We start from the raw sequence: 115,343 nt of genomic DNA, 5'->3' as shown, positions 1-115,343 counted from the left end.
CCTTATCGCTTCCATCATTGGCATGCTGCTGGTTCGTGTTAAAAATGATCAGGGAAATGTGCAGGCCGCTTTGAATTTGGGTAACTGGGCCTCAATCATTCTTGTTCTGATCGTCAGCTATCCGCTCACGCTGTGGATGTTACCCGAAGGAACATTAACCATTCGCGGCGTCGATTTCACCGCGCTGGACGTTTTCTGGGCTATTTTGCTGGGATCGATTGTAGGCGCAATCATGTCTATGGTGACGGAATATTACACGGCTATGGGCAAAAGACCTGTTCAATCCATTGTAAATCAATCTTCAACTGGTCACGCTACGAACATTATCGGCGGACTTTCCGTGGGTATGGAATCTACGGTTATTCCAACATTGGTGCTGGCAGCCGGTATTTTTATCAGTTATGAATTTGCAGGCTTATATGGTGTCGCGATTGCCGCAGCCGGAATGATGGCCACCACAGCCATGCAATTGGCTATCGATGCCTTTGGACCAATCGCGGACAATGCAGGCGGAATCGCCGAAATGGCACATTTGCCGGAAGAAGTTCGTGGCCGTACGGACATTTTGGATGCCGTTGGTAACACAACTGCTGCTTCCGGAAAAGGTTTTGCCATCGCTTCCGCCGCCCTTACTTCGCTGGCGCTTTTTGCTGCTTTCTGCGGTGTAGCAGGCATTAGTTCTATTGATATTTATAAAGCCAATGTGCTGGCCGGCTTATTTGTAGGGGCCATGATCCCGTTCATTTTCTCATCGCTGGCCATTGCAGCCGTAGGTCGTGCTGCCATGAAAATGGTCGAAGAAGTGCGCAGACAGTTCCGCGAAATCCCTGGCATTATGGAAGGCACCGCAAAGCCGGAATATGACAAATGTGTGGCTATTTCTACGCAGGCTTCTATCCGTGAAATGGTTGCGCCGGGCTTGATCGCACTTATCGTTCCCGTCCTGGTCGGTTTTCTTTTCGGGCCGGAAGTACTTGGTGGAACATTGGCGGGTGTGACGGTGTCGGGTGTGTTAATGGGTATTTTCCAGAACAATGCCGGTGGCGCCTGGGATAATGCGAAAAAATCCTTTGAAAAAGGTGCTGTCATCAATGGCGAAACCTTCTACAAAAAGTCAGAGCCGCACAAGGCAGCCGTGACGGGAGATACAGTAGGGGACCCATTCAAAGACACATCGGGCCCATCCATGAACATCCTGATTAAGCTAATGTCCATCGTCTCCCTGGTAATCGCCCCGCACATCGCTGTGGATAAGGACGATCTGGAAGGAAGTTTGAAACCCAAAGAAATACATGTTACCACGGCTCAGGTTTCAAATGTTGAAACTGAGGCGAATGTTGCGGTTTATCCTTTAAAGGGCAGCAGATAGTCGTTTAAAAATGCTTTTCTACATCGCCCGGCATAATGAAGCCGGGCGATTTTTTGTTATAACGCGATTGAATGTAGTGTTCGCAATTTATTTGTATGTCCAAGTGTTAATTGTTACATTGATAAAAAGTTATTCTTATGGAAGTACTCACAATTGAACTTACCAATCCGAAAGCGAAGCGCTTGCTTGATGATTTGGCTGAACTGGGGTTAATATCCATTATGAAGTCCCAACCGTCATGGAACGAGCGTTGGGATGCTTTGTCCGGTGAACTGCCAGATACACAAGATATTTCTGAACAGGATATATTCGATGAAATCGCGGACGTGAGGAAAAATCGGGTTGGTTTGTGATTAGAGTTGTCATTGATACCAATCTATATGTCAGCGCGCTGATTAACAGTAATTCGCGAATGCGACTTGATAAAATACTAAAAGACAGCCGCTTTGATATTCTGACTGACAAGGTGCTCATTGGAGAACTTGATGAAGTCATTAACAGGCCAAAATTTAGGAAGTATGTTTCAGCTGAACGAATTGCCGCGTTCATGGAGCTGCTGACAGAGCGTTGCTCTCCCATTGACACTTTCTCAAAAGTATTGCACAGCCCAGATCCCAAAGATGATTTTTTACTAGCATTATGTCTGGACGGATCGGCGCAATATCTTGTCACCGGGAATAAGATCGATTTGTTGGATTTAAAACAATTCGAAAGAACTTCGATTTTATCCCTGACTGAATTTTTACAAATATATTTCTCAGACGATCAGCCCGATCAATAATTAGCATCTCCCCCGGAACGATTTTTGTTGAGTTATTTTGCTTTTGCTTGGATTGCTGATAAGGCGGTTGGTGCGGGGCGATTTATTTCATCAAAAAGAATGATCATGAAAAAAGTATTTGTTTTAGCTGCAATGATCGGATTGTCGACGGCAGCATTTGCACAACAGGACGACTCGAGGACAAAAACGGAAAAGGCTGTCGATAATACGAAAGCTGCTGGCAAAAAAGCTGGTAAAGAGATCAAAAAAGACGCCAAGGTGGTTGGTGAAAAAACCAAAGAAGGCGCAGAGGCAGTGGGTGATGGTGTAGAAAGAGGCGCTGACAAGGTTGAAAAAGGAAGCAAAAAAGCTTACAAAGCAACCAAAAGAGAGGCCAAAGAAGCCAAAGAAGACATTAAAGAAAAAGTAGATAACTAACGGATACCCCGTTGATTTGCATGCCCATCAGAACATTCCCGTTTTGATGGGCATTTGTATTTTACAAAGAACCCACTTTTAGATATTCATCAATGGTGAAAATATTGTACTTATTGATAAACAGGAACTTAATTGCCTGAAACACCCGTTCATAATTAGTAAGTTTTTAGAAATTCATGAGTCGCAAGCAGTATTTTTTCATCATTCTCATCCTTGGCTTCCTGGCCACAGTCAGCCCTTTTTCCATTGATATGTATCTTCCTGGTTTTCCGCGGATTGCGTCGGATCTGGGGACTACAATCGATCAGGTGCAGTTGTCCCTGACGAGCTATCTTATCGGGATCTGTCTTGGGCAGATATTGTATGGTCCGCTCTTGGATCGTTTTGGTAGGAAAAAACCACTGTATGCTGGGTTAGCCTTGTACGTGGTGGCATCTTTCGGTTGTGCGCTTACATCTTCTGTGGATTCACTGATTGTAATGCGTTTCTTTCAGGCCATGGGCGGATGTGTGGGTCTGGTAGCTTCGCAAGCGCTTGTGAGTGACCTTTTTCCATCTGAAAAACGTGCCGAAGTTTTCTCCCTGATTACCCTCGTTATTGCCGTTTCACCCATGATCGCCCCTACGATTGGCGGTTATGTGACTGCTTCCATCGCATGGCAGTGGATATTCATCATTCTGGCCGGAATTGTTTCCATGATTATTGGCGCCATTTATTTCTTTCTTCCAACAGGCAGAGCTGCTGATACTTCGGTTTCATTGCGTCCGAAGGCGGTTATGAATGGTTTCGTGACGGTTATCAGACAGCCTCAGTTCCTGATCTACACATTGGCAGGCGGCCTGGCAACAGCGGCTCCATTTGCTTATATCGCCGGTTCGTCAGATGTTTTCATGAACATTTACAAAGTTTCCGAGCAGCAGTACGGTTGGATTTTTGCGTTTCTTGCCGTTGCCATGATCGGTTCCACGCAATTGAACCACATTTTGCTTAAAAAATTCAAGAGCGAGCAAATCATAAAAGTCACTTTGTTTTACCAGAGCATTGTGGGCATTTTGCTTATAGCAGGCGTTTATAACAACTGGTTTGGTCTGTATTCACTGATTGGGATGATGTTTGTTTTCCTCACCGGACAAGGCCTGACGGGCCCGAACAGTTCCGCATTGTCACTTGCGCCATTCCGCAAACATACGGGCAGCGCTTCGGCGTTGATGGGGAGCTGGAGAATGGGTGCCGGGGCAATAATTTCTGCTATTGTGAGTATTCTGCACAACAATACAGCCTTGCCGATGGTCGGTATGATGGCGGCCTGTTCTTTGGGTGGGCTGGTTATTTTACATGCTGGTAATGCAGTTGTAAAACATCAGGTAAGCAGAAAAGAAGTGGAAGACGAAGTTTCGGTTTTGCTTTAATCGAGCTCACTGCTATACGGCGCAGAATTTTGCGCACCCGCACGGGTTACGGATATGGCAGCCGCGTTGCAGGCAAAATGGCAAGCATCCGGCCAGTCTTTGCCGGAAGAAAGGGCGGTGAGTATCGCTCCGTTAAATACATCCCCCGCAGCTGTCGAGTCCAGCGCTTTCACTTTTTTAGAAGGGATAATTTCAGTAAATTGTTGATTGGATAAATAAACTCCTGCACTGCCCAGCGTAATGATAACATGCTCAATGCCAGCTCGGTGAAAGAAGTTGGCAGCTTGGTGCATCGAGGATTCATTATCTGGATAAATGCCGGTCAGGATCCCGGTTTCTGTTTCATTGGGCGTGATCAGAAAAATGCCTTCGAGCAGTTGCTTGCTTAACGCCACCGCAGGAGCGGGGTTGAGGATAACTTTAATGTTGGAACGCAGACATTTATCAATAATGTATGCAACGGTTTCTAAAGGAATTTCAAGCTGGATCAGCACAAAAGCGACATCATTGAAAATCTCATCAGGAAGGTCTGCGGGGCGCAGATCCATATTTGCGCCGGATGCCACGACAATCTCGTTTTCACCATTTGCATTGACGGTAATAAGCGCGACGCCGGAAGCATAATCAGCGGTTTCGAGCAGATATTGGATGTCAAGGCCTTCTTTCAGAAAACCTTTTTTTGCCTCCTCCCCAAAAATATCCCGACCGATTTTAGCCACAAAGCGAACGTCAGCACCCAGCCGCGCAGCTGCAACAGCCTGATTAGCGCCCTTTCCCCCTGCATTCATCATAAATGTTCCACCGAGAACGGTCTCACCGGGTTTTGGAAATTCAGCCGTTCGCACAACCATGTCCGTATTGGAGCTTCCGATCACGAGCACCTTATTTCCCATTCCTCAACGTTTTCTGGCAACTAAAATCCCTAATCCGTAATGCTGCGGATAGTTATAGAGTTTGTGACCCGTTTTTTTGGCCAGATCCTTCACAGCCCTCCGCACCTCGGGGAAACTTTCTGTGTCGTGAAAAATCGTGCAATCGCTATGTTGTGCCGCCCAGAGGCCACATTCAAATGTTTCAGCGTAATTATGGACAATGTCCACGTGCGCCAGATTATAATGTTGATTATCAGTAGCAATCCAATCTTTGTAGTCTGATTTTACCAGCTGAATGTTCGCATAGCCAGCAAGCCGCTTACTCGTTTCTTCAAAATGCTCATTTTTATTGACAGTATGAACATCACCCTCGAAGGTGTCCACGCCGGTGACACTCTCGAAATAATTGGAAAAAACCACCGTGGAATAACCAAACTCCACACCAAATTCAATGCAGCGGTCCCGCTTTAAGTCAAATTGATCAATGATGTCCTCCACGATCATTTCCAGACCTTTCCAAGCCGAAACAATTTCCAGCATTTTTTCAGGCTTGCGAAAATTCTTCGGCTTATATGGTTTGATATCCGCAATAAAATTCTCACGAATGTAAGTTCTTAATCCCATGGCATGTCGCATATAGTTATTACAAACCTAGAATAAAAAATTCAGACACGGACAACTGATTTTATCAAAACATGGAGCAAAACGATGGAAAAGCTTTCCGGATCGAGCACGTTGCAAACTTCTCAGCCGAACCAAACGCATATCCGTGGCAAAACAGTACAGAGCAGGATAGTTAAGACATTTGAATTGGCATTATTGTATCAATAAATGTGTATTTTTTTAGTTAATTGATTATATTAAATAAAAATTGCGCGTTTTTTCCTGAACCCACAGTTATGATTTTTATAGGAAGATTGATTTTGACCATCCTGCTGGCTGGATCGGCGCTCTGTTTCCAGTCCTGCAACAAATCGTCGGATAACCAGGCTGTTGAAGAAGATATTCCAAAGGAAGTCAGCTATAACTTTGACATCCGGCCTATCCTGTCTGACAAATGCCTCGCCTGCCATGGTCCCGATGCCAACAAGCGCGAGGCGGGATTACGGCTTGATGTGGCCGAAGATGCGTTTAAAGCTTTGCAGGAAAATCCAAAAGCGCACGCATTGGTCGCTGGTAAGCCCGAACTTTCACAGGTATATCTGCGCATTACCACCGCCGACACAGCACTTCGCATGCCTCCCACAGGCTCCAATCTCAAATTAACACAACGCGAAGTTGATCTCATCGAAAAATGGATTAAACAAGGGGCGAAGTATGAAAAGCACTGGGCATTTGTGGCGCCGAAAAAACCTGCATTACCGGAAGTAGACGATAAGGATTGGCCTAAAAATGAGATTGATTATTTCATTTTACAAAAACAGGAACAAAAGGGTGTTAAACCCAATGAAGAAGCCGATAAGGAGCGACTGCTTAAACGCCTTAGCCTGGACATTACCGGATTGCCGCCGACATTGAAAATGATGGACGAGTTCATGGCCGATAATAGCGCAAACGCCTATGAAAAAATGGTCGACCAACTCCTGAAAAACCCTGCCTATGGCGAGAAAATGGCCATTCACTGGCTGGACCTGGCGCGTTTCGCGGACTCGCACGGTTACCAGGATGACGGTTACCGCACACAGTGGCCATGGCGCGACTGGGTGATCCATGCATTTAATAAAAACATGCATTACAATGACTTCGTAACGTGGCAGTTAGCAGGCGATTTGTTGCCGAACAGTTCAAAGGAACAATTACTGGCGACAGGTTTTAACCGAAACCATAAAATCACCGAAGAAGGCGGCGTGATCCCCGAAGAATATCGCATTATGTATGTGACAGACCGTAATGATCTGTTTGGTAAGGGGTTGCTCGGCATTACGCTGGAATGTGCACATTGCCATGACCATAAATACGATCCTTTTTCACAAAAAGAATATTACCAGATGTTCGCTTTCTTCAATAATGTGAAAGAAGTGGGCATAGAATCTGTGATCGGCGGACCTGAAACTTATGCGAAAAAGCCGTTGATGGAGATCAGTAATGATGACGTGAAGAACATTCTGACATTCATCAACAAACCGGACACGAACCGTCTGATCGTGTCGGTAATGGGCGATCTGGACACATTGCGGAAGACGCATATTTTGGAACGTGGTGTTTACGATGCGCCGGGCGATGAAGTGCAGCCTGCGACGCCCACTTCAATTTTACCATTCGATAAGAGTTATCCCAAAAATAGGTTAGGGCTCTCAAAATGGCTTTTTGATAAAAGAAATCCCTTGACTTCGCGGGTTTATGTGAATATTCTCTGGCAGGAATTCTTTGGAAAAGGCATTGTCAAAACGTCCGGGGATTTCGGCATGCAAGGCGAGCTTCCGTCCCATCCTGCATTGCTGGACTGGCTCGCGACCGATTTTATGGACCACGGGTGGGATATTAAACGGCTTGTAAAACAAATGGTTACGTCTGCCACTTACAAGCAATCCGCTGTTGTGACGAAAGAAAAGCTAGCCACTGACCCGGACAACATTCTCCTCGCCCGCGGGCCGCGTTACCGCATACATGCAGAATTTATCAAAGATCTCGTGCTTGCCAGCAGCGGCCTGCTCAACAAAACCATTGGCGGACCCAGCGTGAAACCCTATCAGCCCGCCGGACTCTGGGAAGGCGCTACGTCGGGACGCGGGTTGCTATCCGTTTATAATCAGGATCATGGCGGTGCATTGTATCGCCGCGGGATGTATACATTAATCAAAAGGACGGTTCCGCCGCCAACCATGAGCATTTTCGATGCGAGTAACCGCGACTTGTGCGAAGTAAAAAGGTTAAAAACAAACACACCATTGCAGGCGCTAGTAATGATGAACGATCCGGCTGTGCTGGAAGCTTCTCGTGTGCTGGCGGCCAAACTGTTGCAGGAAAAAAGTGAGGCAAAAGAGAAGATCACAAAAGCATTCCGGCTGATCGTTTGCCGCAAGCCGAGTGATAAGGAACTGGACGTGCTGAGCGCGTATTACGACAAGCAGTTGCAATCCATAAAGCCTGAAAAGGCGGAGAAAATGGTGATGGTAGGAGAGTATCCGCTTACCAAAAAGGTGGATAAAAAGGCACAGGCAGCATTAATGCGCGTCATTTCAACCATTTATAATCTGGAAGAAACCATAACAAAATCTTGAAGCCGACAGCAAAAAACTGAAAGCCAAAGTTTGAAATAATATGGAAAAGGAAATATTAGAGCACGGGTTCAACTTCAACAGGAGACGTTTTTTGTCTTCCATGAGCCTCGGAATTGGCGGTGTGGCATTAGGCTCTTTGCTTATGCCCGATCTGTTGAAAGGCGGAGGATTTGAGGAAGACGGTTTAGCGCCCGGCATTCCGCATTTTGCACCGAAAGCCAAAAGGGTTATTTATATGTTCCAGAACGGCGCTCCTTCGCAGCAGGAACTGTTTGATTATAAGCCGAAATTGCGCGAAATGCTCGGAAAGGAAATTCCGCCATCGGTTCGCGGGACGCAGCGGTTGACCGGCATGACAGCTAACCAGGCGTCGTTTCCGCTGGTCGGATCATTTGTAGATTTTAAACAATATGGCGATTCGCGTGCCTGGGTGAGTGATCTGATGCCTTATACGGCCAAGATTGTGAATGATCTCTGTTTTGTGAAATCCATGTACACGGAGGCGATTAACCATGACCCTGCTTTAACTTTCCTGCAAACGGGCTCGCAGCAGGGAAACCGGCCAAGTATGGGTTCCTGGTTGAGCTACGGGCTTGGTAATGAGAACAAAAACCTGCCCAACTTCACGGTTCTGCTCTCACGTGGCGTTGGGAACGGACAAGGGGTTTATTCCAAATTATGGTCCAATGGCTTCCTGGATTCGGTGCATCAGGGCGTGCAGTTCAGTAAGGGCGAGGACCCGGTTCTGTATCTCCGCGACCCGGAAGGAATGGACCGTCACGATCGCCGGGATATGCTCGACAATCTTTCGCAACTGAACGAGCTTTCATACCAGGAATTTGGCGATCCCGAAATTACAGCCAAAATCAAGCAGTATGAAATGGCTTACCGCATGCAGACTGCCGTGCCGGAGGTGATGGATTTGTCCAAGGAATCGGACGACATTATCAAATTATACGGACCCGAATGTCTGGTCCCCGGCACTTATGCGGCGAACTGTCTGCTGGCGAGGAAACTATCCGAAAATGGCGTACGCTTTGTGCAGCTTTATCACCAGGGCTGGGACCAGCATGGTAATCTGCCTTTTGAGATTACCAAACAGGCCATGGATGTAGATCAGGCATCCGCAGCATTGGTTACTGACCTGAAACAGCGCGGGTTACTGGATGAAACGCTTGTGATCTGGGGCGGCGAATTTGGGCGGACCAGTTACACGCAGGGAAAGCTAACGGCTGATAATTACGGCCGGGACCACCATCCCAGATGCTTTACGATATGGATGGCTGGCGGTGGCATCAAACCAGGAATGGTGTACGGCGAAACGGATGAGCTGGGCTACAACATTGCCAAAGATCCCGTGCATGTGCATGATTTCCAGGCAACTATCCTGCATCAGCTGGGCCTGAACCACGAAAAACTGATCTTCAAACATTTGGGAAGAAGATACCGCCTCACGGATGTTTCCGGCAAAGTGGTGAAAGACATTATCAGCTAAAATATCTGGTAGTAAACGATTGATCAATTTATCGGCTAAATTTTAATGCATTTAAGATTCAGGGTTTTTGCAGAACAGTTATTAGTTGCCTCTAATATTGTCATCCTATTTTTACTGATCTTCGAAGACAAACTGGTCATCCCGGCGTGGTTGCAAACGGTCGGGCGCATGCATCCGCTGATCCTGCATTTCCCGATTGTGATCTTGCTCATTGCCATGTTACTGGAATTTTTCAGGTTCCGGCCTGAGTATGCGACCAATCTTTTTTACAAAAATTTCCTGCAAAATATGCTGCTGGTAGGCTCGCTTTTCGCTGCTGTTACGGTGGTGATGGGGCTTTTTTTGTCGCAGGAGGAAGGTTACTCCGGCGATATTCTTGATTACCACAAATGGACCGGCGCGGGCATTTTCTTTTTCGCATCACTCATTTATTTTGTACGGAACACAACCTGGTATAAGGCTCCTATTGCCAGGGCGGGCGCTTTTCTGACGGTCGCGGTATTGGTGATGACGGGACATTATGGTGCTGCATTAACGCATGGCAGCAACTTTATCTGGGAACCGATCGATAGTCAGAAAACCATCGCGGCGGTTCCTTTGGAGCAGGCCGTTGTATTTACCCACGTGATCCAGCCGATTTTAGAACAAAAATGCACCAGCTGCCATAATCCGGATAAGCTGAAAGGCCAGCTGAATATGACGGATGCTGCATCTTTGCTGAAAGGCGGCAAATCCGGAAAGTTGTTTGTGGCTGGAAATCCCGAGATGAGCTTGCTGATGAAACGCGTGCATTTGCCCCTGGATGATAAAAAACATATGCCTCCGACGGGCAAGGCGCAACTGACATTGCAGGAGATTTCTTTGCTTACACTTTGGGTTAAAAAGAATGCGGATTTTAAGAAAAAACTCACCGAATTGCCTGCAAACGATTCACTTAGGATATTTTCCACTGCCTACTTGAAGCCGGTTGAACAGGAGACAGACTACCAATTTGATGCTGCTGATGAAGAAACTATTGCGAAACTGAATACAGATTACCGCACGATTTTGCCGCTTGCCCGGGAATCCCCCGCACTCGCTGTGAACATTTACAACAGCGCAACATATGATGTGAAGCAACTGGATGAACTAAGCGAGATCAAACAGCAAGTTATATCATTGAATCTCAATAAAATGCCTGTAAAAGATGCGGATTTAAAAAGCATTACGCAATTTGAAAACCTGCGCCGGCTCGACCTGAACTTTACAGATGTTACGGCCGATGGTTTAAAGACATTATCATCATTGAAACAACTGGAAAACCTGACATTGTCCGGTACAAAAGTCGATTTCAATGATCTGAAAGCATTATTGCCGAATCTTAAACCACTGAAAACAGTTGCGGTCTGGGACACGAAGCTGACTGCTGCGGACGTGCAGAACCTACAAAAGGCGAATAAGAACATTGACATCATCGGCGGGTTCAAAGACGATGGCAAAAGTCCTTTGAAACTTAACCCGCCACAGGTAAAAAACAGCTCCACGATTTTTGCAAAATCGCTTGATTTAGAGCTCAGGCACACGATCAAGAATGTAGACATTCGTTACACGACCGATGGTTCGGAGCCGGACAGCGTCAAGTCGCCGTTGTTTGATAAAATGCTGGTTACCAAAAGCGGGACTATTAAAGCCAAAGCATATAAAGATGGCTGGTATGGAAGCGATCTGGCTGTTTTTGAGTTTTTCAAAAGTGCCTATAACCCAGACAGCGTCAACTTGTTAGCGCCGCTAAACCGCGTTCACCAGGCAGAGGGAGCGAAGACGTTTTTCGATCATAAACTGGGCGCTATCGGAGCAAACAATCCCGCCTGGGCCAACAACTGGGCCGGTGTGAAGGACAATGACATGGCATTTATTTCAGAATTCAAAAAACCGATCCTGTTATCGTCCCTCGGTGTGCATTATATGGTAGAAGAGGATACTGGCATTTTCCCTCCCGAATCGATTGAAATATGGGGTGGTGATAATGCACAAAATCTGAAATTGCTGACGAGGTTCAAGGCGAAAATGCCGAAAAAAGGCGATAGACCCAGTTTGCAAACCGTGGAAGGAACATTCAAGCCACAGAGTGTTTCTTACCTGAAAATCATCGCGAAACCATTAAACAAAATTCCGGACTGGCACAGAAGCAAAGGCAATAAAGCACTGCTGCTGGTGGATGAAATGTTCCTTAATTAGCTGCATTCTAGCTTTTAGAGACGCGTCTTAACATTTCCGCACATGCGCGCGCATTGTGATAAGGACATTTCCAGAAGTTGATCTTGTCGCCTTTCACGGGCGTGCCGTCGGCCTTGACGGTGCCGTGCCATTCACCTTTTTCGTGATCTACGAGCTTCCCTACGATGTAATCCCAGCTGCGTTCAGCCTTAACTTTATATTGTTCCTCTTTGGTCAGCTGGTAAGCATTGTAAAATCCAACCATTTGTTCCGCCAAAACCCACCAGGAACGGTCGGTTTGTAAATGTTTTGTTTCAGGATCAAATTCGTAATTCAGCGCGCCGTCCGCTGCCAGTCCCTTACTCGCGGAATCGGCCATCGCGATCGCCACTTTTTTGAGTTTGCCAATCAGGCGCTCATCGTGCAGGATTTCCGCAGTTTCAAATAAAAGCCAGGAAGCTTCAATGTCGTGCCCATAGGAAACAATGTGGTCTTTCGATTTCCATTTTTCGTCAAAAAACAGCTCCATACTGTTCGTTTTCGGGTTCACGATCCTGGTAATGATCGATTCCAGCATGTTAGCAGTTTGTTTTTTCAATTTCGGATCCGGCCATACGCTGTATAAATTGGCATATGCCTCCACCAGGTGCAAATGCGTGTTCATACTTTTGATCCAGGGACTTTTGCTCAGAATGTAATCGTCTGTGCCGGACCAGTCGCGGGCAAATGCTTCGCGGTAGCCGCCATTAACCGGGTCAAATGCGTGTTTTTCGATGACATTAAACAGTTCTTTGGCCTTATCCAATGCAGGCTGAAAATGTGTAACGCGGAAATATTCGCTGAGTCCGTACATGGCAAATGCATTGCCGTAGATCTGTTTTTTGGTTTCCAAAGGCGTTCCGTCCGCTTTCACAGACCAATAAACGCCACCATGCTCAGGATCAAAAAAATGCTTTACCAGTTGCTGGTAAGCGCGGTCGGCCAATGTCAGATATTTGGCTTCTTTGAACAGCCGGTGTGCGAGTGAATAAGTCCATAAAATACGTCCTGTCAATACAACCGAGCGATCAGCATCTTTAACAGGCTGATTTTCATAATTCACCCGACCATAAAATCCGCCGTTTTCTGGGTCAGGGCCGTGTTTTTCCCAATAAGTAAGGATGCTGATCAATTCTTTCTTGAAAGCTTCGGGAGTAAATTCGGCCATGTTCCAATTCGTTTTTAGCAAAAGTATACGGCCGACTAATCATACTTATGGCGAATCCGGACATAAAAAAACCGGGCAAGGGGGTTGTCCGGTTTTATGAATATGTTTGAAGAGACTAGTCGCCCTGGTTTTCTTCCAGGTTATCGTGATTGTCTCCGCCGAGGCTGTAATAATTGTTTTCTTCGTCTTCTCTGCCGATCATTTCGTCCTCGTCATCGTCCTCTGATCCCGGAACGTCCAGGTCGTCGCCGATCAGATCATCGTCGAAAGATTTTTCATTCCAGTCATCCGATTCCAGTTCGATTTCACTCTTTACTTTTGAAATGTCCTCAGGATCAATATCCGGATCAATCAGGCCCTGACGAAAAATGTCTTCCTCCGCGGGATAATTTCCTGGCAAATCGTCGTCAAACAATTCATCGTCATCATCGTCATATGGATTCATAGCTCAAAATTTATTGGTTTGCTGGTTGTAAGCGAGGTTTTTCTAGTTCTACGGTTCAAATATGTTAAAAAAAATCATTCCAATTTACATTTATATAAGGAAAATTGAGCGGGCACAACAAGTAATAAAGTTTCGGTGAAATGCTTTCTAATATAGACACCGAATTTGTCCGCACGGCGGTCAGCTTTTTATTTATTTAACTCATTATTACTCATTGCATGAGCAAAAAATTATCAAAAATCACAGGGGCATTTCTGGCATTAGCAGGCGCCACCGGCTTGTTTGCTTACACAAATGTTCCGGCTAATCCTCCTACATCCGGTAACAAAAAATTCCCGATTGAAGCAGCTAAGCTTAAACTGCCCGCCGGCTTTTCAGCAAAAATCCTGGCAACAGACCTCGGCGCTACCCGGCACATGGTGATCGGGAAAAATGGTGATATGTATGTGAAGCTTTCCAAGCTGAAAGACGGAAAAGGGATTTACCACATCAAAGATACAAACGGCGATGGTGAAATTGAGAGCAAAACGCTTTTCGGGGATTACCAGGGAACGGGCATTGCAATCAAAAACGGTTATTTATACAGCTCTTCCAACAAAGGCGTTTTTCGTTATAAACTGAATGATAAGGAAGAAGTCGTCGATTTTGAAAAACCGGAAAAGATCATTGAGGGACTGACCGATCATGGCCGCGACAATGCCAAGCCGATCACGCTGGATAATGCGGGTAACATTTATGTTACAGTGGGTTCATACAGTGACAATTGCCGTGAAGCCGGGTCGGGCAAGGGAATGTCGCCCTGCACGATCCTGGATTCTGCGGGCGGAGTCTGGAAATTCAAGGCGGATAAAGCCGGACAGACTTTTTCGGACGGCGTACGTTTCGCGACGGGTGTGAAGAATGCAGTTGGAATTGACTGGGATCAAAAAACAAATGCATTGTACGCAACCGTGCACGGGCGTGGAAAGTTTGACGATTTTTACCCTCAATACTACACTCCAAAACAAAGTGCTGAACTTCCTGCTGAAACGCTTTACAGATTAAAAGAAGGCGACGATGCGGGCTGGCCCTACATTTACTACGACCATTTCCAGAACAAAAAGATCCTTGCACCGGAGTACGGCGGTGATGGCAAGAAAACGGCGGGTGAAAAAGCGATCAATCCTCTGGTTGCATTTCCGGCGCATCTCGGTCCTAATGCGATCATGTTTTACACTGGTAACCAGTTTCCGGCGAGATATAAAAATGGCGCATTCATTGCATTTCACAGCCAGTCTGCTGAACTGAAAAAAGGCTATCTGGTTGCATTTGTGCCATTTGTGAATGGTAAGCCTGGCAAATGGGAAATTTTTGCGGATAATTTTGCCGGAACGGACCTGGCTAAACCAACCGGCCCGATCCAGCATCGCCCATGCGGTCTCGCACAAGGACCGGACGGCGCACTTTACGTGACCGACGACCTGAACGGCACTATTTTTAAAATTGATTACAAGAAAAAATAAGTCAGAGGCTTAATCCGCCATCAACATTAATATTCTGGCCCGTGATGAAGCGCCCGGCTTCGGAACACAATAAAACGGCCATGGCAGCACAATCCTTCGGGTCACCAATCTGGCCCGAAGGCGTTTCCAAGCGCTTGTTAATCCTTTCTTCCACCTCCGGAACATCCTGTTCGAGTCGTGGCGTTCCGATGACGCCGGGAGCCAGATTATTAACGGTCACGCCTTTGTCTGCGAACTGCATGGCCAGATTTTGCACCATATTAAGAACAGCCGATTTTGTAGCAGCATAAACGAGCATGGAAGGATGCGGCCTGGTTTGCTGTACGCTGCCTAATGTCACAATGCGTCCCCAGCCATTCTGGATCATCAGCGGAGCGAATTGCTGGATAAGCAAGAGCGTAGACCGGAAGTTGGCATTAATCTGTGTGTCAAAGTCCTCGAAACGAATTTCTTCCCAGTTCTTCGGAATCTGGACAGAAGCATTCAGTACGAGAATGTCCACATGCTGTCCGTTTTGTTTAGCATGATCAAAAATTTCAGAAGCAACATTGGCCTTCGCAAGGTCCGACTGGACAACGGAACATTTGACCCCCAATTCCCTGATTCTTTCTGCCACTTTTTCGGCCTCATCTTCGTCGCTCCTGCAATGCAGAATGACATTTGCGCCATATTCGGCCAGGGCCAGTGCAATGCCTTCGCCGATTCCCTGGCTCGAACCGGTTACCAGCGCAGTTTTTCCTTTTAAATTGAAGTTTTCAGCGATCATAACGTTCGTGTATTAAGACGTTCGTGTTTAAAAACTCCCGAAAACAATATTTTCATGCCAATGTTGCTGGTCAATGCCCTGCAAATTGCCCAAAAAAAATGCCTGCCCGAAAAATCAGGCAGGCTCTAACAACGGTTATTTTCTTTAAAAATCAGTATTTGGTTTATCCAGGGATTCCTCTTTTATCCAGATATTCCGGTAGTAAACATCATGGCCTTCGGATTGCAGTTTCAACCCACCCGGTGTGTCTGTAATGCCTTTTCCTCCATCATTTCCACCATCGATTCCGGAATTAGGACCACCCCAAACCTGGCTGATCTGCTGATTGGTATGAACCTTTTTACCATTGAAATACAATGTTACCATAGGCTTTTCAACCAGCTTGCCTTCCTTAAAACGAGCCGCCCGGAACAGAATGTCATAGGAATTCCACTTGCCTATGCCATTATAAGCGGCATAAGGTGACCTGGACTCGTTGATCACCGCAGCCATTCCGTGAGAAGTGGTATCCCCGTCCAAAACCTGGATTTCGTAACGGTTTTGTAAATAAACGCCGCTATTGCCGCCTTCTTTGGTAATAAGGAATTCGACGTGAGCGCGGAAATCCTTAAACTGCTTTTTGGTAACAATGTCCGCGGAGCCGTACTTTCCGCCAGCAGATGCTGGATCGTTGCAGTTGATAACCGTTCCTTTGTCCACCGGATCGTTTACTACGGTCCATTTGATAGGAGGCTTGGCCGAAAAGCGCGGACCTTCCCAGTAAATCCACTTCTCATCCAGCATTTTGCGGCTGCCGTCCATGAAAACCTCCGCACCTTTCGGCGCCTTCGTCCCAACGCCCACCTGTGCATGAGACACCGCCACAAATGCAAAGGCAAGTATGCCCTGGACCGTAACAGCCATTTTTATTCTGGAAAAAATCTGCTTCATATAGAAGATGTTAGTGATTGAAATCGGTTCGTGCCAGTTTTAGTCTGGCATTGTTGATAAGGCTTACTGAATTTGTAAATACTCTTTTTGCGATGTCTTTTGTTACGATGTAGAACAAAAGCCACATGTAACCTGACGTATAATAACGTAAAAATCAGTCGGTTCCACACTCACAGCTCTTTCAGGAATATAATCACGCATTTCGCTGATGGAACGGTTCTTTACTCTGAGCGCATAAATTATTTAAGTAGATGTTGAACTATTACGAGGAGAGAGATGATGAACAGCACACATACCAAAAGAAGCGTCAATACCGTAACGAGTGTATTTGCGACCAGAACAGATGCGGAAAACGCATATAAGGCATTGTTAAAACTTGGCTATGAAGCGGAGGAAATTACGCTGATCATGTCAGAAGAAACGAGCGAAAGACTTTATCATTATCATGATAAAGACTATGACGATAAAAGAGAATCGGGTTTAGGAAAAGGTAAAAAGCTACAGGTAACCAGGATCTCGGATGCATTGGATGTGTTAGGTAGGTTTGTGGCGATTCCGGGACTGGCACTTGTAGTGGCAGGGAAATTGGACGAAAGAGGTCAGCGAGCTATTGCAAGCACTGTTTTGTCGGACGAATATGCGACCTATTTCCAGAAACGCATTCAGGAAGGCGAAATCCTGATCGATTTTGGCTTACATAATATTAAGGAACGCAACCTGATTATGAACCTTTGGGAAAATTACGGCGGTTATTCGCTGGTCCGCAGGGTCAACAACGCAGCATAAGGGTGTTTTCAAAGTGAAAAGCCGTGCAGGATTTCCTGCACGGCTTTTCACTTATAGTTTCTCCTCAAAAAGCTTTAAGATCCGCTTATATTCATCCGTCCAGGACGACGCTTCCACAAAAGCGTGGTCTTCCATGGGGTAGGAGGCTAGTTCCCAATTGTTTTTACCCAGTTCGATAAGCCGTTGCGAAAGTCTGACAACATCCTGATAATGAACATTTACATCCACCATTCCGTGGCACATGAGCAAGTGGTTTTTAAGACCGGCTGCGTGGTATATCGGTGAGCTTTTTCGGTAAGCGAGGCTGTCGGATTGTGGTTCGTTGAGAATGTTGGCTGTGTAGGGATGATTGTATGCAGCCCAGTCCGTAACCGGGCGCAGTGCTGCACCGGCAGCGAAAATATCGGGCGTTGTAAAAAGGCCCATTAATGTTATAAAACCGCCGTAGGAACCGCCATAGATTCCTATTTTCTTTGGATTGATACCATAATTTTTAACCAGCCATTTAGCACCATCCGTGTTGTCTGTGAGATCTTTACCTCCCATAAAGCGGTAAATGCCAGTGCGCCAGTCGCGACCGTAGCCCGAGCTTGCCCGGTAATCGAGGTCAAGCACGGTATAACCCTTATCCACCAGCATGTTATTGAACATATATTCCCTGAAATACTGGCTCCACCATTTGTGCGCGTTTTGCAAATAACCGGCTCCATGTACAAAAATGACCGCTTTGCCATTTGATTTTTTAGGTTCGTAAACCCTTGCATAAATGTCCTGTCCGTCAGTTGCCTTAATAGTGACCACTTTTGCTTTTCGCCATGGGTAAGACAAAAATTCGGGAGATGTGGATCTGGTAACCTGCTCTGAGTTAATGCTTTTCGTATGTGCGTCTGGATTATCCATTACAAACAGCTCCCAGGGAACATTGCTTTGCGAAGAGCGAACAGCGAGTTTGGTCTCGTCCGGCGATAACGTTACTTCGTGCGCGCCGGTCTGCTGCGTAATGCGGGTGCGCGGTCCGCCCGTTGCAGACATTTTATAAAAGTGCTGCTCTCCCGGATGTACTTCGTTGGTTATAAGGTAAAACGATTTTTTGTTTTTTGATAAAACGACATTTTGTACTTCAAATGTCCCATTGGTAAGCGCCGTTTTCTTGCCGCTGACAACATCCAGACTGTAAAGATGCGAGTAACCCGTTTCCTCACTCTGGAAATAAATGTTGTTATCATCAATAAAGCCAATTTCTCCCGAACTCATCGGATAACCGCCAATGCCCGGCCCGCCGATCCAGGCCTCATCCCGCTGGCGATCCAGCAATTTCAATGTTGCAGTCTCGGGATCAAGCGCCATGATCCAGCGGTCCTTGCCGTCCAGCGAGCGGACAACCACCACTGCATTTTTGCTGTTATCCGACCAGAAAGGCCCGTTAATGATCACGTCCCGCTCTTTATCTTTTTTCCAGGCGGAATCCAGTTTGGGATAATCTTTCAGATAATCAGGCTTGTCACCGATGCCCGGAATGTTCTTTACTGCAACTTTTAATGTTGTATCTTTTTTAATATTATAAACCCAGAATTCGGATTGCGAAGCTGGCGCCCCGACTTTGGTCCTGGCATCGATATCTTCTGTAAAACCGGATTCAGTGACGTAATTGGGGACAATGGTCGACTTTGCGGATTTGTTCGGTTGCGTCAACCGGTAAGTAATGAACTGCCCGTCCGGACTAATTTGCTGGCTGGAAACGTTCTTTTCGCCCAGGTAAATTTCTTTCGGATAAGCTGCCTTTTCGGCATCGGTTATTTTTTTGCCCGCATCTTTCTTCTCTTTTCTTTCCTTCAAAACCTCGAACATTGCGAGCTGATCGTCTTTCAAAAATTTTTTGTGGCCTTCTGGTTTGCTATCGGCTTTCTTTGTGCCGCTCTTAAAATCAGTAAGTTGGCTCAGAAGCCCGTTGTCGGGTGCAATGCTGAACAGGTTCATTCCACGTATAAAAACCACGCGCTGGTCATCGCCACTGAAAGCTGGATTACTTTCCCGCTCGACAGTGTTGGTTAGCTGTCTGATTTTGTAATCAGTAGTTGAGATCAGATAAATGTCCCCATTCTTTTCGTAGAGCCGCTGCGTTTTTTGCTTGTTAAAAACATCACTTTTACCGGGCAATGTTTTGCGAATGGCTGGGGCTATCTTGCTGATTTTCTTGGAGGTCAGATCAAATCCATACAGCGAGTCAGCCGCATTCTTATCCGGATTCCAATTGAAATAAATCGTCTTGCTATCCTCAGACCAGCTAATGTCACTCGGCGAAGTTCCAATCCACGTCTTAGGATCCCGCATAATCTTCTCAACCGTAAGCGGCCCGAGGGTTTGGGCTTTTGATATACTGGAAAACAGAAGTACGGCAACGGCGGCGTAACGTAAAATTTGACGCATGAAAGAGGCTTACGGTGTTGTAAGAAATAAATTAATCAGTTCTGATCGTGGTAAGGGATGGCTTTGATCAGCCGGATATTATTGTACTCTTCGATGACCACCGTATTCTCGGCTGAAATAATTCCCCGTTTGATCCAGTTGCTTACGGTTTGTGTATTTGGGATATTGAACCTCTTGCAATATTCTGCAATGGTGATCCAATCATGCAGCTCATATCTTTTTCCGTCCTTTGAAAGATAGTTTTTCGCCTCTTCAAGCATTTCCCGACTTTCGGAAAGCAAAGTGGCCAACTCATCCGACTTTGGTTTTGCTATTGTTTGCATATCATTAGTTTGGTTAAAGGCATTAAAATCTGCCTCACTTTTTACTCAGCACTGCCAGCACTTCCATTATTTTAGTTATCACATCCAAAATGTCATCGATTTCTTCTGAGCTAAGTCTGTCCTGATTATCCCGCAAATACTGCCTTAATGCAGCTAGCCGCATTCTCAAATCGATTTCATTCATAGTGTGTAAGTCAAAAGCGAATAAATGTAAACAATGTTACGGTGCGTAACAACAAAACTATGGCGAAAAATTAAAATGCTTAATGCTATTTTTGGCGATTACCATTTACTCACGTATGAAAATTTCTGGCTGGATTGCTTTATTGATTGTTGTTTTGTTTCAGTTTGGATGCTCGGATCAGAAGTCGAAATTACCGGATAAAGGCGTTAGTTATCAGCTCAATGAGCGGCGGGAAAGTACGATTGACAGCATTGATTATAACATTCAGCTTGATATTCCAAGTAAGAAAAGTGAGCAGATAAAAGGCATTGAAACAATTTCTTTTAACCTGACTGCGCTCGATTCGGCGCTGGTTTTAGATTTTAATTCCGATAGCACGCACATTATTTCTGTCCAATCCGAGGGCGACGAAATCGAGTTTAAAGTGGCCAACCAGCACATTATCATTCACCCCGAAGGATTAAAAAAAGGAAGAAATACATTGACGATCGGCTTCATCGCCGGTAACCTTTCCCTGAACAGGAGTGACGAATATCTCTACACGCTTTTCGTTCCCGACCGCGCTTCGACCTGTTTTCCTTTGTTTGATCAGCCCAATTTAAAGGCCACATACAGCTTAACATTAAGTGTGCCCGACGGCTGGGAAGCGGTTTCGAACGGAAGTTTGAAGTCCAAAACGTCGAGAAGCGGCAAATGCGTTTTTCAGTTTACCCAAACCAAGCCCATCAGTTCCTATCTGTTTGCCTTTGCAGCCGGCAAGTTTTTTAAAACTGAAAAAACAGTAAAGGGCAGGGCAATGACCATGTATTACCGAGAAACGGATGCTGCCAAAGTGAACCGGAATAAGGATGAAATTTTCGATCTGCACGCCAAGTCGCTTTCCTGGCTGGAAGATTATACGAACATTGATTACCCTTTTGGAAAATTTGATTTTGTCCTGATTCCCTCATTTCAATATGGCGGGATGGAGCATCCGGGTTCTATATTTTACAATGAGCCGGCGCTGATCCTGGATGAAAATGCGTCGGTGAATGAGAAAATGGCGCGGGCGAGTGTCATTGCGCACGAGTCGGCGCATATGTGGTTTGGCGATCTGGTAACCATGGACTGGTTCAATGATGTGTGGCTGAAAGAGGTTTTTGCCAATTTTATGGCTGCAAAAATCGTCCATCCAAGCTTCCCCGAAATCAACCACGATTTACGTTTTCTGCTGGCACATTATCCGGGCGCATATGAGGTAGACCGGACGGCCGGTACAAACCCCATTTTGCAGGATTTGGGTAATCTTAAAAATGCAGGGACATTATACGGGGCCATTATTTATATGAAAGCACCCATCGTAATGCGCCAGCTTGAACGGAAGATAGGAACGAAGCTCATGCGCGAGAGCCTTGGGGAATATCTGAAAACCTACGCATTTGGAAACGCCCGTTGGGATGATCTGATACAGATTATTGATAAAAAAACGCCGCTCAACATTGCGGATTGGAGCCAGGTGTGGGTAAAAACGCCGGGTATGCCCGAGTATCAATATGCTTCCGGCGAAGGAGCCGGGAAGTACATTCAAAAACAAGATTCTGTCTCGAAACGAACCTGGCAGCAGCCGGTTGGACTGAAAGATTTTGAGATTAGTAACCAACATTACCGCTTCCCTAATCCGGATGGCACTGCTTATGGTTATTTCAAGATGGATAGTGCGAGCACCGATTACTTTTTTCAACATTATAACCAATCCGGTGATTCTGTTTTGTCAAAGCCCGTTTTCCGCGGAGCAATGCTTGTGAACATTTGGGAAGGCTTCCTACGTGGCGAAGGCCCGGCAGCTAATCAGCTTTTGCGTAATGTGCTGCACACATTACCCAGGGAAAAAGATCCGTTGCTCACCGATTATTTGCTGGGGCGCCTGCAAAGCCTATGGTGGTCATTCCTAAGCGATGAAAGCAGAAACAGATATCAGTCGGAGGTTGAAAAAGTGACCTGGGATTTACTCAATTCGACAAAAGATAAGGGAATCAAAAAGTCATATTTCCGGACATTCAAACGTATTGCGCTCAGTGATGACGCTTATCAAAAAATGGAGTCACTCTGGACTAAAACTTTGATAATTCAAAACCTTACATTGTCGGAGGAAGACAATATTTCACTGGCTTATGAACTGGCTATCAGGGGAAAGGGAGATGTGAAGGCGATTATGCAGACGCAAATGGATAGCACTAAAAATCCCGACCGAAAAACGAAAATGCAGTTTGTCATTCCTTCGTTGAGTCAAAGTGAAGCTGAGCGTGATGCGTTTTTTGAATCTTTGAAAAAGCCGGAAAACCGTGAAAAAGAAGCCTGGGTGCTGGACGGGCTATCGAATCTGCATCATCCATTGCGATCCGCCAGCGCTATCAAGTACTTGCGGCCGTCGCTGGATCTGTTGCAGGAAATCCAGCTCACAGGGGATATTTTCTTCCCGACGCGCTGGACCAACACCACGTTTTCAGGACATTCGTCCAGGGAGGTGACCGACATCGCCACAAAATTCCTTAAAGAACATCCCAATTACCCTTACTTCCTCAAAAACAAGGTACTGCAGGCCATTGACATGCCGCAAAGAGCCGCAAGGTTGAAGCGGTAATAAAGGCGTTATGCATAATGTTACATCCCTCCGGGATTTCGGTTAATGCGGATGATCTGTTGCTACCAATATGTCATCCCTCCGGGATTTTGTTTAATGCGGATGACTTGTTGCTACCAATATGTCATCGCTCCGGGATTTCGGTTGATGCGGATGACTTGTTTTTACCAATATGTCATCCCTCCGGGATTTTGTTTAATGCTGATGACCTGTTGTTACCAATATGTCATCCCTCCGGGATTTTGTTTAATGCTGATGACCTGTTGCTACCAATATGTCATCCCTCTGGGATTTTGGTTAATACGGATAACTTTCTGCTACGAATATGTCATCCCTCTGGGATTTAAAATCGCGGAGCGATGGAATATTGGTAGAAAAAAGCAGTGACGGCCTGAACAAAATCCCGGAGGGATGCAATGGCAAGCCCTATGCACAATCATTTTCCTCAGCCGGGGCGTACTTAACAAGTTGGGGCATCATTATGCATAACCTCACATAAACCGGGCACTATTTTTTTGCATTTAAAGTAAAAAAATAGACGCTATGGAAAACAAACTTTTTGCGACTGCCTACATCCGGGAGTTGGAGGCAGAGTACACTTCCACTAAAAAGTGCCTGGAAAGAATTCCTGAATCAGCTTATGGTTTCAAACCGCATCCCAAGTCGATGGAAATGGGTTACCTGACGCTGTTGGTAGCCGAAATTCCTTTATGGGTGGCGGTGATGGTGGAAGAGGGCGAAATTGATTTCTTAACCTTCAAACATCTTGAAACTAGGGAAAGAAATGCCGTGTTAAGGCATTACGACGAAAGCATTCAGCGCGCAAAAACCGCGCTCCAAAATGCTACGGAGGAAAGTCTGGCGAAAGAGTTCAGGCTGTTGAACAACGGCCATCTTTTATATGCGCAACCGATGATTGAAGCCATCGGATCGACGATCAACCATTGGGTACATCACCGCGGGCAGCTCACGGTATACATGCGGTTGAACGACATTGCAGTTCCCTCGATTTACGGACCGTCTGCGGATGACAAGAGCTTTGGTTAAACGCGTTCAAAGCGTTCTTTTTTTAAATCTTCCAGAATCTCTTTGGTTGATTCAAAACCCGTGTGGTGAAAAGCTCGTAACCCGAGCTTTTTTGCCATATTAGCGAACATGATCCGGTCGTCGAAATACACACATTGACTCGGCGTGGCTTGCGCTATGCCCATGGCCAGTTCAAATATCCGTGGGTCGGGTTTGCGCATTTTTACTTCGCAGGATGAGATGAAGGCGTCGAAACAGGTGTGCAATTTGAATTTCTGGACGCGGTAATCATTCAATTCCTTGCCTTCGTTATTGATTGATATAATGCGAAAGCCGCAGTCCTTTTTCCATTCTTTCAGCCAGGCGAGCATTCCGGGAAGCTCCACGGATTGCGAATACATAAATTCCTTAAAATCTTCGCGTACAAAATCCCTGGGATGATTGAAGATCACCGTGTCCAGATATTGATCCAGATTAATGCTGCCAACTTCGTAGACATTAAAAATGAAATTATGAAGCTGGTCCATTTCCTTGTAATCCAGCCCGAATTTCTCTGCGGCCAGGATGCGGGATTCATGCCCCCATCCGTTGCTGAGTAATACGCCGCCAATATCGAAGAAGAGAATTTTTAGGTCACTGATTTGCATTGCGAAAGAATATTCCGTTAAAAGTTAGTCACGCTGCAATATATAAAATATGCTATTTCACATTGCGTTTTGCCCAATTGAAAATGGTGGAATACACTTCCTCCCGCACGGGTTTCCGCGAGAGAATGAGGTCATGCATGCCGCCCTGGATCGCCTGAATGCTGTATTGACCCACAATATTCTGCGCCTGCCGCGCGATTTCCTCTACATTCAGCACTGCGTCGCCGGTAAACATGACGTCGCTCCATTTCTTCTCGTCAATCGATTTGGCCGAGTGAAGAACCAGCACAGGTTTGTCGATCTGCAGTCCCTGAGATAATTTGAGCTGGCCCAAATGTATAGCCCTTATCCAGCCGAAATTAACGGGTGGGGCAATATGCGGTTTCCAGCCCAGATTGTAAGTCCATTCACCATGTGCGTCTTTATGCAAACTTTCTCCATATAAGGGACTTAGCCCTGCGCTAATGGTCGTTTCGGGGTGCTTTTCCGCGCGTTTTACAATGACAGGAATTGCGGTTTTCTTTAAAACGGATTTTACATTTAAATCAAAAAACGGACTGTTTAATAAAATCGCGTCAAACATTTCCTTCCCATTCCGCTCTGCTGCGTAAAGCGAAATGATCAATCCACCCGATGAATGGCCGCTGAGGAGGATTTTCTCCGATCCTTCGGCCTTCATAACACTTAAAACGGTGTCGATATCAGCAAAATACTCGGACAGGTCGCGGACATTGTTGAACTTTTGATTGGCCAGAAAAGAGCGCCCGTATTTGCGTAGATCAACGGCGTAAAAGTTGTAGCCTTCCTGAATGTAGCGCTCCGCCATTTCTTCCTGGAAAAAATAGTCGTTGAAACCATGCACGTAAAGCACGGCCTTGTTGCTTTTTTCAGGGGTCTGTTTTTTAATAATGGTGCACGTTACACTGCCCTCGTAATCAGCAGGTTGCACAATGGTCGCCTGTTTGAAACCATTGCCCAGTATATCAGCAAAATAGGTGACCTGTGCGTGTGCGGAACCGATACTGACGACGGTCAGGGTTAAATAGAAGAGCAGGGTTTTTGATAAAGAATGCATCAATTACTCGATTTTTTTAAGTTCAGCACCGCGGTCGGGTTTTAGGTTTACATTCAAGAACTCCGCATTGGTGTTATTTTCAATTGTAAATCCTTTGGCAAAATCAATTTCAACGGTTACTGCGTCTGTATCAAATTTGAAAATATGTCCCCCAGCTTTGAGATCGTCCGCAATATAATGCAAATGAAATCCCGGAACATTGGTTCTGGCCAGATAGGGCGGGAGCAGAAATCCAACGCATGTGCCGGTTGTGTTATTGTAGTTGAAAAGTTTCTGATGCTCACCCAGATGGGCCGGCAGCGTAGTATAGGGTGGTTTCGCCGGACTGGCGGCCCGGGTGGTCATTTTCGAGAATGTTCCGGTGATCTTAATTGCGTAAATGGTGTTGGCGTTCAATTTCTCTATGAGACGCTCCTGCAATTTTTCGTAAGTCAGATTCGGTTCTTTCAGAAAGATCGTCGTATCTGCTTTGAAAAATTTGACAAATGCGGCAGAGGTGCTGTCGCTGTCGGGAACCTCCTTCACACTGCCGTCTGAGCTCATTTTGTAAACTTTACCTTCGAGCATAATTAACTCGCCATCCACTTTATTAAATGTACCCACGCCGAAATCACCTTTCGGTTTCAGGTTTCCGATGGTAAGGTCGCCATCAAACACACCGGCCATCAGCGCATCAATAATAGAGTATTGATACATAAAATCCTGCTCGGAATGAGCTCGCGCACCAGCCTTTCTGGCAGATTGACAGCTGCTCAAAAAAACCGAAAGAATGCACGCGGACAGAAGGGATAGTATACTGCGTCTGGTAAAAATGTTCATCATGAAGGAATACAGTGATCGTTAAATTTAAGGCCTTTCCATTCAGCAAAAGTGCAAAATTAATTTCTGTATGCCCGATACAATTCCTTCTACTATATTGTAATATGCCGCTGTAATTGATGGATTTACCATTTTAGACTAAAAAAATATATACATTTTGAGAAATAGTTTAATAAAATTGTAAATCTTACATGTTCATTGAGATTTTAAAATTGTGTATTGCAGATGGCTAAGTTAACTGATAAAAAAAAGACAGACTCGACTACTGATCCCACTGAAAATAAGGTGGACGTCGCACGGGATCACGGGCTGAACGCAGTAGAAACTGTTAGCCGTTTTACTGATTTCGATATTCACCTTTTTCGGCAGGGCAAGCACTTCAAGCTCTACGAGAAGCTGGGCTCTCACGTAATGGATTATAAGGGCGTAACCGGAACCTATTTCGCAGTCTGGGCGCCCAATGCCGCTAATATATCGGTTATCGGGAATTTTAATGGCTGGAACAATGCCACGCATGTGCTGGCACCCCGATGGGACAGCTCGGGGATTTGGGAAGGCTGGATCCCGGACGTTGGCGTAGGAGAGGTTTACAAATATTATATAGTTTCCCAAAACGGCGGCGCACAGGAAAAATCAGATCCGTTTGCCCTATGGTGCGAAGTTGCGCCGCGGACGGCATCTATAGTTTGGGATACCTGGTATGAATGGGGAGATTCGGACTGGATGAAAGTCCGCAAGGAAAAAAACAAGCTGAATGCGCCAATTTCCGTTTATGAGGTGCATTTGGGTTCCTGGCAACGGGACCCTTCGGATCCTGAAAGATACTTGACCTATAAAGAAATTGCGGTAACGCTGGTTCCTTATGTAAAGGAAATGGGCTTTACGCACGTGGAACTGATGCCGATTATGGAGCATCCTTATCCGCCTTCCTGGGGCTATCAGATTACCGGTTATTTTTCATGCGCATCCCGGATGGGAACGCCCCAGGAACTGATGTATCTGATCGACCAGCTTCACCAGGCTGGAATCGGCGTTTACGTGGATTGGGTCCCTTCCCATTTTCCAGGCGACGCGCACGGACTTTTCCGTTTCGACGGCACATCTCTTTATGAGCACGAAGATCCGCGAAAAGGCTATCATCCTGACTGGAAAAGCTACATTTTCAATTACGGACGCAATGAAGTAAAGTCGTTTCTGATCAGTAACGCAATTTTTTGGCTGGATCGTTATCATACCGACGGTTTGCGGGTGGATGCCGTGGCATCTATGCTTTATCTCGATTATTCAAGAAAGCACGGCGAATGGATCCCGAACGAGTTTGGCGGAAGGGAAAACCTGGAAGCCATTGCATTACTAAGAGAAATGAATGTTGCCGCCTACACGGAATTTCCTGACATTCAGACCATAGCAGAAGAGTCAACCGCATTTCCGGGCGTTTCCCGTCCTGTTTTTGTTGGCGGACTTGGTTTTGGGATGAAATGGATGATGGGCTGGATGAACGATACATTAAAGTATTTTGAAAAGGACTCCGCATTCCGCAGATGGCACCAGGATCAGCTGACATTCAGCCTGGTGTATGCTTTTTCTGAAAACTATATGCTGCCATTTTCTCATGATGAGGTGGTTTATGGCAAGAAATCGCTGATTAATAAAATGCCCGGCGACGAATGGCAGAAGTTTGCCAATCTGAGATTGATGTTCACCTATATGTTCACGCATCCGGGAACAAAACTGATGTTCATGGGGTGCGAATTCGGTCAGACATCCGAGTGGAATTTTGAACAAAGCCTTGACTGGCATTTGCTCGATAATCCAAATCATAACGGCATGAAACTGTGCGTAACAGCGCTAAACAAGCTGTACAGAACCGAACCGGCCATGTATGATTTCTCTTTCTCGCACGACGGGTTCGAGTGGATCGATACGCAGGACAGGGAAAATTCAGTGCTTGTATTTGCCAGAAAAGGCACGGATCCGAGCCAAAACCTGGTTGTAGTGCTGAATCTGACACCAATTCCACGCAAAGGTTACCGCGTAGGCGTGCTCACAGCAGGCAGCTGGCAGGAAATATTCAACTCTGATCAGGCTGAATTTCAGGGCAGTGGGGTTGTTAACGTAGGTCCTGTAACCTCAGAAGCACATCAATGGCATGGCAAAAGCAATTCCGTCATCCTGGATCTGCCGCCTATGGGAGCCATCGTTCTCAAAAAAAGTGCACCGGCACGAAGCATATAAGTAGTATTTAACCGTTTACATAAATTGTAGATTACTTAGGCAGAGAAGCAGATCTCTGCCTTATTTTTTTGTACATTTTTTTACCTTTGCCCATCACATCATTTAGAAATCAATGAAAAGCTTCCGATTAATAGTACTTTTTATTCTTGTTGGTTCAATCCCGGGGTTTACACAAAGTCTTTCCCGTGTGACGTCAGGTATTGATCTGGGACTGGGATATAAAAAAGACGAATGGGTGCCGGCAGCTTTATATCACCAGGAACTAAGTCTGGCAAATTTTAAATGGTTCAGAGTAGGCTGGGGTGTCAGGACATGGGGATATTACGCCGGCAGAACCAATTTGACTCCAAAAGACAATGCATTATCACGTGATACGCTGGAATTTGGCCGGCTAACTGCCAACGGAGCGAGCTTTGTACTGGGTGCAAATGTTAAGTTATGGCGGTTTGACATTGGTGCAAATACAGATATTTTCGGAATAGCAATCGGGCTGAGGAGAAAGGGATTATATACAAAACCTGGTTTTTCAGAAGGAGAGGGCGCGAAATATTACAATGCGTATGTGAGAAGCAATCCGGCCACACTCAACTTCCTGCCGCTCGCGCTGGACAAGCAGAATGGTCAGTCGGAAATATTTTTACGCTACTGGATCACCGACCGTTTCGGCGTGAAGCTCGGTTACACCGTCGGACGCATTACCTACGCAACCGAAGCCAAGCTGGACAACGGACAGAAACGTTTCAGTAAAACCTACGGCGTTCCTTATTTTGCGTTGTCATTTCCATTGTATAATTAATCAACGCACGCATTCGTCACCCTATGAGCGAAAAGCTTACAGATTCTCATAAATACAAGCTTTGGAAAGGCAAGCTCGAAACGAACGGTCTGGACATTCACCGCGTAGACGAACTTTACAGCCGCAGAAACGGCAAAGGAGAAGTTCTGTTCTCATTGCTCTACACCGACGCAACAACGCCCGAAGGCAATAAAATTCCACCGATATGCTTCCTGAAAGGCGAAGTGGTTAGCGTCCTGATTTGTTTTATTGACATTGCAAGCCGGGAAAAATACCTGTTGCTCGTTCAGCAGCGGAGAATTTGCGACGGCTCTATGACGTTTGAACATCCGGCCGGAATGCTCGACAGCGAAAGCGATGCGGCGGCTGTTGCAGCAAGGGAAGTTTTCGAGGAAACTGGCATACAGGTTGATAAGGAGCAGCTCGTAAAAGTAAATGACCAACCCTTTTACCCATCCACGGGCACCAGCGACGAGGCCATGTATATGTTCTACTGTGAGCTCGAACTTAGCTCCGAAGCCATCCAGTCTTATCACAACCAAACGCAAGGATTACTGTCGGATCACGAATACATCAACACCCAGGTTGTCCCATTTGCAGAAGGCCACAAGCTGATAACAAACGTGAATGGCATTTTACTTAATTACCTGTATCTCAAAGGCGTCGGGGATTGGGATCTTTTAATGCAGCTTTAAATGGCGATAACGAAGGATTTTTACAAAACATTTCCTTCGTCAATTGGTCATAATTCAAAATAGGGGCTATATTTGCACCCCATTACCGGCCCCAAGCCACCAGAAGCACCCATAGTTCAATGGATAGAATTTCGGTTTCCGGTACCGACGATATGAGTTCGAATCTCGTTGGGTGCACCAGATAGCTTACCAAAAACAATCAAAACCCTGCAAATCAATGATTTACAGGGTTTATTGTTTTTTGAAAAAGTGTCAAAATTTGCAATTTTTAACAAACCTTTGGTGAGCAAATCGAGACTCGAGTCTCGATTTGAAAAGTGCTCACCAAATTGCTTGTAAGTAATTGTATTACAACCTGTTCACGATTTAAACATCTTGATTTTTAAAGGCTGCAAACCTACTTTTATTCACATAAAACAGGTATGTTATGCTTAGTAAAACATTCACTTTGCTCTTTTATCTAAAGAGACGCAGCAACTACTCAGGTGGTAAATTGCCGATTTACATGCGTTGCACCACAAATCGATCAAGATTTGAATTAGCAGTAAAAAGGGATTGCGATCCAGAGAAATGGAATTCCTCATCGGGAAGGGTAATTGGCACGAAACAGGATGTGCGAAGTTTAAATGCTTACTTGGATAGCTTGCAAACGAAGGTCTATGAGGTTCACCGAACATTGATCGATTCCCGCAAAGAAGTAACAGCAGAGTCGATAAAAAATCTGTTATTAGGCATCGATGATCGTCCTAAAATGATCCTAGAAGTATTCCGGGAACATAACAAGGAGATGCATGCGCTAATAGAGAAAGACTTTGCGAGAAGTACTTATAACCGTTATGAAGCTGCGTTGCGAAATGTTGAGGAGTTCTTCCTTTTTAAGTATAAGGTCTCGGACGTAAGTCTCGATAAATTGGACTACGGATTGATCTCGGCCTATGCTTTCTATTTGAAAGGGAAAAGGAATATTTCCCACAATACTACAATGAGATACCTCGTGTATTTCAAAAAGATCGTACTGCTTTGCGTTAAAAATGGATGGGTTGCCCGCGACTCTTTTTTTGCTTTTAGTATGGCAAAACTTGAAGTGGATCGGCGACCGCTAGATGACACTGAACTTGCAGCGATTGCCAAAAAGAAGTTTGCGAATGAACGTCTGCGGAAAGGTTCGGGACATTTTCATTTTTTGCTGTTACACCGGGCTTTCTTACGTGGACGTTCAGAAATTGAAGAGGTCGGAAGTTATTGATGGATTCGACGGAAAAAGGTGGATATCAATAAAACGACAAAAAACGGATTCTCCTTCTAAAATTCCGTTGCTACCAGCTGCTTTGGAGATATTAGGACGGTACTCTGAGCATATACATTGTATCAACCATGACAGACTGTTGCCTGTCCTGACGAATCAGCGAATGAATTCCTACTTAAAGGAAATTGCGGATGTATGTGGCATATATAGAAATATCTTATGTGTGTGCTGGCTGAACACGAGCGTAACATCAGCCGCGAGCGAACAAAAGCAGGACTAGAGTGGGCCGGAGCAAGAGGCAGATCCGGAGGCAGACCGGAAGGGTTAAGTGAGCGTTACCGTAAAATAGCTCCGGAAGTCAAAGAGATATACGAGAAGAACAGCCGAAGTACAGATGAAATTCGAGCGATGTTCAAAATAAAAAGCCAACCTACACTTTACAAGATTTTAAAGTATAGTGGTGTTGATATTAAGTGCGAGGTCTCGATTGGTTGACGGTGTAAGGAAGCTCTTAAACAAAAAGAAGCTTCCTTGGTGTGATAAAGCACGTGCCGGGCAAGTCAAATAGCGGTGACCAACTTATTTCATCAAATAATGAAGCTGGACAAGCCCGGTATCAAAGTGCTTGGATGATTGGAGCTCAACCATTTGCTCCGGACGGAAGTCTTTAAATAGCCGCACACCATTCCCAACCAGGATAGGGATGATTGACAATATCATTTCATCCAGCTGTTTGTCTTTTAGCAGCTGATTGACAATCTCCGAGCCGCCATCGCAAAAGATATTCTTCCCTTGGCTCGCTTTTAAATCACGTATGAGTGAGGTCAAATCACCTTTATAAAAGATGATATTTCCATCTTTTGGCATATTCTGGCTCGTAAGTACATAGCAGGCTTTGTCGCGATGCGGAAAGTCAAAACCAGAGTTTTTGACCCAATCATATGTTTTTCGGCCAAGAATTACTGTGTCAACACTCGTTGCAAATTCCTTGTAACCATAATCTTCGCCCTCTTTCTGGACGAGGCTTAGAAAGTCCAGGTCATCTCCGGGTTTTGCAATGTATCCGTCTAGGGAGCATGAGATATAAAGTATCAGCTTACGCATAGGTTTTTTTCTACAAAAGTAAAACCGGCTTTTATGCTATGATAGGACGAAATTTACCCTCGAAATAGCTTTGTCGATATATCCCCGGAGATATAAGCATAAACGATTTAAATACCCTGTTGAAATGTGATTGGTCATAGAAGCCATTGTCGACGGCAATTTGGGCAATCGGTATGATTCCTGCCTGTAAATCGGGAAGTGTTTTTAACACTGCATGATGATGGACAAACCTTAACGGCGTAACGCCAATGTGGTTTCTAAAACTAGCGATGACAGACTTGTGAGATATGCCCGCGCGATCAATGATACTATTGATGGGCTTGCCTAATGTGCGCACTCCTTCGAGCTCTTCTAGAATTGCCTTTATTGTGTCACCAGGCGCTCTAAACGTAATTTTATTAGCAATAAATCTAAATATGTTGTGCAAATATTCTGGCATAGGCTGGTTGTCCTCTTGCCCAAACTCGTTGATAAACAAACTTTTGACAATGTTTATCTTTACGGGAATTGGCACACGGCGCAAGTCTTGGGTTCCACAGCGCTCCATTAACGTCAATGCCCACGGTTTAAATATCACACCAAATGTGAAGTGCTCTCCCTTTGATTCGACGGGCTGGGCAAAGGGGTGGTTGCGGTAAAATTCGACAGAGGTTTGCTGCCCTTTATTGAAGACTTGATTACCTATCCTAAACTGATCTCCCAAGGAAAAAAACAGTTCGTTATTTAGCATCGGGGCCGCCATTTCACTAAGTGAATATCGCTCTGCGTAATTTGAGAACAGGCAATCAATCTGATCTTCGAACGCAGCATCTGGTAAAATAGCGAATGATTTCATTAGTCAAATTTACATTTTTGGTATACGCGGAAACGGTGGTTATTCTGCATTCTGAGGCCTTGTCGAATAGACTTTGTTTGGATTTTATTATCCCGGATGTACCTTTTAAGTATTATTTTGATCTAAGCGGTTGGAAATGAAATAAGGAATCCGTAAACACTAGCGACCCTCAACCGACTTGACATTATCCCTGGATAAAAAGGTGCCCTTTCCGGATGGTTGCAGCCCAGAAGTATGAAAATGTGCTGCTCACATCAATGTATTTGCGCTTTACTTAATGTCCATCGGTGTCCGTCTTCGATTGAACCGCTAAATTCGAAGTTAGCCTTTTCCAAAACCCTTTGAGAACCTACATGTCCCGAAGGTATATCGGCTATAATGGATTGCAAATTTTCATTCTGAAATAGCCAGCGCGTCAGCAATTTGACAGCCTGGGTTGCAACCCCTTTTCCTTCAAAATTCTTATCAACGAAATACCCCATCATTGTTTGAGCGGATTCATCAGGTAAGCCGGAGACACCAATACCGCCAATGATAACCTGCGTTTTTTTCTCAACAATAAGCCAGTTCGTATACCATTCAAAAGTGTCCGGATGAGCAGCTACCTGCGGTAATAAATAGGATGTGATGCTCTCGTTGAACTCTTTAAGAAAATCCGGGTCGCTAAGTTCTAGCTCTGACGGATTGAGGGTTAAGTGTTTTTCGAGTTTTTCCCTGCTTTCAGCCAATAGTTGCAAATGATGCAACTTCATAGGGATCAGGGATAATTTAATTGATTGTAACATTGTTGATTTAGTTTACAAAATAAAAACTCAGCCGGCGTTAGCCTTCAAATGCAGTATGGGAAAAGGCTTTCCGCTAGGGTCAAGTGGAGAACGTCCTACAATCTTAAAGCCCATTTTTATGTAGAATTTCAGAGCTTCCTGATTGTCCTCATTGACATCAACTTCCCAGGCACCTAGCTCTTGAACTGCGAATCGGCATAGTGCCTTGCCGATGCCATTTCCGAAATTATCCGGCTGCACAAAAAGCATTTCTATTCTACGTTCTGCAACCCCAATAAAGCCAGCAATGCCGCCGGATGCAGCACGAATGCGGAACAGACTAAGAATCGGTAAATATCCGTTCAATATCAATGGTTTGTAAAACTGAATGTCGGCTTCTGAAAGGAAATGATGGCTGGCACGCACCGACGCTTCCCAAATAGAAGTCACTTCGGTGAAGTCACTTTCGGATAGCGGTAAGATCTGGAAATGCATGTTCTTAATCTGCGAGAATTTGTTATTGAGGACTAATTTTTTACTTCGGCGCTATGCACCTTGGCACCTGCAAATTGAAAAGCATTGCCGTTTTCTTAATAACAACCAATCACTTCTGCCCGACAAACGCCCGCACTGCACTTGCAAACTCAGCAGTTTCAGTAATGAAGGGCTCATGCCAGGACTGCTCAAATGTTACCTGGCTTACCTGGGTGTTTTTCAATAGATCTTTGCTTTCCAATCCGATTTCAAATGGCACAATCCCATCTTTTTTACCCCAGAAAAGGCCGACTGGAATTCGCACATTTTGTAACAAATTTCCCTTCTCGAATGTGCGGCTTTCAATGTCGCCGTAGTAGCCATAGGCTTTGCTGTGGGTGAATTGGGCGAGCGCAGTATTGGGCGAGGCAAAGGCGTAATTGATCACATATTTTTTGTCTGAATACAGCGAAACTGGGTTGCCATCCAGCTTGTGCATCCAGCGGTAAATGCCTTCCCAATTTACTGTTCCGGTATTTTGCGGCGTGACAGGATTGGCTGTAAGGAAATCTTCGGCCTCTTTGTTGCCTTTTTCTTTTGCGCGCTTTAATGCCCATTCCCGAACCTGGTAAAGCCATCGGTAATAAGAGAACATGCCATTGACCATCATTGCACCGGCAACCTGCTTCTGGTTATCGCCTGTCGTCAGATATTGCCAGGCAAGCTCCACGCCAAAACTATGTGCGAGCAGATACACCTGCGCATTCGGATATTGCTTTTTCAACAAGTTTACAACCAGCTCCATATCTTCCCCAAACTGCGCGTAACGCAATGTTGCAGGATCAACTTTGCCGGAAGATGCACCGGCCACACGCTGGTCCCAATACGCCATCATTAAATCGTCTTCGAGGTCTTTCAGATAATATCGGTAACACATTGCGCAGTCACCCGGGCCGCCATGTACGAAGAGTACAATCTTATTAGGCTGCCTGTTTCCTTTGACCCAGATTGGCATATTCGCACCTTTATGTCGTAGGAAAAGCGTGGCGTCTTCATGCGGCTGCGCATCTTTTTCCGTGCAACTGATCAGCCCGATAATGGTGCAGATCATGAATATTTTTGTAAATAATTTCATTGTTTTTTGAGCGGGATTAATGTGCCTGCTTCAAGGGCGAAGCGGATTAAGTTAGAAGTATTGTAAGGCCGCTGCTGCATGAGGTTTAGTCTTACATACCAGGCTAGCGGCACTTTTTTGCGAACCGATAAATCGTGGCCAACGCCAATTGATACGGTGGGCATAAATGCATTGCCACCTGCAAAACGCACCCGGTCAAAATCACCATCCGAGGTGGCTTCGTAGGTTTTACCTTCCAGGAAATAGCGGAAGTAGGCAGGGGAAAGCGCAAATTCAAAGAGCGCCCCTTTCTTTCCAATCCGGCGAAAACCGACTTCTGGCGATATGATCAGACCAATATGATTTTGAGGATGTCTGTATCCGGCCACCCCCAGCGAACCGTAAAGCAACCGTTTTGCATTTCGGGAAGACACTGAGGTTGCAATAGGCTTTTCATAAGCGCCGCGAAGGCCGTAATGCGAGACCGTTTCGCCAAAATATCCTAATCGCAGGGATTGGGCATGGAGGAGTTGCGGGCCCGTACAAATTAGTACGAGCCATAAAATATTGCATTTCATAAAATCGGTTAATTAAACAAGTGATACTGTTGCAGGCAATGCGGCTGTCCTAGCATTACATTGAGAGGTCGCTCAGGTTTTCAAAGAGGATTTCGTCTCAGTTCAGTCAATAGCAATGTCAAATTCCCCGCTGAACGAGGCGCTGTCTGGATTACATTGCTCGTCGCCATTGGCATCAATCAATGCACCCGAAAACGTTCCTTTGGCATGTTTACCTGGTTCGTATTCAAGGATCGTGATTTCTCCCTTCGTCGAGCGGTAGCCGGATTTGTCCGGGCACATCTGCGCGAAATAATTATTGAAAACAGTGCCGGCTGTCTTGTACTCAACCTGGCTTACCTGCGTGTAATTGTTAATCTCCTGTTTGTAAGGATAAGTGCCTGCCTGCGATCCATAGGCAGTTAGTGAAAGATAATCAGAGCCGTCAGAGCCCGCGGTGATCCCAATGCTTTCGATTGATCCAAGTTTTCCTTCGGAAATGTTGGCGTCGTGATAAGTCTTTGTTTTTCCGTTAAAGGTTAACTTAAGCGTACTTTTTTCGGATGTGCTCGTGGATTCTGACTTATTCTGACAGGCAAGCAAGAACAACATCATTGTTCCCAAGGTGAGTGTTTCTTTTAAATTCATGGCTAAGTATATGCTTACTGATAAGACTTCATTGGGAATGCAGGGATGCGCATTTCCAATGACACAAAGGTTGGAAAGGATGCTTCATGGAAAAATTCAAAACTTTTAAAATGCTGATAAAGGACTTTGAAATGTCGGTTGTGGTCGCCGAATTGAAGAACTATAAGGAGATAATAACACCCTTTTCTGGGTCAAAACAACATTTCATAATTCGACTGCATTAAAGAAATCTCTGAGTTTTTCCGGGTCCAGTTTTCCATCGGTACGAACGCTGCTGCAAAGGTCAAGCCCAAAAGGTTGAACCACTTCAATGGCTTGTCTGACATTGTCTTTGTTTATTCCGCCCGCGAGAAATAAAGGTATTTTTATTGATTGCCTGATTCGTCTGCTTATTTCCCAATTGTGGATTCGCCCGGTTCCGCCTAACTCTTTAACCGTTAAGTTTGGGTTGCCGCTGTCGAGCAGAATTGCGTCGACATATGTTGAAATTTCAACTGCTTCCTTTATTGCGCTTTCATCCGTAACATGGATGACCTGTACGAGTTTAACATTTGGCAATTCCTTGCGAAGTGCGTCATATTCCCGTTTTTCCAGCTCGTCAACAATTTGAATAGTTGTTGTGTTTGCTTTTTTATAATGGGCAATAATATCTTGCGGCTTTGTCTCACTTGTTAACAGGAAAGTAGCAATAGGAGGGGGGACTTTTTCAGCAATTTGTTTGATGAGCTCAACACTAATTATACCCGGTCCGCTTGGCATATGCCCCACCAGACCCAATGCCGCCGCACCATATTCAATAGCGAGCATTGCTTCGGCAACACTGCTTATGCAACAAATCTTTACTCTTGGTCTTTTCATAAAATGAATACAAATAAAATTACCTACATAGCAGATGCTGAGACCTCATATCGAACTACGCTTGGCTTCTTTGCAGGGTGATCAGGTTGCAAAAACGTGAAGAGCAGTAAAATTATAGCAGGTAATAACAATTGCCTTCAAATAGTTCCTTATCGGCCGGAGTGGCCAATACAGTTTAAGCAGATTGCAACCTTGCTAAAAGATGCAACTAACGCCTGGGATACCAGCATTTATCATATCGGATCAACGGCTGTCGGCAGCCATGGCTTATCTTTGTTAAGGAGGGTTATTTACAAATTATTACTGCATGCCTGGTAAGCTTGAATTGTGTAAGTTCGGCTACCAACTGCTCATTTTTTCCAGTAACTATTAGCTGCTGCAATTGTGGCAAATTCGGTGGCAACAGTTTGTCCAATCAAAACGAGCATTGTTGCATCCTGAGCGTATATAGACCTAAGTTTTTCCCGGACAGCTGCATCTGGCTGTGTGGCTTTAATGATGAGTCTTGCCATTTTGATTGCAAGCTGTCTGCCTTCTTCGGCAGTAGGGGTAATGAGTGAATTACCGGGCACTAGTTGAATTGGATCGGCCATTTTTTTATTTGTTTAAAGTAATTTTAATTGAAGAATTGCCTGTGGATCAAACGGTATAAATATTCATCTCAAGTAAAAGTCAAGTGTTTGGCTAAGAGCACAATTCCTTCTTTTAAGTCCTTTTCGGAAAGTGATCCGTAACCCAGCCTGATGCCGTTGACCGATGGGGCGTTGCTATAATTTTCCGGTGGGAGTATTTTAACGCCACTTGCGGCCATCATGTCTTTAATCTGCCGCCAGTTTTGCGTTTGCTTTGGTTGTATCCAAATCGCCAGACCGCCTTCCGGAACTGTATAGTCAGCCTTCTCTTTTAGATAAGCATTCAGCAACGAAACCGTGTAGTCGCGCTTTGCTTTGTAATAGCTTGTCGCTTTTTTAATGTGGCGTTTTATCGTTCCGTCATGGATCAGCTGTAAAACGGCCTGTTCCATAATACTATCACCCTGAACATCAATAATTTTGCGCAGCTCACCCACTTTTGAAATCAGCGAAGCATCGTGACTAACCAGATAGCCAATGCGCAAGGCAGGCGCAACAACTTTGCTCATCGTGCCGATGTACACAAAATTTTGTAGCTGGGCGAAGCTCGAAACTGGAAGCACCGGGCGATACCCGAAATGAAATTCGTTGTCGTAATCGTCCTCAATGATGGTAAATCCATGAGCGTTGGACAAGCGAATCAGTTCAAGCCTTCGTTGCAGACTTAATGTTACCGTGGTCGGATATTGGTGATGAGGTGTTGTGTAAATGGCCTTTATGTTCGGGTGGGTCTTCAAATGATCAATCACATCGCTGGTAACCAAACCGTCCTTATCGACCCGTACAGGCAGCAAGGTGGCACCAGCCATTTCAAATGCTTTCCAGGCAGGCTGGTAACCCGGATTTTCGACCAGGACAAAATCGCCTTTTGAACAAATACAATGGGCAGCGAGATACATCGCCATCTGGCTGCCACGCGTCACGCAAACGGAACTGCTGCTGATTTGCATACCCCGTTGATGGTTCAGCATTTGTACAATGGCTTCGATGAAATCCGCATGACCGAATTCGCAGCCGTAACCCATCATTTGCCATCGTGCACTCCGGTTGAAAATCTGCCGGTATCCACGCGCCAGCTCGGTCACGGGCGCAATTTTGCTATCGGGATAACCATCATCAAAAATGATCCTGTAATGTTGCTTGGGTAGGCTTTGATCCGGTGTGGTGATTTCTGTCTTACGCTGCCTGCTGAACACTGGCAGTGTGCCGGCAACAAATGTCCCTTTCCGTTCTTTGGATACAATCCATTCTTCGTTAAGCAGCACATGCAATGCTTCTACAATCGTATTCCGGTTCACATGCAACATTTCGGCCAGGTTGCGGCTTCCCGGCAAAGCATCACCGCTACTAAGTCTTCCAGATTGAATATCTGAAATGACAGCATCCGCGATTTGCAGATAAACGGGCTTTTGTGACTTATGATCAATCCGGATTTCCAATTTCCAGGGTCTAAGCATTGGACTAGCTGGTTTTATTTAAATGTCTCATTTTAACAGGCCAAAGTAAAATGTGCATGCATTCTACCAACTATTAAGGTTCAGGTGATTATTATGATTTTACAAAGTTGGATAAGTCGAAGCTGAGCCAGATAGTCCAGTATTATTAATTCAAAATGGTCCAGCAAGTATCGTTAGGGCTCCTCACTAAGTTTGAATCGGCAATGGTGCCACAGCTATCAAATATCACAAAAATGAGCAAGTCAATTTTCTATCACGCAGGTTGCCCGGTATGTGTCAGTGCAGAGCAGGACATTCTTAATTTAATCGGAGCAGATCAGGTTGAAGTTGTAAATATCGGGGAAGACCGCAGCCGTCTCAGCGAAGCAGAAAGTGCAGGGATTAAATCGGTTCCCGCTCTGGTTACGCCAAACGGCAATGTACTGCACATCAATTTCGGCGCATCGCTGGAAGATGTTAAAGGTTGAAAAAAAGACCGGCAGGACCCTGCCGGTAACGTTAATTTATCTTGACTAATCAAAACATGAAAACGACAATATTCACGCTCGCTGCCATCCTGTCCTTCACGGCCGCCATGGCATGCGCACATTGCAAAAAATACGAAGACTCAAAGGATTTTAAGATCAAATCAGCGCAGGTAATCCTTAACAAAAAATACGGATCACTCGAATTTGAGATTATCGTGGAAGGAACGGCCGGAAAGACTGTTCCCGCTGCCGTGGGAAAAATGGATATGGCTCCTGTCTTAGGATACGTTTTTCCTACAACATTGAGGCCGGAAGATATTGGTTTTAATCCAACCGAAGGCATTGTGGCCCTTGCCCTTACTTCGCATCCTGATTTTGACGATAGCCCGCTTTGGGATGAGAATGCCGACGGCAAGTTTGATAATGACGGAATTGTTTGGCATCCGCATTGGGTGGTGCTTGTAAAAGACGAGCGTGTAAAAGGCGGACTCTCGGTAAAGGAATATAAAAAGGCAGATAAAATCACAAAGCCTACAACAGCCCCCGACATGCCTATGTATATGGATTCGCCAGGTTATCAGGTCGTTACCCAGCAAAGCGCAATCCGCGTTTCAGTGCCTACATACAGGGTCAATAATAAGGTGGATTTCAATTACGATGCCGTCAGTTGCTATATGCAGGTGTCCGCTCCGGCAGATGGCATGTCCATGGATAAGCCGATGCTGGGTGTTGTTAATGTTTATAGCGTGCTTTCTGGCAAACTGACCTTGCCTTACAAGGTAAAATAACTTGGGCTATGGCTGAAATTGATGGAAAGATCGTTGATGCATTGGCTTATCAATGGACGTTGTCCGTGATTACGAAGGCTATGAAATGAAGCCGCTTTCGGAAATGTAGATCGTATAGCAAAGAAAGATCATCCCTATTTGAAACAGGGATGATCTTTTTGTTTGAACATTTCAGTCAAAAGCCACTTTCGTGGTTTCCAGAATATGCCCGAGTTCTGTGATTTCAGTTTCGGTAAGCGGTTGCAACGGCGCTCGCAAATGTCCTGCGTTTTCTCCAAGAATTGTGAGCCCTGCTTGAATTGCCCGGGGCAAGCCTTTGGCTACAATGAACCTGAGCAGATTGAGTTGTTCGAGAAAAAGAATTTGAGCTGATGCCAGATCATTGTTTTGAATTGCGTCGTATAGACTCAGGTTGAGTTCGGGGATCAGGTTGGGTGCGGCGGTGCACCATCCTTCGGCGCCTGCGGCAAAAGCGGCGAGCGCCAGCGGGTTGGAGCCATTGTAAAATGCCACATCATCGCCCAGTTCTCTTTTTAGCAAATGCATGCGCTGCACATCACCCGTGCTTTCTTTGATCATGGTTACATTGGGAATTTCCAGCAACCGTTTCAAAAGGGTAGGCGACATATCGACGCCGCCCGTTGCCGGGTTGTTGTATGCCATGATGGGAATAGAGATTTTGGACGCGACGGCATCATAATGGTTGACGATCTCATCATCGGTCAGTTTCCAGTAACTCATTGGAATGATCATGACCGCAGTTGCGCCTGCTTTTTCGGCAAACTTGGCATGATGAATCGTCCGCTCGGTGGTAAGGTTGGACACACCGACCAAAGTCGGCACGCGGCCGGCCACTTGCTGGATCGTTGCCTCGGTAATGGCCTCTTTTTCCTGATCTGTAAGGTATGGCAGCACGCCAGTGCTTCCCAGTGGCGCTATGCCGTGCGAACCGGATGCAACGAGGCGTTCAACCAGTGTCTTGAACAGGGGCAGATCTACGCTTTCATTTTCGTCAAATGGCGTAATAGGGTATGCGATGATCCCCTTGAATGGAACATTTTTCATTTTTATCAATGGTTAAAAAAGTGAAATGAAGTCTCCGGCATGAAGACTTCATTTGAATGGTTTTAAAGATCTCTTCCTTCTTCTTCGCGAAGTGCAACGCCCAGATTTTGAAGCTGGGGCGCGTTTTCGCAGGCAATGTATTTTGCCGGCAGTGCATCACTCAGGTTTTGATGTCTGTGCCATGCCCAGGAAGGAATGTAAAGGGCATCTCCCTTCTCCCATTCCACTTTTTCACCCTCGATTTCCGTAAATCCTTTGCCTTCCAGAACATATAGCACCGTTTCGTAAGTATGCCGGTGCCTGTTGGTCAGCTGGCCTGGTAACAAGCCGCCGATGGTCATGCTCACATTTTTGCTGGGCAGATCCACGAAGAAAACAGGATGCTTGCGCTCTGTTGAGAACTGGTTGTGCTCTCCGGCGTTTTCCACATTCTTATGGATCAGATAGGCCGGTTTTTGAAACTGTGGCCGTGCAAATGTCTGATGAAAATCTTTTGAACTGAACGTATCCATGATTGAAAACTTTTGCGTTTCATGCATTATTGCATTTCAAAAGTATCGCAGCCATGGATGGCAGCAGTGGTACAGAATCAAGATAAATGCCTGGGCCAGCTTCTTTTCCATTATCCCACAGCCAATGTGGCTGGACCAAATTCCTCAAAATGGATAGCCTCGCGCGCAACACCCTGCGCACTCAGATAGTCAAAATGTTTCTTGATAAAAGCGCCCGGTCCGCAGATGTAATATTGGGCATCGGGTTGCATGGCTTGCTGCACCTTACTGAGATCTACAAAACCTTCATAATAGCCATCTTCAATTTGCTGTTCAATCTTGTCATAAAAAGTGTGAACCGACATTGCGCCATGCTTTTCGCCAAGTTCACGCACATGATCTTTAAAAGCATGCACCCGGTAACCCCGGCATCCATGAATCCAGGTAACCGGTCTTTTGTTTCCGGCAGAAATCAGATAATTATATTAAGGGCTGCAAGGTTAGATAATTTATGGTACTCAATGACAACACGTTACTATTTTTGGGGTTGTCGACAACGCGGAAAGATGCAAAGCCGCCAATAATTTCAGCAGCGGCTCTGAAGTGTTTTACCATCTTATAATTCTAAGGATTCAGTGCTGCCATATGATTAGAGATTGGCCATAAGGAAGAAATCTCCACATGGTTTCCATTTGCGTCTATTTTGTAGAATCCACTTAAGTAAGTAACGTACAAACTTCCCTCGGAGGACATCATCCTCGGATATGCACCTATGGATGGTGAGAAAAGGGAAGTAAGGCCAGTGGATGGATTGACTTTGTAAATGCCGGTAGTATTCCTGGCGGTGGTTTTAATGTAATACAAAAATCCGTTGGAGGCCACTAGCTCCTTTGCCTCAGTGACGGCTTTGATCTGTGTAGCAACCCCTGTGTCAGGCGACACCCGGGATATCCGTAATGAACAGTAATTGTTTGGTCACGGTCGTCGCGATTATGCTCATGAAATAGGCCTAACGTGTGACAGATCTCATGCAGCACGCTCCCATAATTGAATGCAAGACCAAGATTAACGAATTGTTGCCCACCGCTCATGCCGATAGAAGAAGAAAATCCATGGCTGTTTTTGAACGTCACATAGTTATTTTGATTAGAGCGTTGAACAAACCGAATGGGCGTGTAATACTCGATATGGATCATCGCCTTATAAATATCAGATGCGTTTGTAAGTGATTTGTCAATGGTATAAGGAACGATTCCATTCGTCCAGCGCCGCGCTTTGGATGGAACGCCGGCGGCTTGGTTCCGTAAACCAGCTTCCTCATTGAGCTGTTCTTTTGACAAAATGATGTCTCCTTCAAATACCGCCTCTCCGTTGATCTGATGATAGGTAATCTCTTCTCCAAACAATTTACCTTTCTTTTCTATACCAGTTATGCCTGGGTAGGCAAGTTCGGGAATATATTTCTCGGGCCCGGTTTTGGGTGCTGTACTCAAAACTTCTTCTTCCCTAAGCTCTGAACAGGAGCTGAAAATGAGCATAGCAATAACGATACATGACCTGCTGGCAAATAGAATGGTCTTCATAAGGAACATTGTTTTGGTTTGGACAACTCGTGCTATTTTGCATTTCGAAAGTAAGGCAACCAGCCAGGTAGAGAAGCGGATAATCGACGAATGGCGGCAAATAATCGGGGAAGGGAAACTGAGGTTAAGAAAAAGTGGTGAAAAATAGCTGCCTATGCGATCTTGGTAGGGGAAAAATCGTATACTGAAAGTGGAGATATCTATACTGAAAATATGACCATAATTTATGTTCCTAGCCGTGAGGTAAAAACAGTAGGAAGCTTAAAAGTCACAGTCGAAATTCATTAGGTTATTCCTTACGGGCCTTGTAGAATCGAGAGAAATGAGTAAGGCAATTTCAGTGTAATACAGTTGACCTATGTCAACGTTTTTAAAGTCTTGATTGAACCCTGCTTAGTGTAAATGGAGAAATTCCTAAGTAGGATAAAAACCATTATCATTTTCATTGTCTACGACGAATCCATTGACAGGCTCTTTGAATTCAAACTTCTCGATCAAGCTTTCGCTGACGATGGTGATACGGTAATCACCTCGGGGTATTTTGAAACGAGAATGCTCAAAACAGACAAGATTTTCAAATCACTTTTCTTTACGGAAATTACTATTTCAAAAGGTAAAATAGTCAAATATCGCCTTCTGGAAGACAGCTTCGGGCTGGTCCTCGCATTGAGCTAGTCAAGGCAGGGTTAGGGCAGGAGCTTCACCAACGCCGACCCTAATCGCATTGCAGTATTTTGTCTGGTCTTGGATTTCTTTTCCCTTCAATTGCCAGTGGTAAAGCCTATATCATAGCAATTCAGTTCTATTAAATGTTTACCCAGTAAAATGAGAGGCAAACTCATTTACTAAGTATCTGATTATATTTGAATGTAGTACGGACTTTACTAGTGTCTAATCAGCATATTTGCTATTAACCAAGCATCAGTTACATGAGCTTAGAAGAAAACAATAACCTATCCCCATTCAAGCCTAATGATCATCTGGCCAATGAAAGGACTTATTTGGCCTGGGTTAGGACTGGAATTGGGATTATGGCCTTTGGCTTCGTAGTTGTTAAATTTTCATTGTTTGTAAAACAGATCGGCTTTGTACTGCAAACGCAAGTCTCCACACCCTCGCATCGATATTCATCCATGATCGGCATTATTCTTGTCGCCATGGGCACACTGGCTATCCTATTCGCTTTTTTACAGTACAGAAAGACGGAAGAACAGCTTAAAAGCGGGCATTATAAACCCACGACTTTATTGACCACTCTTCTAACCGGAGTCATTTTCCTAATCAGTATTTTATTGATTGCTTATCTTTTGGAAAGCTCCCTTTGAGCTGTGATGTAGATGATTGTTTGTCCAAATCGGATAGCTTATGTATAAGGTGTTTCTTAGCAAATTCAACGAGAAGGTACAACTGAGCGAATCAGAAGAGTATGAGCTGGGCTTATCTTGACTAAAATCAATGGAATTTCTTGATCAGACTCATCGTCCCGTGAAGGCTCATTGATGTAATTTTGTGTATCGAAATGACACAAGTGAGCTTGTTAATACTGCTCGTTCCGACCCTGTTGTAGCAGGCAAGCTAGGCGTAAGCTATTCAGAAAAAATGCCGTAACAGGCGCAATTAGTATGACAACATTAACAGCATTCAAACATTTTACAAATGAGCTTCCAGACCAGCAGCGACCAATGCCGGTCCTGTTTATAGGCCACGGCTCACCGATGAACGGCATTGAAGACACTGCGTTTAGCAGAAGGTGGACACAAATGGCCAAGGAAATCCCTACGCCAGCTGCCGTGCTGGTGGTATCGGCGCACTGGTTTACCAATGGCACTAAGATCACAGCGATGGATTTTCCGGAAACAATCCATGATTTTGGTGGATTTTCGCCGGCACTTTTTGCCGTGCAATATCCTGCACCGGGCAATCCAGCATTAGCCAAAGAAGCTGCCGGGCTCATTCGTTCCGCAAAAGTGGAGCTTAATCATGACTGGGGACTTGACCATGGCACCTGGACGGTGGTAAGACATATGTATCCGGAGGCCGAAATTCCCGTGCTTCAACTGAGCATTGATTATACCAAAGGGCCTCAATACCATTACGATCTGGCAAGGGAACTAATGGCGCTGCGAAAAAAAGGAGTGCTGATCATTGGCAGCGGAAATATGGTGCACAATCTGAGAATGGTAGCCTGGGACAAGCTTAGCGTGCAGGGTTATGGATACGACTGGGCGTTGCAAATCAATGAGCAATTTAAAACCCTGATCCAGGAAAATGACCACAAGCCACTGATCAATTACAGTCAGTTGGGAAGGGAGGCCGCACTGGCCATACCAACACCGGAGCATTACCTTCCTCTGATGTATACATTGGGCTTAAAGGCGGGAAAGGAACCTGTTTCCTTTTTCAACGATCAGGCTGTTGGCGGTTCACTGACAATGACGTCTGTTAAAATTGGGTAGTCGTATTCCTATCAGCTATGGCCTGGAATCTGCTTTATCCCAATTCAACTGGACATCTGCAATGCTTTTATGTGCCTTTCTACTTAGTAGCTCAGCCAGTTCAGGATCACCCAAAATCTCTCTTTGGGTCTTCAATGTGTTCCATAAGTTTTTAAGGCCATCAGTGTTGCTTGCGTCATATATTTCGCCGGCGGCAATATGCCAGCGGCACTGGTACCAACCATAGTTTTGGGGGTAATTTGGCCCTATCTGATTATAATTTTTTTCCAGCTCTTGCAATGTGGTATACTTCAATGTGGACCTGTCAGTAGTTGCAACGGCCATTTTAGGAAATGTAGTCAGCGCATTCAAAAGCTCAGGCTCCTTTTCAGCAATGTAAGTATGAAGCAAAATGTTTGGAAATAACTCGCCCATCCACCTGCGCTGCATGACCAAACCGCCCTGGTTATGGTAGGCATGACCGAGTTCATGGATAGCCAGCAAGTCAAAGAATGGCTCCATATTCAGCCCGCCGCTCTTATCTGAATAGGCTTCTTTAACGGGCCCGGCATATGCGGCCGGAATTTTGTCAGTTGCTGGAACCATGCTTTTCCAGTGATCATTGTTTTCGGCAGCAACTATCAGCGTTTTATTGCTGGTATAATGGGGCATACCGTAAAAAGGGAATTTGGTGAAATTTTTCCAATCTCCCGGAGAGAGTATCAGCAGGGTTACTGTTGGCGTAAACTGTAACAGCTCGGTGTAGAATGCTTGCACATTGTCGAGTTGCTGGGCCATGCGCCTGGCCTTTGCTTCTGACCCGCTACTGTAATAAGTATCTGTTTTAAATCCCTTTAAATGTGTCAATCCTTCGGAAGACTGCGCATTTAATTGATTGCAAATGAGAAGAAAGCACATGATAAATAATGCCAGATAAGATGTTTTCATGATTTTTTTTATCACAAAACTATCTTACAAGCTGACCCTGTGCCTAGTACAAAATCGACATTTTCTCAGTAACGCATGTCCTTTTGCATACGCAGCGGGGTTGAACGCAGTTCTTGCTCTATAACAGAAGGATTTACCCCCGCAAAAATCTTGAAGTCCCTGATCATGTGCATTTGATCAAAGTATCCTGCTTCGTGCGCTATTTGTAACCAGCTGATTTGGGGGAAATCTTCCCGAAGCCTGTATGCTTTGGAGAATTTTAAAATGCGGGCATAGAATTTCGGGTTCATGCCTATTCTTTCTTTACAGATCCTTTCAAATTGTTTTAAGCTCAGACAGGAAAGTGACGCCGTCTTCTCAATAGACATGGCACCATTGGTTGCCAAGAGCGCGCGAATGGCAGCATCAAAGGGCAACGCCTTTCTGAGACCGACTACCCTTTTTAAAAGAAATTCTTCGACTATATTTTTACCTTCCTCTATGGTGCCTATATTTTGTAAGCGTTCGTTGACGCTTTGCATTTCGGCATCAAAAAAGTCCAGTGCATCATAGCCGCCGTCAGCCAACTCGTGCATGGGAACGTTCAAGATGCGGTACATGGCGCCCGGCAGAAAGTCAACGCGTACCGACCTGAGACGTTTATGCACTTTCACATTTACCCGGGAAAGCTGGGGCCCGGTAAGCAAGACAAGTGGCTGCACTTCAAAATTCGCTGACCCGGGACGGCCCATCGATACAGGATCATTGCAATAAAACATTAATGATTGAAAAGGCGAAGGCGGAAAGGGTGTCACCACCTCACTAATTCCATCCATCAGCGTCAAATCTACCGTCAATATGTTAAGTACATATTCATGGAGAGCCGGGTGCAGTAAGTGTGTTTTTACTTCCATTTAACGTGCAGGTCTAGCAATAATTATCGTTGTATTCCCAAGGTACAAAAAACAGGTATAACACATTGTCTTAGATGTATTTGCATCGTTTCTATAAATGGGAAAATAAAGTTAGACCTGAGCGTACAGTAATGTGAGCATAGACTAATAATGGCGATTCTGAGCTCTGGAGTGGATATCACAAAATTCTTTTTAAAACGACTAGGTAATTTTAACCGGTGATCTGTCATACCTTGGAAAGTAAAACAGGGTTACATATGATCGGAATCATCAGTCTTGAGTCTTCTGATAACGCGGGAGACGAGCGCGCTTTGAAGGCAGCAGGAGAGGAAGCTATGCCGGAAGCAGGACTGGATGGTTTGGCGGATACTGAGTTCTTTATCCGTAAAACATTTGAAACGGACGTTCAAAAAGGCTGTGAGCTGCTTTTTAAGCGCTACTACAAGCCAATGTGCAGCCATGCAGTGCGGTTTGTGTATTCCAAAGACATTGCAGAAGATATAGTCGCCGACATTTTCTGTAACTTCTGGGACAACCAGATTCACTGCACGATCAATACATCTTACGGCGCCTACCTATTCCGGTCGGTAAGGAACCGTTGTTTCAATTACTTACAAAAGGAACAGAACAAGACATTGTCGCTCGATGCCATCATCGAAAACGATCCCCTTGCCTCCCATTTACCCGAAAAAATGATGCAGTACGAGGAGCTTTACCAGCAGGTGAACACGCTTGTTCAGGGACTTCCGTCGCAATGTCAGAAGGTTTTTGTGATGAACCGATTTGAAGGCAAAGCTGGCAAGGAAATCGCCACGGAACTCAATTTGTCTACCCGAACTGTTGAAGCGCATATATCGAGAGCGCTGAATGTGATCCGGCACGGGCTGCGGCATTATTGGGTAGAGTCGGTCGTGCTCTTTATTGTTTCATTCTGTTAAAATCTCAAATAAGCTATTAAAGCCGATTATGTCATTGATAAGCAAACCTTTACTATTTGAACATTTCGCTGGCCGCACTTCGGTGCTTCAAAAAAAGCTGATCGAAGAGTGGCTGCAGACAGCAGCCAACCAGGATCTGTTTTATGCCTGGCTGGCCGAGTGGGAGATGACTTTCCCGGTCTACGATCCACGAATGGAGGAGCCGCTGGCGCGTTTTGATCAATATATGCAGGAGCCACAAAAAGTACATTCTATTCCTGCTGCTTTTGAGGATAAAAAAACGTTTACTGGATATCGTTACCTTGCTGCGGCAGTATTCCTTGCTTTGATCACGTTTGCGGGTTTTATCAACAGGGATCAGATCCGCTACCAGCGCTACAGTACCGATTTAGGCAAAATGAAAGAAATAACCCTCTCCGACGGAAGCCGGGTTACCCTCAATGCAAACGCAGTTCTGCGTGTTCCGCGCTGGACATTTGGTGTTTCGGACCGGAATGTATTTCTGGAAGGTGAAGCGGAGTTTGCCATTAAGCACTTACCTGATCACCAGCTTTTTCAGGTTCATACGATGGACAATTCCCTCATAACCGTGCTTGGAACGGAGTTCACCGTGCATGCCCGTGAGCAGCTTACCAATGTGGTATTGAACAAAGGAAAAGTAAGATTGTCTTCCGCCGCTGCCGAGAAGCCGCGAACCATGCAGCCGGGAGAGCGCGCGACGATCGTGAAAAGCGGTGAAATAAAAGTTGAAATGTTGTCTGAAAAAGAGCTTGCTGCCGAAATGGCGTGGAAAGAACATCGTTTTGTGTTCGATAATACCCCGTTGAGCGCCGTGGCCCGCAAGATCCGGGAAGTTTTCGGTGTGGAGGTCCATATCCCTGATAAAGGCCTCGCCCTCAGAACTGCAACCGGTTCTTTTCCCGCAGAGAGTGCCGAAGAATTATTGACCAATATGTCGGTCATGTACGGTTTCGAGATCGTCAAAACCAAAAAGCAATTCCTGATTAATCCTATCCCTTAACTTTTTTCTTTACTTCCTAACCCAATCAACTGATTATGCAGAAACGACTATTATCAGTCCGACGGCTATTCCTATTGCTTGCAATCAGTGCTTTACCCACGCTCGTATCCGGCCAGCTGCTGGCAAAGCTGAAAAGTCAGCAATTTCCGCAGCAAGCAGAGACTCAGCGCGCGATGAAGCTCAAAGAAATGTTGCTTTTGCTTAAAGCAAAGTATCAGGTTGACCTTTTATTTGAAGAAAAGATCCTTCCCGAAATACTCGTACCGGGCAATTCGATACGGTCCGGCGCCTCATTTGAAAACAACCTGAAAACCTTGCTGGGATCTACGGGAATTCAGTTCAGGAAAGTAAAAAAGGGCACGTATGTATTACTGGACCAGAAAAGGACGCGCGAGTTTATGAAGCCTGAGGCGCTCGCTCCCGGGCAGCCGGAAGGATACAAACAGGAATTGCCTGCGATCCCCTCGGCATCAGAGGCAGAAAAAGAGATATCGAAAACGACCCGTGTTGCACCCAATGAGATCACGATCAAGGGAAAAGTGTTCGATACGCACGAACCGCCCCGCGAGCTGCCCGGCGTAACGATCGCCATCAAAGGAACGAACGAAGGCGCGTCGACGGACGAAAACGGATATTTCGCACTCGATGTGCCACGTGACGCGGTTCTGGTGTTCTCGATGGTCGGTCACAAAAGCATGGAGTATGTTGCCAAATCAGCAAATTCAAACCTGATCATCGCATTACAGGAAGAAATTGCGAGCCTGGATGAAGCGGTGGTTGTGGGACAGACGGAACAGAAGAAAAAACACATTGCGGGTTCAATCACAACCATGAATGTCGCTTCGCAGATCAGCGGAAAGCCGATCACAACCTTGTCGCAATCGCTGCAAGGCGGGGTTACCGGCTTACAGGTGCAGCAAAACTCAGGCATGCCTGGCGGCGACGCGGCGGCGATCAAAATTCGGGGTATCAGTACGCTGGGCAATTCCAATCCGCTTATTCTGGTTGATGGGATTCCAATGGACATGAACCACATTGATCCTGTAACTGTGGAAAGTGTAACGGTTTTGAAAGATGCGGCTGCGTCAGCCATGTATGGTGCCAGGGCGGCCAATGGTGTGATCCTGGTCACGACAAGGCGAGGTACACCAGGCAAAATTTCGGTGACTTACGATGGTTATGTCGGTTCGCAATCGCCTACCTATTTGCAAAAACTCGTCGATGCGCCGCAGTATATGCGCATGTACAATGAAGCGCGTGTCAACTCGGGGAACCAGCCTTTTTACACGGATGAGGTCATTCAGAAAACAGCAGAAGGCTCGGATCCGATCATGTACCCGAATACGGATTGGGTGAACCTGATCGTACGGGAAAACTCGCCGATCACCAGCCACTCCATTTCACTTGACGGGGGCAATAACCTAGCCAGGTTTGCGGTAACAGCCAACTATCTCTACCAGGATGGAATGATCCCGCTTAGCAAAATGGACCGTTTCAACATTCGTGCGAATACGTCCATTACGGTAAATAAAAGCTTTGTTTTCGACGTCGATCTGTTAGCCATAAAAAGAAACACACGGAACAATACCCGTCCGGATGCCAACCAGGGTAACCGGATGCTGGAAGACGTGTACCGTGTGCCCCCGACTATTTTACCCAAATACCCCGAAAAGAACGGGCGCACCATGTACGGCAGGTACGCGGATATTGTGAACCCACTTGCGTACGCCGAGAAAGGTGGTTACCGGGATTTCGAAAGCGGGCAGGCATTGATTAATATCCAGCCTAAATGGGAGATTTTTCCAGACTTTAACCTGAAAGGGCAGTTCAGCTTTCGATTGAACAGCGACCAGGACCGGACGGTAGCGGACGCGTACAATTTCTTTGATTACGGAACAAACCAGTTGGTGCAAAGCTGGGGGGTGCAGCGGGGTGCAAGTTTTGCGCGCGGGACCTATATGTACATGGCTGCCAATGCAGATTACACTTTCACTAAAAACGATCACCGTCTTTATGCATTTGGTGGTTTTTCAACAGAAAAAAATAATTCGGGTTACTGGGATGTGAATACGATGGTGTCGGGTTATACCAAACTAAACTATTCATTTAAGGACAAATATTTGCTGGAAGCAACCGCGCGAATGGACGGTTCTTCCAAATTCGGGCCGGGGCATCAGTGGGGTTTCTTTCCTTCTGCGGCGGTAGGATGGAATATGCACCAGGAGGAATTTTTGAAGAATGTGCGCGGCATTAATAACCTGAAACTGCGCGCTTCCTATGGTTTGCTGGGGAACGAAAATATTGGACTGTACCGGTTCCAGACATTGGTAGAAGGCACAAACGGTTATGAGAACATTTGGGGTAACCCTGATATTACCTGGGAAACCGTTGGGCTTTTCGATGTCGGAATCGACGTCGGGCTATTCAACAACAGCTTTGAACTGATATTTGACTATTATGATAAAGTAACCAAAGACATTATCCTGCAACCACAGGTTTCCTATGTGGGCGGAATGGGTAATGTGCCTATCAATGCCGGAAAGGTAAGAAACCGGGGATGGGAGTTGTCTCTCAATTATTTTAAGGAGTTGGGCAAAAACTGGAACCTGTCGGTGAAGCCGGGGCTCTCTTACAATCAGAACCGGATTCTGGAACTGCAAAACGGGCCATATCTGACAAGTACCAGTATCAACCAGGAGGGCCAGCCGATCGGCAGCGTATATGGGTACCGCACGGGCGGGCTGTTACAGCAAAGTGACTTTGCAGAAAGTGGTACACCATTGGTTCCGTCCGTAGTAGGGGCCAAGCCAGGGGATATCCGCTACCTTGATCTGAATGGGAACGGACAGATCGACGCACAGGATCAGGAGGCAATCGGTAACCCTGTCCCGATGGTCAACTACTTTACCAATATTCGCCTGGCGCACAAAAAGTTTGATATCGAAATGCTGTTACAGGGAACCGGGAAAAGCGACCAGCGATTGACTGGAATGCTGGCTTATCCGCTGGATCAGACAGCCGACGGAGGTGTTCCAACTACTTACTATGCAGACCGTTACTGGACTCCCGAGCGCACGGATGCACGGTTTCCAAGGCTTTCGAATACACCAGCGAACAACAAACTTTCGTCCGATTTCTGGATCCAAAACGGGGCTTACTGCCGCGTGAAGTACATCCAGCTGGGTTATAATCTTCCGGTAAAGGCAGTAAGGAAAGTGGGGGCCATGGGAGTGAGGCTTTATGTGAATGCGCAGAATCCTTTCGTATTTACTCCTATGAAATTAATGGATCCGGAAAGTCTGGGAAACCAGTGGACCTACGGGATCATGAAAGTGTACACAGTTGGTATTAATGTCAAATTTTAGTGGCTGCAACGATGAAAAAGCGATTTCAAATAACACTTACTGTTTTGATGCTGACGGTTTTTACCGGCTGTGAAGACTTTTTAACGCAAAATCACCCGACCGGGATCACCGACGACAAATTCTGGGAAACCGAAACCCACGCCCGCGACGCTTTAAAAATTGTATACGATGCCCTGCCGGGTGGCACCAATGGCCGAGATATGCCATTAAACACCAGCAATATTATGATCATTTCCGGTCTGAGCGATGAGGCGGTGCACCGTGCAGATTATATTGGTGCCTATGAGGAATTTACCAGAGGCGTGCACAACAGCAATTGGAGTACATCACTTTGGTTCTGGAGTTCCGACTTCTCAGGCACGCGCCGGGCAAGCCGCTTCCTGGAAAATGTAGACAAATGCTTTATGGACGAGGCGCTTAAAACGCGCATGAAATATGAGGCCCGTGCATTGCGCGCTTACTATCATATGGAATTGTTTCAATTTTTTGGCGGCATACCCATTGTAACCAAGTCGCTGACGCCCAATGAGAATAACCTAAGGCGAAATTCCGAAGAAGAGGTCTATAATTTTATCATTTCCGAACTCACCGAATGTGCGCAAAACTTGCCCGATACTTATACCAACGACGAATTCTGGCGGGTAAACAGTTCGGCCTGCTGGACACTGATCGCCCGGCTCGCACTCTATAAAAAAGATTTTGCACTGGCCCGCGATGCTTCTAAAAAGGTGATCGACAAGCGTATTTACGAGTTGTATACCAGCAAAACGGCCGGGGCTAATCATCTTGCAGAATTGTTTACCTATTCCGGAATGCTTAATAACGAGCGCATTATGATCCGTCCGAGTGGTGCCGCTGTGGCCTGGACGCGTTTTGCACCGTTCGGGATTGGCGGAGAAACTTACACTTCACCTACCAGCACGGTGGTCGATAACTGGGAAACGAAGCAGGGAAAAACGATTTTTGAGCTGGGGCCAGATTCTCTGGCAGCTTACCGAAAAAACCCAAACCATCGGAACAACCGCGATCCCAGGCTGCTTGCCTCAGTATTGTTTTCGGGTGAAAAGTTCGTTGATAACACTTACACCGTCGATCCATTTAATGCATCAACCAGTAACCCTGACCGCATTGGATTGGAAAAGTCTACGGCAACCGGCTATTGGATCAAAAAATACCTGGATCCGCGCGACCGACAGCCCAGAGGAGGCACGCTCGACTTCATGATCATTCGCTATGCGGAAGTGTTGCTAAATTATGCGGAGTCGCTGATCGAGCTGGGTGAATGGAATAACCCCGAAGTATTGAAAAGCATCAATCTGGTACGAAACAGGTCAAAAATGCCGAATGTTGACATCAAAGTGTACAATTCGCAGGTGAAACTTCGGGAGCTGATCCGTCGCGAACGGCAGGCGGAACTGGCCTTTGAAGGACAGCGCTACTATGATATCCGCAGGTGGGGGATCGTGAATGAGGTAATGAACGGCCAGGTTTTTGGCGCGACTAATCCAGAAACGGGTGTGCCAGTGCGCGTAGAAGAACGGTCCTATAATCCAAGTCGCGACTACCTCTGGCCAATCCCGCAAAATGAACTGCTCGCGAACCCGAATATGCAGCAGAATCCTAATTATTAAACTTAAATGCTTTAAGCACCAGAAGGGTTGAGTGCGGAAAAACGGCAAATATTTGACCGGATCACACTGATGGGCAACAGTTCAATCTGGTGTGATCCCTCCGAATCTCTGAATGAATAGAGGAGCAATTGCTGGAAAAAGTTATTTTAAACCACGGAAGCAGGCTGAGAAGCGTTGATATGCGCCTTATCTTTTTCCGCGATCCTTGCTCTTAACCTGCTTAAAGATTCAGGTGTTATACCTAAATAACTTGCTAATTGGTGCTGTGGCACACGCTGAATAAGGTCTGGCCGCGATTGCAGTAAGTTCAGGTATCGTTGTTCCGGAGAAGAGGTCTTAAACTCGTCAAATTTGGTTTGCTGTTTAACTAAAAGCTCTTCTGATAGAATTCTGCAAAGCGATTCAAATTTCGGGAATTTGCTAAATGCCTCGACGTCCATTTCAGGAGTCGAAACGTTAAGTATCGAGTCTTCAATACAAGATACATAATATTGGGAAGGTGCTTTATTGAGAACGGAAGGCGGTGTCAAGCCTTCCATTTCTGTATAAAACGCAGTCGTTTTTTCTACTCCGTCAATGATGTAATAAATCCGAATACAACCTTTCAATACAAAGTATATATCATTTGAGTATTGTCCTTCCCTTAGGAGAACTGTACCCTTTTTGACTGTCCGAAAAGTATTAAAAGAGATGATGATATTCTTTTCATCTTCTGTCAAAGGAACATATTTTGATAAAAAGTCAAATAGTACGTCGTGCATTTTCAGCCTTTGTTTATTTGTGCCGGATCTTAAATTTATACCATCCTTGAATATACGAAGATTGTAGTGCATTCGAAAAAAACCGGTATTTCACTTACCGCCTTGAAACTTCATCTGGGCTAAAATGGTACAACGTTCACGCTTCATTTCTTAACCAAAGTCAATGGATGCCGGTTGACTTCGGTTCAACTTTGCGGAATATCAACTATTAGCAAAGGAACATGAAGTACCTGTATTTAACATTCTTCTCGCTACTAGGCATGGCCGGGAGCGCTCAGACCCTCACTCAAAACATCCGCGGGACATTGTCCGACGCCGACAGCAAGCAGCCATTAGTCGGCGCGACGGTTTTCGTTGCCGGATCAGTGCCGGTAAAAGGAACAGTAACGGACCAGTCGGGCCGGTTTTTGTTAGAACAAATTCCATTGGGCCGTACCAGGCTGGAACTTCGCCTCGTTGGGTACGAACAGCGTCAGGTTTCTAACATTGTTGTCGATGCGGGCCGGGAGGTGGTTTTGGATCTGGTTATGCAGGAAGCAACCACCCAGTTGAATGAAGTGGTCGTAACTGCAACCGAAAACAAAGGTGAGGCGCAAAATGATATGGCGCTATTGAGCGGCAGGTCTATTTCACTCGATGAAACAAAGCGATATGCCGGAGGTTTCAATGACCCGGCTATGATTCTGTCGAACTTTGCGGGGGTTACCAACAATTCTACGGGCAGCAATGAAGTGATCGTTCGGGGCAATTCGCCAAAATATGTCCAATGGCGGCTCGAAGGTGTGGAGATTACCAACCCCAACCATTTTGCCGACCAGAATTCAGTGGGCGGCGGTGTCAGCGCGTTGAACAACAATCTGCTCGCTACGTCGGATTTTTACACAGGCGCATTTTCGGCGGAATATGGTGATGTGCTTTCGGGTGTGTATGACGTGAAGCTTCGGAGTGGGAATAATCAGCAATTTCAGTCCATTCTTGGATTAGGGATTTTGGGTGCCGATGTGACTTTGGAAGGCCCGTTTCGAAAAGATTATCAGGGGTCGTTTTTGGCCAATTACCGGTATTCCACCATTGGTCTTTTAAGTGACATAGGATTGGTGGACATAGAGGGCGGCGCTCCGACATTTCAGGATGGCGCATTCAAATTATCCTTACCAACCAAAAAAGCGGGTTCATTCTCCTTGTTTGGCCTGGGCGGGTTAAGTAAGGTATATCTTGCCGACTTCAATCCCGGAACAGCCCCGATTCCGGGAAATCAGTCGGCTCGGGAAACAATCAGAAAAGACTATGATAAACGTTCATTTCTGATAAATGCAGGCCTTTCGCATCGCTTGCAAATCAGTAAAAACGGATCATTATTGACGCTGCTTTCCTTTTCAGGGAATGGCATCAATGAGGATATTGATCAATTCGATGTCATCAAAATCCGTGATGACGCCGGCCAGTGGCTTAGGGACTCGTTGGAAAACAAAAGGCCCAACTACAAAAGCCGATTGAACAATACCAACTATCGCGCGTCAATCACCTATAATAATAAGTTGAATGTGCGCAACCGGATTGAGGCCGGGGCCAAGTTTGCGTATAACAACTTTTCTTACGCGCAAAGCTTTCTGGATGATAGTACTGGCGCGCCTCAGGTACTGTCTGACTTTAAGGAGGGGATTGCTACGCTTCGCAACTTTGTAAGCTGGAAATACAGGGCCGGAAACACGGTAACCATTGTAGTAGGACTCCACAATATGAATGTGCTTTACAATAAAAAAAGCACGCTCGAACCACGACTGGCGATGCGCTGGAATGCGGGCAGCCGGGGGATAGTCAATGCTGGATATGGTCTGCATAGCACCATGGACCGGGTACACAATTATTTTGCAAAAGTAAAACAACCCAATGGTAGCTACACAGAGCCTAACCGGAATCTGGGCCTGCTCAAAGCGCACCATTTTGTGGCAGGTTATGAATACCGGTTAACGGAGAATCTCAGAATCAAAGCGGAAGGTTACTACCAGCATTTGTACAATCTGCCCGTAGAAAACTCCGATACCAGCTCTTATGCGACCATTAATGAAGGCCAGGACTTTCGCTACGTTGAGCTTGTCAACAAAGGAAAGGGCCGGAATTATGGAATTGAGCTGACGATTGAAAGGTTTTTTGACAAGAACTACTATTTTCTTATCAACTCCTCTTTGTACCAGTCCAAATACACGCCGCTTGATGGCAAAGAAAGAAACACGGCCTATGCTGATAATTACCTTGTGAATGTGTTGGCTGGCAAGGAGTTTAGTAACCTGGGCCGCAAGCATAACAAGACCATCTCGCTGAATGCAAAAGTGTTTTTCGGCGGGGGAAAAAAGTACATTCCGCTGCTGCGCAACAGTGCAGGACAGGTCACTTCTGAACCGGAAAGTGGTACGATCTGGGATTACGACAAAGCTTACGAAAACAAGATTGACGACATTTACCAGGTCACTTTTTCGGCCAGTTACAAGGTCAATAAACGTAAAACAACCCGCGAGCTTTTTCTCAATATTGACAACATTACCAATCGCAGGAGCCGGATTTCGGAATATTACGATGACAGTAAATCTGGTTCTGTGGGTTATTTCACGCAGTTTGGCATCTTCCCAAACCTGATGTACCGGATCTATTTATAGCAAGTCGCAAAGGAAGCGGGAGCTTTCGTGGGCATTCGCTTCCCGAGCCTAAAAGGTGCTGCCGGTTGCAATTCGCTCTTGCTGTGCTCAGCGCTAGGCTTGCCGGATTATTGATCTGAGATGACTTAAATGAAATTTGAGACGGTTTAAGGCTTGAAAAATTCAAAATGAAAATCCTGCCCTCAGTGTCAGCCTGTTGAAATCTTCAAGCTTTTCCCGCGTTCCTTCGGTAACAGAAGATCTTTGAAAGCGGTAACCGGCAGCAATGGTGAAGCCCGTGTTTCCGCTAAAAAGTATTTTCATCCCGATACCCGCCGAGCAGGTAGCGCCTCCGCCAAAACGGACGCTATCCACATCGTTGGAAGTTGTATTAAACCCATAACCGCCTTCCAGAAAGTAGAATGGAATCTTGGAGACTTTGCTCGTGAAATCACCCCTGACGCTTAGAACGATAGGTACAAACGTTTGCACGGCATACAAGTCTGCACCGATCAATGTGAAGGTTGGGTAGGTAAAAATTGGAATCGCTAGTTGTCGAGCCAGTTCTTAAATTCATGGCTTTTGTATTTGCTCACGAATACATCCTGGTTAAATACCGGCTTTAAAAATACTTGCAACCGGCTGCTAAGCAATGATTTGACTTTTTGAATGGCTTCGATCCGCGCTATGACCTTCCGGTTGATCCTGAAAAACAAAGCGGGGTCGAGCATTTCTTCCAGGCTTTCAAGATTATTGTCCATCAGGTATTTTTTTCCTTCGTTCGTTACCATGAACACCACCTTATCGTCCGCGTAGAAGTAGGCAACTTCTTCGATGTTCTTGAAATGAATGGTGTCACCATACCGGACCAAAAACCGTGTCTTGTATTTTTTGGTCAGTGCCTGGATAGTCTTTCTGAGATTTTCTATATCCAGGGTGGAAACGCCTTTTCGGTCGTGTTTTAAGTGGTGGTATTTATCCAATGCCCGCGTGAGGTCGCCCTTGTCCAGTGGCTTGAGCAAATAATCGATGCTATTCATTTTGAATGCCTGCAATGCGTACTGATCGTAAGCCGTGGTGAAAATAACCGGGCTTTTCACAGTCACTTTGTCAAACAGCCCAAAACAGAGCCCGTCGGATAAATGTATATCCAGCAGCATCAGGTCGGGCTCGGGGTTTTGATTCAGCCAGATGGCGGCCTCTTCTATCGAATCCAGGACGTGTTGCACTTCAATGTCCGCATCGTATTCGGTCAGTAACTGGGAAGCTCTTCTGGCCGAAAGTGCTTCGTCTTCTAAAATAAGTACTTTCATGGAAGGTAAATCTGAATGTTAATCATTATCAGTCGTAATACGCCAGGCTATTATGCGCTGCATTGAGTCGGATCAGCGGGATTGTTACGCTGAAAAACTGGTCCGTTTGCGATACAGTCACGCCGTGATGTCCCAGGAAATCATATCTTTTAGCAATGTTAGTCAGCCCCAGCCGGGTCGACCGCTCATCTTCTATTATCTTTTTCTGCAAGTTGTTCCTAACGGTAATCGACTCATTATCAAGACAAAATATCTCAATCCGCAATGGTTTGCTTTTGGATATTATATTGTGCTTTACCGCATTTTCAACGAGCATTTGAATGGATACCGGCAGGATATATGCCGACAGGCAGCCTTCGGAAATATCGACCTTGATACTCAGCCCGGCCTCGAAACGGGTTTTGAGCAGATATAAATAAGAGTCTATAAATTTCAGTTCTTCCCGCAGCTCGATCAATTCCTTTTCATCACTTTTGAGAATATAGCGGTAAACATTCGAGAACTGCCTTACAAATTCCACGGAAGCAGCTGTGTCCTGTGCGATGAGCGCCGTCAAAACGCTCAGGTTGTTGAATAAAAAATGCGGGTTAACCTGATTTCGGAGCGATTGCAGCTGGGCCTGGCTGGTGGTTCTTTTGTAAGTTTCCAGTTGCTTATGGCTTTCTTCGAGCTTTTTCATGTATAAAAAAATCACATGAATGGTGTTCAAAAACAGGTTCACCCGGAAACAGAACATCAGCAGGAGCTTCAAAGGAAGTTTCCATTGGCTCCAATCGGGAGATAGGCTGTAATAGGCTGTTGGAATACCTAACAGGAATGTTACCAGCGCTGTGATGATGACGCTTCCGGCAAGATGATAGCCAATCCGTTTCCAAAATGGCTCAATGTCCCTGGTTGAGAGCCAATTGTCCCAGATCCTGTTTCCTTCCCAAATTCCGGCAGTAACTGCCAGAAAAAGCAGAAAAATCACAAATTGGTCTGTACCAAAGTGATAATAGTCAAAAGTCTCGAGCAGCAATGTGTTCAGGAAGGAGTAAACCCCCAGCAAAAGCATAAACCCGAACCGATACCTGATATGGAACATGACTGCGGCGAGTTAGTCAGATAAAACAGATTGGCAAACGATTGAATGCAATCGTCTGCCAATCTGCGTTCATTTTAGTTTAGGGCATTAAAACCTTGTCAATCACGTGAACAACGCCATTGGTTGCCAGGATGTTAGCTGCTGTAATGTTGGATGCGCCGCTGGTTGTTCCCACCACTTTCGCTCCGCCAGCCAGGTCGAAGGTTACAGATTCGCCTGTATTAGCTGTTGCAACAGGCCCTGAAACATTAGGGAGATCTGTGGAGAAAACACGGCCAGGGACTACGTGGTAAAGCAGAACACTGGTAAGCAAAGCGCGGTTGGCAGGTGCAAGCAATGTGGCTTTCGGCGTAGTTTTATACAATTCACGGAATGCTGCATTGGTAGGAGCAAACACGGTCAGGCCGTTTCCAGCTGAGGTAAGTGCCGTGGCAACCGCCGGATCAGCCGCCAGCACAAGCGATACCAACTCGGTAAAATTAGTGTCCGCCTGCGCAATCTCCACCAGCGATCGGGTAGGAGGCACGATCACATTATCGATCACGTGGATCACACCGTTGGAAGCCGCAACGTCGGTTGCGATCACCTTAATCTTGCCGTTGATGAATACGCCATCCGCGTTTTTGGACAGATAAATATCGTTGTTGGTATTAACCGTTTCTACGGTCCCACTTTTCACATCGGCCGCTTTCACAGTGCCGCTCACCACGTGTGAAGTCAGGATCGGGGTTAATGCATCTTTGGTCAGCGGGTCCAGGCTGGTGATGCCTGTTGCTGTGAAGGCTGCATTGTTTGGTGCGAAAACGGTGAAAGGACCAGCACCTTGGAGGGTGGCAACGAGCTCAGCTTTAGTTAAAGCCGCAACAAGTGTTGAAAATTGAGGGTCCGCGGATGCAACGGCGGGAATGTTGCCAGCACCCGGATCTACTGTCTGGTCGTCGTCATCGTCGTTGCAGGATGAAAGTGTAAAGGCCAACATTGCTGCAAACAGGCATGTTTTTAGGCTTGTCATTGTTGTGAACGTTTTCATAATCTGAATTGGTAAGGTGTTTTAAAATTGTACTAACAATCATTTTAACAACCTTGGGCTCTGCCGGATCCGTTCTGCGTCTGGTGTCAATGGCCTTTGAAAATGGATGAGCAGCCCGCTACAACGGATGGACAGCCGGAATTGAGGGAACGGTTATGCTTATTTTTGGTCAGTAAGCGCTTCTGTTACCCGTTTCAGGTCCGCTTTATTGGAAATCGTCTTTTGCTGATGATGCTGCTGATGAAAATCCTCTAACTTTTGAAGCAAATACCGAAGTGTCAGTTTTTCGGAAACGGTAAGATTTCCCGAGATCATTTTGCCCACGTGATTCATGTCTTCAAACACCGTATAAAGCAGTTGTTTGCCCTGGTCCGTGATGGCGATTTGCCGGCTTCTTTTGTCTTTTGCGTCATCCCATTGCTTGATCAGTCCTGCCGCCAGGAGCCGTCTGATCACTTCCGTACCCGAGGTTTTTTCCTGCAAATTGTATTGGATCAGCTCGGTTTTGGACAGGTTGTCATGCGTGAGTAGAATCGCCAACGCTGTAAAATCCTCAGCAGTTAGTAACGCGGTATCGTCCAGGGCTTTTTTAATGTAGGATTTCGCATACCGGCTCATGTATACAAACAATTGGCCGATGTTATTATCAAGCTGGAATGCTTGTTCCTGCGCGGTTATCTCATTTTTACCAAATCTGACATCGTGGCTAAGACGAGCGGCAGACGTAACGTTCGGCGCAGAGTTGCCAACGGTATGAACCATAAATCCAGCAAAATCCTGCATGGTAACCTCCCTTTCCGGATTCTGCTGTTCGAGCTGTTCAACCAGTGAGATTAGTTCATGAATAAGCTGGTATGATTTCATTTAGTCGTTTATTTCTGTCCGGATATGATTGCTTCTGCGGCTAACCGCCCACTTTTTATAGCCGCATTGATCGAACCGTTTAGCAGATGGTCCCCACAAATGAAGCATTGCTCTGTTAGCCTGATCGCGTCATTTCCAGGCACATTAATAACTTGGTCATCGTTAGGCAGCGCATAACCGATATGATAAGTTTTCAGGTGCTTCCATTGCATGGCCTCTGGAAACCAAGCCAGCATTTCACGCAAAACCTGCCCTTGAAGCTGCGCATTATCCGCTTTTGAATGGTCTCCAATCAGCGATAGGGATATGAGGGCATCGCCATTTTTTGAATAAGCGGGCGCGATCCGGTTCATGACGGCTATATTATTGACAAGTTTGCCAGACATTGCATTTAATGCAATCAACGGTTTGTCATATGGTTTGGCCGTCGAAGTGAAATACATATTGGTAACCGAATGATAGGAGTAGGGCAGTTTCCTGAACGGGTCAGGGATTTCAAGCTGATCGGTGGCGATGAGGATGCTTGTTGCGCTATGAACTTGTCCTGCAGACGTTGTGACATTGTTTGCATCAATGGAAACCACTTTTTGACCAAACGCGATCTCGTTAGATGACAGTGAACTGGCTAGCTGTAACGGAATCATGCCCATTCCCTTGGCGGGAACAGCCGCATCGCCCTGGCTGAACATTTTGAATACAAATTCAAACATCCGGCTCGAAGTGCTCAGTTTATCTTCCAGAAAAATCCCGGTCATGAACGGTTTGAAAAACTGCCCGATCATCCGCTGACTGAATCCGGCGTCATGCAGATAGGCCATGGTGGTCGTTTCACTGCCGGTAAAAATTTCATCAATGCTTTTACCGGTCAGTTTCAGCTTCAATCCAAGCATGCGAACCTTGTCGGCAAATGTTCCTGCGGGTGATGCCAGCGTGCTGATCAATGCACCGGGCTGCCGGAGTGTCAATCCTGCTAATCCCGCACCGATGATGATGATATCAAGTTTATCTTCCATAGCACTTAGCTGGGCTCATTTATTTCATGTGGCTCAATATCCGGTTTTGCTTTTCCAGTTCAGCAATTTGCCCGCTCTTTATATTTACACCCATACTATGCTGTTTTTAATTTGCCCAGGCCTCCGTCAATACCGATGATCTGGCCGGTTACCCAGCTGCTGTCATCCGATAACAAAAATGCAATGGACTTACTGATATCTTCCGGTTGCCCATATTTTGCAAGCGGATGCCTTTTTGCAGATGCATCGCGTTTTTCGGGCGAGCTCAGCAGGTTTTGCGCCATGGGCGTATCCGTAAGTGACGGCGCCACTACATTAACCCTGATCTTCTGACCAGCCAGTTCAGCAGCCAGCGATATGGCCAGACCCTGAACGGCACCTTTGGCTGCCGAAATACTTGCGTGATAAGGCAGACCGGTATTGGCCGCGACAGAACTTATTAAAACTACAGAAGCTCCCGCCGCATTCTTCAATGGCTTCATTGCATGCTGAATAATCCGGGCAGCTCCCAGGACATTAATGTGGTAATCATTTAGAAAATCGTCGGAAGTGAGGCGGTTGAATGGTTTCAGGTTAATGCTGCCAACCGAATAAACCAAGCCATGTAATTGGTCCGGCAGAAACCCGCTGACTGCTTCAAGGTCGCCTGTTACATCGGCTTGCAAGTGTGATATGCTTTCGGGGAGATCGGCGGGCTTCGTCCGCGAAATCACATAGACCGATGCACTGTGTTCTAGTAAGATTTTCACCAGTGACAAACCGATCCCAGAGCTTCCGCCCACAACCAGGATATTTTTTCCATTTAAATTCATTGCCATTTATTTCAAATATTCAGCGATCTCTAGATCCGAAAGGTTGGAGGTATAGTTCGGCGGTGCGAACGATATAACATTGGATTAAAATCTTATTCAAATATAATACTATATCGTACTAATTATTCAGATCAAGTATTATATGGGACAAATAATAGCAGAAAAACTGATGATAACTCAACGTTTCGATGCGTGTGCTGCTCAGCGATCTTGGAGACTGATAATGCAGGGTTATATTCGCTGACAACTTCCGCAATTTTTCCGCACAGATATTTGTAAGGCTTGAAGACTTCCGATTTGTTGATTTCTTTACCTCTTTTACCAAATAAACCTTGCTTTCTGAGATAATGATCTGGTTGAGATGACGCTTGTTATATCGATCTTACCCGGGCTCTCAGGTAGCTCCTGGGTTAGTAGTGTAAGTAACTGTATTTCAACTAGTTCACGACTTAAACATCTTGATTTTTAAAGGCTGCAAACCGAATTTCACTCACATAAAACAGGTATGTTATGCTTAATAAAACATTCACGTTGCTTTTATCTGAAGAAACGCAGTAATTACTTAGGTGGTAAGTTGCCGATATACATGCGTTGCACCACGAATCGATCAAGATTTGAGTAAGCAGTAAAAAGGGATTGCGAGCCAGAAAAATGGAATTCAGCATCGGGAAGTGTAGCTGGCACGAAACAGAATGTGAGAAGTTTAAATGATACGACTGGAGGGTTCTGGTCGATGGGGGAAAGAATGACCGGCTATCGGATCTGAACCAGTTCTGGATGGCGACCGACCCTCGAAACGCAAACTAATTTACACGCAGCGGCAAGTTTGAAGAATACGACTCGCTGTCGGTTTTGGAGGCAATTTCAACACCCCCACGGGTTTTAGAAAATATCATGGTAATGGTCAGAAGCCGCTTTTGAAAGAATTTACGGATGAAAAGCATCTTTTGAAACCCAACCACAGATATCACATTACAATAGAAGTTCAGGATGGACGAACCATTTTCTCAGTCGATGGCAATGTGATCTTTGACTGGAATGATCAATCGCCGCTGAGGCAGGGCTATTTTGGCTTTCGATCCACGGCGTCCCGCCACGCGATTGACAAGTTTCGTGTTTGGAAAATGCTGTGATTTGTCCGGTGAACGGAGCGAATGATTGTCTTGGCAGACAAAATGCTTTTGTAGGAAAGTTAAATTCCAACTCTTCAGCGACTTTTAGCCAAGCCCTGATAGCACGGCGTTTCTCTTATACTTACCGTTTCTGGATTATTGTTGGCCTTGGTCTAGTTGCGTAAGAAGAAGCTAGGTTTACAAGGTACAATTTTCAGAATCAATATTTAAGGAAGATTTGGGGTTTACAGACCAACTATCGATATCATACAAAGGTGTGGCTGTCAAAGCACTTCGTATAGCACCGTTTAAAATCAAGAATTACTGTTTCTTGCCTATTAGAAGCGACGATTTTCATGAGGGAATAGAAATTAAATTAAATAGTAATTACAAATTTGGACTGTCGGGTAAGGCAGTGAGCCCCAAAATCTCAAAATTCAATACCAATTACGAATCAATCTGTCATAGCAAGTATTAGGATGTTTTGTTCTTTTTGAATTGATAACTTATGTAACGGTTTACAAAGATAAATGTGATCTTATTTGTAAATTATTGGCTTTTTAGGATAGTGTTTGATTTAATTGGTTGTTGCGATAAATATAAGATATGACTGAATTGCTTGAAATTGCCGATAAGGATATCGCTGCATTGAATGATACAGAGTTGCGAAGTCTTATTGGGTTACTATGTGAAGCTGAATGCAGGAAAAACGGGATTTCATCGAAGGCTATTCAATGGGGAGGTCCGCAGGATGCACCCGATGATGGTATAGATGTATTGGTAACCTCCGACACTAAGTTTCCGACAGGATCTTACATCCCTCGTTCACATGTCATATTTCAAAGCAAAGTCACAGATATGACTCCGGCTTTGATTCGAAAAGAAATGAAACGTTCGGGAGAACTTCGCGAGAGCATATTTGCGCTTGCAAAAACCGGCGGCGCTTATATTATAGTGTCTGGTCATAGTGTCGAAACCAAACGATACAATCCAAGGATCACCGAAATGAAGAAGATTATTGGCGAGCTTGACATAATGGTCGATTATTATCATGGAGGGCGTATAGCGTCATGGGTGCGGGAAAGTCCTTCAATTGTTTTGTGGGTTCGACAACGAGCCAAACGACCTGTATTTGGCTGGAAAGCCTATGATGACTGGACATTAAATCTTGGAACTGGCGAAACTTATCTTCTTGACGAGGATTGCCGACTTATTGATAAAAGAAATTGTAATAGTTTCGAAATGACAATTGAAAGTGGAATCTCCGAAATGAGAAACTTGCTTTCTCAACCAGGAAGTTATTTGAGGCTTACCGGGTTATCAGGCGTAGGAAAGACCCGGCTTGCACAAGCGCTTTTTGATGAGAATATTGGAAGTGAGTTTTTAGATAAATCCATCGTCATCTACACCGATATTTCTTTTGAGCCCACACCAAGTCCGCAGAATTTGGTAGAGCAGCTTGTGGCTAGCCAGGATAAAGTCATTCTCATCATTGACAATTGCACTCCTAAGCTGCATACTGACGTGGTAAACAAGTTGAAAAGCCAGCCGCATTCCATAAGCTTGCTGACGATCGAATACGATGTTAGAGACGATCTGCCAGATGAAACCGGAGTTTTTCATCTGGAACCTTCCAGTGATCAGCTTATTCAAAAACTGATTTTAAGACGATTTCCTAACATTGGTGAGTTGGATGCATGGAAAATTGCCGACGTTTCCGGTGGCAATGCTCGCGTGGCTATTGCTCTAGCTAACACCGTGAAGCCGGGCGAGTCAATAGGTCACCTTCGAAATAATGAGCTTTTTGACAGACTCTTTAATCAAAGAAATCCTGAAAATGATAGCTTGAAAAGCTCAGCGGAAATACTTTCTCTGGTTTACTCTTATGAAATAGAGAATATTGAGTCGGAGAGCTCTGAACTTGGAATACTTAGTCTTATGAGTTCCATTCCAGCCCACACTCTCTTTAAACATACCGCAGAACTCAAAGATCGCAAGCTCGTACAATCCCGTGGGAAATTCAGAGCGGTGCTTCCTCATGCTATTGCAAACAGGCTGGCGATACGAGGTTTGGCGCTCGTAACTGATTCTTCCATTAATAAATACTTGCTGTGCAAAGGTAATGAACGAATGATCCGTTCATTCAGTCGGCGGCTCAGCTATATTCCGGATAATGAGCGAGCGCAAGATATTGTAGAGAACTTGCTGGCACCGGAAATTGGGTGGATGAATGACGTAAGTAATTTGAATGAATTCCAAATGTCGATTTTTGAAAATCTGGCAACGATAGTTCCGGAGCATGCCTTGGCTGCTATCGAAAGGGCGAAGGCTTTAATGCCTGATAAATTTGCAAGTCGAGATAACAGACACTTTTCCAGGTTCGTCCGCCTTCTCAGGCATATTGCGTATGAGGAACACTTGTTTGTGAGAGGTGCAAATGTGATGACGGCAATTGCATTAACAGAAAAAGTTGGTGAGAATACAAACCCAATCCGTGCAGAATTAAGCGCAATGTACTACATAATCGGGTCGGGTACACATGCTTCCGTCAATGTGCGTATGCAGGTTGTCAAGAAGTTATGGGATTCCAAGGTTGCGGTCGAGCAACAGCTTGCCACAGAGTTAATCGATGCGGCGCTCGAAGCATGGCATTTTAGGTCATACCCTAATCCTAATTTCGGTTCAAGATTACGTGATTTCGGAATATCGCCTCAGAATTCGGATGAATATGAAAATTGGTTTATCAAAGTGGTTCAACAGTGTTTTCAAATGCTGGATGATGAAACACCATTCAGAGTTATCGTTCAAAATATCCTCGCCTCAAAGCTGCGAGGTATGTGGACCGAGGGGCATTTGTTGGACCTGGTTGAATCGATTTGTGAGCGAATGACGCGCAATGGTTTTTGGGGCCAGGGATGGTTTGCAATTTCGTTTATTATTCGATATGATTTAAAAGATGAGGAAATAGCGGTTCAGCAGAGACTTTTGGCGTTGGAAAAATCATTGAAGCCGAAAGATTTATTTGAACAAATAGTAGCATATTTTATATCTGATGCTGACGGAATGGGTATTGCCGATGTGGTGCTAGATGACGATGAAAGAGGATATGAGAAGATACTACATCGTTATGAAGAGTTAGGCGTTGAGTTAGCAAAAGATATAAATACTTTGGATAGATTATTGCGGTCACTATTCCTAGTTGTAAATACTGATATTACTCAGTTAGCGCAAGGGATTTATTATGGTGCCACAGACAAAGAGACGGTTTGGAATAAGCTTTTGCTTTGCTACTTGTCATTGCCAGTGAGCGAACGACAGACATATATGTTGAAAGGCTGGATTCGTGGGGCAAGTAAAAACAGCGAAATGTATTCTGACCAGATTCTCGACCAAATAGTAAATATTCCAGAATTAAAACATATGCTATTGCCATTACAGTCTGAAATTCTCATCAGTCCGAATGGATTAATATATCTTCAACAAGCTTTGGACGATTTAGAAATTCATTCTGAAGAATTCAAAACACTTCGTTATTCCCTTATTAATTCGAATATATCTCCCGAGGATTTAACAGATTTAACCAGGAAGATATCTAGTCGACCTAATGGGCGGGAAGCGGCATTCGAAATTCTATATAACAAATGCCACGTTGTAAAATCCGGTTCATCAAATGATATGACGGACGAGATGCTCAGTATCGGCAGGCAACTTCTATTGGGTTTAGACTTAGAGAAGGAGTTAAAATCGGATGATAATTATAAAGTTGCCGATGTAGTCCAAATTTGTTTTGAAGGAGAGAGTGCTTTTAACGCTGCTAGTGAATTTGCATTAAGGCTTATGCGTTTAATAAGAAGCGGGCAACGCGGTAGTCGATGGTTCGGCGGTGTATTGAGAAGACTAGTCAAAGTTCAACCAATTTGCTTCTTGGATACTTTGCTAGAAAAGGGAATTCCCAATGAGTATGTTGAATGGATTGATTTTCACCGCAACTTCGAAAAGTATGATGCATATCTATCTACTTTATCGGAAGACCTACTTCTAAGTTGGTGTAATGACGATCCTCTTGAGCGATATAAGCTTCTTGGCGGGGCTATTGTTGGCTATGAAGGTACTGAGAAATCAGGACAGCTTAAATGGAAGCCGATCTTCTGGAAATTAATTGAAGGTGCTCCGATTTTAAGAGAATTACTTGACGAAGTTGAAAATACGTTAAATTATCAATTTCGCGCAAGTGCATATGCGGCTCACCTGACCCTGTTTACTGCTGTTTTCGACTATCCCAATCAGGAACTCGCCACATGGGCGCGGCTCAAATTTAATCAGTGGAATGAAAAGATAGTTTATGTTCGAAGATTTGAGGAACAACGTTACCAAAACCAAAATGAAAGCTTTGAATAATGTTTTTTTAGCTATATGCTTGGTTGTCAGGAAACTGCCCAATCCTCTCCCGACAAATGCGCTCCGTCAAATCCCTCAGCAACGCCACCCGACTCCCTAAATACTCCAATTCCACCTTCTCAATCTTGTAATTCCTATTATACCTCGCATCAATATACGCCTTTTTAAGAAGCGCAAACAGCCGCTTTTCGTCCTCGGTCGTCATAGGAAAAACAGTCGCAAACTCTGCGTGCTGTTTAATAACTTGATTCCCAAGAATCTCAATGTCATGTATTCTAGGCTTGTAATCAGTAAAAACCAGAAGGACAGCTGCATAATATCTTTCCGTAGCTTGGTGAAGTTCAAATGCTGCATTATTATAATATGCTGACCTGCCATCTGCTTTTTGACACAAAAATTCGAAGGTTTCCACAAATAGATTTGCACTTTCAAACCAATGCTCAAATTCTTCTATCGATTTTTCAACCCTTTGTGTCGGATTCAGGTCTTTCGGCTCAGATAAGGTGAATTTTCCAGAATCGAAAAGTATGACACCTTCTTTCAGTATATCTACAAAGAAATAATAATTCCGCTCGATCTTGTCGTTCACAAAACCAATGCTGTGATAGATGATGCTTGTTCTCGTGATATCCTCATTAGCCATCAATTCCTTTTCCAAATCCCACCATTTCTTTCCCTGCTTGGCGGAAAGCCTGTCTTTAGTAATGATCAGAATATCAAAATCGCTTACATACTCGTACTTCTCCTGGTAATCTTCAACCCAGTCACCCCGCGCGTAGCTGCCAAAGAGAATGATCATTTCAGCCGGGACTTTGTCGAGGATAATTTGAGTAAGAGCTTTTAGTTGGTCCTGTTTGTTTTGTGGGAGGTGGGTGAGGGAGGTCTTCATTTGTGTGTGGGGTTTCTGAAATTTTGGTAAGATACAAAATTTCAAAAATCATTAAAAGCTTAAACTAATGCTCAATTGCCATCGCCCGCACCTTTCCTCTTCCAAAAGTATAGACATGAAATAAGAGCGTGTCGCTTAAAACTTGACCGTCCAAATCCTTTATGATTTGACGGACTTTGATCGCGATCCGGCCGTCCGGCTTTGTATCAAATGAAATGGGTTCGACAGCGGGATCAATTTCTTGCCATTGCCGCAGTGAGTAAGCACGCAATTCCTCGTGCCCGGTAGCCGCAACTTACTCCAAAATTCAGAATCGCTCCTTTGGATTTTAATGTTTCCCAGCGTATCCTACTTTTGCTATATACTTAACCCCTAAAAATGAATCATGACAAAAAGTGAAGTAGCAACGAAATACATTGAATATCTCTCAAATGGCGCTGTTGAGCAGATAGTGAGTTTATTTTCAGCGGACGGAATGGTCAGTTCCCCGATCTATGGAGATAAGCCGGCGACAAGCTTTTTCAAGGAACTGACCAAAATTGAAAATTATCTACGATACCTTCGTTGCCAGAAAGTTAGTAGAAGATATGAGGTCTGAAACAGCTAATTTAATCTCCGCTACAAACAAAATCGGTTTAGCAGGGAGCTATCAATCAGCTACTTCACCGGATGCTCCAAAATATTGAAAGCCAGGTTTGGGCTGCCCTGGACGAGCCCGCTTGTAAATACCGTATAAATTTTCCCGGCTTCCAGATTGAAATTACCCACTGCGCCGAGCGTAGTTCCGTTCGCAGTGTTTGATAATGTCAGCGCGTGAGGACCTGGGTTGATACTTTGAAATGGCCCCAGCGACCAGGCGCTGAATGCTTCTCCCGACAAGGCAGAGTTGGCAGCACGGCCATAAGCGACGTTGCTGAATAAGGCTTTCCCGTTACTCAACACATTCAATGTGCCCGCGCCCGGCGACAGATTTACGAATCGCAGCTTGGCCTTGCCCGCCTCCGGCGCTTTCAGATCGTCGTAAAAAAGGATCAGCGAATCCGACTTGTTATTCTCTGTTCGGGCTGCGATTACCGTGTGATAAAATGTGGCGATCGGGCCGTTGGGCCTGCCGGTTGCAGTGAATGTTGCGCTGTTACCGAATTGGTACGAGGCTTTATAGCTTGTGTTGGTGCCTTCGGTAAAATTGATTTGCACATTGCCGAAAACGGTGGGGTAATAGTCAGAAGCCTTGTTGACGGCGACGGGCGTTGGCGTAATCTTATCCGTAAATGTCCAGAAACTGAGGGCGGAGTTGACGGGTCTTGCATTGACAAAACTAATGTAGGCGCTCAGTGGCGGGCGTTTTGCCGCGTCGATGTCCAGGTAACTGGTGTCTTTGCAGCTAGCTAATGTTGCTGTTGCGGCGAAGAGCAGCAGCAGGCGTTTTGAAAAAGACAATGTGGATATCATAAGTTCGAAGAGATGAATTTGGGTGTTAAAGTCGAGCTGTGATCCGGATAAATGGCTGAATGCCAGCGCTTCCGTTTTGCAGGCCAACAATGGATGGGTTGTTCAATGCTGAGAGTTTTGGGTCAGAATAATCGCCCAGCTCATTGAAGGCGTTATTTACACCAATGACTGCCTGGATGGATTTTGTAAAGGAGTAAGCCACAGAGGCGTCCACGACCCAGATCGGGTTGAGCTTTTGGAAGAAATAGTCCGGTCTGGGAAATGTTGCATTCAATGCCAATGCCGTTGTAACTGAGCCGAAGTAAATGCCGCGCACCATATAAGTCAGTTTGCCAACCTTGTAACTTCCCTGTAAATTCACTTTCGTTCCGGGAATGTGAGAAGTTACCCGCGCTTTTTCTCCATCGTTGAAAATAATGTAGCGGTATGCTTCCAGACCTTTCGGCGTATTCACGCTGACAACCTCATTCTTTACAAAATTGGCCCCCAGCAAAAACGTCAGTCCTCCGCTTCGGAACGGCGTGCGGTAACTTCCCGTGAGTTCCAATCCCTTTGTTCTAGTACTAAACGAGTTATAGAAAAACTTAGCCTGGGTCGTGCCCGTTTGCACAAAAAGGCTGCGTACTTCGAGCGGCAAATTGACGTCGGTCGCCGAAAAATTTCCCGTGTTTCCGACCCGGTTATTGACATCCACCCAATAAGCATCTGCCGTAAATTCAACGTTTTTCAGCGGCTGAGAAGTGATCCCCAATGTGTATCCCTTTGACTTTTCAGGCGTTAAAGTAGGAATGCCGAGCGCTCGGGTAGCGGCGCTTTGGTTAGAAGCTGTCACCTGATCGATTGCGCGGCCCTGCTGAAAACTGGTTGAGGTTTCAGTATAATAATATTGAGCAAGATCCGGAGCGCGGAAGCCTGTATTATGCGAGCCGCGAATGCCCAGCCAGTCGGCAATCTTGTATTTCGAAGCAATTTTATAGGTTGTTACATTGCCCAGCCCGGAGAAGCTTTCCAGGCGCAGCGCCCCTGAAACAAGCCAGTTTGTCGTAATATTTGCCTCGAGATCCGCGTAACCTGCCAGCACGGAACGGTTTACATTCACAGCATTTTCAGGCCGGAAACCAGCGTGGATCTGCGAACCCGGCGAGAGACCATTCAGACCGATTTGACCCTCATTGGTGTTATAAACAATGCCTGTTCCTGTTGTATCAAGTCCATAAACCGTTCGCAAATCTGCTTTTGAATAAGAAGCGGACTCACCAGCAACGATCTGGTAAGTTTCCACGCGATATTGCGCGCCAAAGGCAACATTGATTCCTTTTAAGGCTCGGTCAAAATAACGGCTGATGTCGATGCTGCCCGTATTCTGGCTTGCATTATAGCTGCCCGCATCAAACGTCCTGGGCGTTTTTAGGCCGAGGCTGGCATTCAACGAATTGGTAATCACATTCCCAAAGTCGTTTTTGCCATAAACATTCGAAATGTCCACGTCCCAATCCTGGATCTTGCCTTTCACACCCACCGCCAGGGACTTATCGGTGATGATGTTTTCCATGGCCGGTAAAAATCCATCAGGGTAGAGGAATGCATTGTTCCGCTCAGTCCAGCCCGGCAGTCGGAACACGGCGGTGAATTGGGAATTGCGGTGACTAATGCCGCCAAATGCATATACTTCCGCATTTTGTCGCAAAGGCACAGCCGCATTAAAGAATAGCAATGCATCTTTGGCCTTGTTGGAACCGCCGCCTCGACGGTCAAAAAAGTGCCTGTCTATTCCCCTGTTTTTTAGGATTTCCTCGTCGATTTCTTTGGTGTATATCGCGTCGTAATTCCGGGTGTTGGCACCGCCGCCGTAAATAGGGCCCAAGTATAAGCCGGCATGATCATTTCCAGGTAAAAGCGCAATGGCCTGCGTGGCGAATTCCGCGGTTGCATTCAGGTAACCGCCTGTTTTGCCCAGTGCGAATCCGTAGTTTGCATTCGTGCGGGTGGTGGTTCCGTCTCCTCTTCGCCGGGTGCTGGCCGTTGAGCTAAGTGTCAGTTGTTCAGTTGTTTTGTTCAAAACAATATTGATAACGCCTGCAATTGCGTCCGAACCATATTGCGCAGCTGCCCCGTCACGGAGGATCTCAACGCGCTGGATGGCGGCGGTCGGAATCGAATTCAGATCATAACCTGTGGCCCCGTTTCCAAGCCCGCCCCAGTTGATGTTTGAACTTTTGTGCCGCCGTTTTCCATTCACCAAAACCAGCACCTGATCCACGCCCAAACCCCTTAGTTGTGAGAGGTTCAGCGCAGAACCGGCATCACCGGCATTGCTGCCATTTACCGAATGAAACGAAGGTGAAACATATTGTAAAAGCTGTGTAATGCTGACCTGCGGCGCTGATTCCAAAAGTGGTTTCAAATCGATCACATCGACCGGAACCGGAGAATCCAGCTTGGTGCGGTTCGCATTTCTGGAACCCACCACTTGCACTTCGCCTAACTGCTGCGAGCTAGGTTGCAGACTGATATCGTATTGATTTTCAGCTGATATTTTAGCTTCTTGCGCGGAAAAGCCGACGAATGAAAACACTAGTGTTTCCCCTTTGATCAGGTTCAATGCATATTTTCCGTCTGCATCAGTCAGCGTGCCTTGCCTGGTGCCTTTTACCGACACATTTACACCTGGCAACGCTTCGCCGCTCACGGCATCTGTTACTTTTCCGTTCAGTATGCGCTGCTGGGCGAAAGATTTAAAGGCGGCAAATACAAATAATAGTAGAATATATCTTTTCATTCAAAGAGGTGTTTATGGCTTCATCTGACGATAGCCCGCATGGAACCCTAATAACGCACAACTTTATACGTTAGTAATTGGTGTTCTGATTTGGTGACGACGGAATCGCAGCGATGTCCATTCTTCGGGCTGGGGAGCCTGCAGTTCCTGTCCGAATTCCTGCACATGCTGACTTGACAAGTAAACCCGTCATCCCTCCGTCGCCAAATCAGAAGCAATGTTATAGTACAACAAGAGGCAATATCACTTCACGCTAGCCTTGGTTGTAGAAGCAGATTCTGTTGCAATAAGCGAGACGTCCAGGTTGAAAGTATCGTCAATTGCTTTGTCGCCAATCGCGGAAAAGAAAGTTTTGGAATTATACTTGATGCCGTATTTGGTGCGGTCAATCGTGATCTTCGCATTAGCTGTCAGGTTTTTCCCTGTTGTAGTCACCTCTGCCGGAAATGCAACATCCTCGGTAATGCCTTTGATCGTCAGCTTACCTTTCACATTGTATTTATTTGCACCGGAGGGCGTTACTGAGGTGATATTTAACTTGCCGGTTGGATGTTTCTCGACAGCAAAAAAGTCCTCGCCTTTCAGGTGTGTGGTCAGTTTTTTGTTGTATTCAGGGTCTTTCAGGTCAGTTACTGTGAGATCTTTCAGATCGATTTCAAAGTTGCCGCCCTTTAATTTTCCAGCGTCTACCAGTAACGTGCCGCTCTTGATGGGAACCAGGCCCGAATGCTCGCCGGTTACTTTTTTAGCATTCCATACCAGCTTGCTTTTCTGTGTGTCTACTGTGTACGGATTTTCTTTTACAGTATTTGTGAAAGATGCCAAGCCAAGTGTAGCGAGCGACAATGCGGATAAAATGGTCTTTTTCATAATAAATTGAATGGTTAAAATATTAAGTCTATTGGTTTTGTAGACTAAATGTGATAAAATAATGCTATCGAACGCGAATAGGCGTTTTAATGTTCGGTAGACACGATTACTCAGTTTAAGCTGATTAGCTTCTCCATTTGTCCTCAGGACAACATTTGGTTGCGCAGGGGACCGGGCGGATTTGGATGCTTTTTCTGGACATGATTTGTAAATTTATAGTTCCTAAAAATGTTAGGCAGGTTAGCACTGATTCCACCCTGGAAAGTTGCTAAGAGTTCGCCGAGCCTGTCTCTCCCTCTTTCTTTATAAATCCACTTTTACTTTGCAGGTAGTAATCGTAAGACGATGCAAAGGTAAAGTCATCTTTTGCGGAATGTCAAAACTCAATAGTATTATTTCGAGATCATGCCACCAGGAAATGCGTCGCCTAATGCTATTTGCGCTTTTCTTCAAGGGGATATTTCTTGTTAATCTTATTCAAAACAACGTAAATCGAGTCTTTCGCTTCGTTTGTCCCTGACAAAAGAATTTTGTTTGGATCAACTCTTTCATACCTCAAAAGAAGCTTGCTCGACGTGTCAGCGCGGTTTCTTAATACCAACAACTTATGGATCGTATCGGCAGAATACCCATAATAATACCGGCCGATATTGCCGTAATACTCCGTGGTCCGGATTGAATTCTTCGTGTTGAGCTTGAAAGGCTTGTCAATTTTAATGCTGATGGAATTGAACTTCTCGAATACGACATTCTGCCAGCGCGTGGTGTCTCCAATCGCATCCGGGATTGTGTTGCTATTCAGCTTAAAATCAGCCACGTGATAGAACCCGCTAAATCCGGCAAGTCCATCATCCAAGGGAAGTTTGAAGGTCTTGCCACTCGCATACAAGGTCCCGTAACTGTAACCGCGATGAATGATGAACAGGAAAATGAATGCATATTTGAACGCAAGAAGGGCGCTATTCTTCCAATTTTGGGCAAAGGTGATCTTTGGCACATATGTCAGTGCAACAGCCTTGTGCTCAATTAAAATTTCATAAAACCGTTTGCCATCCCGCACCAAAAGCATCAGCGAAAGCGTGAGAATGTGCAAACTCGCAAGCTCCACACCCGCGTCGTAACCAATGTTAACAAACCAGATCGGCACCAAAATAGCCACCATCATCAGGGCCCCGAGTGTGGTAGTCCGCCGGAAAAGGATAAAAAGCGTTGCCGCCAGCTCGAAAAATCCCGCGAAAACTTCAAAAAACGGCGATACGCCGGTGGTCAGCCAATATAACTTACCCGGAGTGAAATCGCCCAGGTTGGTGTTCAGCTGACTGATTGTCGGAAACGGCATTTGCACCGGAAACACTTTCGCCCAAGCAAACCAGGACATTCTCAGCGCAATGCCATAGCGCGCCGCGGTGTAAAACCAGTAATACAGCTTCTCAAAATCAATGCGCTTTCTGTCGAGCCGGTCCCAAGCCCATCCTGCCAGCAGGCATATGACGACTGTGACGAACCATCCCGTGTAGTTCTTGCCTTCCTGACTCTCGAAAAACCAGGGCTTGTTTTGCGAGAGCGCATCCAGCCATCGGAATTTGTAGGAATTTACATTGAAACCTGCGTCGAAATCCTGTTGGTAGAATTCAGGCGTAAAGGGTACTGTGCTAATAACAGCATAAATCAGCGCGGCGCGCAATGCAATCTTTTCGCGCGTTTTCCAGCTGGGAAACGCCGAAGGTGCTTTCGGTAATGACATTGTAAAAATGAAATGTGAATGAATTGACGCTGACAAAAGTAGAAGGCAGACTTTTGCTGTGCAATCCGTTTGGTGGTATGAAATCGAATTATTCTATTAAGTCTACAAATTTAATAGAGATGTGATCTACATTTGTACAAGTCTAACGACGACCTTTTAAAAACCACCTTTGATAGGTTAACAATTATACCGGAAAAAATCCTGCAAATGTTTCCGGTCCAGTGAGGATTCTTTCAGCTTGTCTGGCAAGAATATATGTTAACTATTATCCATTTTAACAACACAAGTTGTATGAAAATCAACGACAAGATCAAGGTTGTGGCTTTGGCAGGTGCCACGCTTTTAAGCAGTTTTGCAGCAACGGCAGACAAGCCTGGTGCTAAATCGCCCAAGCAGGGTATCTGGCGCGGGGAGTTTGTAATTAGCGAAACACACATTCCATTCAATTTCGAGTACAATGCTAAAAACGCAAAGGATCCGATCCTGACGCTGCTGAACGGCTCACGAAGGGACGATTTCCATGTGACAAAAATCGGCGCGGATTCGATTTTTGTAAAAATGAACACTTATGATGCAGCATTGGTCGCAAAGGTGGAATCAGACGGAAAGATTACAGGTGAATACCGCAGCCTGGTGCCTGGCTTCCGGGGGAATTCGTTGCCATTTTCAGCCGAGCATGGCAAGGATTATCGCTTTGTAGAAAAAGGCAAAGAGCAGCCTACCAAACACAATTTGAGCGGCAAATGGGATTTGCAGGTTTTCAGCAAAGCCAAAATGCCTGATAATGTAGCGCTTCTCAAACAAGAAGGAAACAAACTGACCGGCGTGGTAATGTCAACAGTAGGGGACAGCCGCGAGCTGGAAGGCGTTGTGCAAGGCGATGAATTTGTGCTTTCCCATTTTTCTGGTCCTAACCCAAGGGTTTATAAAGGAAAAATTAATGAAGATGGCTCCATCACGGGTGTAATCAGCTCGGGTATTTACGACAATACCAAGTTTGAAGGTGCCAAGAACGAACAGGCAGCATTGCCAGACCCATACAAACTGACCTATTTGAAAGAAGGATATACCAAACTGGATTTCACCTTGCCTGACCTGGACGGAAAGCAAGTTTCGCTCAGCGATGACAAATACAAAGGTAAAGTGGTGATCGTCGAAATCATCGGCACCTGGTGCCCGAACTGCACAGATCAGACGGCTTTCCTTTCGCCCTGGTTTAAAGAAAACAAAAAGCGCGGCGTAGAAGCGATTGCGATCGGTTTTGAACAAAAAGACGATCTTGCTTATGCCAAATACACGCTGGGCACATTGAAAAAAAAGTACGGCATTGAGTACGACATTCTTTTCGGCGGCATTGCAGACAAGAAGGTCGCTTCCGAAAAACTGCCTGCACTGAACCGCATGATGGCATTTCCAACCACGATCATCATCGGTCGTGATGGCGAGGTAAAGCAGATCCACACGGGCTACACCGGCACGGTTACCGGAAAATATTTCGAGGATTATGTTGCCAAATGGAATAAGGATCTTGACGCTTTAATCGCTGAGCCCGTTCCGGCCACTTTCTCGTCGGCCAATACTACTCCTGCGAAAAGTGGGAAATAAAAAGGGTGATTTGGTACGCTAACTGGTAATCTGAACAACTGCAAGGGAGAGTTCTCACTTTGCAGTTGTTTAATCCTTCACTTTAATGCCGCACGAGTATGTTGTTTAAGCAATTGTTCTTCCTTTTTCTACTTACATCTGTAAATGTTTTCGCCCAGGAACCTTCTGACATCTCTAAATGGAATGTATCCGTTTCTAGCAAAAATGCGAAAGCAGGTGATGAAGTCGAGCTCATTTTCTCAGCTTCGATTGATAAAAATTGGAAGCTCTATTCCAGTGATTTCAAAAACGAAATCGGTCCGCTTCCTACTGAATTCAAATTTGTGGAAACCGATTCGTATCAGTTGATAGGCACCATTAACCCTATTCAGCCCAAAAAAACGACTGACCCCACCTGGGATGTGCAGTACACCTATTTCACCGAGAAGGCACAGTTCCGGCAGAAAATTAAGGTTTCAAAAAACGGATTTAATGTTGCGGGAACCATAAAGGGGCTCTTGTGTAGCAACGAAGACGGCCTTTGCATTCCTTTCCAGGAGTCTTTTCGGATTAATTGAAACAGAAATTCATCAGCATGTTCAAAGTCAAGCAAATTGTTACCGTTCTTTCGGCTGCGTTGTTTTTTGTGATAACTGTGGCATTTCAGCATCAGGAAAATGACGTTTCCACGAAGGCAGAGCTGGGTGAAAAGTTATTTTCCGACCCTATTTTGTCAAGAGGAAAAGCCATCAGCTGCGCCTCCTGTCACATTCCACAATTTGCGTTCGCTGACACCGCTGCCTTCAGTGTGGGTGATAAAGGAACCAGAGTTTCGCGAAACAGCCCGGCGCTAACGAACCTTTCGGGGCGTACAGAATTTTTCTGGGATGGAAGGGCGGCTTCGCTGGAAGAGCAGATACTTGGCCCATTGTTGGCCCATGACGAAATGGACCTACCGGTCGAACAGGCTGTAGAGCGTTTAAAGCAGGATACATTCTATAGCGCGGCTTTTCAAAAGATTTTTAAAACAGAGGTAAACCAAAGAAATCTGCTGAGTGCAATCGCTTCTTTCGAACGAACATTGGAAACCACCAACACACCTTACGATCGATATCTGGACGGGGATGAAAAGGCGATGTCTGAACAAGCGGTTCGCGGACGTATACTGTTTATCGGTAAGGCGGGTTGCGCCACTTGCCACTCCGGCGAGGACTTTACTGCCGATCGTTTTAAGAACATTGGCCTTTTTAATGGAAAGGAATTGACTGATCCCGGCCGGTTCAAAGTCACCAAAGACAGCGCTCACATCGGTCTGTTTAAAGTGCCCGGCCTGCGTAATGTGGCCGTCACTGCACCGTACATGCACAATGCGATGTTCAAAACACTCAAAGAAGTCGTTCAATATTATAACACACCCGACAAATTTGTCAGTAACAGCATCAAACGCGACTTGTCCCTGGGCACCTCGCTCAACCTCTCCGACGGCGAAGTTGATGACATTGTAGCATTTCTGGAGGCATTGACTGACGACCGGTTCAAGAAAAAATAAGCTCATATCTATGTATAAAAATTTACGAAAAGCCGGCAGCTTGTGGCTGCTCTGTACGCTTGCGTCTGTCGATTTTAATATCGCTTTTGCGCAAGAAAAAGTAGTCAGCGGCAAAGTGACGTCTGTTCAGGACAATAGTCCGCTACCCGGTGTGAATGTGGTCGTGAAAGGATCCAGCAAGGGTATTTCCACCGATGCAAATGGCAGTTACCAGTTCAGTATCAATGAAAGCGACAATGTGCTCGTGTTTTCCTTTATCGGCTATGATCCGGTGGAGCAGACGATTGGTACCAGAACCAAAGTTGATGTTGCACTGAGAGAGTCGTCGCAGCAGCTCTCCGAAGTCGTCGTTACTGCGCTTGGTTTTAAGGAAAGCTCGGATAAACTGGCAGCGACCAGCTCCAAAATCGACGCAAAAGCGATTACCGCCTCAGGTGAACCGACTTTAATAAACAGTCTGGCTGGTAAGGCTTCTGGCGTGCAAATCAATAAAAATAGCAGTGACCCCGGAGCGGGATCCTTCATTCAGATCAGAGGACTGAGCACCATTACCGGCAATAATCAGCCGCTGATTATTGTGGACGGTGTTCCATTGAGCAATTCAAGTGAGGGAGGCTCGCAGGGAAATGTATCGCAGCAATCGCGCCTGAACGATATCAATCCCAATGACATTGCCTCGGTCCAGATCCTGAAAGGAGCATCCGCCGCAGCGCTCTGGGGTTCACGTGCCGCCAACGGCGTGATCGTGATCTCGACCAAAAAGGGCAGCGGCGAAAAACTGAGCATTTCGTTCAATTCTTCGTATTCTTTTGATGAGGTGAATGCATTTCACGCAAGACAAAACACATTCGGGCAGGGAGCGGGAGGTAAATACAATCCTGCCGGTACCAATTCCTGGGGAGACAAAATAGCCGACCGCTCCGGAGCGGCCGACGAGTTGAATACGACAGGAGCCTATTTCGAAGCGCAGGATGGGACCAAACATTATCCGATCGTCACGAAAAATTCCAGGGAAACCTTCAACGAATCGAACTACAACCAGGTTTTTCGCACCGGTACTGCGGCTGACAACACATTGAGCGTTAGCGGCGGAACCGAAAAATCCACATTTTATTTCAGCGCCGGACATTTAAATCAAAAAGGTGTTTTCAATGGCGCGAGCGATTACAAACGAACCAGTTTTAAACTCAACACCGAACGCAAGTTCACTGATGTTTTCCGCATTGCTGCCAATTCTACAATGAGCAGGATCACTTCCAACAGGCAGGGCAGGGGAAACAATAATTCGGGCGCGCCTGTGGGTTTACTTAGAAATGCGCCTGATTTCGATGTATCCGACTACAAAGGAACCTACTACGCCAGCCCGTCGGCCTCGCCGGAGTTCAACCGCCAGCGCACGTACAGAAGTTACCTTGGTGCGTCTGCAAACCCGTTGATCGGGAGCCCGGTATGGGCGCTTCATGAACAGAAATACACTTCTTCTGTCAATCGGTTTTTGAACAGCGTGGAGCTGGGCATCAAGCCGGTTGAATGGTTTGAGCTCATCGCCCGGGCAGGTTATGACACCTACACCGACGAGCGGCTGGATTATTTCCCGGTTAACGATCTGAGCAACAATGGACGTGGGCAGTTTGTCGACAGGCTGTTCAAAGAAGCGGAACTAAACACGGATCTGATCGGGCGTTTTGTGAAAGACTTTGGTAAACATTATGCCTTGACTTACGTGATCGGCTTCAATGTCAATGACCGGCGTTATCTGAACGACAATCTGGACGTTAAAAACTTTATCATTCCCGACGCTCCGGCCAATCCTTCGAACGCCACTTCCGCTAACCGCACACCAACCACAGTCCGCTCGCACATCCGTAATGCGCGTTTTTACAACACGGCCGGTTTATCCGTATTCAATTCGGTGTTTGTAAATGTCTCGCTGGCTGCGGAGGCTGGCTCGGCTTTTGGTAAAAATGCGAAAAACACATTCTATTATCCGTCAGCAGATATTGCGTGGCAGTTTTCGAACCTACCTTTTCTGGAAAATTCAGGACTGGACTTTGGCAAGCTGCGGGCGTCATTTGGAGTAGTAGGCGTGCAGCCCCTGCCTTACAAAACACAGACAAATTACCTGGCAGCCGCATTCTCGCAAGGGATTTTAGGTGATAACATTGCCGGCTCGCAATATGGGAACGGCGCATTCCTGCAAAGTCCAGAGCAGGGAAACGATAAGCTGCGCCCGGAACGAAAAACGGAGTATGAGATCGGGGCAGACCTGCGGCTCTGGCACAATAAAGCCCGTTTTGGTTTTACCTATTATCAAAATAAAGTCGATAACCTGCTGATTCCCGTTACCCTTCCAGCCTCAACAGGTTTTGTGAGTAAATATACCAATGCGGCCACACTGCAAAATAAAGGCATCGAGGCTGATCTGGCGCTGGATCTGATCCGCACTAAGGATTTTAACTGGTCGGTGAATGCTAATGTGAATCGCAATCGAAACAAGGTGACTGACCTTGCGGGAACCAGCTCCTTATTCCTGACTGGCATCAGCGGTTCTATCGACGTGCGCGCCGTAGAAGGTCAGCCGGTGGGCGTGTTTTGGTATGGAAAATACCAGCGGACAGAAGATGGGAAACTCGCGCTGGACAAAAACAATTTTCCACAGCTGGCCTCTATCAGTGGCATCATCGGAGACCCGAATCCGGACTGGCGCGGTGGACTGGGCACGACATTGCGTTATAAAAAACTCACGCTCGACGTATTGTTCGAAACTTCACAGGGAGGTGATTTTTATGAAGGTACCCGCGCGGTGATGTATAATTTTGGTACACATGCCGATGTGGGCAAAGAGGTAACACTGACGCAGGATGTTAAAAACTATACGGGGAAAGTGTTTGCGGCAGGAACGACCGTCCGCGGTAATCTGCACGATTTCGGCGGTGGACCGGTGCTGCTCGACGAACCCTATTACACCTCGATCGGCGGCGGTTTCAGTGACTTGAAAGAGCATATGATCAGCGACGGAAGCTGGACGCGCCTGCGGCAATTGTCTTTGAGCTATCATTTGGACAGCGAGAAATTCCGCAAAGTGATTCCGCTGCAATCAATCGATTTTTCGGTAACCGGAAGAAATCTTTTTCTCTGGTCAAAAATCAAAGGCATTGACCCCGATACCAACCTGACCGGCGACCCGCTAGCCCGAAATATGGATTGGTTCAACTCCCCCGGAACCCGCTCGCTCATCCTGACTTTGCGCTTAACCTATTAAAATTTAAGAGTATGAAACGCTTCAAGCGATGTATCTTTATTCCCCTACTGATGGTTTTGCTGTCCTGCGAAAGCGTTGTGGACGAGCTCAATACCGATCCCAATAACCCTGCACAAGCCTCGGCGACATTATTGCTGACAGGTTTACAGCTCGGAAATATTAGCATTCACGAAGGTCACACTGCGCGGGTTGCCGGACTCTGGTCTGGTTACTTCACTGGCATTGACCGCCAGTACCGCGACATTTATTTTTACAATGCCTCGGGTGGACTGTTCAATGTTTCTTGGCAGAACATTTACTACGGCGTATTGCAGCAAACGAAACTGTTAGAAGAACAGGCCAGGCTAACCAATAACCGCGTTATTGCGGGCATTGCAAAAGTGGTCAAGGCGCATGCAGCGGGTGCGGCAACTTCCGGCTGGGGCGACGTGCCTTTCGCGCAGGCTGCCGACATTGCACAGTTCCCAAATCCGGTTTTTGACAAGCAGGAGGATATTTACAAATCGTTACAAAAGCTGCTCGATGATGCCATCGCAGACCTGGAAACCAACCAGGGAACAACGCCTGGGGTAGCCGACATTCATTTCGGCGGAAATACGACTAAATGGATCGACGTGGCACATACGCTCAAAGCGCGCTTTTATCTGGACGTGCGAGACTATGCAAATGCTTACAAAGAAGCGCAGCTCGGCATAAAAAACGCAGAAGGTTCGCTGCTGGCGCCGCATGGAACTTCCTCGGGTATCAATGAGAATTTCTATTTTACCGGCCGCTCCATCACAGACATTGATTCACAAGGCGCCTACATCACCACGATCCTCGATCCGGCTAGTGCAGCCTATCGCGGTGATGCAAAAACCGACGAGCGTGCGCGTTTGAATTTCTACCTTACTTACACAGAAGCCAATGGTGTGAAATCCAGCTTCAAACATAACTACACCAGCACAGCAACCAAAAAAGGCGTTTTTGCGCAGGACGCACCATTTCCACTGATCACTTTCCAGGAAAACCAGTTGATCCTTGCTGAGGCGGGTTACCGGGTAAATGGGTTGGAAGAAGGGCTTTTGCAGTTGAACAAATACCGCGCTTATCTGAATGAAGGTGGTTACATCGGCACCACTTACCGCGAAGGGAATTTTAAATACGAACCGTACGTCGCGGCTGATTTTACCGCTGGGGGGATTGCCAATAAAAAACGCGAAGCGGCCGGTGACGCGCTGCTGCGGGAAATCCTGGAAGAACGGTATATTACTTTTTTTGGTCAGATCTTAGGTTTCAATGATTTGAGAAGGACCCGAAAAGAGGCAGTAGTTGTACCGGTTCCTGCCAACAACGGCAGTGTTTTGCCTGAGCGATTTGTATACGCGCAGGACGAAGTCAATTCGAATACCAATGCGCCCAATCCGGTTCCGGGTGTTTTTGAACCAACACCGGTCAATAAAAAGTGATTGAACTGAGAATGACTAAAAGCATCGGATTACTTGCATTGCTGTTTCTGAGTTTCGGCATGGGCGTTTCAGGCCAGGATTTCAAATCGGATTCAACTAAAATTACGCTCACTGAGGGTACCAATTTTGCGCTGGCCTTGTCGCCGGACAAACAAACGATCGCCTTTGATTTGCAGGGAACATTGTGGATTCTGCCAATTGGTGGAGGAAAAGCAGTACCCATTTCGGATGCATTAGGCGACATTCGGCAGCCAGCTTGGTCACCTGATGGTCAAAAGTTAGCTTTTCAATCGTACCGGGATGGAACCTATCATATTTGGACAGTTAATAAAAATGGCACCGGTTTAAATCAGGTTACGACGGGCGTTTATGACGATCGCGAACCTTACTGGTCGCCTGACGGAAACCTTATCGCCTTTTCTTCCGACCGCAGTGGTAACTATGATATCTGGCACGTTGAGCTTGCTTCCGGAAAACTGAAACAGCTCACGACCGATCCCGCCAACGATTATTTCGCTGCATATTCGCCTGATGGCAGGCTGGCCTATGTTTCAGAGCGAAAAGCAGGCGGCGGCATTTATGTGCAGGATGCAAATGGTGCGGAAAAGCTGCTGGTCAGCAGTAAGGAAAAGCTGGCTTCGCCTTCTTGGCATCCTTCCGGGAAGTGGATCATTTTTAATAGTGTAACGCAAGGCGAAAGCACATTGGACTTTGTCCAGACAGGTGGCGGCGAGTGGCAGACATTGTCCCGACCGGAAGAAGATGTTTTTCCTTTCCGCGCAGCCTGGATCTCTGAAAACGATTATCTCTATACGTCAAGCGGCCGAATCAAAAAAGGAAAATTGGGAGACAAAACATCAACCAACATTTCATTTGAAGCGCAGGTAAATGTAGGACGGCATACGTACGCAAGAAAAAAGCGGGACTTTGATTCTGAAAAGGTTAAGTCCGTGCTGGGAATTAGAAGCCCGGTTGTCTCACCCGACGGAAAACAGATTGCGTTCACCGCATTGGGTGATTTGTATCTGTTGACAAAAGGGACTGCAAAGCCGCTGCAACTTACAGATGATAAATTCATTGCAATAGACCCGGCCTGGTCTCCCGACGGAAAGCAGCTTGCGTATGCTTCCGACCGGAATGGTAACTCGGATCTTTGGGTCAGGGATATAGCCACCGGCCAGGATAAACTTTTGCTGGACGCAAAACATGCGATCAAATATCCGAGCTGGTCGGCGGACGGTAGCCAAATCGCTTATTATGAGTCTGATCCGAAAGGCTGGCTGCGCACTTCACTTAAAACTTTGGACCTGAAAACCACAAAGTCCGAGCTGGTATATGCGCCATTGTTCGATGCTTCACAGCCAAGCTGGTCGCCGGACGGAAAATCCATTATCCTTTCTGCTTTGCAGCCTTATTCAACGCGTTATCGGGAAGGTGTGAGTGAATTTTTGCTCATTAATGTCAAAGAAAAAAAGGGCGATTTCATTGCGCCCGTTGCGGAACGGACGCCTGCCGCAAGAGGCAAAAATGGCCCCTACTGGTCGCCAGACGGCAAATCGCTCGCCTACGGACTGGATGGTTACCTGTGGACGGTTCCCATTGAAGCGGGCAAGCTGACCGGCGTGCCTAAGCAATGGACGCGCGAGCTGTCGGAAGGTTTTAGCTGGACGGCTGACTCAGAGCACATTGTTTTTATTGCCACGGATGCATTAAAACAAGTCAATCTGCGCGATGGGAAACAGGAAACATTTTCATTAGACCTGACCTGGAAAACACAGCAGCCCAAAGAACATTACGCCATTCACGCCGGAAAAGTGTTTGACGGAAAAAATGAGAAATACCAAGAGAATGTGGACATTCTGATCGAAGGGAACCGCATCAGGAAGATCGAGCCGCACAATGCATCACGAAAAGGAAAGGTGATTGACGCGTCCAAAAGTGTGGTGATCCCCGGACTGTTTGAAATGCACACGCACCAGTCGGCTTTGGCCGGTGAGCAGCTCGGCAGACTGTGGCTGTCTTACGGCATAACTTCCACGCGCGAGCCGGGAACGGAGCCTTATGATGTGGTAGAAAGGAAAGAATCCTGGGAAAGTGGGCGTCGCAAAGGTCCGCGAACGTTTTACGCCGGGGCATTGATGGACGGAAACCGCATTTATTATGGCCTTGCCGTCAGCAACCGGGCTGGCGCGCAGCTCGATCAGGAGCTTAAAAGGTCGGTAAGACTTGGTTACGATATGATCAAGACCTACGTGCGCATGCCTGATTCTTTGCAAAAACAGGTCACCGAATTTGCACACAGAAACGGCATTCCCGTTTCATCTCACGAGATTTTCCCCGCTGCGGGTTATGGTGTCGATGCAGTCGAGCATATCGGCGCTACCAGCCGGCGGGGCTATTCTACCAAACTATCGGCGGAAAATAATTCTTACCAGGACGTTGTGCAGATCATTGCCAAATTGGGTCTGAACATTACGCCAACGGCTTCGCTCCACGGCGGACTGCATTATCTGATTAACAAAGACACTGCGTTTTTTGATAACCGTCAGTTTCAATCTTTTTATTCCAAAGAATCAATTCAGGAACTAAGGGAATCAGGCGAGTTGCGGTTGAAGACAAATCCTGCATTTCTGACCTCATTTGGCAACATTCAAAAAACACTAAAAGCAATCCTGGCTGCTGGCGGGCGTGTTACGCCGGGGACGGATTCGCCTATTATAGCACCGGGAGTGAGTCTGCATGCTGAACTACAAAGCTGGGTCGATGGCGGAATTACTCCTTTTCAGGCATTGCGGTCGGCCACATTGTGGTCTGCCGAGTCAGTAGGAGTAGGAGATGACCTGGGCAGTATTGAAGCTGGGAAACTGGCTGATCTGATCATTTTGGATGGTGATCCATTAACTAATATCAAGGATTTGCTAAATGTGAAGACTGTAATTAAAAATGGTATTGTTAGTGATATCAATGCATTGCTGAACCGAGCAAAGTAGGGATTGTGGGGTAATCTGGTAAGCAAGGCGATGCGTCGCGGTAACTTACACGTATGGTCATGTAACTCACCGGGAGCAGATGTCGCGTCCGCCGCCGTGAAGATGAGGCGTCAGCGGCGGCCCACGTATTCAAGGACTCAAAGGTTATCCGCAGAGCTGTTGTGCAAGGAGGCGCTGGCGACTTCCAGGAAGGTTATTAGTATTGAATTCTGATCTTCCGTTTTGAGATACACCTTTACTTTGCGCAGAAAATCGTAGAGCGGCTCACTGTACTTATGACCCGTTTCAATTTGGAATTCGGCCACAGACAGGTCTCTCTGGCTATTTTTAAGCAGGTACAAAGCCAGAAAAAAATACGAAATAGGAAGTTTGCTACCTTCCAGTAGCGTCCCACTCTGAAGTGTAGTGCGAAACCTGCATGTTTTGCATTGAAATTGTTGTTTGGAAGCCAGCCAATAATGGTGGGACCCACCGCATTTTTTGCATAAGATCCCTTTTTGAAGTCGATACTCTTTAAAGGCTTCAATGGCAAGGTCCTCGTCTTTGTAAAGTCTTATCGCATCCTTCGCAAGCATATTTTTCTTGATTCTATTCTTTTCCAAAAATACATATTTTTTGATATAAATATATAATCTATGGAATTAGTATAGAAATAATAAATACTGGTAAGTGTTTGCTCTTCCATTCAACAACCGCCCGCATTAACTTAATGTTAAAGCGATCTTTTGAGCCGGTCCTGACGTAGATAGCCTAAACCAGACCTGCAACATAATGAAGAATTCACTCAGCCTTTTTGACCGCTTTGATAAACTTGACACATCCATTAACAAATGGCTGGTAGCCAATAGCATTAACATTCTTCGCTTTACGATGGGGATTGTTTTTGTTGCTTTTGGCGTGCTCAAATTTTTTACGGGAATAAGTCCAATCGAATCACTGGCAACCCGCACAACCTCTGAGCTTACCTTGGGTGTTTTCACAGGGCATAATGCAATGGTTTTTGTTGCTACCCTTGAATGCCTGATCGGCTTCTGCTTTTTAACGGGTATGTTCCTGCGGGTAGGGGTATGGCTGCTTGCGCTTCAAATGGTGGGCGCTATGTCCCCGTTATTCCTTTATCCTTCTGAGCTTTTCTCTGGCACAATGCATGCGCCGACCTTGGAAGCCCAATACATCATCAAAGATATTATCCTGATAGCTGCCGGCATGGTAATCGCATCAACGTGGACCGGAGCGCGAATCGTTGCGAGGCCACAAGGATTTAGGGCTACGCTAAGCAAAAGAGTTGCGGGGGTATATCGGGACGTATCTACTGTTCCATATGCTTAGACTTGGTCGTGTGGAAGCGGTCATTATTATTTTCAGACTTTAATATTATTATTTTTACAAACCCGTTTTGAAATGTTGTTACTTACAAGCCAAATGCATGAACCCAGGTCAGCAGATCCTATTCTTTTTCAGCGCACTGGGCGCGTTTAACGGGCTGATTATAAGTTGCTATCTGTTGATTTTTAAAAAGCCAAAAGCGCCTGCATCATACTTTCTGGGGCTGCTGTTGCTGGCTCTTACCATGCGGATCACCAAGGCTGTTTTCAATTATTTTTACCCCGATCTCCCACGGATTTATCTTCAAATCGGACTTTCAGGTTGCTTTTTAATCGGTCCTTCACTTTTTTATTTCACCAGGGCGGCACTCGAAAACACGGTTAAGACACCAGTTCGATGGAAGTATATTTATTGTGCCTGGCTGGTGGGAATCACTATTTTAGGGATATTAATTCCTTATCAAAGCCATCCCTGGGATTGGAACCATTACATTGTTCATATCATTTACGCACAATGGGTTGCCTATTTTGTTCTGACCGGATGGATGCTCAGAAAGCGGATCGCAAAGCTGTTTGACAAAACCGAAAATCTCTCGCCCACGGAGAAGCCGATCCTTTCAATCTTTTTCGGAAATGCGGTTATTTTGATCGCCTATCTCATCGTCTTTTTCTGGTCATTCAGCAGCGTATACATTACCGGCGCTATATTCTTTTCATTGCTGCTTTACCTGAATATTCCGCTGTTTTTTAGCCGAAAAAGGTCAAATACAACATTCCTGGGTTATGCAGAACCGGAGCGTTATGCCAAAAAGAAGATCGCCGAAGATCATGCATCGAGCCTTACGGACAAGATTCATAAAGTCATCACAGAACAGGAACTTTACAAAAATCCTGACCTGAAATTGAATGATCTGGCCAAGGCGGTTAACATTTCCGGGCATCAGCTTTCGCAGCTGCTTAACGACAATCTGGGCAAAAGTTTCAATGTTTATATCAATGAATATCGTGTTGCCAGAGCTTGTGAGTTGATCGCGAGCAACAACGGAATCAAGCTCGAAGAGATCGGTTACGAGGTTGGCTTTAATGCAAAGTCTACGTTTTTCACCGCATTTAAAAAATACCGCGGAACCACGCCCAGCTTGTTTAGAGAAGGATTATCAACCACTTAACTAATGCGGTCGGTACGGAATTATAAATCCGAACTCCGAATTCCCGACTTCAAAACCTTCCTGTTTTTCAAGCAGACTAGCTTTGGACATTTAATCCAAAGTCATGAAATCTATCGTTCTTCTAGTCATTTCAATTTTATTAAGCCTGCCCGTTTCAGCACAAATCCGAAGCATTTCGGCAAAGATTACCGACGCAGCGGGTGTTTCCGTTGACGGCAATTTGTTGCTGACCGACACCACCGGAAAGGTGATTCAAAACAGTCCTTTTAACGAAAGTGTTGCAATTTCTGGCCTGAACAATGTGCATCTCAGGCTGACGCTGAGCTCGCTTATTTCCAAAGACACTACAATTAACATTGTCTTTGCACAAACAGCTGATGTAGACCTTGGCACAATTGTCATGCAGGAAAGTGCGACCGACCTGGAGCAAGTGACGATTACTGCTTCGGCTCCGTTAATGCATTATGGCGAAAATGGCAACATGGAAGTCAATGTGGCTGGAACCGTGCTGGCCAGCAGCAGCTCTGTCACCGAAATACTTTCACGAACACCAGGGCTTACGGTTAATGAGGGCGTGATTTCTCTTCAGGGAAAGGGTGAGGCGATCATTTATCTGAACGGGACTTTAATTCCCGCCGAGCGCCTGGCGGGTATTTCAACTTCACAAATTGTCCGTATTGAGGTTATTGCAAATCCTTCTGCACGTTATGATGCAGGCGGGCGGGCCGTGATCAACATTATTACCAAAGCTCCGGATGGGAACGGATTGAGCGGCAGGCTTAGCCAGCACCTGACCGCATCGGATTTTGCCGGCAGCAATGCCAACAGCTTTGCCGATCTGGCTTTTGCAAAGAACAAATTCTCACTTTCCGCCAATGTTGCCTTACTTAAAGGCAGTGGAAGGGAACTGCTTTACACTGTCAGAAATCGTCCGGATTCCTCCGAATATCTTAATTCTGCTCTCACAACAGATTGGAAACGGGATTTCAATGTTTATGCGACCTATGGCATGGGTGTCAGTTACCGCTTTTCACCTGCTTCTTTATTATCCATTTCCTATAACGGAAACAGGGATCAACTGGGCGGAGCCGTTGAGAGCCGCAACCGGATCACCTCGCTTACGACTGACAATAATTATGGCAGCAGCATTGTAAGAGACGAACTCCGGCAAAACAATACGATCCTGGCCGACTTTACCAAAACCATCGATACACTGGGTTCGCAAGTGTTCCTGAGCGCCCAGTACTCGACTTTCAGGACGGGCAATGAAGATGTGATTTCAGAGTTTGGCGGGTCTGCTCCTCGTTACCTGCGGAATACTTTTTCACAAGATCTGAACATTGCTGCTGTTCAAGCCGATGTTTCAAAATATTTTAAAAAAGACATGAAAGTGGAGTCCGGTCTCAGATTCAGCCATGTGGGAAACAATTCCGACACCCGTTTTTTGGTTGGAAACAATTCCGACGGACCTTATTTGCCGGATTCAAAGTTGTCAAGTCTGTTTGATTATAAAGAGACGATCGGAGCGGCTTACGCCAGTTTTTCGGGGAATGTCGGGAAGCTGAGTGCCAATGTCGGTGTGCGGGCGGAGTGGACGACTTATAAGTTGAGCACGACCGCAGGTGATGGGCAGGATTTTGGAAAAGACTATCTGAACATTTTTCCCAATCTGCAACTGGCATATCCGTTCGAAAATGGCAGTAAGCTCAGAGCCTCCTACAACGCCAGGATCACCCGTCCGAGATATCAGGCCTTGAACCCATTTGTCATTTACCAGGACGCTTTCACCACCATTGAAGGGAATCCCAATCTTGTTCCGGAAAAAGCACATGCATTTGAAATCGGTTTGAATCTGGAAAAAACGGAATTTAAGATTGGTTACACGTACACCATTGACCCGCTTTCAGGGGCGGCTTTGCGGGGAAACACTCCCGAGAGTTATGTGCTCAAATCGATCAACAGAAGCAGTGACCGCACGTTTCTTGCATCATTAACGAGACCTTTCTCGATCGGTAAATGGTGGCAATCGATCAACACCGTCAGTGTTACATACGGACGGTCCTTTGACGACCAATATGATTATGCGACCGGAAAAGTAACGCCTCAGGCTTACTTTTATACAAGCAACACATTCAGTTTAACACACGGCATTAAAATGCAGTTGCTCGCCTGGCACCTTGGCGAACGTTACTATGGCATCCGCCGTGATGCCCGGCGATCGCTCGTTACGGCTGGAATCGAGAAATCATTTGTCAGTAATAAACTGAAACTAAACCTGAGTGCAAACGATATTTTTAACCGGTCGATAGCAGAAGGTGATTACAATGTTGGAAAAACGCAGGTCTATTATAACAGACGGTTTGGCAATAACTACTTTAAGCTGACTGCAACGTACAGATTTGGCGGCACAGCGCCAGCTGCACAACCGCAAAGACAAGCGCAACCGGAGAACAGCAGGGCCAATTAGTTTGGCCAGGTCTCTGGTTTACACTTTCTTCGAATGGAAAGTCTTTTCACCTTATTTTGAACTTAGTTTATGAAGTTTGTCTCTTATCTCCAAAGTGTTTTTCAATCTCAGTGCCTGTTTGAAACAGTCAACTGCTATTGTTTTTTTATCAACAGCTAAATAGTAATCGCCCAGGCCGTCATAGACATTAAAGCTGTTTGGGTAGTAATTCACGTTCGTTTCAAAGAAAAAGAAGGCTCTTTCAAAATCTTTTTGCTGCAAAAAGGAATACCCCAACTGGTTCATTAAGGGTTCCGGCGGCCTTACCTCATATCCGCGTTCCTTTGAAAGAAGACGGTAATGCGCGTCCATGGCTTTTTTCAATTGCTCAACAGAATATTTTTTATCAAAAAATTGATTTTGGGGTTGATTGCTAGGAAAACGGTTGGTGCGAAAAATAAAGCGTAACGCATCATATTCTGCTATTAGTGGTACTGATGCATGGTCGTCCTCAGAATAATATTTGTGGTCCCAATGCAATCCTTTGACAGTGGCTTGTGTCAAGTGATCTTTCAGCTTCAATATTTACCTGATGTGGTAAGTAATTGAAGTAGTATCTGATCTGACCTGCGCGGTATCCATGCCAGGCTTCATGGTATTAGCAACGCCTAAAAATAGGCTCTGTTGCTTCCAGCTCTGTTGTTGTAGCAACTCCTTGCTTTGTTTGAGCAGGTTACCCTCATCATAAGACATACTTGGATCCAAAGCTACATAGGCGTTAAAAAGTGAAGGATGCTTCAATAATGTATTTATTACCAAAAGACCGCCCAACGAATGCCCGATTAAAGTACGGTATCGAGCTGTGGCGTAGTGATTATCTACGTAAGGAATTAGTTCTTTTTCCAAAAAGGCAGTAAAGGCTTCGCCACCACCAGATTTTGGATCCATTGAACTGGGGGAGGGGGTAAGGTCCCGGTTTCTTGTCCCCCGCAGATTAGGAATACCTACTATGATCATTTGAGGAAATACTGTATTGCCATTATGAGCGCTAAGCTGCTGTATCATGGTTACCAGCGAAGCAAAATATCCTTCTCCATCCAGAACATATAGTACCGGATATGCCGGTTTACTGAAGTAAGCAGTATCATAACTTGGAGAATAAATTAAAATTGGCCTATTTTCCCTTAGTACCTCAGAATACACCGTATCAACATGTCCCAGTACGATCGCTTGCTGGCCGGATTGTCCTTTCGTCAAACTGGAAAGGCACAGTAACCCTATTAAAACACAAAATTTTTTCATGGCTGGAGATTAAATATAATTTCTACTTTTAAGATTTGTCATGTATTGGTGAAAGAATTATGCCGTCAAACATTTTGCTCTTAATCAAATACTTAGCAAATGGCTTCTTGTTTTTTTGTGCGAAAACGGACCATTTGCTGTTCGCTTGCGCATCTCCGATACAAATCTTACTGCCGGTGGCGGTGAATACGCCAACCAGGAAGGATTCGGCTGGACGAATGCAGTTTATTTAAGACTGGTCGAAAGCAAGAACCAGATACGGTATTTCTTCGAAAATGCCGTGTGTTAACAAATTTTGGTTTTATTTAGGCTTCACATAGTATTATTCTGAACCTATCCTCTAACCGCCTACATGGAGCAAATCGTCAATTCTATTAACAGTGTCATTTGGAGCAATGCGCTCATTGCACTCTGCCTGGGAACAGGGATTTATTTTTCAGTTGTAACACGCTTCCTGCAAGTGCGGTTTTTGAAAGATATGGTCACCCTGCTTTTTGGCAATAAGGCATCCGAAAAAGGAGTCTCATCATTTCAGGCTTTTGCCATTGCAATTTCAGGAAGGGTAGGGACCGGCAACATTGCAGGTGTCGCAACGGCTATTGCAATGGGAGGGCCCGGGGCAGTTTTCTGGATGTGGGCCATTGCATTTCTGGGCGCGGCATCTGCTTATGTCGAAGCCACACTCGGACAAATTTACAAGCAGGTCAAAGACGGACAATATCGCGGTGGTCCGGCATTCTACATTGAAAAAGGATTAGGTGTGAAGTGGTATGCAACATTATTTGCGATCGCCACCATTGCCAGCACCGCACTGTTTTTACCCGGCGTGCAGAGCAACAGCATTGCCACAAGCGCTAAAACTGCTTTTGACATTCCGGTTGAAATGACGGGAGCTGCCATCACAATACTGCTCGGGCTGATCATTTTTGGCGGGGTGAAGCGGATTGGCAAGGTGGCAGAACTGGTTGTCCCGTTTATGGCGGGTGCGTACATTCTCATGGCGCTGATCATTATTGCCATTAATATCACGCAAGTTCCGGCCGTTTTCAGCCTGATCATCCGTTCGGCATTTGACATGGAACCTGCATTTGCAGGTATTTTTGGTATGGCGGTTTCCTGGGGCGTTAAGCGCGGCATTTATTCCAATGAGGCCGGCCAGGGCACAGCGCCCCACGCGGCTGCCGCAGCAGAAGCGAGCCATCCTGTGAAACAGGGCTTGGTTCAGGCGTTTTCTGTTTATGTCGACACTTTGTTTGTGTGTACGGCCACTGCGCTGATGATCCTTTTTACAGGCAAGTTCAATGTGGTAAATCCCAATGGCGGTTTTATGGTCGAGAATGTAAAAGGCATGGCAATCGGATCTGAATTTACGCAGCAGGCGATCAATGCGCACTTTCCTGCTTTGGGAAGTGGATTTGTCTCCATAGCACTGCTTTTCTTTGCATTTACGACGATTATGGCTTACTACTACATTGCTGAAACCAATCTGAGCTATTTAATGAAAGATGGTGACAGCAAAGTCATGCTGTGGGTGCTGCGCGGCCTGATCATGGCGGCCACATTTTACGGATCAGTAAAAACAGCCGAACTCGCCTGGACAATCGGGGACATTGGTGTTGGAATGATGGCCTGGCTGAACATTATCGCCATTTTGCTTTTGAGAAAACCCGCGCTGGACGCATTGAAAGATTATCAGCAGCAGAAAAAACAAGGCAAAGATCCTGTTTATAAAGCATCTGACTGGGGAGTCAAAAATGCAGAAGAGTGGCACTAATGTAATTGGGCAAAATCGAATCCCTTGTGATTTTGTCCTTCCAACTATCTTATTTTAAATCACTGTTATGATCATTGAAAAGTTACTCAGAAGGTTTGATATTTCTTCTGAGCGGGAGGACTACATAAAGATTCACGATACGGTCGAGAGTGGCATTGAGTTTAAAGGAACAAACTTGTGGATCCTTATTTTTGCCATCTTCATTGCATCGGTTGGTTTAAATGTCAACTCGACCGCGGTAATCATTGGCGCCATGCTAGTGTCACCATTAATGGGGCCGATCCTTGGGATGGGATATAGCATTGCGACTTACGATTTTTCACTTTTCCGAAAAGCACTCGTTAATTATCTTTTTGCTATTGTTGCCGGCCTGCTTACGTCTGCCATATATTTTTATGTTACACCCATTTACCAGGCGCACTCTGAACTGCTGGCGAGGACGCAGCCTAACATTTATGATGTAATCATCGCACTGGTCGGAGGACTTGCCGGAATCGTGGCGATTTCCAGCAAAAATAAGGGCAATGTAATTCCTGGTGTTGCCATAGCAACCGCGCTGATGCCTCCGCTTTGTACGGCGGGTTACGGATTGGCAACGGCCAATTGGGGATTCTTCTTTGGCGCATTTTACCTGCTTACGATCAACACTGTATTTATAGGAACCGCAACGCTGATCACGGTAAGGCTGCTTCAATATCCCATCCGCGACTATGCCAACGAACATCAAAAGACCATGGCAAATCGCTGGGTCAGTTTTTTGGTGCTCTTAACGACCATTCCCAGCATTTACTATGGTTATTTATTGGTTCAAAAAGAGCATTTTATTCAGAATGCCAACAATTTTATAACCAATGAAAGCTATATTGAAGGTGATTTCCTTTTAAAGCACGAACTGGATCCAGCTAAAAAGCAGATCAAGCTTATTTATGGAGGGAAACTGATCAACGACTCTGAAAAGAAACGGTTAAACAGCCGAAAGGCAATTTACGGACTTGCAAGCACAACGGTGATCGTTCAGCAAGGGTTTTCTATTAATGATGTTTCCGGAGATCTAACTCAGAGCGACCGGTATCAGGCTGAGATAAATCAGTTAAAGACCGAGCTCAGCCGTAATATTCAAAGACAAGACAGCATTGGCGCACTTAATAAGGCTACCGGTCTTTTGTTCAATGAGATCAAACCCCTATTCCCCGACGTAAGATACTGCTCAGCTGAACGGCAAACGTTTTTTACAAATGGGGGTAAAACAAGCAATTATACAGTTGTTGTTTTGGGTTCTGCCAATCTGAGGCAGACTGGAAGGGACTTTACAAAAATAAAAAACTGGTTGCAGGTCAGGCTCAAGAGTGATTCAATCAAACTATATGTAGAAAAGGCAGTTCCGTAAATGAGTGCTAGCGGGGGCCAGTTGCCCTTTTGGAAAAATCGGCGTATTATTTTCTGATCCGGCATTTTTTACCTGGGTGTTTACAAAGATGTGCGTGAGCGTCAGCAGGAATGCTGACATCAGACGGATCAGTCCTTTTGATGGCTGCATTTCGTTGCGCATTAGAATTAATTGAGATTGTTTAAAATCCTGTATTCGTTGGGAGTTTGCCCGATCCTTTGTTTAAACAGGCGGCTAAAATGCTGGGGATATTTAAAGCCCAGTTCAAAGGCGATCTCGTTAACGGTCTTGTCGCTACTAAATATCCTTTCTTTGGCGGCTTCAATCACCCTCATTTGAATGTATTCCTGCGCAGTCTGGCCGGTTTCTCTCTTAATTAGATCACCAAAGTATTTTGCTGATAAATTGAGCTCATCGGCACAATACGAGACAGACGGCAGGCCAATGGTCTGAGGTTTCTCTGAGCTGAAATAACTGCTCAAAAGGCTCTCAAATTTTGCCAGGATTCCCCTGTGTATGTTATCGCGGGTAAGAAACTGCCTGTCGTAAAAGCGTGTGCAATAATCCAGAAACAATTCAAGGTTCGCGACTATGAGTTTTCTGCTGTGCTTGTCAATGGCGTGTTCGAGCTCATACTTGATCTTGCCAAAACAATCCATCACAATCTGTCTTTCACGCTGGGACAAATGCAGGGCTTCATTGACCTGAAAACCAAAAAACGAAAATTCCTGCATCTTCCCGTTCAGTGAAGTTCCCAAAAGCAGATCGGGATGAAATACGAGCGCGTGGCCTTTGGGTTGATAAAGCTCCCCATCATTTTCTACGGTGAAAACCTGTCCGGGAGACATGAAGACAAGCGTGCCTTCCTGATAATCATAATACTCTTTCCCATAACGAAGATCACCACAGACGACATCTTTTAAGAAAATCCCGTAGCAGCCCATGTATTGGCTGGTCTTTTTTCTGGGACTTGCGGTTGACAAATCAATCACAGTTACCAACGGGTGCAGTGTTTCCTGCTGGTTAAATGCATTGTATTGATTTACAGTTTCGAAACGGATGATGTCTTCCATAGGCTGAAATTTTTAGCTACCCAAAGTTACCCAATTCATTACCTGCTGAAAAATCAGGAAAGGCAAATCAGGAATATTGGTAGATAAAACAGGAATCTGTATACCATTTGCTCTCAAATCAAAGCCGAAATTTACAATCCACTTAAACTGCGGAATTCCGTAAAGAAAGAATGGCAGAGAACCTGAACATTTCACTGCGTACAGGTTGGTCGCCTGCCCAGTCAAAAGAGTTTGTTACTGTCATTGCCCAAACAATCGGCAAGCAGAAAACGGCAGCGGCAAATGCAGTTTGAAAAGAGATATTAAGCGATAATAAAACCAATATTTAATAAAGATATCGTATCATCACACCATCAATGTAAACACTGTTCACCATGGCTAAAATCACATTAAATATCAACAAAAAGGATTACCCTTTGGAAGCTGATCCGCAAATGCCACTCTTGTGGGCGATCCGCGATCTGGCTGGTCTTAAAGGGACTAAGTATGGTTGCGGGGTCGCGCAGTGTGGGGCTTGCGTGGTGCATTTGGATGGAGAAGCGGTGCGTTCCTGTGTGACCAAGGTGAGTCGCGCGGCTGGGAAAAAGGTGGTAACGATCGAGGGGTTGTCTGAAACAAATTCGCACCCTGTCCAGAGAGCCTGGCAGGAAATTGACGTGCCGCAATGCGGTTATTGCCATTCCGGGCAGATTATGTCGGCTGCGGTGCTGCTGCGCGAAAAGCCTAACCCAACCGACCAGGATATTGATGATGCGATGGCGGGCAATATTTGCCGCTGCGGCACCTACCTGCGGATTCGCGAGGCGATCCACACGGCTGCCGAGTTGCAGAAAAAAACAGGTACGAAAGGTTAACAACATCCATTTTCAAATTCACCTTATGAAGCAAAAACCAGAAAATGGAATGAAACTGTTTGTTCCGAAAAAGGCCGCTACCGTGCTGTCAATATTCATTTTTATCGTCGCCGTCGGGGCATCTGCATTCCGGAATGATGCGCCGGTAAAACAGATTACATTCAGCACCATTAACCGTGATAGCGTAGCGTCGGTGCAAGCTTTTGAAATTGTTTATAAAACGCTGATGAGCCCTCGCTGTATGAACTGCCATCCGGCCGGCGATGTGCCGCTGCAAGGGGATGACAGCCATTTGCATGCAATGGGACCCAAACGCGGCTTGGATGGAAAGGGCGTCTATGCCATGAAATGTTCGAATTGCCATCAGGAAACCAACATAGCTGGCCTTCATATGCCGCCCGGCAACCCTGAGTGGCATTTGCCGCCTGCTGCCATGAAAATGGTTTTTCAAGGAAAAAGTGCGCATGAGCTAGCCAAACAGTTGGTCGACAAAAAGCAAAATGGGAATAAGGATATCAAAAAGCTGATCGAGCACGCCGATGATGGGCTTGTGTTGGCAGGCTGGGATCCGGGAGAAGGAAGAACATTGCCACCGGTAACGCATGCAGAATTCAAAAAAGCCTGGATTACCTGGCTTCAAAGCGGAGCTTACGCCCCAAAGAAGTAAGGCCCTTCGACAGCCCGCCGGCCCGGTGCGCGTAGGGTGACAGAAAGGTGGGTTTCAACGAAAAGTAAGAACACAATGCAAAAAAGACAATTAGGAAAAAGCAGGCTTGAAGTGTCGGCGCTCGGGCTAGGTTGTATGGGCTAAGCTTCGGCTACGGCCCGGCAATAGATAAAAATGAAGGCCGTCCTTACAGGACTAGCCAAGATAGATATAAATGCATGCACCTGATCAGTTAAGATTGAAGCAAAAAGTGATCCTTAGTTAACCATTTAAAGATATCCGAACATGGACAAAGATAAAACAGCCTTGAACAGACGCTCTTTTCTAAAAGCTTCAATCCTGTCTGGTGGCGGAATGATGCTTACCGTCAGCTGGTTATCCAGCTTCAAATCTGCTGACAAGACCCAGGCGCTGAGCTTGCCTGAGCAGTGGGCAACCCTGAATGGTTACATTCATATCTTACCAGATAACAAGGTGAAACTGATTTGTCCCAACCCTGAATTTGGGCAAAATGTAATGACTTCTCTGCCGATGATGCTGGCAGAAGAACTGGATGTGGATTGGAAAAACGTGAGCGTCGAGATGGGGCCGCACGATCCGGCCAAACTCGGGGCGCAATTTACAGGCGGAAGCAATTCTGTACGCATGTACTGGAAACCCTTGCGTGAGGCTGGGGCTGCTGCAAGGCAGATGCTGCGTGAAGCTGCCGGCCAAACCTGGAATGTGCCGGCCAGCGAAGTGACGACCAAGGCGGGTGTTTTGTCGCACCCGAGCGGGAAATCTGCCAAATATGGAGATATGGCCAGCAAAGCAGCCAGCGTGCCTGTGCCAAAAGATTTGAAGCTGAAAGCACCAAAGGATTTTACCATAGTCAGCAAGTCTAAGAAGAACGTAGAAATAAAGAAGATCACTTCCGGCCAGCCGCTTTTTGGGTTGGATTATAGTGTTGACGGAATGCTCATCGCCATGATCCAGCACCCGCCTGCTTTTGGAATGAAGCTAAAATCTTTCGATGCCGCCGAAACATTGAAAATGCCGGGTATTAAAGATGTTTTTACTCTTAAATTATATGCGGATGATTTTGAACAAGGCGGTTTTGATACGCGTAGCTTCAATGAGCTGCTGGTTATTGTCGGAAGTAGCACCTGGGAAGTGATCAGTGCACGTAAAAAGCTGGTTGCCAACTGGGAAGCGGCTGGTGATGTGAAAGACACAATAAGTGGAAGGGGTGGAAAAAGGGAAGTTACCGTTCCGGGAGCCCTCGAAAGTACAACTACGCAAATGCAGCAAATGCAGGAATATGCTGCCAAGCCGGCTCAGGAATTGAGACGAGATGGTGATCCGGAAGCTGCTTTCAAGAATGCAGCCCAGGTGATCGAGCGGACATACAACGGGCCCTTTTTAGCACATAATTGCATGGAGCCCATGAATTTCTTTGCCCATGTGACAGATGAAAAGGCGCTGGTAGCGGGGCCCTTGCAAGCCCCAGGTTGGTCTGAGCCTACACTTGCAAAGCTACTGAACCTGCCTGCCGACAAGATTGAGATACAAATGACGCGCATGGGCGGCGGCTTCGGTCGCCGGGCTTATGGCCATTATCTCTACGAAGCTGCGCTGATTTCCAAAAAAATGAAAGCACCGGTGAAGCTGATGTACACAAGGGAGGACGACATGACCTACGGCATTTACCGCCCGATGTACACAGCCACTTACCGCGCTGCTTTGGACGCTAATAAAAACCTGATCGCGTTTCACGTAAAAGGAGGTGGGATTCCGGAGCATCCAATCCATGCAAACCGTTTTCCGGCCGGGGCCATAGATAATTACCTTGCAGAAGGCTGGCAGATTGCCTCAAACATAACCATAGGCGCTTTCCGTGCGCCGCGTTCTAATTTCAACGCAGCCGCTGAGCAATCGTTTCTGGATGAAGTAGCAGAAGCCGCTGGCAAAGACCCGATCGCATTCAGGCTGGAACTTTTGAAAAGAGCCAAAGAAAAGCCTGTTGGGAAAAACAATGAATATGATGCCGATCGATACGCCGGTGTACTGGAATTGGTGCGTGATAAATCAAACTGGGGCAAGGCTGGCAATGAAAAATACAACCGTGGTGTGGCCGCTTATTTTTGTCATAATTCGTATGCGGCGCACGTGGTGGATATGATCACGCGAGATGGCCAGCCTTATGTCGAGCGCGTTTTCAGCGCAATGGATTGCGGGATTGTCATTAATCCCGATGCGGCCACTAACATGGTGCAAGGAGCGGTTGTGGATGGGATTGGCAATGCATTTTATGGCCAGTTAACCCATAAAGACGGTGCCGCCCAGCAAAGCAACTTTCATAATTACCGGATGATCCGGATGAACGAAGTGCCCAAAAGCATCCAAGTCCATTTCGTGCAAAACGAACTGGATCCGACCGGATTGGGCGAACCGCCATTCCCACCGGTTTTTGGGGCCGTGGCCAATGCGCTATATAAAATGAAAGGCAAACGTTATTATAATCAGCCTTTCAAAGACGAAACGGAAAAAGTTATATAAAGCATCGAAAAAGAACCTGGTCAAAACGATCAGGTCTTTTTTTGTAGGGTAACCTCAGTTCGTAATGTTTTTACAGGCGGACCCATCGGCAGATTCAGTTGTCTATAAAAACGGGTTGGCACAAACAATAAAAGACCTTATCTGTAGGACAGGTGAAAACGCCTTCATCGGTTCAGAATCGTAAAAGATACCATAGAATTTAGCAGACGAAAAAATATTAATCGTAATATTGCAATTGGTCAAATGCTATATATATTTGCAGCATGGGAGTAACTAAAACCGAAATATTCACCGAGCAGCAGAACCGTATCGCGGATCTGGCAAAGGCTTTTTCGCATCCGGCCAGGGTTGCGATCCTGCAATTGCTAATTTCCAGAAAAGCCTGCGTTTGCGGTGATTTGGTGGATGAGCTCGAACTTGCCCAGGCAACTGTTTCCCAGCATTTGAAGGAGCTTAAAAGAATCGGCATCATCCAGGGTGAAATCAATCCGCCGAGGGTATGCTATTGTATAAACCCGGTCGTGTGGTCAGAATCGAAGCAAACATTTGGTTCGTTGCTGGACACATTTGCCCATACTGAATCCTGCTGCAACTAGGCAGGGCATTTTTTTTGAAAATATCAATCGTAATAATACATTTAACCAATAGAAGCCATGAGCCAATTAAATCCGATGATCCGGGGGCCGCTGACCCGGGGGCCGCTGACCTGGGGTGATTTTAAAAATACCCTTCAACGAAATCCCGATCTGCACCTGCAATTCCAATATGAAGAAGGCAAGTTTGTAGACAGCTCTTACCACATTACCGAAATCAAGCAAGCACCCATCGTTTCGGTTGATTGCGGCGGGGTAATGAACAGCTGGACAGAAGTGATCGTGCAGCTATGGGAACCATCAGAAAAAGAAGTAGACCGTTCAATGAAAGTGGACAAAGCGCTGAAAATTGTCGACCTGGTTGAAAAGTCGCTTCCACTGAACCCTAATGCAATCGTTAAAATTGAGTTCGGCAATTCCAGGTTTGATACACGCCAGATGTACCCCGGAGAGTTTGCTTCCGATGGTGAAGCTTTCACTGTTAACCTGGTCCCGGACTTCACCCAATGCAAGGCACTTACCCGAAACCAAAGTTGCGGCACACCGTCAGCAGAACCATCCTGCTGCGCGCCCACGCCTGTCAAACAGGAACTTGAACTGGTCACCTCCGATGGTGACAGCTGCAAGCCTGGCTCTGGGTGCTGCTGAGCAGGTGCCGGATGCCATTTAGCAGTTCCGGTATTGATCCTGATGGTCAATTTTGCTCTCAAACAACAGCATAAGTTTTCCAATTAACTGCCTATTATATGAGAATTGCCCTTTTTTCAGACATTCATGCCAACCTTCCGGCTTTGGATGCGTTTTTTAAAGATGTTGAAACCAGAAACATTGATGCTATTTATTGCCTGGGCGATCTGGTCGGTTACAACATATGGCCTAATGAAGTTATTGACGAAATCAGAAGGCGCGGTATTCCTACCATTGCCGGTAACTACGACTTTGGCATCGGAAGGAGCAGCGACGATTGCGGCTGTGCTTATAAGACTGACAATGAAAAAGAAAACGGCAAAGTATCGATTGCTTATACGAACGAAATTGTCAAAGACGAGCAGCGCGCTTATTTAAGAACGTTGCCGGCACACATCCGTCTGGAATTTCAATTAAATGAGAAACCGTTATCAGTTCTTCTGGTGCATGGAAGCCCACGGCGGATCAATGAATACTTGTTTGAAGACCGCGATGAAAAAAGCATGCTGCGGATCATGGAGCAGGCAGGCGCTGATGTCATGCTTTTCGGCCATACCCACAAACCCTATCATAGGATCCTGGGATCAGTCCAGCCAGACGGCACAGACCATTTCCGGCATGCGATCAATATTGGTTCGGTTGGTAAGCCAAAAGATGGTGACCCAAGGGGTGGCTATGTAATCCTGCACATTAACGCGGATGCATACATAGCAAGTAAGGAAAGCATTACAGTAGATTTTATACGTTTTGAATACGATGTCGAAACAGCAGCCAAGGCTGTCGAAGCGAGCATCCTTCCCAATGCATATGCAGAATCATTACGTCTGGGAAAATGAAAATAGCACTGCCGGTTTTCAAATCCACATTTCATCATATAGGATCTACCGCTGTCCCGGGTCTTGCTGCAAAAGATATCATTGACATACAGGTGTCAGTAAGTTGCTTTGATCCACAAATCGAAACACCGCACAACGTAGGGAACAGAATGATGACAAGCCTCTAAACCTTGGCCAGCATCACAGCAAAAACATTGATCTTGACTGGTGACAAGGATGTCGCAACACTGGAACATACATTGAAGATGCATCAGCTGATTGAAGGCTCAGACCTAACGATCATTCCGGGCGGCCATGGCGATTACCTTGGTGAAATTACGACACTGAAAGCCGGCTCTGAACCATATCGCCAGGTTACTATATTAATAGAAAGATTTTTGCTGGCATAATGTTCGGAAATCAGCTTATCCCATGCTTGTTTTGGCCTTATTGGGAATAGCAATCACTACTAGCTATTGCAGGTCAGGATAAGATAAGACAGCCAGCAAAATGCTGATTGATGATTCAATCTTTCATTTCTTTGTCAGCTTGTACCTCAAATGCGTGGTAAGTTCGGACGGTATCACTTCCATGATCTGCATATCATAAATGTCTTCAATTCCATCGAATAGCCGGATGCCACTTCCCAGAAAGACCGGTGCAATGTGAATGAAAAATTCGTCGATGAGACCAGCGTTGAGAAATTGTTGAATGGTGTTCGCGCCACCCTGTATCCTGATATCTTTTCCCATTGCTGACTCCCGTGCTTTTTCCAACGCACTTTGAATGCCGTCATTTATAAAGTAAAAGGTTGTAGTCCCTTTCTGAATCCAGGGCTCGCGCTTTTCGCGCGTAAGCACATATACGTCGGCTTCGTACAGGTCTTCCGCCCAGGCCACTTCGCCTTCCTCGAACATCCGCTTTCCCATAATGTACGAACCTGTCCGGGCAAACACATCGTCGATCAATGTCCCATCGGTACCATCCTCCTGGCCGCCTTCCATTTTGATGTGTTTCCAGAATGCCTTTTGTTTGAACATCCATTGATGAAGTTTGCCCGACACGCCGCCCATCGGGTTTTGTGGACTTCTGTTGTCACCGGCGAAATAGCCGTCCAGAGAAATCCCGCTGTCAAAGAATATTTTGCTCATGCTGATGCTGAATTATGGTTTGGAATGCTTTGTAGTTGAAGTTCCAGTTTGTCAAACATTTCGATCCAGCCGCTATACGCCCCGGTTTTACGGGCTTCCTCTTCCGATACAGCTTCGTAGATCACTGCCTTTGTCTGGTTACCGAGAGATTCGAATGTTACTTTGATCAATATCTCGCCCGGCCAACCTGCTGATTTTAAATCATCTGGTGGTAGTAGGTCGCCGTTTTCGTTTGAAAGCCGTATAGTATATACTAGTTTCTCCGGTCGCATTATTTCCAGATATTTGCCGATAACCCATCCACTGCCGTGGGTCGGATGAGTGATGCGGTAATGAAAGCGTCCACCTTCCTTAACCTCGATATGCTTATAGTCGATCGTGCAGCCATCGGGCGCATACCAGCGTTTAAGTTTTTCAGGGTCGGTCCATGCGTCAAAAACCTTATCGATGGGCGCATGGAATATGCGTGTGATTAAGAGTTCCTTATCCTGTGATTTCATTTTCGCTGTCTTTTGTATCTGCTAAAAATTTGTCCAACTTTTCGAATCGCTGATTCCAGCGTTTGCGAGACTCATTCACCCAGTCGGCCACTTCATCCAACTGATCCAGCCGCGCCTCACACATTTGCTCGCGCCCTCTCTGGGTAAGCGTGACCATGCCGCATTCATGCAGCACTTTCAGATGTTTGGCAATGCCCTGGCGGGTAATGCCAAAGTCGTCCACAATCTGACCAATATTCAATGCGCCACCCGATAACCGCTGAATGATCATTCGTCGCGTAGGGTCGGCAATCGCTTGAAAAACATCCCTTCTTTCTACCATATACAACCATTTGGTTGCTAATTTAAGCACAACTATTTGGTTGTCCAAATTTTTTTTAATACACCCGCTTATAGATTGCGTTTTTTGCTTTCAATTGCTATGAACTCAGGCAGATAATTTGGAGTACAGCCTTTTGATACCATTTCCCCCTTATAGAGACCAGTGTTCTGGCCGATGGCAATGCACCGATCCCGATATTGTTTTTCATAGACGCCAATCCAGCCGGCGGTTAAATTCATCGCCCACTGAACTTCCGGTTCTTCTTTGGGAATGTTGGTTTCTATTTTGGTCACCAATTCCGCCGTGTTTTCAGGAGGAATTTGTCCCATCCATCTCAAACGCGCCTGATGGTACCAGAATACTCTTCTTTGCAGAGCAGACGGGCTATTTTCCCAAGATTCAATTAACGCTGTGGTCTTCTTGTCTTTATGGATTTGGTTGGCCATTAACCAGTCTATCAATTGATTCCGCTCGATTGATGGATGGGTTTGCATATCACGGTCAAGTTCATTGATAAGCTCTTGTGATATGCGCTTATTGTCCATAATTAAAATGGCCAGTTGCCTGGGCAAAAATCGCCCTGTCGACCATAGTTCAAGAGCCAGCTCATGATCTTTTTTAATATCTTTAGCAATTTTCCGTAAGTCTCCTAGTCTGGTTTTACTATTGATCTGTTCCAGGATGTTATCCGCTTTTGAAGAAAGTTTCATTGCTGTGTTCTGATTACCGGTCCCTAAAATCAAGCAGTTTCGACGTTTCTCATTTGTTCAACCGCATTCCACGCCTAGGGAATAATTCCCATTATCTTGGTAACTACAATCAATTGCGGCATTTAATACCTTCCAGTTTTCGGATCAAATGGTTAAAAATCTCATTAAAAACGCTATGCCTCTACGCCAGCAATTATACAGTTTGATTTCCTAAGATCGATAAAAACCGTAAATAATTAAGGCCACCAGTATGGATTCAATGATCCAGATTGTGCGCGTGTTGGAATGCGAGATACGGCTAATTAGCCAATGGCCTCCCAAACAGACAGCCATGATTAGCAGTCCAAGAACAATTTCTAGTGGATAGTCTCGCTTCTGGTCCGGTGTTCCATAAATCACATAAAACAGGCCATGCAGAATTTCGTAAAGACCTAATAATGCTCCCAGTATCAGCGGAGTAATCCAGGTCAGCAAGTTTTTAATTCTCTTACCTGTCATGATAACTTCTTTATTGCAGCCACAATCTTTTGTTCCTGCCTGCTTTCATTCGGTTGCCGGGTTCGTGCCGGAGAATCAGCTTTTCATTTTTAAGAATCGTTTTCATCTTCCGGTTTTGATGCAATATCCAAATTTTGGCTCAGCCCAATTTGCTTTTCCATTTCTTTTTCATTTGCGCATACTGTTGATTGATTTCTACCTGCTTCCATTTCCCTTACTAGTTGTTTGTCTTTTAAAGAATCTAACACCGCTTTAAATACTTTGGCCTTTTTTATTGCAAGGTGGCCGTTAGGTGCCCAAAATGTACCAAAAAGATTATCCACCAGAACTACCGGCGCTATCTCACCAATCCTATTCAAATTACGCATCAACTTATCGACACTTAATTCATCAAGGTCATCGCAAAGATCATCTACTAGTTCAATGCCATTTCGATTACTGTTAAAGCTAACCATATACGGTGTTAAGCCAACATCCACTAATCGTTTGTACCGGTCCGTTTTGAGTTTATTTGTAGATTTCAAAACCGGCCTGAGCCCAACACCACCCTCCACAAATGCATTCACGCGTTTGACCAAATTCAGCGCACAACCGAAATCAGAAAATGCAGCTGCTGGTTCGTCTTCCCTTTTAGCGAATGCGGCAATCACCCATACAAATGTTGGATTGTCAATCTTAGTAATGTCAGCAGTTGAAAGTCCCACGCTATGATAAAGTTCTCGCGTAGTCATTGGGAATTTGGTAGTCATGGCGAAAGGTCAGTTTGTTGATGAGTGAACAGTTGAGATATTTTAAGTATCAAACTAATGATCTCAAAAATATCTAAACGGCAGCTCAAATTCAAGTGGCTGTTCGAAATTATGCAGATCTAAATTTTGGTTCGGGATGTTATCCACTGACTGAGTAGCCATTACGACCCAAAAATTTCTTACAACTTTGCAAGCCGGTTGTTCAAGTCCACCAGACTGTCAGGCAGTCTTCAACAGGCGGGCGGCCGGTAACCGGGGAGACGTTTCGCAGTGGACAGCAGATAGCGTCCACGTTTGACGGGGTATACTTAGGGGGGGATGAAATTATGGCCGGTGTAGAAGGCTGCTTTGTATTTGTGACCAAAACCAATGAACAAAAAGGCGCTCCTGACGTGACACGCCTTCATGTGCCTTCGTTACACGGCTTAGGATAGACAAAAACCGGTTTTTTGCCGACTGGTTAATTTTGATTGGCGTATTGACCAGCGTCTGCTGATCGTGTACAGCACCTGTACCACCAAGCACAATTGCATTCTCATTCAGGAAATTGGCATATACATCAAAATCAGCTTGCTGCCTGGTAGCAGGCATACCATCTATTTCATGAGCCTCTCTCTTTTGGAAGATATCTTCCATTTCTGCGAGTACCATCGCTACCGAAGCAGCGCCAATTTTTGAATAAGATAAATGCATAATTTTGAAAATTCCATTATAAGTGTTTTTCTATTTGATGTTTGCCATCAATATGCAAACGGCGATATAGATGAACATGATCGTAAATGCGTAGAATATTGCCGTAGACATTTCATCATCCGGTCTGATTTTTTCGTTTTCCATGATCATTTCAGTTTAGTCTATTAAGTTGCAAAACAGCAGCCTCGACGACGATGGCCCGCGTTATATCAAGGAACTGGCTGCGAGCTGATGGAAAACCTTTTCATCAAGCTTGTAGCGGTCATTTAATGTAAGACTGCTCCGCGCATTGAAAAGGGCATGATTAACAGCATTGTACATCAGCCAGTAAGACGAATCCTGGTCGAGGAGCCGCTGCTCCAGTTTGAGGCGCTCATAAGCTTGCTTTGCCAGTTGAACAGGAATCGGCAGTGTTTTTAGCAGTTTTTCATCCGCTCTGCCAAAGGATTTTTGTTGAAAATGTTCATATACCGTGGTCGTCAGGGTAGGGCTTTTATAATCCTGACCAGCCAGCAATTCATACAGCTGCTCCTGAAACAGTTCAGGTGTTTGCCGCCTGCTCTGGTGGATTTTTCGGCTGGCTGCATCTTTTTTTGCGATGGCACTGCTGTTGGTTCCTTGTTTTTTTTCTTTTCCCTGCCTGCGTTCCTCCAACCACGATCGATATTTTGGGAGTTCGGAAAAGGAGTCCGCCCATCCCATTAGCCCATTCTGGCAAACTGCCCGGTACATGCTCGTGCCCGGAAGCCCGGAACCATCCAGCATGGCCGTCAATGTTTTGCCTTGTACGCTAAATGGGGTTTTTCCATTATAACTATTCGTCAAAATCATGCTCCGCTGCAACTGCTCACCGCCAATGGCGAGCTGCTCAGGAAAAATGATATTAATGCTAAATTCACCCGTAGACGTGTATTTAATTTCCAGGTTGTAGTCTGAAAATAGCTTATCGACAACTTCTCTGATTAATATGTTGGGTATGATGGCATAGTCAGCGCTTTGAATGCCGAAAATCGTTTTAGTCCCTCGAAAAGGCTGACCAACGATAAGTTGCTGCTTATCAGTGGCCATGATTTCATAGTCCGGCAATAGGTCGGCCAGCCACACTGAATTTACAGGGTAGCATATTTCATCCCATGAAGTAGTGAACTGCGGCTGAGCACTAAGATAAGTCATTTTTTTTTATTTTTACAGTTGTAAATTTACTGAATATAGTTTTGCAAAGAAAATAAAACTGAAAAAATGTTTTGGCATGCTTGAATCAAATCCGTATATAACAGGAAGTTACAGCATGCCAGCCTCATCTTGAAATTCTAATCAACAAATACTCATGGAATTCGAAGTCATCGTTTCACTCTTGTCGCTGGTCGCTTTGGAGGCGGTTCTTGGCATTGACAATGTCATTTTTATATCAATCATCGCCGCAAAACTTCCTGCAAACCAGCAGAAGAAAGCGCGGCAATATGGTTTGGTACTCGCAGGCGTGATGCGGATCGGGCTTTTGCTTTTGATTTCCCTCATTATGAAGCTGGACAAAGATCTTTTTGTGGTCTTTGGTGAAGGGTTCTCAGGAAAGGAGCTTGTCCTGCTCGCAGGAGGATTATTTCTGCTCTACAAGAGTTCGACTGAGATTTATCACAAAATGGAAGGGGAGGAGGGAGACCAGAGCAAACAGATCAAAGCTTCGTCTTTCGGGCAGGTCCTCACGCAAATACTGATCATGGATATGGTTTTTTCCATCGATTCCATCATCACCGCTATTGGTATGGTAAAGGAAGTTTGGGTAATGTATGTAGCAGTTATTGCAACGGTAATATTAATGCTGGTAGCAGCTGAAACGATCAGTAATTTTGTAAACCGGCACCCTGCATTCAAAATGCTGGCTTTGTCATTTTTATTGCTGATCGGCTTCTCATTGGTCAGTGAGGGCTTTGGGCTTGAAATTCCGAAGGGCTACATTTACTTCTCTATGGCATTTTCACTGCTGGTGGATGTATTCCAGATGCGAATGAACAAATCTAAGAGCGCGCCTGTGAAAACCCATGAACATTATCAGCCAGGTGAAGATCGGCTTCTGCCATAGTTTTTGGAAAATATAAAAAGAACAAGCTTTTATCCTTAACCTTTCGTATGAAAAAAATATTTCAGTGGAGTTATATTGCACCTATTATCGCCTGGATTTTTTACCTGATGCTGCCTATTGGCTCAGGCTTTCTGGTCAACTCGTTAGCCGTAGTTGCTTTGATCGCAGGTGTATTTTCAGCCGTGCACCATGCTGAGGTAGTCGCACACAAAGTGGGCGAACCTTATGGAACAATTATACTTGCAGTAGCGGTAACGCTTTTGGAAGCTTCGATTATCGTATCACTGATGTTGACAGGAGGAGCCGGTGCAGATACTTATGCGCGTGACACCCTGTTCGCAGCCGTTATGCTTATATTAAATGGCATTCTGGGTATTAGTATGTTTTTGGGCGCATTGAAATTTAAGGAGCAGAGTTTTGAAACCAAAAGCGTTACAATTGCATTGGTCAGCCTGGTGTCTATTCTAGTACTTACACTGGTGCTGCCTAATTTTACCACGAGTATCGCCGGACCTTCCTACAGCACGCCACAGCTAATCGCCATTGGCGTTTGCTGTCTGGTCATTTACGGGTCTTTTATATTTACGCAAACTGTCCGGCACCGTAAGTATTTTCTGACAGAAGTTTCAGGCGAGGAGAAAGATGTTTCCAGAAGCGAAGCTCTGATAAGCCTGGCTTTTTTACTCATATGCCTGGGCGTAGTTATTTTCCTGGCCAAAAACCTTTCTCCGGTAATTGAAAGCGGAATTGTTGCAGCCGGGTTACCCACGGCACTAGTGGGTGTGGCTATTGCAGCTGTTATTTTACTACCGGAAGGCATAGCTGCTATCCGTGCGGCAAGACGCGGCCAGTATCAGACGAGCATCAATCTTGCGTTAGGTTCCGCGTTAGCAAGTATAGGGCTAAGTATTCCTACTGTGGTCATTGTTTGCACAATAATGGATTTGCCACTTATCCTCGGTCTCACCATGAAATCCATGGTCCTGCTGGTTCTTTCAATTTTTACGGTAATGCTTTCGCTTAATAAGGGACAAACCAACAGCTTATATGCTATCGTGCTTTTGGTTAATCTGATGATGTATATCTTTACAATCGTATTTCCTTAAAGCCATATATATTGACCAATATCCTGACATTGTCCGGCACTTTTTGCCGTAAAATATCCTGCGCCGGGCAATCGTTAGTTGGGCGATCTGCTCATTAAAAAGTTAACGGCCATTGCCGCCATTGCCCTTGTGCCTACTACCAATGCTTTTTCATCGACAAAGAATTTGGGATTATGGTTTGGGGCAGCTTTGGCAGGATCCTCACCATCGGGCGTGACACCAAGAAAAATATACAGACCCGGCACTTCTTTGGCAAAGTAAGAAAAGTCTTCCGAAGCCCCCTGCAACGACCCGGGTATCACGCCCGCTTCGGCAGCGCGCTTCAGTACGGGCAGCATCTGTTGAGCCAGGGCATCATTGTTATCTGTGACATCATACATAGGCAAAATGTCAACCTGCGCCTTCGCATAGGTTCCTTCCGCAATGTGCTCAGCAGCCTGCTTAATATCAGCATGAAGTTGCTTGCGTGCCTCAGGGTCATATGAACGGATGGTGCCAACCATTTTAACCGTATCCGGGATCACATTCTGGCTGGACCCGCCATGGATCATCCCCACTGAAACAACGGCTGGCGACTTTGTCAGGTCAGCGCGTCGACTGACAACGGATTGTAAGCCGGCAACTACATATGCCGAGGCTACTACCGGGTCAACTGTGTTCCATGGCATGCCTCCATGGCCCTGCTGCCCGCTGACAGTAATGTTCAGCACGTCGCTGCTGGCTGTGGCAGGTCCACTTTTGTAATCAATCTGTCCTGATTTGCCGGGGTGAACGTGTAGCGCGAATACTGCATCTGGTTTGTTTTTCTTAAACATGCCGTCTTCAAGCATCCGTTTGGCGCCCCAGCTTTTACCCGACCCTGGCTCCACAACGCTTGAGCCTTCTTCGGCGGGCTGGAATATGAACATTACTGAACCTGTCAGCTCACTTTTCATGCTTGCAAGCACTTCGGCTACGGCCATTAGCATAGCCGTATGTGCGTCGTGCCCACAAGCATGCATCAGGTATTCAGTCTTTCCGCTTATTTGGGCTGTGGACTTTGAAGCGAATGGTAATCCGGCGGGCTCCTTAACGGCCAAGGCATCCATATCTGCCCGCAGGGCAACCAACTTTCCTGGCTTCCCGCCTTTCAATATGCCTACAACCCCTGTGCCGCCCACTCCTGTCTGCACTTTAATTCCCAGAGCGCGGAGGTGTTCTGCAACCAGTTTTGAAGTGCGTTCTTCCTGATCTCCCAGTTCTGGATTTTGGTGTATATCCCGGCGCCAGCCGATCAACTTGGACTCGATGGCCATCGTTTTGTCGCGAATCTTGCTTTCAATTGCAGTTAGCGCTGATGAATTTGCCTTAGTTAGCTTACTAGTTTGCCCGCTGGCCGTCAGTGATATGTAAATAAGTATCAGAAGGGGGATGAGCTTAGCTAAGCTCTTGCTGTTTCCGTTTGCTGATTTGCCCATAATCGTTTGCTGCGTTACACTGAACTTGTTAAACATTGCCATAACTGTTTGACTGCTTCTGGAGTGAACTCTTAGGATCCGCTCGGGCTTACATCATTGCATCAGATCAGAGACGAATTTTGGAACTGTCGGCTCGCCTTTGAAGAATGCCCCTTTCTTACCGATGGTAATAGCCCAGCGGTGAATCCAGGAAATGCCTCGCTTGTCGATATATTGATCCTCCGTGAGATAACAAGGATCTTCCAGCGCTTTTTGAAGCGTGACAAACTGATAGCCATCCGCTTCTAGTCTGGAAAGCAACTG

107 protein-coding genes, 1 tRNA gene and 1 riboswitch (2 of these 109 running past the window's edge) are annotated in these 115,343 nt (G+C 45.8%); of the genes, 54 read left to right on the top strand and 54 right to left on the bottom strand.

Going from position 1 to position 115,343, the window contains the following annotated elements; genetic code table 11:
• The 5 genes from NFI80_RS09265 to NFI80_RS09245 form a co-directional block, all read left to right on the top strand.
• Window positions 1–1,369, top strand: the 3' portion of a protein-coding gene (locus NFI80_RS09265) for a sodium-translocating pyrophosphatase (RefSeq protein ID WP_235163235.1). Its footprint begins 857 nt before the window's first position; the window shows 1,369 of its 2,226 coding nt (coding positions 858–2,226); its start codon lies off the left edge, out of view; the stop codon is at window positions 1,367–1,369.
• Window positions 1,370–1,506: 137 nt separating this feature from the next.
• Window positions 1,507–1,722 (top strand): hypothetical protein, encoded by a 216-nt coding sequence (locus NFI80_RS09260; protein ID WP_235163239.1) that lies wholly within the window; start codon window positions 1,507–1,509, stop codon window positions 1,720–1,722.
• The gene (locus tag NFI80_RS09255; RefSeq protein ID WP_256565289.1) at window positions 1,719–2,150 is read left to right on the top strand and encodes a putative toxin-antitoxin system toxin component, PIN family; all 432 of its coding nucleotides are present in this window, start codon (window positions 1,719–1,721) and stop codon (window positions 2,148–2,150) included. The genes NFI80_RS09260 and NFI80_RS09255 overlap by 4 nt, the downstream gene beginning before the upstream one ends.
• A 105-nt stretch (window positions 2,151–2,255) precedes the next feature.
• Complete coding sequence (locus tag NFI80_RS09250) at window positions 2,256–2,567, top strand: hypothetical protein (RefSeq protein WP_157486679.1); 312 nt, start codon at window positions 2,256–2,258, stop codon at window positions 2,565–2,567.
• Between the two features lie 176 nt (window positions 2,568–2,743).
• Complete coding sequence (locus tag NFI80_RS09245; protein ID WP_235163248.1) at window positions 2,744–3,976, top strand: multidrug effflux MFS transporter; 1,233 nt, start codon at window positions 2,744–2,746, stop codon at window positions 3,974–3,976.
• Here the strand turns inward: NFI80_RS09245 and rbsK are convergent.
• On the bottom strand, window positions 3,973–4,869 hold the full coding sequence (gene rbsK / locus NFI80_RS09240; protein ID WP_235163252.1) for a ribokinase: 897 nt from the start codon (window positions 4,867–4,869) through the stop codon (window positions 3,973–3,975). The genes NFI80_RS09245 and rbsK overlap by 4 nt on opposite strands.
• A 3-nt stretch (window positions 4,870–4,872) precedes the next feature.
• Window positions 4,873–5,472, bottom strand: a complete 600-nt coding sequence (locus NFI80_RS09235) for a class I SAM-dependent methyltransferase (RefSeq protein WP_235161792.1) — start codon at window positions 5,470–5,472, stop codon at window positions 4,873–4,875.
• Between the two features lie 275 nt (window positions 5,473–5,747).
• On the opposite strand from NFI80_RS09235, the gene NFI80_RS09230 reads away from it, so the two are divergent.
• From NFI80_RS09230 to NFI80_RS09220, 3 genes are read left to right on the top strand one after another with little or no spacing between them, the layout of a single operon-like run.
• Window positions 5,748–8,069, top strand: a complete 2,322-nt coding sequence (locus tag NFI80_RS09230; protein WP_235163255.1) for a PSD1 and planctomycete cytochrome C domain-containing protein — start codon at window positions 5,748–5,750, stop codon at window positions 8,067–8,069.
• Window positions 8,070–8,109: 40 nt separating this feature from the next.
• Window positions 8,110–9,564 (top strand): DUF1501 domain-containing protein, encoded by a 1,455-nt coding sequence (locus tag NFI80_RS09225; protein ID WP_233796264.1) that lies wholly within the window; start codon window positions 8,110–8,112, stop codon window positions 9,562–9,564.
• Between the two features lie 45 nt (window positions 9,565–9,609).
• A complete protein-coding gene (locus tag NFI80_RS09220) occupies window positions 9,610–11,781 on the top strand; it encodes a c-type cytochrome domain-containing protein (protein WP_235163256.1) in 2,172 nt (723 codons plus the stop codon).
• A 7-nt stretch (window positions 11,782–11,788) separates the two neighbouring features.
• Here NFI80_RS09220 and NFI80_RS09215 read toward each other — a convergent pair whose 3' ends face one another.
• Window positions 11,789–12,967 (bottom strand): AGE family epimerase/isomerase, encoded by a 1,179-nt coding sequence (locus NFI80_RS09215; protein WP_235163265.1) that lies wholly within the window; start codon window positions 12,965–12,967, stop codon window positions 11,789–11,791.
• A gap of 115 nt (window positions 12,968–13,082) precedes the next feature.
• A complete protein-coding gene (locus tag NFI80_RS09210; RefSeq protein WP_235161796.1) occupies window positions 13,083–13,412 on the bottom strand; it encodes a hypothetical protein in 330 nt (109 codons plus the stop codon).
• A gap of 218 nt (window positions 13,413–13,630) precedes the next feature.
• Here NFI80_RS09210 and NFI80_RS09205 point away from each other — a divergent pair, with 218 nt between their 5' ends.
• Window positions 13,631–14,914 carry a PQQ-dependent sugar dehydrogenase gene (locus NFI80_RS09205; RefSeq protein ID WP_235163268.1) on the top strand — a complete coding sequence of 428 codons (1,284 nt, stop codon included), beginning with the start codon at window positions 13,631–13,633 and terminating at the stop codon, window positions 14,912–14,914.
• A 1-nt stretch (window position 14,915) separates the two neighbouring features.
• Here the strand turns inward: NFI80_RS09205 and NFI80_RS09200 are convergent, their stop codons facing one another.
• Together NFI80_RS09200 and NFI80_RS09195 are read right to left on the bottom strand one after the other, a co-directional pair.
• Window positions 14,916–15,680, bottom strand: a complete 765-nt coding sequence (locus tag NFI80_RS09200) for an SDR family NAD(P)-dependent oxidoreductase (RefSeq protein ID WP_235163271.1) — start codon at window positions 15,678–15,680, stop codon at window positions 14,916–14,918.
• A gap of 144 nt (window positions 15,681–15,824) precedes the next feature.
• On the bottom strand, window positions 15,825–16,610 hold the full coding sequence (locus tag NFI80_RS09195) for a 3-keto-disaccharide hydrolase (protein WP_026630137.1): 786 nt from the start codon (window positions 16,608–16,610) through the stop codon (window positions 15,825–15,827).
• A gap of 276 nt (window positions 16,611–16,886) precedes the next feature.
• On the opposite strand from NFI80_RS09195, the gene NFI80_RS09190 reads away from it, so the two are divergent.
• Window positions 16,887–17,396: a hypothetical protein gene (locus NFI80_RS09190; protein ID WP_235161799.1), complete on the top strand. Its 510-nt coding sequence runs from the start codon at window positions 16,887–16,889 to the stop codon at window positions 17,394–17,396.
• A gap of 51 nt (window positions 17,397–17,447) precedes the next feature.
• On the opposite strand, the gene NFI80_RS09185 is transcribed toward NFI80_RS09190, so the two are convergent.
• From NFI80_RS09185 to NFI80_RS09175, 3 genes are read right to left on the bottom strand one after another with little or no spacing between them, the layout of a single operon-like run.
• Window positions 17,448–19,823: a S9 family peptidase gene (locus tag NFI80_RS09185; protein WP_235163273.1), complete on the bottom strand. Its 2,376-nt coding sequence runs from the start codon at window positions 19,821–19,823 to the stop codon at window positions 17,448–17,450.
• A 35-nt stretch (window positions 19,824–19,858) separates the two neighbouring features.
• Window positions 19,859–20,146: a hypothetical protein gene (locus NFI80_RS09180; protein WP_233796272.1), complete on the bottom strand. Its 288-nt coding sequence runs from the start codon at window positions 20,144–20,146 to the stop codon at window positions 19,859–19,861.
• Window positions 20,147–20,180: 34 nt separating this feature from the next.
• On the bottom strand, window positions 20,181–20,330 hold the full coding sequence (locus NFI80_RS09175; RefSeq protein ID WP_233796273.1) for a hypothetical protein: 150 nt from the start codon (window positions 20,328–20,330) through the stop codon (window positions 20,181–20,183).
• Window positions 20,331–20,445: 115 nt separating this feature from the next.
• Between NFI80_RS09175 and NFI80_RS09170 the strand changes: the two genes are divergently transcribed.
• Together NFI80_RS09170 and NFI80_RS09165 are read left to right on the top strand one after the other, a co-directional pair.
• Window positions 20,446–22,950 (top strand): M1 family metallopeptidase, encoded by a 2,505-nt coding sequence (locus tag NFI80_RS09170; protein WP_235163275.1) that lies wholly within the window; start codon window positions 20,446–20,448, stop codon window positions 22,948–22,950.
• A 543-nt stretch (window positions 22,951–23,493) separates the two neighbouring features.
• Window positions 23,494–23,997: a DinB family protein gene (locus NFI80_RS09165; RefSeq protein ID WP_235163278.1), complete on the top strand. Its 504-nt coding sequence runs from the start codon at window positions 23,494–23,496 to the stop codon at window positions 23,995–23,997.
• Here NFI80_RS09165 and NFI80_RS09160 read toward each other — a convergent pair.
• Genes NFI80_RS09160 through budA form a run of 3 tightly spaced genes read right to left on the bottom strand, consistent with a single transcriptional unit; the run spans window position 23,994 to window position 26,394 of the window.
• Entirely contained in the window at window positions 23,994–24,623 is a 630-nt protein-coding gene (locus NFI80_RS09160) for an HAD family hydrolase (protein WP_233796276.1), read from the bottom strand. The genes NFI80_RS09165 and NFI80_RS09160 overlap by 4 nt on opposite strands.
• Window positions 24,624–24,675: 52 nt before the next feature.
• Window positions 24,676–25,698: an alpha/beta hydrolase gene (locus tag NFI80_RS09155; RefSeq protein WP_235163280.1), complete on the bottom strand. Its 1,023-nt coding sequence runs from the start codon at window positions 25,696–25,698 to the stop codon at window positions 24,676–24,678.
• Window positions 25,699–25,701: 3 nt separating this feature from the next.
• A complete protein-coding gene (gene budA / locus NFI80_RS09150) occupies window positions 25,702–26,394 on the bottom strand; it encodes an acetolactate decarboxylase (protein ID WP_235163282.1) in 693 nt (230 codons plus the stop codon).
• Window positions 26,395–26,742: 348 nt separating this feature from the next.
• Here budA and glgB point away from each other — a divergent pair, with 348 nt between their 5' ends.
• From glgB to NFI80_RS09125, 5 genes are all read left to right on the top strand, one after another.
• Window positions 26,743–28,752: a 1,4-alpha-glucan branching protein GlgB gene (glgB, locus tag NFI80_RS09145; RefSeq protein WP_233796279.1), complete on the top strand. Its 2,010-nt coding sequence runs from the start codon at window positions 26,743–26,745 to the stop codon at window positions 28,750–28,752.
• A gap of 187 nt (window positions 28,753–28,939) precedes the next feature.
• On the top strand, window positions 28,940–29,548 hold the full coding sequence (locus NFI80_RS09140; RefSeq protein ID WP_235163283.1) for a hypothetical protein: 609 nt from the start codon (window positions 28,940–28,942) through the stop codon (window positions 29,546–29,548).
• Window positions 29,549–29,571: 23 nt separating this feature from the next.
• Window positions 29,572–30,243: an NUDIX hydrolase gene (locus NFI80_RS09135; RefSeq protein WP_235163288.1), complete on the top strand. Its 672-nt coding sequence runs from the start codon at window positions 29,572–29,574 to the stop codon at window positions 30,241–30,243.
• Window positions 30,244–30,348: 105 nt separating this feature from the next.
• Window positions 30,349–30,423, top strand: a tRNA-Arg gene (locus NFI80_RS09130).
• A 247-nt stretch (window positions 30,424–30,670) separates the two neighbouring features.
• Window positions 30,671–31,489, top strand: a complete 819-nt coding sequence (locus NFI80_RS09125) for a phage integrase SAM-like domain and Arm DNA-binding domain-containing protein (RefSeq protein WP_235163293.1) — start codon at window positions 30,671–30,673, stop codon at window positions 31,487–31,489.
• Window positions 31,490–32,068: 579 nt separating this feature from the next.
• Here the strand turns inward: NFI80_RS09125 and NFI80_RS09115 are convergent.
• From NFI80_RS09115 to NFI80_RS09080, 8 genes are all read right to left on the bottom strand, one after another.
• Window positions 32,069–32,593, bottom strand: coding sequence for a dihydrofolate reductase family protein (locus NFI80_RS09115; protein ID WP_235163295.1), 525 nt, complete (start codon window positions 32,591–32,593; stop codon window positions 32,069–32,071).
• 31 nt (window positions 32,594–32,624) lie between these two features.
• Complete coding sequence (locus NFI80_RS09110; protein ID WP_235163297.1) at window positions 32,625–33,428, bottom strand: AraC family transcriptional regulator; 804 nt, start codon at window positions 33,426–33,428, stop codon at window positions 32,625–32,627.
• A gap of 254 nt (window positions 33,429–33,682) precedes the next feature.
• Entirely contained in the window at window positions 33,683–34,213 is a 531-nt protein-coding gene (locus NFI80_RS09105) for a GNAT family N-acetyltransferase (protein ID WP_235163298.1), read from the bottom strand.
• Window positions 34,214–34,240: 27 nt separating this feature from the next.
• Window positions 34,241–34,687: a GNAT family N-acetyltransferase gene (locus NFI80_RS09100; RefSeq protein ID WP_235163309.1), complete on the bottom strand. Its 447-nt coding sequence runs from the start codon at window positions 34,685–34,687 to the stop codon at window positions 34,241–34,243.
• Window positions 34,688–34,796: 109 nt separating this feature from the next.
• A complete protein-coding gene (locus NFI80_RS09095) occupies window positions 34,797–35,801 on the bottom strand; it encodes an alpha/beta fold hydrolase (protein WP_235163311.1) in 1,005 nt (334 codons plus the stop codon).
• Window positions 35,798–36,358: a hypothetical protein gene (locus tag NFI80_RS09090; RefSeq protein WP_235163312.1), complete on the bottom strand. Its 561-nt coding sequence runs from the start codon at window positions 36,356–36,358 to the stop codon at window positions 35,798–35,800. The genes NFI80_RS09095 and NFI80_RS09090 overlap by 4 nt, the downstream gene beginning before the upstream one ends.
• 102 nt (window positions 36,359–36,460) lie before the next feature.
• On the bottom strand, window positions 36,461–36,985 hold the full coding sequence (locus NFI80_RS09085; protein ID WP_235163314.1) for a hypothetical protein: 525 nt from the start codon (window positions 36,983–36,985) through the stop codon (window positions 36,461–36,463).
• Window positions 36,986–37,189: 204 nt separating this feature from the next.
• Window positions 37,190–37,843, bottom strand: a complete 654-nt coding sequence (locus NFI80_RS09080) for a phosphoribosylanthranilate isomerase (RefSeq protein ID WP_235163320.1) — start codon at window positions 37,841–37,843, stop codon at window positions 37,190–37,192.
• A 96-nt stretch (window positions 37,844–37,939) separates the two neighbouring features.
• Between NFI80_RS09080 and NFI80_RS25705 the strand changes: the two genes are divergently transcribed.
• A complete protein-coding gene (locus tag NFI80_RS25705) occupies window positions 37,940–38,161 on the top strand; it encodes a GrpB family protein (protein ID WP_374759641.1) in 222 nt (73 codons plus the stop codon).
• A 32-nt stretch (window positions 38,162–38,193) separates the two neighbouring features.
• On the opposite strand, the gene NFI80_RS09075 is transcribed toward NFI80_RS25705, so the two are convergent.
• Both NFI80_RS09075 and pdxR read right to left on the bottom strand, forming a co-directional pair.
• Window positions 38,194–38,436: a hexameric tyrosine-coordinated heme protein gene (locus NFI80_RS09075; protein ID WP_235163321.1), complete on the bottom strand. Its 243-nt coding sequence runs from the start codon at window positions 38,434–38,436 to the stop codon at window positions 38,194–38,196.
• Between the two features lie 68 nt (window positions 38,437–38,504).
• Window positions 38,505–39,932 carry a MocR-like pyridoxine biosynthesis transcription factor PdxR gene (pdxR, locus tag NFI80_RS09070; protein WP_235163323.1) on the bottom strand — a complete coding sequence of 476 codons (1,428 nt, stop codon included), beginning with the start codon at window positions 39,930–39,932 and terminating at the stop codon, window positions 38,505–38,507.
• A 233-nt stretch (window positions 39,933–40,165) separates the two neighbouring features.
• On the opposite strand from pdxR, the gene NFI80_RS09065 reads away from it, so the two are divergent.
• Window positions 40,166–40,399, top strand: coding sequence for a thioredoxin family protein (locus NFI80_RS09065; RefSeq protein ID WP_235163324.1), 234 nt, complete (start codon window positions 40,166–40,168; stop codon window positions 40,397–40,399).
• Window positions 40,400–40,455: 56 nt separating this feature from the next.
• Window positions 40,456–41,187: a hypothetical protein gene (locus NFI80_RS09060; RefSeq protein ID WP_235163326.1), complete on the top strand. Its 732-nt coding sequence runs from the start codon at window positions 40,456–40,458 to the stop codon at window positions 41,185–41,187.
• A gap of 171 nt (window positions 41,188–41,358) precedes the next feature.
• Here NFI80_RS09060 and NFI80_RS09055 read toward each other — a convergent pair whose 3' ends face one another.
• The 4 genes from NFI80_RS09055 to NFI80_RS09040 form a co-directional block, all read right to left on the bottom strand.
• Window positions 41,359–42,252 carry a dihydrodipicolinate synthase family protein gene (locus NFI80_RS09055; RefSeq protein WP_235163328.1) on the bottom strand — a complete coding sequence of 298 codons (894 nt, stop codon included), beginning with the start codon at window positions 42,250–42,252 and terminating at the stop codon, window positions 41,359–41,361.
• Window positions 42,253–42,314: 62 nt separating this feature from the next.
• A complete protein-coding gene (locus NFI80_RS09050; RefSeq protein WP_235163331.1) occupies window positions 42,315–42,764 on the bottom strand; it encodes a cupin domain-containing protein in 450 nt (149 codons plus the stop codon).
• Between the two features lie 110 nt (window positions 42,765–42,874).
• The gene (locus NFI80_RS09045) at window positions 42,875–43,216 is read right to left on the bottom strand and encodes an NO-inducible flavohemoprotein (protein WP_256565293.1); all 342 of its coding nucleotides are present in this window, start codon (window positions 43,214–43,216) and stop codon (window positions 42,875–42,877) included.
• Window positions 43,217–43,624: 408 nt separating this feature from the next.
• The gene (locus NFI80_RS09040; RefSeq protein ID WP_235163341.1) at window positions 43,625–44,326 is read right to left on the bottom strand and encodes a M12 family metallopeptidase; all 702 of its coding nucleotides are present in this window, start codon (window positions 44,324–44,326) and stop codon (window positions 43,625–43,627) included.
• Between the two features lie 402 nt (window positions 44,327–44,728).
• On the opposite strand from NFI80_RS09040, the gene NFI80_RS09035 reads away from it, so the two are divergent.
• The 3 genes from NFI80_RS09035 (at window position 44,729) to ygiD (ending at window position 46,782) form a co-directional block, all read left to right on the top strand.
• On the top strand, window positions 44,729–45,001 hold the full coding sequence (locus NFI80_RS09035) for a nuclear transport factor 2-like protein (RefSeq protein ID WP_235163343.1): 273 nt from the start codon (window positions 44,729–44,731) through the stop codon (window positions 44,999–45,001).
• 254 nt (window positions 45,002–45,255) lie between these two features.
• The gene (locus NFI80_RS09030) at window positions 45,256–45,651 is read left to right on the top strand and encodes a YidH family protein (RefSeq protein WP_235163345.1); all 396 of its coding nucleotides are present in this window, start codon (window positions 45,256–45,258) and stop codon (window positions 45,649–45,651) included.
• A gap of 297 nt (window positions 45,652–45,948) precedes the next feature.
• Window positions 45,949–46,782: a 4,5-DOPA-extradiol-dioxygenase gene (gene ygiD / locus NFI80_RS09025; RefSeq protein WP_235163348.1), complete on the top strand. Its 834-nt coding sequence runs from the start codon at window positions 45,949–45,951 to the stop codon at window positions 46,780–46,782.
• 15 nt (window positions 46,783–46,797) lie between these two features.
• On the opposite strand, the gene NFI80_RS09020 is transcribed toward ygiD, so the two are convergent.
• Entirely contained in the window at window positions 46,798–47,709 is a 912-nt protein-coding gene (locus NFI80_RS09020; protein WP_235163351.1) for a hypothetical protein, read from the bottom strand.
• A 65-nt stretch (window positions 47,710–47,774) separates the two neighbouring features.
• Window positions 47,775–48,602: a helix-turn-helix domain-containing protein gene (locus NFI80_RS09015; RefSeq protein WP_235163352.1), complete on the bottom strand. Its 828-nt coding sequence runs from the start codon at window positions 48,600–48,602 to the stop codon at window positions 47,775–47,777.
• Window positions 48,603–48,859: 257 nt separating this feature from the next.
• Here NFI80_RS09015 and NFI80_RS09010 point away from each other — a divergent pair, with 257 nt between their 5' ends.
• From NFI80_RS09010 to NFI80_RS08995, 4 genes are read left to right on the top strand one after another with little or no spacing between them, the layout of a single operon-like run.
• The gene (locus NFI80_RS09010; protein WP_235163353.1) at window positions 48,860–49,540 is read left to right on the top strand and encodes an RNA polymerase sigma-70 factor; all 681 of its coding nucleotides are present in this window, start codon (window positions 48,860–48,862) and stop codon (window positions 49,538–49,540) included.
• A gap of 28 nt (window positions 49,541–49,568) precedes the next feature.
• The gene (locus NFI80_RS09005) at window positions 49,569–50,561 is read left to right on the top strand and encodes a FecR family protein (protein WP_235163355.1); all 993 of its coding nucleotides are present in this window, start codon (window positions 49,569–49,571) and stop codon (window positions 50,559–50,561) included.
• Between the two features lie 35 nt (window positions 50,562–50,596).
• On the top strand, window positions 50,597–53,926 hold the full coding sequence (locus tag NFI80_RS09000) for a SusC/RagA family TonB-linked outer membrane protein (RefSeq protein WP_235163357.1): 3,330 nt from the start codon (window positions 50,597–50,599) through the stop codon (window positions 53,924–53,926).
• Between the two features lie 11 nt (window positions 53,927–53,937).
• Window positions 53,938–55,557: a RagB/SusD family nutrient uptake outer membrane protein gene (locus tag NFI80_RS08995; protein ID WP_235163359.1), complete on the top strand. Its 1,620-nt coding sequence runs from the start codon at window positions 53,938–53,940 to the stop codon at window positions 55,555–55,557.
• 146 nt (window positions 55,558–55,703) lie between these two features.
• Here the strand turns inward: NFI80_RS08995 and NFI80_RS08990 are convergent, their stop codons facing one another.
• On the bottom strand, window positions 55,704–56,318 hold the full coding sequence (locus NFI80_RS08990; RefSeq protein WP_235159192.1) for a Crp/Fnr family transcriptional regulator: 615 nt from the start codon (window positions 56,316–56,318) through the stop codon (window positions 55,704–55,706).
• Between the two features lie 221 nt (window positions 56,319–56,539).
• On the opposite strand from NFI80_RS08990, the gene NFI80_RS08985 reads away from it, so the two are divergent.
• Entirely contained in the window at window positions 56,540–58,972 is a 2,433-nt protein-coding gene (locus NFI80_RS08985) for a TonB-dependent receptor (RefSeq protein ID WP_235163360.1), read from the top strand.
• A gap of 162 nt (window positions 58,973–59,134) precedes the next feature.
• On the opposite strand, the gene NFI80_RS08980 is transcribed toward NFI80_RS08985, so the two are convergent.
• From NFI80_RS08980 to NFI80_RS08950, 7 genes are all read right to left on the bottom strand, one after another.
• Window positions 59,135–59,443 (bottom strand): hypothetical protein, encoded by a 309-nt coding sequence (locus NFI80_RS08980; protein WP_235163361.1) that lies wholly within the window; start codon window positions 59,441–59,443, stop codon window positions 59,135–59,137.
• 56 nt (window positions 59,444–59,499) lie between these two features.
• Window positions 59,500–60,264 (bottom strand): LytR/AlgR family response regulator transcription factor, encoded by a 765-nt coding sequence (locus NFI80_RS08975; RefSeq protein WP_235163362.1) that lies wholly within the window; start codon window positions 60,262–60,264, stop codon window positions 59,500–59,502.
• 28 nt (window positions 60,265–60,292) lie between these two features.
• Window positions 60,293–61,348: a sensor histidine kinase gene (locus tag NFI80_RS08970; protein ID WP_235159188.1), complete on the bottom strand. Its 1,056-nt coding sequence runs from the start codon at window positions 61,346–61,348 to the stop codon at window positions 60,293–60,295.
• Window positions 61,349–61,427: 79 nt separating this feature from the next.
• Window positions 61,428–62,360: a fasciclin domain-containing protein gene (locus tag NFI80_RS08965; protein WP_235159187.1), complete on the bottom strand. Its 933-nt coding sequence runs from the start codon at window positions 62,358–62,360 to the stop codon at window positions 61,428–61,430.
• A gap of 177 nt (window positions 62,361–62,537) precedes the next feature.
• Complete coding sequence (locus tag NFI80_RS08960; RefSeq protein WP_235159186.1) at window positions 62,538–63,242, bottom strand: MarR family winged helix-turn-helix transcriptional regulator; 705 nt, start codon at window positions 63,240–63,242, stop codon at window positions 62,538–62,540.
• 8 nt (window positions 63,243–63,250) lie between these two features.
• On the bottom strand, window positions 63,251–64,255 hold the full coding sequence (locus NFI80_RS08955; RefSeq protein ID WP_235159185.1) for an FAD-dependent oxidoreductase: 1,005 nt from the start codon (window positions 64,253–64,255) through the stop codon (window positions 63,251–63,253).
• A gap of 95 nt (window positions 64,256–64,350) precedes the next feature.
• The gene (locus NFI80_RS08950; protein WP_235159184.1) at window positions 64,351–65,067 is read right to left on the bottom strand and encodes an SDR family NAD(P)-dependent oxidoreductase; all 717 of its coding nucleotides are present in this window, start codon (window positions 65,065–65,067) and stop codon (window positions 64,351–64,353) included.
• Window positions 65,068–65,793: 726 nt separating this feature from the next.
• On the opposite strand from NFI80_RS08950, the gene NFI80_RS25700 reads away from it, so the two are divergent.
• The 3 genes from NFI80_RS25700 to NFI80_RS08935 all read left to right on the top strand — a co-directional run bounded on the left by NFI80_RS25700 (window position 65,794) and on the right by NFI80_RS08935 (window position 70,577).
• Window positions 65,794–65,874, top strand: coding sequence for a DUF6250 domain-containing protein (locus tag NFI80_RS25700; RefSeq protein ID WP_252172121.1), 81 nt, complete (start codon window positions 65,794–65,796; stop codon window positions 65,872–65,874).
• Between the two features lie 26 nt (window positions 65,875–65,900).
• Complete coding sequence (locus NFI80_RS08940) at window positions 65,901–66,200, top strand: DUF6250 domain-containing protein (RefSeq protein ID WP_252172120.1); 300 nt, start codon at window positions 65,901–65,903, stop codon at window positions 66,198–66,200.
• 585 nt (window positions 66,201–66,785) lie between these two features.
• A complete protein-coding gene (locus NFI80_RS08935) occupies window positions 66,786–70,577 on the top strand; it encodes a hypothetical protein (protein ID WP_235163364.1) in 3,792 nt (1,263 codons plus the stop codon).
• A gap of 7 nt (window positions 70,578–70,584) precedes the next feature.
• On the opposite strand, the gene NFI80_RS08930 is transcribed toward NFI80_RS08935, so the two are convergent.
• From NFI80_RS08930 to NFI80_RS08910, 5 genes are all read right to left on the bottom strand, one after another.
• Window positions 70,585–71,466: a HEPN domain-containing protein gene (locus NFI80_RS08930; protein WP_235163365.1), complete on the bottom strand. Its 882-nt coding sequence runs from the start codon at window positions 71,464–71,466 to the stop codon at window positions 70,585–70,587.
• A 657-nt stretch (window positions 71,467–72,123) separates the two neighbouring features.
• Window positions 72,124–72,918: a DUF4397 domain-containing protein gene (locus NFI80_RS08925; protein WP_235163367.1), complete on the bottom strand. Its 795-nt coding sequence runs from the start codon at window positions 72,916–72,918 to the stop codon at window positions 72,124–72,126.
• A gap of 25 nt (window positions 72,919–72,943) precedes the next feature.
• On the bottom strand, window positions 72,944–75,697 hold the full coding sequence (locus NFI80_RS08920) for a TonB-dependent receptor (RefSeq protein WP_235163368.1): 2,754 nt from the start codon (window positions 75,695–75,697) through the stop codon (window positions 72,944–72,946).
• A gap of 243 nt (window positions 75,698–75,940) precedes the next feature.
• Window positions 75,941–76,567 (bottom strand): YceI family protein, encoded by a 627-nt coding sequence (locus NFI80_RS08915; RefSeq protein ID WP_235163369.1) that lies wholly within the window; start codon window positions 76,565–76,567, stop codon window positions 75,941–75,943.
• A 210-nt stretch (window positions 76,568–76,777) separates the two neighbouring features.
• A riboswitch (SAM riboswitch) is annotated at window positions 76,778–76,879 on the bottom strand.
• A gap of 121 nt (window positions 76,880–77,000) precedes the next feature.
• Complete coding sequence (locus NFI80_RS08910) at window positions 77,001–78,311, bottom strand: hypothetical protein (RefSeq protein ID WP_235163370.1); 1,311 nt, start codon at window positions 78,309–78,311, stop codon at window positions 77,001–77,003.
• A 291-nt stretch (window positions 78,312–78,602) separates the two neighbouring features.
• On the opposite strand from NFI80_RS08910, the gene NFI80_RS08905 reads away from it, so the two are divergent.
• The 6 genes from NFI80_RS08905 to NFI80_RS08880 all read left to right on the top strand — a co-directional run bounded on the left by NFI80_RS08905 (window position 78,603) and on the right by NFI80_RS08880 (window position 89,144).
• Window positions 78,603–79,916, top strand: coding sequence for a peroxiredoxin family protein (locus NFI80_RS08905; protein WP_235163371.1), 1,314 nt, complete (start codon window positions 78,603–78,605; stop codon window positions 79,914–79,916).
• Window positions 79,917–80,014: 98 nt separating this feature from the next.
• Window positions 80,015–80,473 (top strand): protein-disulfide reductase DsbD domain-containing protein, encoded by a 459-nt coding sequence (locus NFI80_RS08900; RefSeq protein ID WP_235163372.1) that lies wholly within the window; start codon window positions 80,015–80,017, stop codon window positions 80,471–80,473.
• A 17-nt stretch (window positions 80,474–80,490) separates the two neighbouring features.
• Window positions 80,491–81,444 (top strand): cytochrome-c peroxidase, encoded by a 954-nt coding sequence (locus NFI80_RS08895; RefSeq protein WP_235163373.1) that lies wholly within the window; start codon window positions 80,491–80,493, stop codon window positions 81,442–81,444.
• Window positions 81,445–81,454: 10 nt separating this feature from the next.
• Window positions 81,455–84,706 (top strand): SusC/RagA family TonB-linked outer membrane protein, encoded by a 3,252-nt coding sequence (locus tag NFI80_RS08890; protein WP_235163374.1) that lies wholly within the window; start codon window positions 81,455–81,457, stop codon window positions 84,704–84,706.
• Window positions 84,707–84,717: 11 nt separating this feature from the next.
• Window positions 84,718–86,154 (top strand): SusD/RagB family nutrient-binding outer membrane lipoprotein, encoded by a 1,437-nt coding sequence (locus NFI80_RS08885; protein WP_235163375.1) that lies wholly within the window; start codon window positions 84,718–84,720, stop codon window positions 86,152–86,154.
• Window positions 86,155–86,165: 11 nt separating this feature from the next.
• Window positions 86,166–89,144, top strand: coding sequence for a DPP IV N-terminal domain-containing protein (locus NFI80_RS08880; RefSeq protein ID WP_235163376.1), 2,979 nt, complete (start codon window positions 86,166–86,168; stop codon window positions 89,142–89,144).
• Between the two features lie 137 nt (window positions 89,145–89,281).
• On the opposite strand, the gene NFI80_RS08875 is transcribed toward NFI80_RS08880, so the two are convergent.
• Complete coding sequence (locus tag NFI80_RS08875; protein ID WP_235163377.1) at window positions 89,282–89,746, bottom strand: transposase; 465 nt, start codon at window positions 89,744–89,746, stop codon at window positions 89,282–89,284.
• Between the two features lie 169 nt (window positions 89,747–89,915).
• Between NFI80_RS08875 and NFI80_RS08870 the strand changes: the two genes are divergently transcribed.
• The 3 genes from NFI80_RS08870 to NFI80_RS08860 all read left to right on the top strand — a co-directional run bounded on the left by NFI80_RS08870 (window position 89,916) and on the right by NFI80_RS08860 (window position 94,105).
• Window positions 89,916–90,473, top strand: a complete 558-nt coding sequence (locus NFI80_RS08870) for a DoxX family membrane protein (RefSeq protein ID WP_235163378.1) — start codon at window positions 89,916–89,918, stop codon at window positions 90,471–90,473.
• A 97-nt stretch (window positions 90,474–90,570) separates the two neighbouring features.
• Window positions 90,571–91,638 (top strand): helix-turn-helix domain-containing protein, encoded by a 1,068-nt coding sequence (locus NFI80_RS08865; protein ID WP_235163379.1) that lies wholly within the window; start codon window positions 90,571–90,573, stop codon window positions 91,636–91,638.
• Between the two features lie 103 nt (window positions 91,639–91,741).
• The gene (locus NFI80_RS08860) at window positions 91,742–94,105 is read left to right on the top strand and encodes an outer membrane beta-barrel family protein (protein ID WP_235163380.1); all 2,364 of its coding nucleotides are present in this window, start codon (window positions 91,742–91,744) and stop codon (window positions 94,103–94,105) included.
• A 51-nt stretch (window positions 94,106–94,156) separates the two neighbouring features.
• Here the strand turns inward: NFI80_RS08860 and NFI80_RS08855 are convergent, their stop codons facing one another.
• The gene (locus tag NFI80_RS08855) at window positions 94,157–94,666 is read right to left on the bottom strand and encodes a tetratricopeptide repeat protein (protein ID WP_235159167.1); all 510 of its coding nucleotides are present in this window, start codon (window positions 94,664–94,666) and stop codon (window positions 94,157–94,159) included.
• Between the two features lie 3 nt (window positions 94,667–94,669).
• Window positions 94,670–95,386, bottom strand: coding sequence for an alpha/beta hydrolase (locus NFI80_RS08850; RefSeq protein WP_235159166.1), 717 nt, complete (start codon window positions 95,384–95,386; stop codon window positions 94,670–94,672).
• A 115-nt stretch (window positions 95,387–95,501) separates the two neighbouring features.
• On the opposite strand from NFI80_RS08850, the gene NFI80_RS08845 reads away from it, so the two are divergent.
• From NFI80_RS08845 to NFI80_RS08835, 3 genes are all read left to right on the top strand, one after another.
• Window positions 95,502–95,675, top strand: a complete 174-nt coding sequence (locus NFI80_RS08845; protein WP_252172111.1) for a trehalase family glycosidase — start codon at window positions 95,502–95,504, stop codon at window positions 95,673–95,675.
• A 63-nt stretch (window positions 95,676–95,738) separates the two neighbouring features.
• Window positions 95,739–97,160, top strand: coding sequence for an alanine/glycine:cation symporter family protein (locus tag NFI80_RS08840; RefSeq protein ID WP_235163381.1), 1,422 nt, complete (start codon window positions 95,739–95,741; stop codon window positions 97,158–97,160).
• 67 nt (window positions 97,161–97,227) lie between these two features.
• On the top strand, window positions 97,228–98,547 hold the full coding sequence (locus NFI80_RS08835; protein WP_235163382.1) for a DUF389 domain-containing protein: 1,320 nt from the start codon (window positions 97,228–97,230) through the stop codon (window positions 98,545–98,547).
• A 167-nt stretch (window positions 98,548–98,714) separates the two neighbouring features.
• On the opposite strand, the gene NFI80_RS08830 is transcribed toward NFI80_RS08835, so the two are convergent.
• On the bottom strand, window positions 98,715–99,620 hold the full coding sequence (locus tag NFI80_RS08830; protein WP_235159163.1) for a helix-turn-helix domain-containing protein: 906 nt from the start codon (window positions 99,618–99,620) through the stop codon (window positions 98,715–98,717).
• A 170-nt stretch (window positions 99,621–99,790) separates the two neighbouring features.
• Between NFI80_RS08830 and NFI80_RS25595 the strand changes: the two genes are divergently transcribed.
• From NFI80_RS25595 to NFI80_RS08795, 9 genes are all read left to right on the top strand, one after another.
• Complete coding sequence (locus NFI80_RS25595) at window positions 99,791–99,913, top strand: hypothetical protein (protein ID WP_255703372.1); 123 nt, start codon at window positions 99,791–99,793, stop codon at window positions 99,911–99,913.
• Between the two features lie 81 nt (window positions 99,914–99,994).
• Complete coding sequence (locus NFI80_RS08825) at window positions 99,995–100,474, top strand: (2Fe-2S)-binding protein (RefSeq protein ID WP_255703373.1); 480 nt, start codon at window positions 99,995–99,997, stop codon at window positions 100,472–100,474.
• A 25-nt stretch (window positions 100,475–100,499) separates the two neighbouring features.
• The gene (locus NFI80_RS08820; protein WP_235159162.1) at window positions 100,500–101,141 is read left to right on the top strand and encodes a hypothetical protein; all 642 of its coding nucleotides are present in this window, start codon (window positions 100,500–100,502) and stop codon (window positions 101,139–101,141) included.
• 285 nt (window positions 101,142–101,426) lie between these two features.
• Window positions 101,427–103,679: a xanthine dehydrogenase family protein molybdopterin-binding subunit gene (locus NFI80_RS08815; protein WP_235163383.1), complete on the top strand. Its 2,253-nt coding sequence runs from the start codon at window positions 101,427–101,429 to the stop codon at window positions 103,677–103,679.
• A 263-nt stretch (window positions 103,680–103,942) separates the two neighbouring features.
• The gene (locus NFI80_RS08810; RefSeq protein WP_235163384.1) at window positions 103,943–104,275 is read left to right on the top strand and encodes an ArsR/SmtB family transcription factor; all 333 of its coding nucleotides are present in this window, start codon (window positions 103,943–103,945) and stop codon (window positions 104,273–104,275) included.
• A 57-nt stretch (window positions 104,276–104,332) separates the two neighbouring features.
• Window positions 104,333–104,920, top strand: a complete 588-nt coding sequence (locus tag NFI80_RS08805) for a DUF6428 family protein (protein ID WP_235163385.1) — start codon at window positions 104,333–104,335, stop codon at window positions 104,918–104,920.
• A 98-nt stretch (window positions 104,921–105,018) separates the two neighbouring features.
• Window positions 105,019–105,795, top strand: coding sequence for a metallophosphoesterase family protein (locus tag NFI80_RS08800; protein WP_235163386.1), 777 nt, complete (start codon window positions 105,019–105,021; stop codon window positions 105,793–105,795).
• Window positions 105,792–105,962 carry a GrpB family protein gene (locus tag NFI80_RS25695; RefSeq protein WP_374759642.1) on the top strand — a complete coding sequence of 57 codons (171 nt, stop codon included), beginning with the start codon at window positions 105,792–105,794 and terminating at the stop codon, window positions 105,960–105,962. The genes NFI80_RS08800 and NFI80_RS25695 overlap by 4 nt, the downstream gene beginning before the upstream one ends.
• Before the next feature lie 3 nt (window positions 105,963–105,965).
• Window positions 105,966–106,184, top strand: a complete 219-nt coding sequence (locus tag NFI80_RS08795; RefSeq protein ID WP_235159157.1) for an alpha/beta fold hydrolase — start codon at window positions 105,966–105,968, stop codon at window positions 106,182–106,184.
• Between the two features lie 123 nt (window positions 106,185–106,307).
• Here NFI80_RS08795 and NFI80_RS08790 read toward each other — a convergent pair whose 3' ends face one another.
• From NFI80_RS08790 to NFI80_RS08760, 7 genes are all read right to left on the bottom strand, one after another.
• Window positions 106,308–106,925: a dihydrofolate reductase family protein gene (locus tag NFI80_RS08790; RefSeq protein ID WP_235159156.1), complete on the bottom strand. Its 618-nt coding sequence runs from the start codon at window positions 106,923–106,925 to the stop codon at window positions 106,308–106,310.
• Window positions 106,922–107,425, bottom strand: a complete 504-nt coding sequence (locus NFI80_RS08785) for an SRPBCC family protein (protein ID WP_235159155.1) — start codon at window positions 107,423–107,425, stop codon at window positions 106,922–106,924. Before NFI80_RS08785 ends, NFI80_RS08790 begins: the two co-directional genes overlap by 4 nt.
• The gene (locus NFI80_RS08780) at window positions 107,409–107,777 is read right to left on the bottom strand and encodes an ArsR/SmtB family transcription factor (RefSeq protein WP_235159154.1); all 369 of its coding nucleotides are present in this window, start codon (window positions 107,775–107,777) and stop codon (window positions 107,409–107,411) included. Before NFI80_RS08780 ends, NFI80_RS08785 begins: the two co-directional genes overlap by 17 nt.
• A 38-nt stretch (window positions 107,778–107,815) precedes the next feature.
• Window positions 107,816–108,457: a DNA alkylation repair protein gene (locus NFI80_RS08775; RefSeq protein ID WP_235163387.1), complete on the bottom strand. Its 642-nt coding sequence runs from the start codon at window positions 108,455–108,457 to the stop codon at window positions 107,816–107,818.
• A 587-nt stretch (window positions 108,458–109,044) separates the two neighbouring features.
• A complete protein-coding gene (locus tag NFI80_RS08770) occupies window positions 109,045–109,704 on the bottom strand; it encodes a hypothetical protein (protein WP_254414171.1) in 660 nt (219 codons plus the stop codon).
• A gap of 324 nt (window positions 109,705–110,028) precedes the next feature.
• Window positions 110,029–110,397 carry a hypothetical protein gene (locus NFI80_RS08765; RefSeq protein ID WP_235163389.1) on the bottom strand — a complete coding sequence of 123 codons (369 nt, stop codon included), beginning with the start codon at window positions 110,395–110,397 and terminating at the stop codon, window positions 110,029–110,031.
• A 204-nt stretch (window positions 110,398–110,601) separates the two neighbouring features.
• Entirely contained in the window at window positions 110,602–111,570 is a 969-nt protein-coding gene (locus NFI80_RS08760) for a hypothetical protein (protein ID WP_235163390.1), read from the bottom strand.
• 154 nt (window positions 111,571–111,724) lie between these two features.
• On the opposite strand from NFI80_RS08760, the gene NFI80_RS08755 reads away from it, so the two are divergent.
• The gene (locus tag NFI80_RS08755; RefSeq protein ID WP_235163391.1) at window positions 111,725–112,477 is read left to right on the top strand and encodes a TerC family protein; all 753 of its coding nucleotides are present in this window, start codon (window positions 111,725–111,727) and stop codon (window positions 112,475–112,477) included.
• Window positions 112,478–112,524: 47 nt separating this feature from the next.
• Window positions 112,525–113,583, top strand: coding sequence for a calcium:cation antiporter (locus NFI80_RS08750; RefSeq protein WP_235163392.1), 1,059 nt, complete (start codon window positions 112,525–112,527; stop codon window positions 113,581–113,583).
• A 74-nt stretch (window positions 113,584–113,657) separates the two neighbouring features.
• On the opposite strand, the gene NFI80_RS08745 is transcribed toward NFI80_RS08750, so the two are convergent.
• Window positions 113,658–115,076, bottom strand: a complete 1,419-nt coding sequence (locus NFI80_RS08745) for an amidohydrolase (protein WP_235163393.1) — start codon at window positions 115,074–115,076, stop codon at window positions 113,658–113,660.
• Between the two features lie 57 nt (window positions 115,077–115,133).
• Window positions 115,134–115,343, bottom strand: partial view of a polysaccharide deacetylase family protein gene (locus tag NFI80_RS08740; RefSeq protein WP_235163394.1) — the 3' portion only. The gene runs 726 nt beyond the window's last position; 210 of the gene's 936 nt are visible here — the last part of the coding sequence; its start codon lies off the right edge, out of view; its stop codon occupies window positions 115,134–115,136.

Source organism: Dyadobacter chenhuakuii, assembly GCF_023821985.2.
In the GTDB taxonomy this organism is placed as follows: Bacteria; Bacteroidota; Bacteroidia; order Cytophagales; family Spirosomataceae; genus Dyadobacter; species Dyadobacter chenhuakuii.
Note: the sequence above shows the minus strand (reverse complement) of the source record. Positions and strands in the feature narration are given on the sequence as shown.

Excerpts from the sequence above, each read along its gene's own strand:
- NFI80_RS09260 (WP_235163239.1), top strand. The coding sequence starts at position 1,507 with ATGGAAGTACTCACAATTGAACTTACCAATCCGAAAGCGAAGCGCTTG.
- NFI80_RS09250 (WP_157486679.1), top strand. The coding sequence starts at position 2,256 with ATGAAAAAAGTATTTGTTTTAGCTGCAATGATCGGATTGTCGACGGCA.
- NFI80_RS09245 (WP_235163248.1), top strand. The coding sequence starts at position 2,744 with ATGAGTCGCAAGCAGTATTTTTTCATCATTCTCATCCTTGGCTTCCTG.
- rbsK (WP_235163252.1), bottom strand. The coding sequence starts at position 4,869 with ATGGGAAATAAGGTGCTCGTGATCGGAAGCTCCAATACGGACATGGTT.
- NFI80_RS09235 (WP_235161792.1), bottom strand. The coding sequence starts at position 5,472 with ATGGGATTAAGAACTTACATTCGTGAGAATTTTATTGCGGATATCAAA.
- NFI80_RS09230 (WP_235163255.1), top strand. The coding sequence starts at position 5,748 with ATGATTTTTATAGGAAGATTGATTTTGACCATCCTGCTGGCTGGATCG.
- NFI80_RS09225 (WP_233796264.1), top strand. The coding sequence starts at position 8,110 with ATGGAAAAGGAAATATTAGAGCACGGGTTCAACTTCAACAGGAGACGT.
- NFI80_RS09220 (WP_235163256.1), top strand. The coding sequence starts at position 9,610 with ATGCATTTAAGATTCAGGGTTTTTGCAGAACAGTTATTAGTTGCCTCT.
- NFI80_RS09215 (WP_235163265.1), bottom strand. The coding sequence starts at position 12,967 with ATGGCCGAATTTACTCCCGAAGCTTTCAAGAAAGAATTGATCAGCATC.
- NFI80_RS09210 (WP_235161796.1), bottom strand. The coding sequence starts at position 13,412 with ATGAATCCATATGACGATGATGACGATGAATTGTTTGACGACGATTTG.
- NFI80_RS09205 (WP_235163268.1), top strand. The coding sequence starts at position 13,631 with ATGAGCAAAAAATTATCAAAAATCACAGGGGCATTTCTGGCATTAGCA.
- NFI80_RS09200 (WP_235163271.1), bottom strand. The coding sequence starts at position 15,680 with ATGATCGCTGAAAACTTCAATTTAAAAGGAAAAACTGCGCTGGTAACC.
- NFI80_RS09195 (WP_026630137.1), bottom strand. The coding sequence starts at position 16,610 with ATGAAGCAGATTTTTTCCAGAATAAAAATGGCTGTTACGGTCCAGGGC.
- NFI80_RS09190 (WP_235161799.1), top strand. The coding sequence starts at position 16,887 with ATGATGAACAGCACACATACCAAAAGAAGCGTCAATACCGTAACGAGT.
- NFI80_RS09185 (WP_235163273.1), bottom strand. The coding sequence starts at position 19,823 with ATGCGTCAAATTTTACGTTACGCCGCCGTTGCCGTACTTCTGTTTTCC.
- NFI80_RS09180 (WP_233796272.1), bottom strand. The coding sequence starts at position 20,146 with ATGCAAACAATAGCAAAACCAAAGTCGGATGAGTTGGCCACTTTGCTT.
- NFI80_RS09175 (WP_233796273.1), bottom strand. The coding sequence starts at position 20,330 with ATGAATGAAATCGATTTGAGAATGCGGCTAGCTGCATTAAGGCAGTAT.
- NFI80_RS09170 (WP_235163275.1), top strand. The coding sequence starts at position 20,446 with ATGAAAATTTCTGGCTGGATTGCTTTATTGATTGTTGTTTTGTTTCAG.
- NFI80_RS09165 (WP_235163278.1), top strand. The coding sequence starts at position 23,494 with ATGGAAAACAAACTTTTTGCGACTGCCTACATCCGGGAGTTGGAGGCA.
- NFI80_RS09160 (WP_233796276.1), bottom strand. The coding sequence starts at position 24,623 with ATGCAAATCAGTGACCTAAAAATTCTCTTCTTCGATATTGGCGGCGTA.
- NFI80_RS09155 (WP_235163280.1), bottom strand. The coding sequence starts at position 25,698 with ATGCATTCTTTATCAAAAACCCTGCTCTTCTATTTAACCCTGACCGTC.
- budA (WP_235163282.1), bottom strand. The coding sequence starts at position 26,394 with ATGTATCAATACTCTATTATTGATGCGCTGATGGCCGGTGTGTTTGAT.
- glgB (WP_233796279.1), top strand. The coding sequence starts at position 26,743 with ATGGCTAAGTTAACTGATAAAAAAAAGACAGACTCGACTACTGATCCC.
- NFI80_RS09135 (WP_235163288.1), top strand. The coding sequence starts at position 29,572 with ATGAGCGAAAAGCTTACAGATTCTCATAAATACAAGCTTTGGAAAGGC.
- NFI80_RS09125 (WP_235163293.1), top strand. The coding sequence starts at position 30,671 with ATGCTTAGTAAAACATTCACTTTGCTCTTTTATCTAAAGAGACGCAGC.
- NFI80_RS09115 (WP_235163295.1), bottom strand. The coding sequence starts at position 32,593 with ATGCGTAAGCTGATACTTTATATCTCATGCTCCCTAGACGGATACATT.
- NFI80_RS09110 (WP_235163297.1), bottom strand. The coding sequence starts at position 33,428 with ATGAAATCATTCGCTATTTTACCAGATGCTGCGTTCGAAGATCAGATT.
- NFI80_RS09105 (WP_235163298.1), bottom strand. The coding sequence starts at position 34,213 with ATGTTACAATCAATTAAATTATCCCTGATCCCTATGAAGTTGCATCAT.
- NFI80_RS09100 (WP_235163309.1), bottom strand. The coding sequence starts at position 34,687 with ATGCATTTCCAGATCTTACCGCTATCCGAAAGTGACTTCACCGAAGTG.
- NFI80_RS09095 (WP_235163311.1), bottom strand. The coding sequence starts at position 35,801 with ATGAAATTATTTACAAAAATATTCATGATCTGCACCATTATCGGGCTG.
- NFI80_RS09090 (WP_235163312.1), bottom strand. The coding sequence starts at position 36,358 with ATGAAATGCAATATTTTATGGCTCGTACTAATTTGTACGGGCCCGCAA.
- NFI80_RS09085 (WP_235163314.1), bottom strand. The coding sequence starts at position 36,985 with ATGAATTTAAAAGAAACACTCACCTTGGGAACAATGATGTTGTTCTTG.
- NFI80_RS09080 (WP_235163320.1), bottom strand. The coding sequence starts at position 37,843 with ATGAAAAGACCAAGAGTAAAGATTTGTTGCATAAGCAGTGTTGCCGAA.
- NFI80_RS09075 (WP_235163321.1), bottom strand. The coding sequence starts at position 38,436 with ATGGCCGATCCAATTCAACTAGTGCCCGGTAATTCACTCATTACCCCT.
- pdxR (WP_235163323.1), bottom strand. The coding sequence starts at position 39,932 with ATGCTTAGACCCTGGAAATTGGAAATCCGGATTGATCATAAGTCACAA.
- NFI80_RS09065 (WP_235163324.1), top strand. The coding sequence starts at position 40,166 with ATGAGCAAGTCAATTTTCTATCACGCAGGTTGCCCGGTATGTGTCAGT.
- NFI80_RS09060 (WP_235163326.1), top strand. The coding sequence starts at position 40,456 with ATGAAAACGACAATATTCACGCTCGCTGCCATCCTGTCCTTCACGGCC.
- NFI80_RS09055 (WP_235163328.1), bottom strand. The coding sequence starts at position 42,252 with ATGAAAAATGTTCCATTCAAGGGGATCATCGCATACCCTATTACGCCA.
- NFI80_RS09050 (WP_235163331.1), bottom strand. The coding sequence starts at position 42,764 with ATGGATACGTTCAGTTCAAAAGATTTTCATCAGACATTTGCACGGCCA.
- NFI80_RS09040 (WP_235163341.1), bottom strand. The coding sequence starts at position 44,326 with ATGAAGACCATTCTATTTGCCAGCAGGTCATGTATCGTTATTGCTATG.
- NFI80_RS09035 (WP_235163343.1), top strand. The coding sequence starts at position 44,729 with ATGGAGAAATTCCTAAGTAGGATAAAAACCATTATCATTTTCATTGTC.
- NFI80_RS09030 (WP_235163345.1), top strand. The coding sequence starts at position 45,256 with ATGAGCTTAGAAGAAAACAATAACCTATCCCCATTCAAGCCTAATGAT.
- ygiD (WP_235163348.1), top strand. The coding sequence starts at position 45,949 with ATGACAACATTAACAGCATTCAAACATTTTACAAATGAGCTTCCAGAC.
- NFI80_RS09020 (WP_235163351.1), bottom strand. The coding sequence starts at position 47,709 with ATGAAAACATCTTATCTGGCATTATTTATCATGTGCTTTCTTCTCATT.
- NFI80_RS09015 (WP_235163352.1), bottom strand. The coding sequence starts at position 48,602 with ATGGAAGTAAAAACACACTTACTGCACCCGGCTCTCCATGAATATGTA.
- NFI80_RS09010 (WP_235163353.1), top strand. The coding sequence starts at position 48,860 with ATGATCGGAATCATCAGTCTTGAGTCTTCTGATAACGCGGGAGACGAG.
- NFI80_RS09005 (WP_235163355.1), top strand. The coding sequence starts at position 49,569 with ATGTCATTGATAAGCAAACCTTTACTATTTGAACATTTCGCTGGCCGC.
- NFI80_RS09000 (WP_235163357.1), top strand. The coding sequence starts at position 50,597 with ATGCAGAAACGACTATTATCAGTCCGACGGCTATTCCTATTGCTTGCA.
- NFI80_RS08995 (WP_235163359.1), top strand. The coding sequence starts at position 53,938 with ATGAAAAAGCGATTTCAAATAACACTTACTGTTTTGATGCTGACGGTT.
- NFI80_RS08990 (WP_235159192.1), bottom strand. The coding sequence starts at position 56,318 with ATGCACGACGTACTATTTGACTTTTTATCAAAATATGTTCCTTTGACA.
- NFI80_RS08985 (WP_235163360.1), top strand. The coding sequence starts at position 56,540 with ATGAAGTACCTGTATTTAACATTCTTCTCGCTACTAGGCATGGCCGGG.
- NFI80_RS08975 (WP_235163362.1), bottom strand. The coding sequence starts at position 60,264 with ATGAAAGTACTTATTTTAGAAGACGAAGCACTTTCGGCCAGAAGAGCT.
- NFI80_RS08970 (WP_235159188.1), bottom strand. The coding sequence starts at position 61,348 with ATGTTCCATATCAGGTATCGGTTCGGGTTTATGCTTTTGCTGGGGGTT.
- NFI80_RS08965 (WP_235159187.1), bottom strand. The coding sequence starts at position 62,360 with ATGACAAGCCTAAAAACATGCCTGTTTGCAGCAATGTTGGCCTTTACA.
- NFI80_RS08960 (WP_235159186.1), bottom strand. The coding sequence starts at position 63,242 with ATGAAATCATACCAGCTTATTCATGAACTAATCTCACTGGTTGAACAG.
- NFI80_RS08955 (WP_235159185.1), bottom strand. The coding sequence starts at position 64,255 with ATGGAAGATAAACTTGATATCATCATCATCGGTGCGGGATTAGCAGGA.
- NFI80_RS08950 (WP_235159184.1), bottom strand. The coding sequence starts at position 65,067 with ATGAATTTAAATGGAAAAAATATCCTGGTTGTGGGCGGAAGCTCTGGG.
- NFI80_RS08935 (WP_235163364.1), top strand. The coding sequence starts at position 66,786 with ATGACTGAATTGCTTGAAATTGCCGATAAGGATATCGCTGCATTGAAT.
- NFI80_RS08930 (WP_235163365.1), bottom strand. The coding sequence starts at position 71,466 with ATGAAGACCTCCCTCACCCACCTCCCACAAAACAAACAGGACCAACTA.
- NFI80_RS08925 (WP_235163367.1), bottom strand. The coding sequence starts at position 72,918 with ATGATATCCACATTGTCTTTTTCAAAACGCCTGCTGCTGCTCTTCGCC.
- NFI80_RS08920 (WP_235163368.1), bottom strand. The coding sequence starts at position 75,697 with ATGAAAAGATATATTCTACTATTATTTGTATTTGCCGCCTTTAAATCT.
- NFI80_RS08915 (WP_235163369.1), bottom strand. The coding sequence starts at position 76,567 with ATGAAAAAGACCATTTTATCCGCATTGTCGCTCGCTACACTTGGCTTG.
- NFI80_RS08910 (WP_235163370.1), bottom strand. The coding sequence starts at position 78,311 with ATGTCATTACCGAAAGCACCTTCGGCGTTTCCCAGCTGGAAAACGCGC.
- NFI80_RS08905 (WP_235163371.1), top strand. The coding sequence starts at position 78,603 with ATGAAAATCAACGACAAGATCAAGGTTGTGGCTTTGGCAGGTGCCACG.
- NFI80_RS08900 (WP_235163372.1), top strand. The coding sequence starts at position 80,015 with ATGTTGTTTAAGCAATTGTTCTTCCTTTTTCTACTTACATCTGTAAAT.
- NFI80_RS08895 (WP_235163373.1), top strand. The coding sequence starts at position 80,491 with ATGTTCAAAGTCAAGCAAATTGTTACCGTTCTTTCGGCTGCGTTGTTT.
- NFI80_RS08890 (WP_235163374.1), top strand. The coding sequence starts at position 81,455 with ATGTATAAAAATTTACGAAAAGCCGGCAGCTTGTGGCTGCTCTGTACG.
- NFI80_RS08885 (WP_235163375.1), top strand. The coding sequence starts at position 84,718 with ATGAAACGCTTCAAGCGATGTATCTTTATTCCCCTACTGATGGTTTTG.
- NFI80_RS08880 (WP_235163376.1), top strand. The coding sequence starts at position 86,166 with ATGACTAAAAGCATCGGATTACTTGCATTGCTGTTTCTGAGTTTCGGC.
- NFI80_RS08870 (WP_235163378.1), top strand. The coding sequence starts at position 89,916 with ATGAAGAATTCACTCAGCCTTTTTGACCGCTTTGATAAACTTGACACA.
- NFI80_RS08865 (WP_235163379.1), top strand. The coding sequence starts at position 90,571 with ATGAACCCAGGTCAGCAGATCCTATTCTTTTTCAGCGCACTGGGCGCG.
- NFI80_RS08860 (WP_235163380.1), top strand. The coding sequence starts at position 91,742 with ATGAAATCTATCGTTCTTCTAGTCATTTCAATTTTATTAAGCCTGCCC.
- NFI80_RS08850 (WP_235159166.1), bottom strand. The coding sequence starts at position 95,386 with ATGAAAAAATTTTGTGTTTTAATAGGGTTACTGTGCCTTTCCAGTTTG.
- NFI80_RS08840 (WP_235163381.1), top strand. The coding sequence starts at position 95,739 with ATGGAGCAAATCGTCAATTCTATTAACAGTGTCATTTGGAGCAATGCG.
- NFI80_RS08835 (WP_235163382.1), top strand. The coding sequence starts at position 97,228 with ATGATCATTGAAAAGTTACTCAGAAGGTTTGATATTTCTTCTGAGCGG.
- NFI80_RS08830 (WP_235159163.1), bottom strand. The coding sequence starts at position 99,620 with ATGGAAGACATCATCCGTTTCGAAACTGTAAATCAATACAATGCATTT.
- NFI80_RS25595 (WP_255703372.1), top strand. The coding sequence starts at position 99,791 with ATGGCAGAGAACCTGAACATTTCACTGCGTACAGGTTGGTCGCCTGCC.
- NFI80_RS08825 (WP_255703373.1), top strand. The coding sequence starts at position 99,995 with ATGGCTAAAATCACATTAAATATCAACAAAAAGGATTACCCTTTGGAA.
- NFI80_RS08820 (WP_235159162.1), top strand. The coding sequence starts at position 100,500 with ATGAAGCAAAAACCAGAAAATGGAATGAAACTGTTTGTTCCGAAAAAG.
- NFI80_RS08815 (WP_235163383.1), top strand. The coding sequence starts at position 101,427 with ATGGACAAAGATAAAACAGCCTTGAACAGACGCTCTTTTCTAAAAGCT.
- NFI80_RS08810 (WP_235163384.1), top strand. The coding sequence starts at position 103,943 with ATGGGAGTAACTAAAACCGAAATATTCACCGAGCAGCAGAACCGTATC.
- NFI80_RS08805 (WP_235163385.1), top strand. The coding sequence starts at position 104,333 with ATGAGCCAATTAAATCCGATGATCCGGGGGCCGCTGACCCGGGGGCCG.
- NFI80_RS08800 (WP_235163386.1), top strand. The coding sequence starts at position 105,019 with ATGAGAATTGCCCTTTTTTCAGACATTCATGCCAACCTTCCGGCTTTG.
- NFI80_RS25695 (WP_374759642.1), top strand. The coding sequence starts at position 105,792 with ATGAAAATAGCACTGCCGGTTTTCAAATCCACATTTCATCATATAGGA.
- NFI80_RS08790 (WP_235159156.1), bottom strand. The coding sequence starts at position 106,925 with ATGAGCAAAATATTCTTTGACAGCGGGATTTCTCTGGACGGCTATTTC.
- NFI80_RS08785 (WP_235159155.1), bottom strand. The coding sequence starts at position 107,425 with ATGAAATCACAGGATAAGGAACTCTTAATCACACGCATATTCCATGCG.
- NFI80_RS08775 (WP_235163387.1), bottom strand. The coding sequence starts at position 108,457 with ATGAAACTTTCTTCAAAAGCGGATAACATCCTGGAACAGATCAATAGT.
- NFI80_RS08770 (WP_254414171.1), bottom strand. The coding sequence starts at position 109,704 with ATGACTACCAAATTCCCAATGACTACGCGAGAACTTTATCATAGCGTG.
- NFI80_RS08765 (WP_235163389.1), bottom strand. The coding sequence starts at position 110,397 with ATGCATTTATCTTATTCAAAAATTGGCGCTGCTTCGGTAGCGATGGTA.
- NFI80_RS08760 (WP_235163390.1), bottom strand. The coding sequence starts at position 111,570 with ATGACTTATCTTAGTGCTCAGCCGCAGTTCACTACTTCATGGGATGAA.
- NFI80_RS08755 (WP_235163391.1), top strand. The coding sequence starts at position 111,725 with ATGGAATTCGAAGTCATCGTTTCACTCTTGTCGCTGGTCGCTTTGGAG.
- NFI80_RS08750 (WP_235163392.1), top strand. The coding sequence starts at position 112,525 with ATGAAAAAAATATTTCAGTGGAGTTATATTGCACCTATTATCGCCTGG.
- NFI80_RS08745 (WP_235163393.1), bottom strand. The coding sequence starts at position 115,076 with ATGTTTAACAAGTTCAGTGTAACGCAGCAAACGATTATGGGCAAATCA.